Source organism: Paenibacillus sp. PvP094, assembly GCF_040546835.1.
GTDB classification, from domain to species: domain Bacteria; phylum Bacillota; class Bacilli; order Paenibacillales; family Paenibacillaceae; genus Paenibacillus; species Paenibacillus illinoisensis.
On record NZ_JBEPOM010000001.1, the window covers coordinates 5,137,058 to 5,252,400 of the forward strand.

A 115,343-nucleotide genomic window follows, 5' to 3' on the forward strand; every position below is an offset into this window, starting at 1 on the left:
GTGTAATAGGTATGGGTTACATTTGTGAAAGGGGATAATCATGGTAGATCCAGCGTTTGGTAAACAAACAGAGTCACAATTAAAGTTGTTAAGTGAAATAAGCATAATTTGTGCAGCAATTGAATGCAGATTCTGGTTGCGTGGTGGATGGGCAATAGATTTTTTGCTCGGGAAGGTTACCCGTTCACATGACGACATAGACCTGATAACATGGATACAAAACAGAGAGGAGTTAGAACGCGCTCTTGCGAAGGCGGGTTATGAACAGACTTCTGTGAAAGAGCAGTTTCGTGGGAGGCAGTCTGATTTTAGTAAAGATGGTGTAGATATTACATTTGCCTACATAACGAATACAGATGATGGAAGTATTATTATGAATGGTTTACCGGAGTGGGTATGGCGCCCCGATTCGTTGTTATCACAAAGCTATATGTTAAACGGAATATCAGCTCATGTTTTACACCCGAGACAACTTTTAGAGGAAAAGGAGGTTTACAAACAAATCGGTAGAGAACCTCGACCCAAGGATGAAGATAGCAAAACTATCTTGCATCGTATAATAGCAGAGTTAGATTATTGATCTTTTGGACAAGAAGTACTCAGTCTCACTAATTGGAGAGAGAGTGTCATCAAACTAACGAAGAAACGATAGCTTAATAAAAATAAGAAAGCAGCTGATTTATATGATCGGCTGCTATTTTTTTACTAATGGACTGGTCTCTATCAATCAATTGCTAGCCTCTTACATGATTATTTCAAGGATGGAAGCCATCCCGACAAGAGCGCTCCGCCGCGGGTATCGTTGTCAGCCATAAGTTCGCCTCCATGTCGCCGGATGATGCGTTCGGATATAGCCATGCCCAGACCGCTGCCTCCAGTAGAACGGTTCCGGGACATCTCGCCTCGAAATAAAGGTTCGAATACCCGCTTCAGTTCATTCTCTGCAAATCCTGAACCCGTATCTCGGATTGTAAACCTGACTTGATCGGTAATGCTGTTGCACTCTATGATAATTTTTCCGGAATCAGGGGTGTATCTGACGGCATTATCCATTAAATTGCTGATCGCGCGTTCTAGCAGATGAGCGTCGCCGCGAACAATGCATGCACCTGTTAAATGCAAATTTATTGAGATATTCTTTTGCTGAGCCGAGGGCGCCACACTTTCTACCGATTGCTGCAGAACAGTGTGCAGGTTTACGACTTCTTCGATAAGCATAAATTCGCTATAATCCATTTTGGAAAACGTAAATAGATCCTCAACCAAACGGTGCAGCTGTAATGCTTTTTCTTTGCATACGGCGACGTACTTCGCTGTTTTTTCTTGTGATTGGGCAATCCCCAGTTCAAGTCCTTCGAGGTATCCACGCAGTGCAAAGAGCGGGGTTCTAAGATCGTGTGCCACAGCGGCAATGACGAAACGACGTTCCTCTTCGAGGCTCGTTTGTTTCAAGTGAGACGTTTGCAATCCTTGTACCATCTCGTCAAAAGCATCCCGGACATCGGCAATTTCCTTGATGTGTGAAGCAGGAATAGGCACGTTCCAATCCCCGGAAGCAAGCAATCGCACAGACGTACTAAGCCTCTCAAGCGGTTTGATCAAAAAATGCCGCATCGCCATGCTGATGACAAACAAGGCAACCAAAAATCCGATAAAGATTGAGAACACTTGGAGCTGGTTTGTTTTAGGAATGTAAAGTTCGATTTTCCCTTTTATTTGACCATCTGCGAGCAATGTATATCGTTCAACAGTTGAATATCTATTGATATGGTCCGCATTAGTACGATAAATCTCCTGTCCGGCAGCGGAGACCAGGGAAACCTTCATGTTTGTATCATCCAACAGGCCTTTCAACTGCACCTGCCATTCGGGTACACTCCAGCGGTCCATATTCGCTTCGATCTGCCCAATAATCTCATTCTGTTGCATTTGTTGTTCTTTATTCAGCAGTGGAGCTGCGGAAAATCGTAAGGTTCCGGTTTCGATATAATGAGCGGTCAAAAAGAGGAGCCAAGGCAACAGCAGGATGAACAGCAGAAAAAGCAACATGAGTTTACGAATCCTTAACGTTCTCACGTGAACCTCCTTCGTAGCGATATCCCACGCCCCAAACGTTCACCAGATATTGCGGATTAGCCGGATCGATTTCGATCTTCTCGCGCAAGCGGCTTACATGCACACGAACCGTATGTCTGTCGCCAATGCCTGCCCAATACTTGTCCAGCAATTGATCATACGTAAATACTTGCTTGGGGTGCTGGGTAAACAGCAGCAACAATTCATATTCTTTGGGGGTAAACATGACTTTGTTGCCTTCTACGAATACTTCTCTGGATACGAGGTTTAATTGCAGATGACCGTTTTCCAGCAAAGATTCTACCGTGGTCTGAGGTGGGGAAGAAGTACGTCTTAATACAGCCTTTACTCTAGCAACAATTTCGCCAGGAGAAGCCGTTTTCACAATGTAGTCATCTCCACCCAGCGAAAGCCCTCTAATTTTATCCACGTCATCACTTTTGGCGCTTAAGAACAATATCGGCACAGAACTTTCTTTGCGAATCTGGCGGCACAAATCGAAGCCGTTCTGTCCAGGCATCATGATGTCCAGAACGATACATTGAATGGCACAATGCTGGAGCGCATCCCAAGCCTCAGTAGCGTTGCAAGCCGTGATGACACGAAATTGTTCGTGTTCCAAGAAGTCTTTTAATAATTCGACAATGCTAAGGTCGTCGTCAACAATAAGCACAGTAATTGAATCGTTCATCCGTATCCCACCTTCAAAACCTAGTGTAACATGGGCGTATTGAAAACGAATGAATGTTTATAATTTTGTGATATTTTGTTGATGGTTTTGTGGCGGGTGTGCGCCTTCTTTCGAGAGGTTTTGTTGGTATCCTTTTCAAAGGAACAGGGAGAATTCCCTGCATCAAGATCGAAATCAGAGGGAGGACATATTTATGTTGCATGTTCAAATTGTGTTGTTTGATGGTTTTGATCTCTTGGATGCAATTGCGCCTTATGAAGTGTTTATTGCGGCATCGATGTATACTGAAGAAGCCCTGAGGGTAGAACTAGTGACCGCGGAAGGGCCACGGCACGTCACAAGTGGCATTCAAGGGCTGGAGATCAAGGCGACTGGGAAACTGGATCCTGAATGTGGGGGCATGATCCTTGTGCCGGGCGCATCCGGTAAAGTCTCCGGAGAGGAGCCTGATTCAATTCCAATCATTCTGAACCATGCTGCTGGTACAGAAATTTCTGTAAAGATTAGACAAGCATTGGAACGAGAAGACGTTCTAGTTGCTACGGTGTGTGGCGGTTCGCTTCTGCTTGCGATGGCAGGTTTGCTTGAAGGCAGACATGCAGTTACGCATCATATGGGCATGGGAGTTTTGGGCGCTACCGGTGCATTTCCTATTCAGGCACGCATTGTGGATGACGGCAATTTGGTGAGTGCAGGTGGTGTGACTTCCGGGCTTGATGTTGCGTTATATTTAGTGGAACGTACACTAGGCCCTCGTATCGCACATGCCGTGGAACAGCTATTTGAATTTGAGCGGCGGGGAACGGTATGGAAAGCAGAAGGAATGGTGCGGGCGGATGACATGGACGCGACAGGAAAAGAAGAGGAAATAAAATTCGCGCCGGTTACCCTAGAGAAGGTGCATACCTCTGCGTCACTTTACGAAGGGAAATGGGAAGTAGTCATCTCAACACCAATTGGAAAACTTGAAACTAGGCTTGTGATTCATACAGATAACGGCAGCATTCGGGGCACAGCTACGCAAGACGGTGAGACTGTGGAACTCATCCAACCTCGGGATCAGGGTGAAAAATTAGTCTGGGATCTTCGGGTGAGCAAACCGATGAAATTACAGCTTCATTTTGAGGTAAACGTACAAGGGGATGTGATGACTGGAACTGCCAAGGCTGGTTTCTTGCCAGCATCGAAACTGACAGGTCATCGCTTAGTTTGATTGAGATTCAGTGTAACGACAGATGATATTAGAAATGGAAAGGTTCAATCATGAGAAAAACAAACATGGCCTACCGCGTTTTGGTCGGGGTCAGCATCATTTTCATTCTGTATTCACTAGTTAGACATTACGTATTCGATCCGGAAGCAACCGCATTTCTCAATCACAAAACCGGGCTGAAGCGTGAATTGAATCTTCCGGTATGGCTAAAAATCATGTACATTCATGTTGCATTTGCATGTTTAGCAATGGCAGCAGGATTAGTCAATTTTTCAAGCTTCATACTGGAGAAACACCGGAAAATTCATCGGATCAATGGGTATGTCTATGTCGTTTCTGTGATGATGGTTGTGCTGACATCCGGCTACATGGCTCCATATTCCACAGGAGGCAAGATCAACAGCATCGCATTTAACATAATCAACATCATTTGGCCACTAATGACAGTTATGGCGATTGTGCAGATTAAAAAGAAACGAATCGTAAAACACCGGAATTACATGATCCGAAGTTATGCTTTCTGTTTTACGAATATGTTGATTCACCTAATCACGTTTATGTTCAATGAAGGCTTCGGCTTGGCCTATGCGAGTAGTTATACATATGGTTTGTATAGCAGCCTCGTTCTGTTATTGATCTTTCCGGACATGTTTATCCGGTATCTGAATAAGATTAAAAAAAACAAAACGATTGAAACCTATTTTTCGTAGGTTTCGATCGTTTTTGTTGAACTGTAACAACATTACATGTCATGTAACGATTCTTTTCTATCCGTAACAAAGTTTATCCTATCTAAAAAATTTGAATTTTAGCTCAAAAGACTTGATACCGCAGTTATTTTTTCGGTACTTTCCATGATCTATATGTTTAAGAAATTTAAATTGACATATCGCAAATGATCGATATAATAAGGGTTATGAATCCAATTGAAGTATTTAAAGCCATTTCGAATGAATCCAGGTTACAGATCTTACAGTGGCTCAAAGAACCATACGTGCATTTCAAACCCCATGAAGGAGTGGATATGAAGGAAGTAGGGGTTTGTGTAAGTCAAATAACCGACAAGCTTAACATGACACAGTCAACGGCTTCTCAATATCTTACGATATTGCAGCGGGCAGGGTTGATTACAACAAAGCGGATAGGCAAATTTACGTATTATCAGAGAGACGAGGAAGCCATAAAGCAATTGGCTCGTTATATGATGAATGATATGTAAGTCGTTACTGAGTTCTTACCAAGAATTCAGTTTTTTCTTCGCTGATCATTTCGACAATTCGTTATATGTTTATTTGTAATTATACATATCTACATTTCGCAATATGTCATTTATTATACTATATTAAAGGAGTTGTATTACATATGTCATCGAGTTTGAAAGTCTATATTTTAGCTATCGTTAGTTTTTTGGTTGGGACTTCTGAGTATATTTTATCTGGCATTTTAGATAAGGTAGCCGGGTCTTTTGATGTCTCACTGGCTGCAGCTGGTCAGTTAATCACCATTTTTTCTCTGGTCTATGCTTTATTCACTCCAATTCTAATGGCGATAACCGCGAGTATGGACAGACGAGAATTGATCATTATTGGCCTAGCAATATTTGTGATTTCTAATATCCTCGCATTTACCCTACCAGGATATGGACTGTTTGTAGTTGCTCGTATCATTATGGCGATAGGTGCAGGAATCGTTGTAGTCACTGCTTTAAATATTGCAGCTAAAATTGCACCAGCAGGTAAACAAGCAAGTGCTATTGCCACAGTGGTCATGGGTTTCACGGCATCATTAATCGTTGGTGTACCTCTTGGACGAATCACAGCCGACACTCTTGGTTGGAAATCAGTGTTTGGGGGGATTGCACTTTTGGGGATTATCGCAATGATCATTCTTTCTTTCGCCATTCCGCGTATTAAGGGGGACGCGCCTATTCCGTTAAGACAGCAGTTAAGTTTATTGAAAAAGCCTAAAGTTGCATTAGGATTATCGATTACCTTCTTTTGGCTTGGAGGATACTCCATCGCTTATACGTACCTCTCTCCCTATTTGCTTGAAGTATCGGGACTAGGTGATAAATATCTCAGCGGCGCATTGCTTATATTTGGTATAGCCAGCATGATTGGCTCCAAAATCGGCGGCTTCAGTACGGACCGGTGGGGCGTTCATCGAACATTATCCGGTGGATTGGCACTCCACATTGTCATGCTGATCCTGTTGTCCGTTGTGACCCATACATTACTTGGCGTAATGATCGTTCTTTTGTTGTGGTCCTTCTCAGCATGGTCATCCGGTCCAACGCAGCAATATCATTTAACGACAATTGAACCTGAAGCATCAGGAGTTATGCTTGGTCTTAATCAGTCCATGATGCAGCTTGCTATGGCAGCAGGTGCTGGTGTGGGAGGGATAGCTATTGAAACGATCTCTCTCACGTCGATTACATGGATTGGTGCTGCTGGGATTGCGATTGCAATATTTGCATTGGTCATCCTAAATAAAATGAATACCGTTACAAAAGTTAATTCCAGCATCAACTATAAGTGAATTACAAGGAGCACTCTTCTGAAGAGTGCTCTGTTTGCTTTTACCCTATTATATTAATGTGCGACTTTTATTTAATAATCGGAGTGTTTATTTTGTATTAGACTAAAAACACAACAATGGAGCAGGAGACTTTAATCCATACATACGGGGATTAATTCAGTTAGCAAGCGAGTAAACAACATAACTTTATAGTATGTGTGTGAGAAATGAAAAAAACATTATTGGCTTGTATTATGATAATGTTGATGCGAGCATCGGCTTGTGGAAATGTTGAAACAACATCATATCCCAATGCATCAAGTGAGTTTACACTTGAAACGGAAGAGTCTTTTATTCCAGAAAACAAATCCGATTGTATTGTAGATCGTATAAGTTTGGATCGTGAAACTGAAGAATATCTTTATGGAACTTGGAAAGTTGAGAAACTTCTAGGATTTGCAAATTCATATAATGAGGCTGCTGAATATCCAACAGGGCAAAATTTATTGGAGATAGAATTATAACCAAAAAAAGACCTTTTTTCATCAAAAGGACTTAAAAAACTATAGTAAATATCAATATGAACTGAAGAATGCAATATATGATATCACTATTCAGAATCCCACACGGCCATGAAGTGGATTGATTCATTACGGTGATCCGTATCAAAGGTAGAAGTACAGAACATTACGCTAACGGGAAACGATAATTTAATATACCAAGAAAGCAGCTGATCTATGGGATCGGCTGCTTTTGTTCAACTATAGGACAGTTTAGTTGAATATTAATTGCTCTGAACTACCACAAAGGCGAATATTCTTTTGGGGAAAAGACGGAAAAGAACTCCCCAGTTCCAGGCTCTCATGTACAAGAACAAGTTCCCACTTAGATAAGAATTTAAGTGCAGCAATGAAACAGGAGCAGGTACCTCAGGCAGGCAACACTGCTCCTTGTAATATAGGATATCCTTTCAAACACCCTGTTTGATTAAACTCCAGATGCGTTCAAACCGCTCTTGGTAGTCTGGTGAATTCCATGATTCCTTAAAAGAGGGGAGACTAAACACCGCAAAAGCAGATAGTATTGCCTCGGCCCGTTCAAAGTGAGGATCGTTATAACCCATAAACCCATCAATAATTTGATATGAATCCCAGAGAACATCCCGTAATACCAAAGGATTACTGTCCACATACTGTGTATTCAATGCGAACATTTTGGGATTCTCATTATAAGCGCGTTTTTTGGCATTCACAAATGCCCAAAGCCAGTCGTGGAGCACTTCCTGGGATGAGGCCAAATGCGCCATGTTTATACTGATTTGTTCTGAAATCATCCGATTGAACCAGTTTTTAGCTACAGCTGCCCAGAGTTCTTGTTTATTTTTAAAATGCTTATAGAGTGCTGCATGGGTAATATTCAATTCATCCGCTATTTGTGAGAGCGTCACTTCGGATTTCTCCGTGCGCTCCATTAATGCCTCGGCAGTTTCAATAATAAGCTGCTGCGTGATTTTAGCCATTTGTTATGGCAGGTGAATATGGGGCTTTTTGAAGCGACCAGTTACTGCTATACCCCAGTCTCACACCGTTATGCCCAACCCTTCTTTCGTTAATTAGTCTTTACCACCCGGTAATCATACCTTTTAATTTATTTTAGCATAAAAATGTGTAGTAACAAACGTTGACTTTTGTAACCAATAAGATTATGCTTGCTGTGTAAGTTACAAAATTAAATAAATGTTACTTGGTGAAACTGCATGCAGGAGGATAATTTTATGAAAGCAGCACAGATTACCCAATATTCAAAACAGTTTAAAGTTGAAGTACGCGATATCCCAGTCCCGGAAATAACGGATCACGAAGTTTTGGTGAAGGTAAAAGCTGCGGCGGTCAACCACCTGGAACTGCTTATCGCGACCGGAAGCGTGAAGTTAATCCAGGACTATGCGTTCCCGCTGACACTCGGTAATGAGCTCACTGGTATTGTCGAAAAGATTGGCAAGAACGTCACTGGTTTCAAAGTTGGCGATGCGATTTATACACGGCTCCCGCTGCAAAAAATCGGTGCTTTTGCCGAATACGCGGCGATTCATGCGGATGCCATCGCTCACTTACCGGGTAATCTGGATTTTGTAACCGGTGCCGCTGCGCCTTTAACAGGATTGACAGCCTATCAAAGTTTGCATGAAGAGCTAGCTGCAAAAGCTGGAGAAAGTTTGTTCATTCCCGGCGGCTCTGGTTCATTTGGCCAAATGGCTATTCCTATCGCTAAAAGCATGGGGCTGAAGGTCATCGTTAGTGGAAGTCCAACAGCACGCGAACGTACAATGGCCGCTGGAGCGAGTCAATACATTGACTACACGACCGAGAACTATTGGGAACGACTTCGCGATCTTGATTATGTGATCGATACCTTGGGACCCAGTGAATTCGATCATGAACTCTCCGTCATTAAACCAGGCGGTCATCTTCTTTCGCTAAGAACAGGCCCTAATAAACGTTTTGCTAAAGCAATGGGCTTACCGTGGTGGAAACAAAAGCTATTTAGCATTGCCGGAGCCAAGTATGATCACAAAGCAAAGAAAAAGAAGATCGAATATCATTTCGTCTTTGTACGCAGCGATGGAGAGCAGTTACGAAAAATTACTAAGATTATTGAAAAGAACGGAATTGTTCCCGCGGTGGACCCTACAGAGTTTCGCATTGAAGATATCAATGAAGCTCTAAACCTTGTTGCAACAGGTCATCCTAAAGGAAAAGTTATTATCCGATTTTAAGGGAAGGGGGTGATGATCATGAAATTGAAAGGCAGAACCATTCTGGTGACTGGTGGTACGTCCGGAATTGGCTTTGCTTTTGCGAAACGACTGCACGACATGGGGAATACGGTAATCATAACTGGACGCTCACAACAACGAATCGACCAGATCTTAAATAACAATCCCGGCTTTATAGGCATAGTGGCTGATGTTAGCAATCCCAATAGTGTAGAGCATCTTGCGAAGGAACTAACCATTCACTATCCCAAACTGGATATTGTTATGAATAATGCAGGTATTATACACGAATTCGACTTGTTTGATGAAACAGTCACTTACGAGCATCTTACTGCAGAAATTGCCACAAATTTGAACGGGACAATCTACATGACCAAGGCATTGTTACCCCTGTTAGCTAAACAACAGGAGGCAATGATTGTTAACATGAGTTCTCTACTTGCCAATATTACTATTGCCAATGCACCTACGTATTCTGCTACAAAGGCTGGCATTCACATGTTTAGTGATGCGTTACGTGAGCAAATTCGGGCTAAAGGTAAAAACATACATGTAATGGAACTTTGTCCACCGGTTATTTCGGAAACCAATCTCACAGACACTTTTAACGAAGGCTTATTAAATAAGTTGATTTCCTTGCCATTAGAGAAGCTTGTTCATGTTGGTATTAAAGGGATGGAGAAAAATAAACTGCGAGTAAATGCGGGGTTTACGAAAGTTATGCGCTTTTCCATGAAGTTCGCTCCGGATTTCATCACACATACTTGGGGACGAATGCTCCTCAAATCAAAGCAGTAAGGATGAGTAAGTGGTGACACCTTCAAAATTCTTTACCGATCGTTCTCAATATGTTATATTGACTAACAGGGAGGGAACCAAATGGCAAGGAGTAAGGAATTCGAAGAGAATGTAGTATTAGAAAAGGCGATGAAGCTCTTCTGGGAACAGGGCTACGAGAAGACATCGATAGCGGACTTAGTGGAGCATATGGGGATTCACCGAAGAAGTTTATATGACACGTTTGGCGATAAGCACACACTGTTTCTGAAAGCGATGGACCGATTTCACGATAAATTAAGTGCTGGGCTTGCAGGAGAGGTTAAACGCTCTAAGACTGCTGCGGAGGCATTACAGCTTATTTTCAGTTCCGTAATCTGGAGTGTGGATGACTCACCTTCCGGTTGTTTGATGGTTAATTCAGCTGTGGAACTTGCAATGCGGGATACCGAGGTTGATATTAAGACCACAGATTTGTTTGTTTTATCAGAACAGTTGTTTAGAGATATTATTCGGTGGGGACAGCAGAATGGAGAGTTTAGTACTGGTTTTAGTGCTGAAGACCAAGCGGAACATTTGCATGCCGTTTATGTAGGGATAAGAGTAATGACAAGAACCTCCATACCCACGGAAAAATTGCAACATATAGCCGATACATCGATTCACCTGCTAACTAAATAATGATTGAAGATCCGACTAAGAAAGTATGGTTGCATCATTCCCTATGCACTTTCTAGTATGATCGTTCTTAAATTAATGATCTATCCTTCATTTAAATAATCTTACTAAATGGTGCTTTATTCAATCATTATTAGAATGATCGTTCTCAAACGTTAAGCCTTTGGGCCCTGATTTTATTATGAATAATTACAATCCAAAACAAACAAAAAAAGGAGTTAATACAATGAACATTTCTAAACAAGTCGCATTGGTTACTGGAGCAAACAGGGGGCTTGGCCGCCAGCTTACACTTGAACTTCTATCTAGAGGGGCTAAGGTTTACGCAGGGGCAAGAAATCCAGAGACCATCGATATCCCCGGCGTTATACCTGTAAAGCTTGATGTAACCAATCCTCAAGAGGTAGCAGCAGCTGCCAGCCTTGCTAAGGACGTTACCCTTCTCATCAACAATGCAGGATCATCTACTGGGGCTTCTCTCCTGGAAGGGGATTTGGCAAAAATCCAGCTGGAAATGGATACGCATTTCTTCGGTACGTTATCTATGGTTCGCGCTTTTGCCCCGGTCATTGAAAACAACGGTGGAGGTACGGTTCTGAATATTCTTTCCGCATTATCTTGGTTCAGTGGCGGAACTGCGGGTGCTTATACTGCTGCGAAGGCTGCAGCTTGGGCATTGACGAACGACCTGCGTTTGAATTTGTACCCTCGTCAGATTAGAGTTGCAGGCTTACATGTAGGATTTATGGAAACAGACATGACAGCCGGTCTTGATGCTCCCAAATCAAACCCTTCAGATGTTGCGAGAATGGCTATTGATGGCATCGAAAGCGGCAGCTTTGAGATTCTTGCCGATGATAACAGTCGAATGATTCAAGCTGGACTTTCCGGTGGCGTTGCTACTCTATACCCGCATCTTTCTTAATTACAATTACGGTTTGGACTAAAAATAAAGAGGAGTGTTCAAAATGAACAAATTGTGGAGTGAAACCAAAGTCGGTAACCTGAAATTGCCGCATCGTTTAGCTATGGCACCGATGACACGCAGCAGAGCAGAAGAAGACGGTACGCCGGGTGAATTAACCTCCCTGTATTATGCACAAAGAGCTTCGATGGGGCTTCTCATTACGGAAGGGGCACAACCATCCGATGATGGTCAAGGTTACCTGTGGTCGCCGGGGATTTATACGGAACAACATATTGAAGGGTGGAAAAAAGTTACAGATGCCGTTCATGCAGCTGGCGGATTTATGTTTATCCAGTTAATGCATGCTGGCCGGATGTCTCATCCCGACAATACACCCCATCATCGTCAGCCCGTTGCGCCATCAGCGATTGCTCCTGGTGTACAGATGTTTACCGGAACAGGCATGCAGGACATCCCTGTTCCGCGCGAGTTAACCAAAGAGGATATTCAGACGACCATTGCCGATTTCCGCAAAGCAGCAGCAGCGGCTATTGAAGCCGGAGCAGACGGCGTTGAAATTCATGGAGCTAATGGATATCTCATTAATCAATTCATTGGTGAAAATTCGAATACACGGACGGATGAATATGGAGGATCGATCGAAAACCGGGCCCGCTTCGCAATTGAAGTGACCAAAGCCGTTGTAGAAGAAATTGGCGCTTCAAGAACAGGCTTCCGTATTTCACCGGGGACACCTCTTGGAGGAATTGAGGATGGGGAACAAGGTCCTGAACTTTATCTCTACCTGGTCCAAGAATTAGCGAAGCTGAATTTGGCTTACCTTCATGTGATGCATCTTGGAAATGAAAAGCTGCTGCAGGACGTTCGCTCCATTTGGACCAATCCACTATTAGTCAACCGGGCAGGACGTGCTCTGGAAGATCTGAGTAACGATCTTGATAACGGCATAGCTGATATCGTACCAGTTGGTGCATGGTCATTAGCTAATCCGGATTTAGTAGAGCGCCTTAAAACAGGGGCACCATTAAATGAGGCAGATCCTAAAACCTTCTTCGCGGCAGGAAGTAAAGGCTACACGGACTATCCTACCTTACAAGATTTAGAAGCACAAAAGAGCTAAGAAGTAGTTAAAGGACTAATACGTCGTTAAACTAACGGGAAACGATATCGTTATAAAACAAAGAAAGCAGCTGATCAATATGATCGGCTGCTTTTTTTCAACTAACGGGCAGGTTAGTTTTATGAAATGACGCATAGCAGTTGGCTACCTTACGTATTTTTTTATATTTCCAATTGTGCGCTTCATCATTATAATATATGACGTTTTTTCTTATATGAGCAGTTTTTGAGTTCAAAAAAATCTCCTTTGTTTACGTTTTGCCGTTTAAACATCTTTGGCTTTCGTATAAGCATATATGATTTAGCGTCAGCTTTAGCATCCTATTTCGTGAGAGCTTTCTCTATGCTTTTTGCGATATTCATTAGGGCTGCATCCTATTTCCTGTTTGAACAGTTTGGTAAAGTGTGAGTAGTTGGCATACCCCACATGTCCGGCAATGGAATGAATCGATTGTGTGGTGGTTTCAAGGAGTTGCCTGGCAGCTACAAGACGGATGTGAATAACATAATTGCCGAGTGACATGCCCATCTCTTTCTTGAACAGTCTTGCGAGATAATCAGGGTTCATATAGACTCTGTCTCCAAGACTATTTCTCGTTAGGTCTTCTCCATAGTGGGTGCGTATATAATGGGTGATCTCGTGTACAACCGACTTCGGCTGCTCGGAAACCTTCAAATATTCCTCAGCCGTATTGACCAGATAGGCAATGTACGATTGCATATCTTCAATCGAATGCAGAGACTGCATGAACAATTGATCATTCGTACTGCCCATGTACAGCTTGTGGACTTCAATTCCCTTACTTTTCAATTGGGCATAAACTAGCTGCACCAGATCAAGACGCAGCAGACTGAGAACAGCGGTACCTGCATTGCCTTCATGGACAAGTTGATGCATATAACGACCGGTTTCATCCAGAAAGGATTGGAAACGATGCTCATTCAGCAATTGCTCCAGCAGTCCCAGATCAGGCGGTATATAATCTAATTCGGGCCTTTTATAGTTCTCCAGCAAGAAGGTTTGGTTGCGGTGCTTGATTCGCTCTTCATTCATCAACAATAGCTCATTCACCGTATGGCGGATTTGCCCGAGCGGCAGGGAGAAGCCGATCGTACAGCAAGCATCCGATTTCAGGTAGTTGTTTACCTCCGGAATGAAGGCGCTGCACATCAATTCGATAAGTTGTACATCCGGTAGCCTGTTCCATTTTATAATAACCATCCAGTTATGATCCTTGATCTCGGATATCGCTTCAATAGAGAACAAACTGTCTTGAAACCGTTCAACCATCACGTTCAAACAAGCGTAATCAAACAGATTTTTGTCGGTTTTGCCCAGCGTACCATCATACGGAAACAGATTAACCAGCATAGGAAGAAATAGATCCGTTGGCTCATAAGGCAGATGCTGCTCAGTCAAAAATTCAGAAACATCAGCGGAGTTGGACAGATAGACTTTACTGGAGATGAGCCTGCGCCAGCTGTCCTCAATAAGCTTGCTTCTATTTTTCTGCCAAAGTTCACCTTCATAAATGGCCTTCTGAATAAACTGCTGATCCCGGGCTTTGGCAACTGCCTTCTGAATAATCAGAGTTAACTTGTCGAATTCGATGGGCTTTAGAAAATAATCAAAGCTTTGCAGTTCGATGGCTTTTTGCGCATAGTTGAAATCGGCATAATTGGTAAGAAAGATCGTTTGTATGTTATACGATTCATCACGGACCCAGGCGAGCAGCTCGAGTCCGCTTCCCTGCGGCATCTCAATATCACAAACAAGAATCTGAACCGGATGATTTTGCAGTACCTCTTTGGCTTGTGCAATATTGTAGGCAGTGAAGATCGTATTAATTCCTAAGGCTCCCCAGTCAATTTTATTCTCCAATGCCATGACAACAAAGTAATCATCATCAACCAGCAATATATTCATGATTTATCACCTCTCCAGAAGGTTCTGAATTCAATATCATTTTAGGCAAGGAAAGCGTGATTCGAGCGCCAATTGTGTCGTTTGCAAACGTAATTGCAGCTTCATGCCGGTACAGCAGCTCCAAACGTTGAATGGTATTCATAATGCCAATCCGGTTGCCTCCTGTTTGTTCCAGTGCTTCTCCACGGATGAGAGCTTCAAGAATTTCCGGCTTGAATCCGGGTCCTGTATCAGAGATATGGATCAGCACACGATCACCATTTTCCTGTTGTTCTACATGTACGGATAACGTAATACATAATTCCCGTTCCCGTGAGACTCCATATTTGACAGCATTTTCGATGAAGGTTTGTATAACCAGTGGTGGAACAGCGATACCTGTGATCGTTTCGGACGTTGCAATTCGATAGGAGAAAGCATCCCGGTAACGTGATTTCTGGATGTCCAGATACGTTCTCACATGTTCAATTTCGTTCTCCAGCAGAACGAAATTGTCTCCGCTTTGAAAGATATAACGGAAATACCGGGACGTGGCGAGAGCCATACTTTCAATCTCCTCAAACATTTGCATCTGTGCCATACTGTACATGCTTGTCAGACAATTAAGGAAAAAATGAGGTTTGATCTGTAACTTCATATAATCCAAACGTATTTTCTGTTTCTCCAATTCCTGTTCATAGCGATCAATCTTGAAACGCTTAATCTGGCCCACCAGTTCCTTGAATTGTGCATTAACCTGTTCCAGTTCCATAATCCGGCTGCTCTTATGATCTGTCGCCTCATCACCCTCGTTTATTCGAGCAAGATTTTTGGAAAAACGCTGAATGGGAACAAGCAGATTCTTTCTGAAAAACATAAGGATTGCGCTTAATGAGGAGGTTACAATCAAAAAAAGCAGCATGATGAGCAGCTGAGCCACCATGATTTTCTCGAATGCACCGAATTTGATAACCATGCGTGCACTAAAATCCGCGTTGGAAAAGTCGCTGCTGACAACGTTGTGTGACTGGAGCACATCAAGGAAGGAAGGTATCGGTTCCAAGATGTTCTCTCCTCTGGCAGGTCCAGAAAGCTGGATGCCATTCTTATCCACCAGTGAGGCGTATCCGTTGACGCCCAGATTGATTTGCTGCAGTGGAGCGATCAGATCATCTGCGGATATCAACGCAATAAGATAGCGATTGTAGTACGGCACAATATTGATCAGATAAGAAGTACCATTCACGTGGATGGGCGTCCAATGGGAATAGAACTTCTCATATACGCCTTTGTCACGAGTTAGAGTAATGATTTGTCTTTTCACTTCCGAATAATCCGAATATGAGATGCTTATTGGCGCACAGTTGAGGAAGTATTCACTGTTCTCTAAGTAATAAAAGAAATTGTACGACTGGCCATAGTTTCGTTGTAATTCGGCAAAAAGCTTATGTAATTTCTCGTTGGACTTCAGAAAAGGAATGCTATTCACACCATACGTATTCATCGTTTCCAGATTTTCGTCATTGGCGAGAGTCCATCCCATGAAATGATTAATGTAGGCAAAATCATGATTAATGCGATTCATATACAAATCCGTGGTGTCCTGCAAGTATTGGGCGGACTGCTGCCTGACCAAGGAGATGGAAGCAACACTGATGATCAGATCCAGAACGAACACGACAAATGAAATGACGAACATCATGCGAATATAATGACGAATCGGATAGGGTTTAATGGCGCCCAGGTTTGCCAGAACAATACACCCTTTCTTAAATGCTTCATAATGTAAACGCTTTAATATCTCAGAAATAGTATAAAACCTTTGCATGAAAAAAACATAAAGATTTGCATTTTTGGAGTTCAAAAGTCCGGAATACACACAGGAAGGTCTGGATTGCCATATGTTTTCTTTTGCAAGCTTGAGGTTACCCGCAGGCAACCCCAGAAAGAAACATCAGAAGTCCGAATACCGTCCGAAGGGGTCCGATAAAGAGAGTGGGAAGCCTTTTATACTGAGATTATTCCTGAGACGAAAGGTTCAAACAGGAAAACAGCATCAGTATTATGGAAGGAGGGAAGAAAGAACCGTGCGGACTTACCCACTATTCTTTGGAAAGACAATGGAAAGAATCAGGCGCAATTGGGGGCTTTACGTTTTACTTTTTCCGGCTGTCGTGTTAACACTACTTTTTGCTTATAAGCCAATGTACGGAGTTATCATCGCATTCAAGGATTATAGTCCGGCATCGGGAATCGGGGGCAGTCCATGGGCCGGATTCAAGTATTTTGAGAAGTTTTTTCATTCCTATCAATTTACGAATACGATACGTAACACACTTATAATCAGCCTGTACAGTTTGGCTACATTTCCGCTTCCGATTATGCTTGCATTAATGGTGAACCAGATGAGGGCAGGGAGGTTCAAGCGATTTTTCCAGACCGTCTCCTATATGCCCCACTTTATCTCAACGGTAGTCATGGTCGGATTAATGTTAATTCTGTTCTCGCCTAGCACTGGACTGGTTGGCAATATGTATCAGCTGTTTGGAGCACAGGCACCGGACTTAATGGGCTCATCGGCTCTGTTCAGCAGTGTGTATGTATGGTCTGATGTGTGGCAGCACGTCGGTTGGGACAGCATCATCTATATTGCCGCGTTGTCTGCCGTAGATCCAAGCCTCTATGAAGCAGCAACGGTCGATGGGGCAAGCAGGTGGCACAAGATTCGTTATATTGATATTCCGATGCTTCTGCCGACGGCGATCACGCTGCTCATTCTAAGGATGGGCGGATTGCTTGGTGTAGGATTTGAGAAGGTCTATCTTATGCAGAACGACTTGAATATCCTTTCCAGTGAGATTCTGTCTACGTATGTATACAAAATCGGTTTGCTGAGCAGTCAATACAGCTTCTCCTCGGCAATTAACCTGTTTAATACGGTGATTAATTTCATTTTGCTGATTCTGGTCAATCAGTTGTCCAAGAAATACAGTGAGAACAGCCTATGGTAGAGGGGAGACTAACCAAATGAGCATTATGGAGACGGCAGCAACCACCAGAACTCCCCTAGTAAAGCGACGATCACGCATGACAGTGGCAGAAGCTATAATGTATGCTTTTGCTATTCTTTTTCTGATTGCGATCATGTATCCGATCTATTTTATAGTCATTGCCTCCTTCAGTGATCCCTCTTCTGTGGCTAACGGACAGGTATGGGTCTTTCCCAAAGGCTTTACGCTTGAAGGGTACAAGGAGCTACTGAGGCACGAAAGTATATGGATCGGATATCGCAATACCATTCTATACACGGTGGTAGGAACGCTTATCGGACTTGTTGTTAATATTTCGGCGGCTTATGCCTTATCAAGAAAAGATTTGGTTGGACGAAAATTTTTCTCTCTGTTCTTTATTTTTACGATGTTTTTTAGTGGCGGTTTAATTCCAACCTTCCTAACCATTCGCGATTTTCATCTTTACAATACGTTTCTCGTGATGGTGCTACCGTTCTCCGTAGTGGTGTTCGATATGATCGTTGCCCGGACCTTCTTCCAGACCAGCATTCCTGGGGATCTATGGGAGGCAGCCCAGATCGATGGTTGCGGTAATCTGCGGTATTTTGTGCTGGTTGTACTGCCGTTGTCCAAAGCGATCATCGCAGTGTTGGGATTATGGATCGCCGTAGGGTATTGGAATTCATATTTTAATGCCTTGATTTACTTAAAAGACCCTAACCTGTACCCGCTTCAATTGATTCTGCGTAACATTCTCATCACGAATCAGATGCAATCCGGCATGGGAACCGGGGAGGCTGCACAAGTCGCCTTACGTCTTGCAAATCTAATGAGGTATTCCGTGATTATTATCGCCACGATTCCAATCATGTGTGTCTATCCGTTCATCCAAAAGTATTTCAATCAGGGGGTGATGATCGGCGCAGTGAAGGAATAAGGCAGATGGTCATTCATTACGAATCAAGGAGGGTCCCACATGGGGAAAAAGATAGGTAAGAAGTTTTTCACCAAAATGAATAGCTTGCTGCTTGTTACCGTGATGCTGGTAAGCGTTGTTGGATGCAGCAGTGGTAATAGCAGCGAGGTCGCAGAGACTCCAATATCAAGCGATTTTAATAAAGAAGGGCTGCCGATTGTCAATAATCCGGTAACGCTCAAAGTGTTGACGGTTCGCTGGGGGAACATGGGTGATACCTTTACCCAGAACCAATGGCTTAAGGATTTGGAGAAGGAGACCAATGTGAAAATTGAGTGGCAAGTCATGTCCTCCAATGATTGGGGTGAGCAGAAATCGATTATGCTGGCGAGTGGTACGCTTCCGGATATTATTCTGGGGGATCAGGTGTTCAGCGATTCGGACATTGTCAATAACTTGAGCTATTTCCGTCCGCTGGATGAATACATCGATTCGTATATGCCTAACTTGAAGGCAGCGATGGAAGAGACGCCTGACATGAAGAAAATAAGCACATTTCCTGACGGCAAAATTTACTCCATGCCTACCCGATTACCTTCCCGTCCGAAGAGCAGGAATCAACCTGTAATCAACAAGGCATGGCTCGATAAACTTGGGTTGAAGGCACCTACAACCACAGAAGAACTGTATCAGGTATTGAAAGCGTTTAAGGAGAAAGATCCAAATGGAAACGGTAAACCGGATGAAATTCCATACACGGAAACGGGTCTGAATATGGACTTTCTGAATCCGTTCGGGATCACGGATATTAATGCCAGCAGCATGATCGTTCAGGATGGCAAGCCGGTCTATTTTCCGACAACGGACGCTTATAAAGAAGCTTTTATTTACACACATAAATTGTATTCAGAAGGTTTGATCGATCAGGAATTGTTCACCCAAGACAACACCATGACCTCAGCCAAATGGCAAAATGCAGACATTCCCATTGTCGGCTTCAGTAACCAATGGACCCCTGATGCGGTGTTTGGCAAGTGGAGCGACCAGTACGAAGCGATTGCGCCTATTGCCGGACCTGATGGCAAACGTTATCAGCCAGGTGACCCTGGTGGCATGAATTTGGCCCGTAATGAATTGCTCATAACAAGTTCATGTACGATTCCGGAAGTAGCAGCACGCTGGGCCGATCAATTCTATACGAATGAAGCTAGCATTCAGAATTTCTGGGGTGCGATCGGAACTGTCATTGAGAAAAATGATGATGGCACCTACACACTTATGGACCCTCCTGCAGGCACAAGTGCCGATGCCTGGTACTGGGATCAATCGCTGCGCGATTTTGGGCCTAAATATGTAAGCCCTTCCTTTGAAGAAAACATCAAGCTCAACCCGGAGGCGGGAGACGGACTCAAGCTGCAAATCGATCAGTTGGGCAGCGCAGACGTTACAACGCCTTATCCGAAGGTCATGTACAATGCAGAAGAGTTTCAGGAGCTGCCAACGCTGACAACGGATATTGATGGTTATGTGGCAACGATGCGTGCCCAATGGGTAACGAAAGGTGGCATTGAAGAGGGGTGGGATGCTTATGTCAAAAAGCTGAATGACATGGGTCTTGAACGGTTGGTGACCATCCGTAATGATGCTTATGAGCGTTATATGAACGTTAAATAAGCTCGAATTCAGAGAATGTTTTAAGTAGCGGTTTATATAGCATCCTGAGGAGGAATTGAATGCGCAGCAAATACATTGTATGGTCACTCGTATTAACAATGCTGGTCTCGAACGTATTCCTGAATGTCGGATTTCCTGCCAAAGTTTCGGCTGCTGGTGGGGAGAATCTGGCACTGGGTAAACAGGTTACCGCAAGCAGCTATAACCAAGCCTATAGCCCTACCAATGTGACCGACAGTAATCAGACGACCTACTGGGAGAGTGCAAACAACGCATTTCCGCAATGGATTCAAGTGGATCTTGGAGCAAATACGAATATTGAACAAATCAACTTGAAGCTGCCTTCAGCTTGGGAAACTCGCTCACAGATGATCACCATTCAAGGAAGCAGTAACGGTTCAACGTTCACAGACATCGTTGCTTCCAAAGACTATATATTTGATCCATCCGTGGCAGAGAATACGACTACGATTAATTTTGAAGCTACAGAAACACGATATGTTCGTCTCATGGTGACCGGAAATACCGAATGGCCCGCTGCTCAATTGTCCGAATTTGAAATTTACGGTCCTTCTTCGCAGGTACCAAATCCTGACCCGACTGAACCCGAAGCGCCTGTGGAAGGAACGAATATTGCGATCGGCAAAGCAATCACGTCATCTTCCAGCAGTCAGTCTTATGTTGCTGCGAATGCAAACGATAATAATATCAATACGTACTGGGAGGGAGGCAGCAATCCGAGCACGCTGACGCTGGACCTCGGTTCCAATCATCAGATTACAGCCATTGTACTGAGACTAAACCCGGATCCGATTTGGAGTACACGAACGCAGACGATTCAAGTACTTGGACATAACCAGGACACAACCACTTTCAGCAATCTGGTGTCTGCCCAATCGTACACGTTTAATCCAGCTTCAGGTAACAACGTGAAGATTCCTGTAACAGCAACGGTGAAACGTCTGCAATTAAACATTACGGCGAATTCTGGCGCTCCAGCTGGTCAAATTGCTGAATTTCAGGTATTTGGCACCGCTGCACCGAATCCCGACTTGACGATTACAGGCATGTCCTGGACGCCTTCTTCACCTGTAGAGAACAGTCCAATCACGCTGAATGCCATAGTTAAAAACATGGGCTCTACTGCATCTCCGGCATCTATCGTCAACTTTTATCTGAATAATGAGCTGGCTGGTTCAGCATCCGTAAATGCGTTGCAGGCAGGGGCTTCGACAATGGTATCGCTTAACGCCGGCAACCGAAGCGCCGCATCATATACGCTAAGCGCGAAGGTGGATGAGAAAAATCAAATCATCGAAGAGAATGAAAGTAACAACCATTATACGCATTCATCTGATCTGATCATTGCACCAATTACAAGCTCGGATCTGGTAGGAACGGTCTCTTGGAGTCCGAGTAATCCTACCGTAAACAGCACGGTAGCTTTTACCGTTAATCTGAAAAATCAGGGGAATCAGGCTTCAGCAAGCGGTGCGCACGGTGTTACGGTTGTACTCAAAAATGCTGCCGGAGCAACGATTCAGACATACTCTGGCTCGTATACTGGTGTGTTAGCTCCGGGTGCATCCGTCAATGTCAATGTCGGCAGCTGGACAGCTGCAAATGGTAACTATAATGTGACAACGACCGTTGCCGCTGATAGTAATGAAGCCCCGGTAAAACAATCGAACAACGTAACGACAAGCACGCTGACTGTATATTCTGCTCGCGGTGCGAGCATGCCGTACACAAGGTACGATACGGATGATGCTACTCGTGGCGGTAGTGCAACGCTGAAGTCAGCACCGACTTTTGACCAGGCATTAACGGCGTCGGAAGCATCTGGGCAGAAGTATATTGCCCTGCCAACCAATGGTTCCTACGCACAATGGACGGTCAGACAAGGCGAAGGAGGCGCCGGAGTTACCATGCGATTTACGATGCCGGATTCGGCAGACGGTATGGGACTAGATGGATCGCTGGACGTATATGTAAATGGCAGCAAGGTCAAAACGGTTCCCCTAACCTCTTATTACAACTGGCAGTATTTCTCTAGTGATCATCCGGGAGATACGCCAAGCGCAGGACGTCCATTGTTCCGTTTTGACGAAGTTCACTGGAAACTAGATACACCTCTGAAAGCTGGAGACACGATTCGTATTCAGAAGACCAATGGGGATAACCTGGAATATGGCGTTGATTTTCTTGAAATTGAATCTGTACCTGCTGTAATCTCGCGTCCGGCCAACGCTGTTTCTGTAACCGATTTTGGTGCAGTGGCTAACGATGGGAAGGATGATCTTGCCGCATTTGAAGCAGCCGTTCAATCCGCCGTTTCTACAGGCAAAACGTTATATATCCCAGAGGGTACATTCCATCTGGGCAACATGTGGAAGATTGGAACGCCAGCAAACATGATTGATAACCTCACTGTTGTTGGTGCAGGCATTTGGCATACGAATATTCAATTCACCAATCCGAATGCAGCATCGGGTGGCATTTCTTTCCGAGTGCAAGGCAAATTGGATTTCAGCAATGTCTATATGAACTCCATGCTGCGCTCAAGATACAGTGAGAACGCAGTCTACAAGGGATTTATGGACAATTTCGGTAAAAACTCGAAAGTCAGCAATGTATGGGTTGAGCATTTTGAATGCGGGTTCTGGGTGGGGGATTATGCACACACACCAGCGATCATCGCCGATGGCTTGGTAATTGAGAACAGTCGTATTCGGAATAACCTTGCAGATGGGGTCAACTTTGCCCAAGGCACGAGCAATTCGACGGTACGCAACAGCAGTGTTCGCAACAACGGTGATGACGGTCTGGCTGTATGGACCAGCAACGTGAATGGTGCACCGGCAGGGGTGAACAACTCCTTTTCGTTCAACACCATTGAGAACAATTGGCGTGCAGCGGGAATCGCCTTTTTTGGAGGTAGCGGACATAAGGCCACCAACAATCTGATTGTTGATACGGTTGGCGGTTCAGCAATCCGAATGAATACCGTCTTCCCTGGGTACCATTTCCAAAATAACACGGGCATTCTGTTCTCAGATACAACGATTATTAACAGTGGTACCAGCAAGGATCTGTATAACGGGGAACGGGGAGCGATCGATCTGGAAGCTTCCAATGATGCCATTAAGAATGTAACCTTTACGAACATCGATATTCTCAATACACAGCGGAGTGCCATTCAATTCGGCTACGGCGGTGGTTTCGAGAACATTGTGTTTAACAATATCAATATTAATGGTACCGGTCTAGATGGAATTGAGACATCACGCTTCACAACGCCGCATAAAGGAGCTGCAATATACACGTATACCGGCAATGGTTCAGCAACGTTTAACCATCTGACAACGAGCAACATTGCGAACCCCAATGTGCATCAAATTCAAAATGGATTCAATTTGACTATCCAATAGAAGTTATTCATGCAAAGAAGGGAGCTCAAAGGGCTCCCTTTTCCGTATTATGACAGGGTAATGGTATTGATAAAAACAGACCGCATATATGGCAAGGAAGGTGGATTTAATCAATAAGTGTACTATAATAATGGAAATTAAATGAGGGATGGTGTTTCTCCATTGAAAACTATTTATTGCGATCTTGAAATTACCTTAGATGTCATTGGCGGAAAGTGGAGACCTCTTATTCTGTATTACTTAATAAAAGGACCTAAACGGACCGGTGAATTGAAAAGGCTCATACCATCAATTTCTCAGAAAATGTTAGTACAGTCGCTGCGGGAGTTGGAGAGTAATCATTTGATTATAAGAAAAGTGTACAATCAGGTACCACCAAAAGTGGAATATGCAATATCAGAACTGGGCATGTCACTTGAACCCACTTTGCGAGCTCTTTGTGATTGGGGTCAGGATTAGGTAGAGAAGACATTGAACAAGGATGAATATCGAAGATTAAATATAGAATAGAGTAATTAAAATGAATTTATTCTGTACTCCATCACAATTATCACTTTTTAGTTACTATATAACTTAAAAGTACGTACTATTTTAAAAGTGATACTTAGTACATAATGAGACTCGTGACCATGATGATAATAAAAAATTAATAAAAGGAGTGTTTAGTGATGTCAACAAACAACCATCAAATCATTCTCAATATACGTTTTAAAATTAAGCCTGGTAAGAAAGAAGCTTTCCGTGAAAGCCTATTTGCAATGATTAGCAACTTCAAAAGTGAACCTGCCTTTGTCAATGCAATCGTCTCCGATGATCTTGATCATTCTGATGATCTTGTCATCTATGAGATCTGGCAGGGAACAAGAGAAAGTTGGGTTCAACACGAGCTTACTAAACCTTATCGAGCTGAGTATGAAAGTGCACTTACCAACCTCATTGATGATAGAATCATAAGCTGGCTTGAACCAGTCGGTGAATGGGGGAGTACACTGACGAATGTAAAACGGTAAATTTCTTAGAATGAGTATGGTTACTTGTTATTCTTGCTGTAGCTTCCAAGTCGATTTGTAACAAATCATTTCTGAGTATTTCACCGTGAAACAACAATCATTAAATATACTGCCAATTACTTAATCAATGGAAGATATTCTCGCTTGCTTCACTTTAGAAGATGTGGACGATATGATAAAAAAGTCACAGTAAATTAATAACATTTTTTTGGGCATAAATGTAACTTTTGTTGTTGCATTTATGCCCGTCTAGCTTTAATGGAGAATAAGATGAGAATGTGAACAAGTATTTTTTAATGAAGGTGCCTAAAAAAGGCTTTCTTTATAGAGAGAAAAACCTTTGAAATGCGCCGATCTCAAAGTATGAAAGGTTGTCCATATGATAATTGCCGTTGTCGGAGCCGCTTACAAATCATGAAAACAGAGTTCGTGAACTAGAATGAATTTCTAGTCTAAGACATTCCCGTCCAGGATCAAAATTAACTGAAGCCATAAAAAAACTTAAAGCAAAGGGATATACTACTGTTTTTGAGGTTCCATTGGATGTGAGATCAGAGGGGTCGGTAGAAGATGCGGTGAAATGGGTGAAAGCTGAATGGGGTAAAATTGATGTCCTTGTAAACAATGCCGGTATCGGGATGAGAACGGTTAACCCGCGTTTTCTGGAGGACCCGCAGCCCTTTTACAAGGTGACGCCTGCGGGCTTCCGCAATCTTATCGAAACCAATCTCACCGGTTATTTTCTGGTAGCGCGAGGATTTACCCCACTCATGATTGAACAAGGAAAAGGACGAATCATTAACATCTCAATGAATCATGAGACCATGAAAAGAAAGGGTTTTGTTCCGTACGGTCCGTCGCGTGCCGCAACAGAATCGCTGTCAGCGATCATGGCAGAGGATCTTAAGGAATCTGGAATTTCGGTCAACATGTTGCTACCGGGCGGAGCAACGGCGACGGGCATGATTCCGGATGATCTGCGCAGCGAGATCGAGGCGAAATTCCAGCTGATGCAGCCGGAGGTTATGGCGGAACCTATTATCTTTTTGGCTTCATCGGAAGCGGAGGGTATCTCGGGGGAACGCATTGTGGCCTCCGAATTTGAAAGTTGGTTAAAGGGAAAAAGTAAATAATAGGCGAGTCGAATGCTTCCTCTATAAGTCACATTGAAAGTCGCTATTTTAGCGGCTTTTTTGTTATATCGGTACAAGTTATGTTCCGTTAGGGGAATGATATGGAACATTTGAGAATCGACCACTAAACCATTTCCATTTTAATCCAAGGATAGTAAAATCATTGTACCACCACTAGTAGAAATGATGGGGCAGATGGGGATTGGAGAAGGCAAGAAAAGAAAGGAGGCGCATAGATACTTATGTTTCGGAGTCCATATATTTTAGCCTTGTTGATGATGTGTCTGATGTCAGGCTTGGCTGCTTGTTCTGAGTCAGAGCAATCGGAAGACAGGGATGCTTCGACAAAGGCGGACTTCACGGAGCAGATACAGAGCCTGAATATGGAAGAACCGTCATGGAAGCTGGATACCACCCCAGTAAATCTAACGTGGTTCGTTGGAGCCGAATGGTACGGGCACACTTGGGGTGAGAGCCTGGCTTCCAAATACGTCACCCAAAAAACAGGGGTCAATATCGAATTTGAAGTAGCAACTAGTGAACCAAGCGAGATGTTATCACGGACGTTGACGACAGGTAGTCTGCCAGATTTGATAACCATCGGCTCCTGGGAGAGTGCGGTTAACAAACTTCGGGAGAGTAATCTCATCTATGCCCTGGATGAGTTAGCCAATCAGTATGATCCTTACTTTTTCAAGGTAGCAGGTGATGGTTCTCTACAATGGTATCGGCAGGAAGATGGTCATACCTATGTCATTCCCAATGATGCGTACAGTCCCGAACAGATGCGTTCAACCGGCTTGACGGGAGCGAACCAAACCTTTCTCGTACGTAAAGATCTGTATGAGTCGATGGGCAAACCAGACCTTAGCACATCCAAAGGTTTTCTAAATGCACTGCAATTGCTGAAGAATCAATTTTCGGTTTATAAAGGCCAGCTGATCAGTCCATTTTGGGCACAGGGGAATGCATCCTATGGGATGACTGAATATTTGCAAAATCTGCTTGCGATCCCCCATGAGCAGAACGGTAAAGTATACGACCGAATGACAGATCCCGATTATATCGAGTGGCTGAAAACATTTCGTACCGCTTACGAGCAGGGCCTGATTAATGTTGATTTTCTGGTCGACTCCAGTGCACAGGTGCAGGAAAAAACCAACCATGCCCAATATTTTATGATGATTCGGGAATGGACAGACATATCGGACCTCAATTCGAAATTGGAAGTCCTTACGAATCAGAGTTCATACTATATTGCTGTAGATGGACCCCGGAGCAGCAGGGGAGAATCCGCCAAACTGTTCCCCGGCAGCATGGATGGCTGGATGGTTACGATGATTAGCAGATCCACGAAAAACCCTGAACGAGCCATCCGATTTTTGACCTATCTGGCCAGCGAAGAAGGCCAACGTGATTTATTTTTGGGCAAAGAAGGTGAAACCTGGGTGATGGAGAACGGTAAACCACAGTTAACGGCGGCGATGGTCCAGTTGCATGACACGGATAGGGAGCGGCTGGAAAAGGAATATGGCATAATGGATACCTACTGGATGCTGCGAAACCCTGCTTTCGTTAACCAGTGGAGACCAGAGCATACCCCATCCATTAAGCAAATGGAGGAGTTCGCCAACCAACAGGCCGATCTGGACAGCGGCATCTATAAGGGACTAGATCCTGTAGGGGATTCCGATATAGCATTAGCCTATTCACGTATTTCTCAGAATTGGGAAGAAGTGCTGCCAGAACTAATTACAGCGAAGGATGAAGCTGCCTTTGACAAAATTTTCGAAAATTTTCTGATCCGTCGTGTGAACTACGGCTTTAACCAGGTGATGGAATATCGCCAGGCTGAACTGGAACTGCGGAAAGCCAAGATAGCCAGATAACCTTTCCCTAACACATTCTTACACTAGATATTTTTGGTATAACAAAGGTGGTGAATACATCAGAATGAAATACCTACTGACGAGATTGAGGAAGCTTTATCGGAATGCCCATATATCCCAGAAGCTGTTTCTGGCATTTAGCCTGATGATTGCCATACCTGTTATTTTGATATCCTTTGTGTATATCCGCATGCAAGAAACGCAGCTATATAAGGACGCTATGGCAACGGGCAACAGCCACGTTTCATGGCTGAATGAACAATTGCGCAGAAGAATGGACATGATTGAGAGCGCTTCCAATACGGCCCTCACTCAAAAGTCATTTGTGGATTTTATTCATTCCAATATGCTAGTGGATGGACTGCGCCTCGTAAAGTTTAAGCAGAACCAGTTTGAGCAAATGCTCAATATTATTCAAAGCAATGCGATGATCAGTGAGCTTAGCTTTTACGTCGATAACCCAAACTTGTATGAAATCTGGCCTGAAATCTATCATTATAAGAAATTTTACCCGAAGGATTATTGGGTAAAGCTTCGGGATGAAGGTGGTTCGGCTTACCGTTTATTTTCATTTAGGGATGGTGGACACACCTTATCCTACTATCGTCTGGTTCGACTTCAAGGACAGGAACAAAAACGCCCTAGTATTATGGAAGTGCGAGTCCCGCACAGCATGTTTTTCAGCGACCTGCTCCAGGAGAGCAAGGGGGACTTCTTTTCGGTGTTGATGAACGCAAGTGATCCTCCCCAGTATGTTTACAATCCGCAGCATGAGTTTTCTGAGAAGTACGGGCAGGGGCTGAAGGAGATCCTTGACAGTATTCATCGCCAGCTGGATGCATCGTCGCAGGAAAGCCCACTTCAGGTTAAGGTAGGAGATCAGAGCTACTATGCATTATATCGATACATCGCTCCGTTGAACACTTATGTGGTCGATATTGCTTCTCAACAGACATTGATGAAGGGTCCGCGCAGTTGGTATGCATTTGTGGTAACGATTACTTTATGTGTTTTGCTGCTGATTATGTTACTCGTATCCCAAACGACGCGGCGTATTTTCCGGCGGTTGGACAACGTACTGGTATCCATGCGTCAGGTACGGAAAGGCGAGCTGGATGCAATGATTGATACTGGCCTTGATGAGAATGAAAGAGGAGATGAAATCGATGAGGTGGCCGTGAATTACAATAAAATGTTACATGAGGTCAAACGTCTAATGACACAGGTCGTGGATAAGCAATTAATTGCGAAAAACGCACAGCTGCACTCCCTGCATTCGCAGATTAACTCCCATTTTTTATATAACGCTCTGGAATCGATCCGCATGGTAGCAGAGGTACAGAGGCAGCCTGCTATAGCCAATTCATTGGTGTCGCTCGGCTCCCAGCTGCGCTACAGCATGCAGTGGCGCAGTGATACCGTTGCTTTTCGTGAGGAGCTTGCCAATATCCAGAGTTATATTGAATTTATGAACTTTATGGAAGGCGGCAGTATCGTTATGACGGCAGATCTTCCTCAGGAGATCCTTCGCTACGCCATTCCCAAGATGTGTATGCAGCCCATCGTTGAAAATGCAATTCATCACGGGGCACCTTCAGGTGGCAGGGTATCTATAGAGATTACCTTTTCTGTAGAGGATGACAATCTGCTTTTCATTAACATAAGAGATGACGGAGAGGGGTTGGAGCCTGAGATGTTACACCGTCTTCAGGCGGTACTGCGGAGCGAATCGGATACGCCGATGGTTACTAGCAGGAGCGGACTTGGTTTGGAAAACGTAAATAAGCGGTTGCAGCTTCATTATGGCAAGAATTGCGGTCTTTGGATTGATAGTGTGCAAGGTGCATATACCTGTGTAACGATACGCTTGCCTTGGAAAAATGGTAATCTTGGAGGGTGGTAGAGCATGATGAATATCCTGATTGTGGACGATCAAAAACACATTCGTGACGGCCTGCAGGCCATGCTGCATCAATTTCCTCTGGAGCTGAACAACATATACTGTGCCGCGAGCGGTATGGAGGCGCTGACCCTATTGCGGCAGCACTGCTTTCACATCGTTATTACTGATATCAGGATGCCGGATATGGATGGGTTGGCACTTATGGCTCAAACCAAAGAGGAATCCATGGATGTGGAATACCTTATTATCAGCGGTTATAGTGATTTTACATATGCCCAAAAAGCGATCGGGCTTGGGGCAAAGGGCTACTTGCTAAAACCTTTGAAACGAGAGGATCTGCAAAATTCCCTGGAGCAGGTATGGAAAGAGATCCAGATACGGCAGGCACTTACGCACAATATGCAGCATGTATCCCGTCTAGCCCAAGAGACAGATCGTAAAGAATTAAGAATGTTTATGCAAGGTGCGTTAAGTGATGATGCATGGATTCTTCAGATTGAGGAACAAAATGATGCGTTATGGCGTTATTATCGCCTAGCGCTGCTGCGGGAGGAAGCTTGCATAAACCAGCCCGGAGCCAGCAGCTCCCATAGCATGGAAGCCATTGCTTATCGTGTGTTTGGCAGAGAAGGTTGTATATGCCTGCAGCATCGCCCATACCTGATCCTTGCGGTGGATGCGTCCATCGATCCAAGTGTTTTGCCTGAAGCGCTCAAGGAAGCAAAGATCACTGCCATAACGGCCATGACTAACCCGATTCAGGGGTTAAAAGAACTACCACACAGCTATACCCAAGTGCTTGAGCTCTATCGCCACAGTTACTTGTTTCCTGATCAGTACAGTATCCTCCCAGCACAAATTGAGCATATGGAGCAGCAGTGGCAGCTTCCTTATGAAGACTTATATGAACTCTTCCAATCAGTTGGAACAGATAACAGCGGAATAATTACTCAGGGTATTTCTGCAATATTTCACAAAAAGGTGCTGCAACGCTATCCTATTCGCTATACCCAACACCTCTGCGCCGCCACCGTTCAGATGATGGAGGAATACGAACGAGTTATCCGCCCTTACTTGGGGGAAGAAAAGCTGGACCTTGAATCATTGAGTAATCTCTTTGATTATCAAGGGATGCGTGATTATATACAAGCACTGCAACAGCAGCTGCTTCGGCTGAATCAGTTCTATTATGACTATAAGTGCAGCTATCGCCATTCGCAGGATCTGAATGAAGCCATTCGTTTTATACACGAGAGTTACCATAAACCGCTGGATCTTGCGATGGTATCCAATCATGTATCGCTTAATTATGCTTATTTTTCAAATCTGTTTAAGAAGAATATGGGTAAGGGTTTTGCTGAATACCTACGAGATGTGCGTCTGGATAAAGCGCGGCGGCTTCTCGCCGAAACCGATCATAAAATTGTTGAGGTGGCTGCTATGGTTGGATATGAAAGCTACAAAAGCTTTACACGGGCGTTCCGACATGTGATGCAGATCCAACCCACAGAGTACCGACAGATGATGCGGCAGAAGGCAGATTGAATCAAAAGCCAAAAAAATGGGATACCACAAAAACAATTGTACCTTTTCAGCAAAATAACCTATTCGATAGAATAAGGATATCCCCCATGTAAGCGATTACTTAAGTGCGCATGAATTGGGAGAAGCTATTATTTCATTAAAAGGAGGGCAATGATGAAACCATCTTACTTTACGGAGAAACGGTTTATGAAAAAGCTACTTGGTATGTTCCTTGTAGTTGTAATGCTGGCTAGTGTTGGCATACTCCCAGCTTCAAAGGTTCAGGCAGCGGGAACTACCGTAACCTCAATGGAGTACTTCTCACCAGCAGACGGGCCTGTTATTTCAAAATCAGGGGTTGGCAAAGCCAGCTATGGATTTGTTATGCCTAAGTTCAATGGAGGCTCCGCGACATGGAATGATGTTTACAATGATGTAGGCGTTAATGTAAAAGTGGGCAGCAACTGGGTTGATATCGACCAGGCAGGCGGTTATATCTATAACCAAAACTGGGGGCACTGGAGCGATGGCGGCTTCAATGGCTATTGGTTCACCCTCTCCGCAACAACCGAGATTCAACTGTACTCCAAAGCGAATGGTGTTAAGCTGGAGTATCAACTTGTATTCCAAAACATCAACAAAACAACCATCACAGCGATGAGTCCGACACAAGGTCCACAAATCACAGCAAGTTTCACAGGCGGTGCAGGCTTTACATATCCAACGTTCAACAATAATCCTGCGGTCACTTATGAAGCTGTTGCGGATGATTTGAAGGTGTATGTCAAACCTGTTAACAGCAGCACCTGGATTGATATTGATAATAACGCAGCCAGCGGCTGGATCTACGATCACAATTTTGGCCAATTCACTGATGGCGGCGGTGGGTACTGGTTTAATGTAACGGAGTCGATCAATGTCAAATTGGAATCAAAGACTTCCTCGGCTAATCTTGTTTATACCATTACGTTTAATGAACCTACACGAAATTCATATGTGATTACGCCATATGAAGGAACAACCTTCACCGCAGATGCAAATGGTTCCATTGGGGTTCCGCTTCCGAAAATTGATGGGGGGGCGCCAATCGCCAAGGAACTGGGCAATTTTGTATACCAAATTAACATCAATGGGCAATGGGTTGATTTGAGTAACTCCAGCCAGAGCAAATTTGCATACTCCAGTAATGGGTACAACAATATGTCCGATGCCAACCAGTGGGGATACTGGGCCGATTACGTCTATGGCCTTTGGTTCCAGCCGATCCAAGAGAATATGCAGATTCGTATCGGCTATCCACTGAACGGACAGGCGGGCGGAAATATAGGCAACAACTTCGTCAACTATACCTTTATCGGCAATCCCAATGCTCCGCGTCCGGATGTATCTGATCAAGAGGATATCTCCATTGGAACGCCAACCGACCCGGCAATCGCAGGCATGAACCTCATCTGGCAGGATGAGTTTAACGGAACTACGCTGGATACAAGCAAATGGAACTATGAAACAGGCTATTATCTCAATAACGATCCCGCTACATGGGGATGGGGTAACGCAGAGCTGCAGCACTACACGAACAGCACCCAAAATGTCTATGTACAGGACGGAAAGCTGAATATCAAAGCCATGAACGATAGCAAATCTTTCCCGCAGGATCCGAATCGGTTTGCACAGTATTCTTCTGGCAAGATTAACACCAAGGATAAATTGTCCTTGAAGTACGGCAGAGTCGATTTTCGTGCCAAGCTTCCTACAGGTGACGGTGTATGGCCAGCACTGTGGATGCTTCCACAAGACTCGGTATACGGCACTTGGGCTGCATCAGGTGAAATTGATGTTATGGAAGCGAGAGGCCGTCTGCCTGGATCAGTAAGCGGTACCATACACTTTGGGGGACAATGGCCCGGCAACCAATATTCGGGCGGCGATTATCACTTCCCGGAAGGGCAAACTTTTGCCAATGATTATCATGTATACTCGGTAGTCTGGGAAGAGGACAATATCAAATGGTATGTAGACGGCAAGTTTTACTATAAAGTCACTAACGAGCAGTGGTATTCTGCAGCTGCACCGAATAATCCGAATGCACCTTTCGATGAGCCGTTTTACCTCATTATGAACTTGGCAATCGGCGGAAACTTTGACGGCGGCCGTACTCCGAACGCCTCCGATATCCCGGCGACGATGCAAGTGGATTATGTACGCGTGTATAAGGAACAGTAATAAAACAGCTGTTTGCACAATGAACAAGCCGTTGATCTGAATAATGAGGATCAACGGTTTTTTTTGTTGTTCATTTGAATTGATGTTATTTAAGCAGGTAGGATCTCTGTTTATATCTAGAGTCGCATCATGCGGGTATGGAAAGTCTCGAGGATGTTTGGGGAATAGTAATTCATTATGAACAGGAATGGAGCGTAGAGGAATGAAAGTATTATCTATGATTCAACCATGGGCGACCCTGCTTGTCCGAGGCGAAACTCTCTATGAAACAAGATCCTGGAAGACCCGGTATCGCGGTCCGTTGGCCATTCATGCAAGCCGGAAAGTCGATAAGCAGGCCTGCAAATATGAACCCGTACGTTCTTTACTCGCTAAGAATGGCTATACGGAACAAAACCTCCCTACGGGGGTTATCCTTGCAACTTGCGAGCTTTCAAATTGTTATCAAGTCATCGACACTAATCCTTCGTCAGCCATTCTGGATTGCGGAAAGGTTGTGACGGGTGAGGACTTACTGTTAGGCGATTACAGTCCAGGTTATTTTGCCTGGGAAATAGCGGGTTTCCGTCTGCTCAAGCCCTATATTCCTGCGAAGGGAAAACTGGGACTATGGGAATATCCGATAGACGAAGAGTTGATGATATGACCTATGTAATCCAACATGAATTTCCGATCTGGACAATTATAAGTAAGGAAAGTTTTGAATCAGGGAGGATTTTTTGGGGCTATGTTGCGAACAATCTAAAAGAGCCTGTTCCATTCTTAGAAGTTTCATACAGATTAAGGGCTTGAGAGTGGGGGGGGACGCCTACACGATGGATTTATCAACTATTTCTCTGAACAAAATCCCGATACATATGTCATTCGCATTTGGGTTGAAGTTATGATTCCCTAGGTGGGAGCTTCTTACATGTCTGAAACACAGTTCTACAAATTAACGGATAGCTTGGATAATACCAAGAAAGCAGCTAATCACTTTGATCGGCTGCTTTTGTTCAAGTTAACGGGCAGGATCGACATCATATTATAATTCCTTATCTTAGCAACCTGCCTCCATTTCGGAACGTCGATAACTGATGATAAGGGGGATTATAATGAAAAATATGATATTTAAATACCGAACATCTATGAATACAAAAATGTTCTTATTCTTTATTGGCATCATGAAACCGTAGACAATTCGAAGAATGCGAAATTTAACAAACAAATTGAAATGGCAATTCAAAAGTTTTAAGTGTCGTAAAGGTGAGGTGGAGAAGTTAAATATTGAGGATTAAATCCCTAGTTCGCTTCTAGTTTCTTGAGGTTTTTCTTGTCAAATCCCTTTGCAATTAACCATACAGACAAACTCAACTCATATACGCCAACGGGAAGAGCAATCACTCCTTTTAGTGCAGAAAGAGGTTCTATAATACCGAACATTTCTAAAAGACCCGCTATAAATACAAGTATAGCAGTCACAATACCAGATAGCGCTAACGTTCTTGGAACCAACCTTGTTCTAAAAAGTAAATAGCTATACAGTGCAGTATTAATACCGAGCATAAAATTAGGACCTAACATCGATGTCCATCGATGAAATGCTTGCAGCAAGTGACCGAGCTCTTTAAGATTTTCTATACTCGCTAAGCTGTTTCCTTCATAATATATACTAAGCTGCACTAAACCTAGTATACTTACCACACCAATGGCAATAAGTACAGCTTCCATGAATCGAAAGCATAGATATCCTAACGCGAGTTGTTCATTCCAACGACGAAGATAAGGGAACAGCATAACCGATGTACCAACTGCAGTTAGAACGAGTATGAGATCGTTAAGTACTCCGAGCAAGACCTTTGTTTTAAAACCATTTGCCACGGACAAATACCATTGTTCAGATAATACCGGCTCATAAGAGATAACAGCGATAACTGAAGTGACTGCAGCAACAATATAAAAAATCCCGATTATAATTCCATTCCTTCTGTCTTGCGTCATTTTACCTTACCTCCTTAAATTAATTACTGTCTAGGTATATAATTGCAGAGTTACCCTGAAAAATGGATTGGAGGTTATTATGGACCATTACGCAGTCATAGAGAGCGCTCTACTCCATATTGAGAACAATTTAGATCAGCCCTTATCTTTAGATTCTGTAGCGGATACAGCCAACATGTCGAAATATTACTTTCACAGACTGTTTTCTGCCATAACAGGTTCTTCCTTAAACAATTACATACTTTCCAGAAGATTGAACGCTTCACTACAATTCATACAATCTGATCAATTATCCCTTACAGATATTTCGTACCTACTTAACTTTGGAGCCCAATCATCATTTACTCGTGCTTTTAAACGCCAATATGGCATAACCCCGAGCGCTCTAAGAGTACAAAATATGAAAATCCCTCTAACACCAATGCCTTCAGTGGTCAAAAGACCCGTAAAGAACATCAATGGTGATATTGTCACTGACTTCACCCTAACAGACTTTGAATCCATACGAGTTACCGGAATAGCTTTTGAAGTTGATCTGGCTGAAGATGATTATAAGACTAAGATTCGCTCTCATTCTGACAAATTATTGAAGTCAATTGATGAAACAGTAAGTGGCCCATGTTATATCATCTATTCAAATTGCCTACCTAATTCAACCCGCTTTAGAGTCTTGTTTGGAATCCCATATGACATTCAGATCAATAAAGATTCTTATTTTACTATTGACGTACCACATCTCTTCTGTGCCAAATTCAAGTATTTCGGTGATCTCCTTGAAATAGGAGATATCCTTAAAACTGATTATGCAAGATTTTTGAAAATTTCTAGACAGGAAACCGAGGATTCACATATTGAGCTCATTCAAACTTTTGATGATATACACAATTTTCAATCTGCCTTCCACATTTATGCACCTATCAAAAAACTGCCGATTGATTCAGCATACTAATTACCATAATTTACTTCATGCCCTCCGTTCTTTTTGAATTATTATGAATGATCTCAAGATAACACAGAGGTTAAAAATGCACTTTTCAAATCTTGCTGTAACTAAAAAGGGCCTATTCGGATGTATAATTGCCGCTGCTATGCTTTTTCTTCACTTGTAATAACCCGAGCGGGAAACCACAGCTAACTTCAAGAGCCAAACAGACCATGGCGTGCTGGTAGGTCCTGAATGACGTCGTTTGTGATATATTTATAACGGAGATACCTTTTAGCAGTTTGAAAGTATCGATGGACAGGCAGAATGCGTTAATCTCAATGACTTCCATGAGAGGTCACTTACGATGTTTCGCCCGTTAAAGACGGAAAATGCGAAGGAAACAGGAATGAGCGTATGAGACCTCTTGAAAGGATCATGGCAAAGGAGCAGATATTATGGCCAGGAACGTCATCAAAGACCAGCAGCAGAGGGAACTGCGCCGCAATCAGATTTTGTCGGCAGCGGCTTCCGTATTTTCCGTGCGAGGCGTAGCCGTAGCGAAAATATCCGATATTGCGACCGAAGCGGGGTTAAGCTACGGTCATGTTTATAATTTTTTTGATTCCAAGGAGAAGATCCTATTGGCACTTGTACAGTCCTCACAGGAGAGGTATACCGAGCTGCTGCTCGAAGCGCGCGGCGGCAGCGGAACAGCATTGGACAAACTTAGATGGCTCATTGAACAATACCTACAGAAGGGCAGTACGTCCACGAATTTCTGGATCGTGCTGCAGGCGCAGGCGACCGAAGTGTTAAATCCGGAGGAGAAAGCGGAGATCAATCAGAAAGCACAGGCTAACCGTGACCTGCTCGCTGACATTATACGTGACGGGCAGACAGAGGGTACAATCGTGGAAGGGGATGCGGTTGAACTGGCCACGTTGCTGCTGTCGCTGTTTCAAAGCACATCAATATGGGGTTACCGCGGCTTCGGCGAGCCTTCCGGTAATGCCGTCGATATTATGCTGAGGCTTGTTGTAAAAAAGTAAACCAAGCGGATTGGAATAATCAAAAAAGTGGTTGACAGCAAAAAAATCAGCTGGTATTATCACAGTTATAAAATGACAAATTGATCATTCTGTCAATTTGTCGAACGAAGTGAATGAAGAATCGACTGGATGACCGGAGATTCGATTTCCTAACCTTTTACCTGATCACAGGGGAGGATAGGAAATCGAATCTTTCTTTTATTCTCTAAATCCGATTAAATATATAGGCAAAGTTCCATTGAGAAAAAGGGAGCATATGAAAAGAAACAAGTTTCGGGGTTTCACGCTGACAGACTTATCAGTTATAGCGCTGGTAACGGTGGTGGCTCATTAAGAATAAGATTAGCTTCCAGGATCATGTCGAGATGAGTTTTCTTGAGAAGCTGTCCCAATAAATCACTTTATCTAAAAAGGAGCGATTAACCATGACTCAATTAACCGTAGACACATCCCGTCAAATTGATCTTTTAGCGAAACGCACGATACAAGGAGGCCCGCGTTTCCTGCAGCGTTTGGCTGACGGCCTGGAAGACCGTCCTTATACGTTATTCACGCTCAAGCCGCTTGGTCCTGTTATTGGCGCCGAGATTGAAGGCGTTGACTTAAGAGAGCAGGTGTCGCCAGAGGTTAAGGCTGAACTACACCGTGCATTGCTGGAATGGAAGGTTCTTTTCTTCCGCAACCAGGACATTACAAGCCAGCAGCAGCTGGATTTTGCGAGACAATGGGGAGAACTTGAGAATCATCCGTTCCTGCCAAAGGGTGCGGCAGCGGAGATTACCCGTTTCGAGAAAGATGCGAATATGAAGGGGCAGGAGAACAACTGGCATGCGGATGTCACCTGGCGTCTTGAGCCTTCCATGGGTGCCGTTCTTCGATTGTCTGAGGTGCCGCCGCAAGGTGGGGATACGCTGTGGGCGGATATGGGCGCTGCTTATGACAACCTTCCGGATGAGGTGAAGGAGCGCATTGACGGGCTGAAGGCCATTCACGATTTCACGCCAACCTTCGGACGGTCAATGCCACCTGAGCTGCTGGCACAGAAGCAGGCGGAATTCCCTGCCGCCGAGCATCCGGTTGTTCGCACGCATCCGGAGACGGGGCGGAAAACTCTGTTTGTTAATCGAGTATTTACGACGCGAATTGTTGGCCTGGCTGAGGAGGAAGGAGAGGAACTGCTCCAGTACCTGTTCCGTCAGGCGGAAATTCCGGAATACCAAGTGCGCTTCCATTGGGAGAAAAATTCAATTGCGCTGTGGGATAACCGTTCGACCCAGCATTACGCTTCTTCCGATTATTATCCAAACCGTCGCGTAGCGGAACGGATTTCCATTATTGGCGACCGTCCTTATTAATTATATACTTCGGCCAGGCTTGGTTATCATAGCGTTCTAAGAACAGTGGAAGCACGTGCATAGAGCAACATGGATTCAGCATTCCGTTATTTTTACTTTAAAACACGACGAAGGCTCGGAACAGAAACGTCAGTTTCTCGATGGCGGCAAATGGTTATGGCACCAGTTCAAAAATTGAGCTGGTGCTCTTCAAATTTAAAATTGCTCAATAATCCTCATTAAACAAGACAAGGAGATTTGCGGATAAATGCGGTTAGTATCCTTGCTATATCTTCTGGTGGGAATTCACGATTTGTCATAAACCAGTGCTGAATAATTCCAAACTGTGCATTTCCTAAATAAGCAATTGCATAGTCAGAAAACATATAGGCTGGATCTTTGGTTGAATTTTCAAACATTCGTGTGCCCACCAAATATTGGAGTCGCTCTCTTAATTCAGTTGGAGCTCCCGAACAAATTAGTGTTTTAAAGAAGTTAGCATGAACATGCAAGTACTGAAAGGCTTTCGTGATTGGGGGTAAGCTTCATTATCGTACTCGTGGCATTAACTCTTGAATATTGATGGGTTAATGCCAAATTATAATAGGTTCTACAGCTTTAATCATCATGTGTTTATTATTTTAAGCTGACTACATTTAGGAGGGTACCATGGAATATCGATATCTTGGGAAGTCAGGTACAAAAGTTAGTGCGTTTGCATTAGGCGGATCAAGTTTTGGAACTAGAGCAAGCGAAGATGAGAGCATAAAAATCATTGATGAAGCTTTAGACTTCGGAATCAATTTGATTGATACATCTAATATCTACGGAAAAGGGGAATCAAAGCGTATTATCGGTAAAGCTGTCGCGGGACAAGAGCCTTGTTCCATTCAAAGTCGCTTATATAGCGGCTTTTTTGATTTAAGGAACTAAGTTCTTGTCCCTTGCTGAGGACAAGAACATTGTACCATTGTCGAAAAGGACAGTGCGCAGGTTTCGGGCCATGGTAACGCTGAAAAGGTACATAGGCTATCGCGTTTTGAGTGGTGCATCCTCGTCACATCCCACGGAGGGAAGAGGGCTTCGTGAATGGAGGAGACTCTCCGAGGCTGGGAAAGAAAAGTGTCAGGAGTGTCGCTGCTGGAAGCGAACGTGCTTTTGACGGCACTTTCGCTTCTTTCGCTATTCTTGGTCTATGATGTTTGCCAGCGCCGTTGGAAGAAAGGGACATTGAGTTCCTTCAGTGTTCGAAAGTTGTCATCGACCTGAATGAGGATTGCCGTCGAAAGTGCTTTTGCACGGTGAAGTACGTCCAATCTTATTGGGTTTTGATGATTCTCACTTATATCCCCTCGAATGAAAAGACCTGCAATAACCTTAAGACAACAGATGGTCGTGTTGTTGTGGCGAGAAACTGGAGCGAACTGACATCCTTCCCGCAACAGCTCCGCCATGGCTACAACTTTTGTCATGTCAAGGGAAGATGAGTTGCACGGGAATGACGGCATTCTTAGGAGAATAAATATCTTCCATTTGTTCACGTAACAGCTTTACGGCTGTTCGTGCCATTTCCTGTTCATCCTGCTGCACATAAGCTACGCCTGAAAGATGTGGATTATCGAAAGATAGTAAATCGATATTGGAGTGATCGTTCAGACGACTGATAGCGGCCGATGTAAGGCGTGCGGTTTCTTCAGTCAGGGAGAAGGCTGCCGAAATTCCACTGTGGTCCTGTAAGAAGTCGCTTACATAGTCCAATGCTTGATCGCTGCGTAGAATGTCGAGAGGGATGTGACACCACAAGCTCTTGTCAATCGAGATGCCTTGATCTGTGTACGCCTGCTCGAAGCCAAGCGTGCGATCCTCGATGGCTGTATTGGCATTTTCAGGTGAGATGAGCGCAATCTGTTGATGACTCTTGGATAGCAAATGGGAGACAGCCTTGTACGCACCGCCGTAATTGTCGGATGTAATGGTGTACGTCTCAATGTTGCGCAGATAGCGGTCGATGAACACGCACGGGAATTTATCGAGCGACAGACGCAGTAATGATTCGTTGTACTTCTCATCTTCTGTCGGAAAAACGATCAGCCCCTTCACACCGAGCTCCGTTAGTGTACGAATGACGTTTGTTTCGATAGTGGAGGACTCGCGCGTGATGCTTAGTATCATGCTGAGGCCGGCTTCTTGCAGGAATTGTTCCGTGTAGTCAACGAGCTTCTGAATGACACGGGTCCTCATCGTCGGAATGATGAAGCCGATGAGCGGCATGGAGGACGCGCTCCTTGGGGATGGCGGAGAATTGATACTGGAAATAACAAGACTAGAAGAGACGAATGAGCCTTTGCCTTGTACGCGTTTAATTAATCCTTCGTCAGCTAGTAGGGTTAGGGCGTTCCTGACGGTTATTTTACTTACTCTGAATTCGTCCATTAGTTCTTGCTCAGAAGGAATGCGGTCCGTTGGCCGAAGCTGCCCTGATTTAATTTTCTGAAGAATATCTTCTCGAATTTGTTTGTAGAGCGCCAGCTTTTTCAAAAAGTTGCATCTCCCCATAAACTTTATGATTTTATAATCAATTGGTTATATAAAGCATATTTCATCTATATTATAATACGGCATGTAAAGCGCTTACAATATGGAATCTGAGAATTTGTTGCGAAGGGGTCTTATCTTTGAACGGTTAGATTTTATGTTAAGGATGGTGGTGCCAAGGTAGATTGAACCCGCTTAAATTAACAGAACTAACTAGTCAGCCGACTTTTCAAATGCATAACCAAAAAAGAGAGGATGACGAAAAAATGAAAAAACGCAGTACGTTAATCTCCTTCGTTACAGTCCTTATTATGTCACTTGTTTTTACAGCATGTGGTACTCCTTCTGATTCAAAAACGGAAACACAGCAATTAGGCGCTAATGCTGGTGAGAATGCAACAGAATTGTCATTTTGGACATTCGTAGATTTGCACGGCAAGCATTTAGATAAAATGCTGGGGTTATGGAACCAACAGAACCCAGACAAACAGATTAAGTTGAATGTAACGGTTATGCCTTACGATGATATGCACAACAAGCTCTTATTGGCAGTTACAAGCGGAAAAGGTGCTCCTGATATCGCGGATATCGAGCTTGGTCAATTCCCTAAATTCTTGGAAGGTGACAACGTTCCACTGGAATCTTTGAATGATGTATTTGCACCATACAAAGACGTTGTTGTTCCTTCACGTGTCGAGATTTACTCCAAAGCCGACCAGGTTTATGGCTTTGATTATCACGTAGGTGCTACGCTTGCTTTCTACAACACTGAAATTCTCGAACAAGCAGGTGTTGACTACAAGACAATCAAAACTTGGGAAGATTACAAACAAGCAGGCATCAAGGTTTATGAAAAGACTGGCAAGTACTTAGGTACTGCTGATACATCAGCTACGTGGCAAGCATCGCTGCTGCTAGCTCAGCAAAACGCAGATTTTACAGATGAAAATGGTAATCCAAAAGTGAACTCGCCTGAAATGATTAAAGCGTATGAAATGTTAGTCGATCTGCAGAAGAACAATGTTATTCATACGATCCCAGGCGGACAACCCGACACAGAAGAAGCAAAAGGCGAATACAACAAAGGCAACTACGCGAGCGCATTGATGCCTGAGTGGTACATGTCCCGCTTTGTAAACGAAATGAAGGACCTTAAAGGGAAATATGCAATTGCTCCATTGCCTGTATTTGAAGAAGGTAATCCTCGTTCCGTTGGCTTAGGCGGTACTGGCACAGTTGTTACTAAGAATGGTAAAGACGTTCAGTTGGCCAAAGAATTTGTAGCCTTTGCTAAGCTTTCGAAAGAAGCTACGACTGAAATCTGGAATACACTTGGTTTTGACCCAATCAACATGGAAGTATGGAAAGATGATGCAGTAACGAAAAACCCTGATAATGAATACGTCCAATACTTCAAAACAAATGCATTTGATACTTTGAATGAAATCAAGGACGAAATTAGAGCAATCAAGTCCGTAAAAGCTTCACCGACCATCGGCAATATATTCAATACGGTTACCTTGAATGCTATCTTTGAAGATGGCCAAGACGTGAAGGAAGCGCTGGATGAAGCACAAGAAGCAATTGAACAAGAATTGAAATAAATTCAATAAGTAAATGATTTGATTAAACCTGTCGGCAGGTATAGTAGTCGGCAGGTTTAACCATAGTCAAGGGAGATTGAGAATATGATAAAGAAATTTGTATACTCTCAAAAGGTTGCACCTTATGTTTTTGTATTGCCATTTATACTCATATTTTTGTTATTCTGGTTCTATCCGCTTGTAAATTCATTCGTAATGAGCTTTCAAGATAAGATGTTGGGACAGGATCCTAAATGGGTTGGTGAAGCGAATTATTCGAAATTACTTACAGATAAAGTGTTTTTGACGGCTATTAAAAATAGCGTTGTGTACATGTTAGGAACCTTAGTGCTGTTAATTCCCTTTCCCATGTTATTCGCCGTTATGATCAACAGTAAGTTAATGCTGGGAAGAGAGTTTTTTAAATCTTCGTTCTTTCTCCCTGCATTGACATCTGTCGCAGTTGCGGGTACCATTTTCCGCCTTACATTCGGTGAAATGGAAGGTTCATTAATGAACAGTTTCCTAGGTCTATTTGGTGTAGAGCCTATTAAATTCCTGAAAGACGGAGAATGGAGTATGGCAGCACTGTTAATCCTCGCATGTTGGAGATGGACAGGTGTTAATATGCTTTACTATCTATCCGGTTTGAAAAGCATTGACAATGAATATTATGAGGCTGCTTCAATTGACGGGGCATCGGCTTGGCAGAAGTTTAGAACGATCACAATGCCATTATTGAAGCCGACCACGGTATATGTTACGACAATTAGTGTTTATGCAGGTTTAGCTATGTTTACCGAGAGCCTGATGATGTTTAACGGTAACAATTCACCGAAAAATATTGGCTTAACCATTGTTGGATTTCTGTATAGACAAGGGATTGAGAAGAATAAGCTGGGTTACGCAGCTGCAGTTGGTATCATTCTGTTAGTCATTGCTATGGTTATCAATTTAACGCAGTTGAAATTAAGTGGAATGTTCAAAAAGGAGGAGGATTAAAGTGGGCAAAAGTCAGACGAGGGATGATTTTATTTCCAGAATAGTTATTATTTGTTTGTTCATTATACTATTCGTTATCATTATGATTCCATTCTATGCAGTGGCCCTATCTTCCTTTAAACCAGGTGAATCATTAATTCGATATGGTCTTAACCTAAGTTTGGATTTTAGTATTATGAGTTTTGACAATTTCATCTATCTGTTTACTGGAGAACATGATTATTTTGTTTGGTTTTGGAACAGTATGACTTTAACCATCGTTCAAGTGGTTTTAACACTTTTTGTAAGCGCATTTGTTGGATATGGTTTCGCAGCATATGATTTTAAAGGGAAGAACTTCCTCTTTATATGTGTTTTGCTCATTATGATGGTGCCTTTCGAAATACTGCTGGTTCCTTTGTACAGCCTAATTAATGATTTGGGAATGGTGAATAGCTATTCGGCAATTATTCTGCCAGGTGTGGCCAATGCCGCGACAATATTTTTCTTCAGGCAATATCTAAGAAGCATACCCAAAGAGATTATTCAATCTGGGCGGGTTGATGGCGCAAACGAGTATGCAATTTATTTCAGGCTCATTATGCCGATTATGAAGCCATCCTTTGCAGCAATGGCCATTCTTAATGGTATGAATAGCTGGAATAATCTGTTGTGGCCATTCATGGTATTAGGAGATCAGAGTAAATATACACTTCCAATCGGTTTGAAAACGTTGTTAACTCCTTATGGCAATAACTATGACCTATTGATCGTGGGCTCCTTCTTCTCCATCATTCCAATTTTCATACTGTTTATTGCTTTCCAGAAATATTTTATAGACGGTATGACTGCAGGTGCTGTTAAAGGGTAGCAAATATTATGATGAAGCAGGTGATAAGATGAAAATGCAACAAAGAGCATTGCACGACATTCAACCATTAATTGAGCAGAGAGCAGATCCTTTTATGTACCGACATTCGGACGGTTATTATTACTTCGTAGCATCCGTTCCGGAGTATGATCGGATTGAAATCCGTAGAGCTGAGAACCTTGAGGGCCTTGTGACATCAACTCCTGTGGTGATCTGGAGAAAACGCGAGACGGGTATCCTTAGTGCCAACATTTGGGCGCCTGAACTGCATTTTATTGATGACAAATGGTACGTGTATTTCGCTGCCGCACACACGACGGATACGAATGAAGGCTTGTTCGACCATCGGATGTATGTGCTAGAGAATGACAATGCCAATCCGCTCGAAGGCAGTTGGACGGAAAGAGGACAGGTTCGTACCGCGTGGGAAAGCTTCGCCCTCGATGGCACTACCTTTGAGCATAATGGCAGCCGTTATTACGTATGGGCACAAAAGGATCCGAATATCGAAGGTAACTCTAATCTGTATATATCTAAAATGAGCAATCCGTGGACGCTGACTGGGCCGCAAACGATGATTTCGATGCCGGAATATGACTGGGAGATCATTGGTTATAAAGTGAACGAAGGCGCAGCATTTCTTCGCAAGGGTAATCGGGTATTCCTTTCTTATTCGGCTAGCGCCACTGATTTCAATTATTGCATGGGCCTGCTTGAAGCCGATGCGGATGCTGATTTGCTCGATGCCACCTCATGGCGCAAGTCGCAAGCAGCGGTTTTCTCGACAGATGAGAGTATCTCGATGTATGGTCCTGGTCATAATTCCTTCACGGTGTCAGAGGCCGACGAAAAGACGCTATTTGTGTTTCACGCAAGAACCTACAAGAACATTATAGGAGATCCGCTGTACGATCCGAATCGCCATACATTTGTGACGGAGCTTTTGTGGACGGCTGACGGCAGACCCGATTTCCGCGGTTCGGTCGCAGCACTTGCACGTTCTGTACAGTGAACGAGTGTCCCAACAAGGTTGGTTGATGGATTTGAGTTCGTTTATCCAACTTGCCAAAGAGAGACAGTAAGAACATCGAAGGCACCCATTTGGGTGCCTTTAATTTCGCTCTACAGATAAGCCCAAGGAATCAGCGTTGGCGACCCTGTTGCATTTGCCGATGTAGGCGGCTTCTGTTTTACTGCAAGGCTCGAATGCCCACTATTTAACAAAAGATAGTTATGCGGTTAAGGAGAGTACTGTAATTCTAGTTATCTAGGGACAAGATTTTGTACCGATTGCCAGAATGGTCGATTTAACAAATTCTTTATTAATCCTAACTTTCATTTATGCTCTTGATATTTTTAATTGTTGCAAAGTGCATTGCTTCATGGTAAATTAGAAAACCCAGTAATTCTTCTACATTTGTAAAGATAAGTCCTGTAGAAGACTTGTAATGAGGATTGATTTCTTCTTTTAATTTGCTTGAAAGTATCGATTCAACCCTTTCAATTTGTTCAGTTAACAAGGCGATTATTTGAGACATCGTTGGAGGCTCTATATTCCAGTCAGACGGTTGCGTTCCTGGATCAAACAACTTGCTAAAATTAGCAGGATAATTGGTTTCTTCCCCCGTAAGTTGGAAAGCGAACTTCTCATGTATAACATACATGTGGCCTAGATTCCATTTTATATTGTTTTTCAAACCTGGTGGAATGGTTTCCGAGGCGGAGTCATTTATATTCCTCACATATTCAACTGCTTGACGGCGAACAAATCCCAATTGATCTGCCACAAAATTGCTCATGATTTTGCCCCCCATACAGTCTCTATTGAAATCCTTAAGAAAAAATCACTTGTTTTTTGGTGAAGAAATTCCGCTAGTTTTACTAAAAAACACTTTTGCGTCAGTGACCAGAGTTGCTTTTAGAAACATAACTTGAGACTCGTTGTGATAGATTTGCCAACGCACGTTCAAAATAGGATTCATCATGAAGTGCTCTACTTAGAATTAATGCCCCTTGGATACTAGCAATTGTTTCCTCTGAAATTTGGTCAGCCGTCTCTTTAGAGATACCTGTTTGAACTAGTGCCGCGCTTAAGGCTTCAATCCATCGTATAAAATATTGCTGAATTACAGCAGCGAATCGATCTCTTGTTTCGTCCAATGCGAATGCACCAATAAGACATATACGCTGACCAGATTGAAAATAAGTATCGACCTCTTGCCACATATGATCAATGGCTGCCCGGGGTTCATTCTTTTCGAGCGGTTCAAAAATGTTTCTAATAAACCATTGATCAATATGAGCAAGAATTTCAGCAGCCATCTCATCTTTTCCACCCGGAAAGAAATAATATAAGCTTCCTTTAGATAGACGCGTCCGGGCTGTAATTTTACTCAAAGATGCCCCCTCATAACCTAATTCACGAAATACCTCAGTAATAAGAGGGATGACATCAGATTTTTCAAAAACGGTACGAGTCATAGGTTTAACTCACTTAGGCTTGGGTGTTCAGCAGGGCGCGTGCCCAGAGGCCAATGAAATTTTCGTTCCTCTTCCTTAATCGGCATGTCATTAATCGAAGCAAATCTACGCTTCATCAAGCCGTCGTCAGCGAATTCCCAATTCTCGTTTCCATACGATCTGAACCAATTGCCACTATCATCATGCCATTCATATGCGAATCGAACGGCAATACGGTTATCCGTAAATGACCAAAGCTCCTTGATCAGGCGGTAGTCCAGTTCTTTGGCCCATTTTCTAGTTAGTAAAGAGACAATTTCTTGGCGACCTGTTATAAATTCGCTCCGATTTCTCCAATAACAATCCTCAGTATACACAAGTGAGACGCGCTGAGGGTCTCGGCTATTCCAGCTGTCTTCGGCCATACGAGTTTTTTGGATTGCTGTCTCACGAGTGAATGGGGGAGTTAAATTATTCATTAAGTTTTCCTCACTTTCTATACCGTTTGTGTCAGTATAAACCGATCGGTTTATAAATGCAAGTTTACATCCCAAATTCAATACCAATTTCGAATCAGATAGGTTTAGCTGATAAGAAGCATAAATTATTACCTTTGTCGAAACCATGCATTACATTCTATTAGTATTCTTGGCTGATAGACCAGCATCGGATTAACGACTTCAAACAATTAATGATGATCTTCGAGAAAACGAGTAACAGGAAGATGGTAATGTCCTGTTGATTCCAAAATGATCATAGGTTGTTGATCCGTTTGCTCCTCAATAAGCTTTAAGAACGTATGGAAAGCTTTATGGTCCTTCACGAGTGCGAAGGACCATAAAGCTCTTTCCGTAAGGCTTACCTTTGTCTAGAAAGCATAAGGAGTCGTCATATGGGCGGCTTTTTTCTTCATCTTGCATTAATCCGGTGATTTATAAGATCCTGCGCGATCAATCATTACCTTCCAATCCTCTGCTTCATAAGGCATGCTGTCCTCATTCTCCGGTACGCCAAGCTGGACCTCAAGAATTACCATCCTGGTTTCGGCCAGAATAGAAAAGAGGCTATTCAAGGTAATTGCAAACTGATTGCCTGTGGTCACCTGCCTGATCTGCCCGTTAATAAGCACCTGCCCACTGCCTGAAATGACAGTCCATGCTCGGCACCCTAATCGATGCTGGCGTAATCCGATATGTTTGCCAGGCAAAAGCGTCATATTTAATGTGGTTACGGTTGTATTTTCGTCTTCTACCGATCTCTCCATGACGCGATAGCTGCCCCAAGTTGCCTCGACGTACATCGGTTGCAGTGGAATACTGCCCAATTGCTCTTTAATTTCATTTGAATCTTTTTTGTTGGCTATGAGAATTCCGTCCGGACTTGCGACAGTGATAATACCTGGGACTCCGATGACGTGGATCGGGTAGGGGAGCTCGTTAACGATGTAGGAATCCGGGGAGGATTCGGATATTTTGCCATGTCCCAATACATTGGAATCCAACTGATCACAAAGAGCATCCCAGCTCCCGATATCCTGCCATACACCCTCATATGGCAGTACAACAGCCCGTTGCGATTGTTCAGCAACTTGTTTGTCAAAACTGCGTTCAGGCAACTGTTCATACAGGGCTAACAATTGATCGTAATGAACCGGAAGGCCATTTTTTTCAATATGGGACAACATAAACGCAAGAGAGAAGGCATACACCCCGCAGTTCCACAATGCGCCATGCTGTAGCAGGGTTTCAGCGACATCCAATTCAGGTTTCTCTATGAATTGTGTAACCGGTGCATAACCATTAGGTTCTTTTTTTCCTGGCAGGATGTATCCATATTGTTCTGAAGCGTATGTGGGCCTTGTCCCAATTAAAATGATATCGGCATGAGTCTGTTTCAATATATCCGGAAGTAATTTGAAGCTCCTGAAAAAGTCCTCATCTGCGAACACATCCGCTGGGGCGATACAAATCATATCGTCAGGTTCAGCCGCTCCGGAGGATTTCAGATACAAGGTCGCCAAGGCAGCTGCGGTAAAAGTCCCTCGCTTAAAAGGTTCTCCAATGACGGGTATCTTGCCTTTGGTATGACGGGCTGTAATGTCGGTCTGGTCCTGATGTGAAATGATGAGCGTTTGGTCCAGTAGGCCTGAGCTGTCAAGCTGGCGGCATACTCTGCTGATCATGGATTCTCTTCCGCCTGCAGGTGACGGAAGTATATCCACGAACAGCTTGGAGCGAAGCTCATTGGACAGCGGCCAAAGCCTTTTGCCTGCGCCGCCACATAGCAGTACGATATGCATTGGCTTCCTCCTAAGCTCGGGGAGTTTTGCTATAGATTTTACGTTTGTGAAAGGAAAGAGATCGGTATTTAAGCGCAAAATTGCGAATTTGTTGTTCTTTTAACGAAGAAGCGTTCATGTTCAGACTTTTATTCATGGAACTCTTTAGGGTCATGCTGGCCGGGTTGTTCGAATACATAAAATTGGCATAGGTTTCATACTCAGAGAACCCAAACTGCTTCTTCTTATTGATATTCGAGATAATCGCTTTGTACCATGGCAGCTGATGGATCGTTTCGATTTTCTTTTTCAAAGCAGCGAGTTTCGATTTTTCGAACAGCATATAATGGGTGACAAAAGAGCGTGGGCGCGGCGCTTTCATTTTTAACAGCTTGCGGTAGGTGTTGAAATATTCTGGCTGACTCCAGTCGCGACAGTAAAATACCGTCTTATTTTCAACAATAAATGAATGAGGTTTAATGAGCACCGTATCCGCATCCATCACCAGAAAGTGCTTCGCTCTCACAATGTGATCCCCGTTCATTTTAAGCAGTTGTTGATATAACCAGCCTGAGCGGTCCCAGCGGGATGATTGATAGTGTATATCGTTTTTGGTGATAGGCAGGACTGACCGCTCGTTAACAAAAATGCAGTTTTTGCGGGAACAAAGGTTTCTGATTTTGTTGCTGGTCGGGGAAACAATATAAATCTGTCCAATCGGGTGCCGCACATAACGGCGAATGCTATCGATAACCTGAGGAAGGGTGCTCAAATCTTTTTCAATCGCAGGTATAAGAACATCGATCATAGGCCCACGATTTAACTGTTTTCCATGCTGAACTGGCATCTTCTCAACTCCCTGGACAAATGGTTACATCTTGTTCATGATATGTGTGCAAAATTGGTTTGGTCAGGGCATGTGCGAATATACCATTTTTACGAACAAGGGCATTTGTTTAGGGTAGTTTTATCGGTATTACATATACTGCATGATCTTGATGAAACATCAGGGTTGGATTCATTTGTTGAAGGGAGAAGTGTTATATGGGGGTTGATAAATTGAAGCCGTTAAGAAGCAAATGGTTGAAAACAAAAGTGATCCTCAATAATGGTTCTATCAAACCATTTATACCTGATACGCAGCGATTTAACAAAGCCAGCCTGTGGTCCATGATCAGCAGATACGGTATGGTTTATATTAAACCCGAGATTGGCACTTACGGAATGGGTGTCATAAAGGCGGAGATGCTGAGTCATCAGAATTTCACCTATCAGATTGAACAAAAACGACTGTCGTTTGATAACTTTGACTCGTTCCATGCAAGTCTTGTACGTCTGGTGCATAAAAGAAGCTATCTCATTCAGAGAGGAATCGATCTGCTTAAGCACAACAAGAGGCGTTTTGATATCAGAGTCATGATACAGTTAAGTCCCGACAGTCAGTGGGAGGCAACGGGAATCATCGGCCGACTCGGTCATCCGAAAAAAATCGTGACCAATTATCACAGCGGTGGTAAACCAATGGATGTTCACAGACTGCTGGAATCTCATGCATCCCTGAAACGCAGAAATGAACTCATCCAGGAGATGAATGAGCTTGGATTACGAATTGCACGCCACATGAAGAAAAAATACCCGTACCTTAAGCAAATCGGCGTTGATATTGGACTGGACCGGAGTTTGAAACCCTGGATTATTGAGGTGAACGTCAAACCGGACCCTTATATTTTCAACCAATTAAAGGACAAGACAATGTATCGAAGGGTGATAAAATATTTCCGCCATGCTGCTAAAAAAACAAAATAACGTTTCTCTTTTAATCATATCGATATCTATCTCGAAAATTACTCATAGTAGAAATCCAGAAATGGCAGCATGAAACTAAGCCCAGCTTTAGTGGTTTTTAAAAACGGTGCTTCTTAGGATGTATGAGAAATTAGAACATTAAGAGTGCTTAACACCCTTCCTCACCAGCCGTAAGAATAGATTAATCGCCGCATCAAAATTTTCATTACGCTGTGGTGCCCCGAGAGGGGCATGGACGGCTAACGGGCAGGATAGTTTGAAAATAGAAGATCTGTCTTGAAATGTGTAAGTTGTTTAATGGATATAATTTAGAAAAATTCATTGTCTGTTAATAAGATGTACATATGGGAGTACTATTTAAGATGAACAATCTTTTAGAAGATATAATTAACAGGCTAAAGATAAGCTTGAAAGAGGATACACATCGGAATAATAATTGGTGAGTTCAATGATGTGATCGCTAGTATTAAGTTCAATTCTCTTCATCTAACTCCGTACAAATCATTTCTAAAAAAACAAATGGTGCATAGTGTGGGGCGATTAATTTTTGGTCCTATGAGGAATTACCTGATAATCAATTTAGGGTGAGAGAATTCTCGGATTTTATTGATAGATGGCTTGAGATAGGACAAGTGATTTATCAACCGCTTTGTATAGACAGGTCTTCTGGTTCATTAATTCTAATAAAAGATGAGGGAAGCCTTATAAGGTTGCAAGATTTTGTAAACTTAGATACATTTCTTTTGAATTTTGTTTTCGGTAAGAAATATGATGAAATAGTTTCGAATGTAGAAAAAGAAGAATGGTTTCAATTTCTTGAAAAAATGAAATTATATAAAGGTTCTTTATTAGCTTATGACAGCATGATTCAACAGAACGTTCAATTAGAGAACCACGGTTTTTAGTACTGTACTATGCTTATAATGGAATCTCCATTAATGTGTCGAGGGACAAGAACATATTCCCATTGAAGTCGCTAATTTAGCGGCTTTTTTATTTTATCGGTACAAGTTCTTGTCCCAAGCAAAGGACAAGAACATGTTCCTTTTTCCGATTAGATGGATACCTAAGTGGTGAGGCGACCCTAACTTCGGCAAGCGTTCCTGTACGGACTCATCTCATTGCGTTGGCCACGTAAGAATCCCGTTTGGACTGGGGTAAATTGCTTGATTTAAAGCAATAAACAAAGAAATAATGGCTGCACAAGAAGTTACGGAGCAGCAAAAAATATAAACAAAAAATCTAATAGCGATTGCTTCTGGGGATGGGAGAATAATCACTATGTATATTTGCGTATTTTTTTACTTTTTGTCCTCCACATGTGTACAAAGAATAAAAAAGATGCTACATTGAAATCAGTATAACCCCATGTATAACAAGGTTTTTCACAGAATAACATGTCTCCTGTATGAGGACAAATGTATATCAAGGAGGGAATCGAATGTCAAGTCAAGTATTGGACCAATTTTTAAGTTCGAACATCGAAGATCTAAAGAATAAAGGTCTATATAACTTCATCGATACACTGCAGGGTGCAAATGGTCCTGTTATTCGTATTGACGGAAAGTCCCTAATCAATTTGTCTTCTAATAACTATTTGGGCTTGGCAACAGATTACCGCCTGATTGATGCTTCAGTTAAGGCGGCGCTGACATACGGGGCAGGGGCAGGGGCTGTGAGAACAATTAATGGTACGATGGACCTTCATATTGAGCTTGAAGAAAAACTGGCTCGTTTCAAAAAAACGGAAGCCGTTATCGTGTATCAATCGGGATTTAACTGTAATATGGCTGCTATATCTGCGGTAATGGACCAGCATGATGCGATTTTATCCGATGAGCTGAACCACGCTTCAATTATTGATGGCTGCCGCCTGTCGAGAGCCAAGGTGATTCGCTTTAAACATTCGGATATGAATGATTTAAGACGGCTGGCGAAAGAGGCCAAGGAATCCGGTCAGTACCATAAAATTATGGTCATCACCGACGGGGTTTTCTCCATGGATGGTGATATAGCAAAGCTGCCCGAAATCGTGAAAATAGCAGAAGAATTCGATCTGATTACTTATGTGGACGATGCCCACGGTTCGGGCGTTCTCGGAGCAGGTGCAGGAACCGTGAAACATTTTGAATTGTCCGACCGCATTGACTTTCAAATTGGTACTCTTTCCAAGGCAATCGGTGTTGTCGGCGGTTATGTGGCGGGTAAAAAACAATTGATCGAATGGCTGAAACTGAGAAGCCGTCCGTTTCTGTATTCGACATCGCTACCTCCGGCTGCAATCGCTTCCTGTAGCGCTTCTATCGACATTTTGATGAATGACAAAGAGCTGATCGATAAGCTGTGGGAGAATAGCAATCATTTGAAAGAACGCTTGAGCCGGCTTGGATATGATGTAGGCCAAAGTGAAACTCCAATCACACCTTGTATCATTGGCGATGAAGTAACCACCCAACAGTTCAGCAAACGGCTCTATGAAGAAGGCGTCTATGCCAAGGCAATCGTATTTCCTACGGTCCCGAAAGGAACTGGAAGAATACGCAACATGCCGACAGCTGCTCATACCAAGGAGATGCTCGACCAGGTGATCTCTGTTTATGAGAAAGTTGGCAAGGAAATGAAGCTGATTTAGCTGCATTTGCGGGAGTATATTTCGGGAGGAATGTCTTATGAACACGATTTTGGTGACTGGAGCACTGGGTCAAATCGGTTCTGAGTTAGTTGTTAAATTACGTGAGATTTATGGTGCGGATCATGTCGTTGCTACGGATCTCAGGTCATCAGCCCACGAAATTACCCGATCAGGACCATTCGAGCTGCTGGATGTGACAAATGATAAGGCAATGTTTGAAATCGCCAAGCGGTACGAAGTGGATACCATCATCCATTTGGCTGCGCTGCTGTCGGCTACTGCAGAGGAGAAACCCCTGCTTGCCTGGAATTTGAATATGGGCGGATTGATGAATGCACTTGAAATATCCAGAGAGCTCGGTTGCCAATTGTTCACTCCAAGCTCCATTGGATCTTTTGGCCCTACGACTCCGAAATACAATACCCCGCAGGATACGATCCAGAGGCCCAATACGATGTACGGTGTGAACAAAGTGTCCGGCGAACTGCTTTGTGATTATTATTTTCACAAGTACGGCCTGGATACTAGGGGGTTGCGATTCCCGGGCTTGATATCTTATATGACGCCTCCCGGCGGAGGAACGACGGATTACGCGGTGGAAATATATTACGCAGCCGTGACGGCTGGCCGGTATACATCTTATATCGCCAAAGACACAAACATGGACATGATGTATATGCCGGATGCCCTGAACGCTATCATCGATTTAATGGAAGCGGATTCATTCCGGTTGACGCATCGAAACTCATTTAATGTTACTGCAATGAGCGTGGATCCGGAGGCAATCGCTGCAGCGATTCGGGAAGAGTTACCCGGCTTTGTCCTCGATTATGAGGTTGATCCGAAAAGACAGGCGATTGCCGATAGCTGGCCGCATTCCATTGATGCGACGGCAGCGAAAACAGAATGGGGATTTCATGCCCGCTACGACTTGAAGGTCATGACGAAGGATATGCTTTCACAGCTAAGCGCGAGACAAATGCTTCGCAAAGCTTAAAGTTATTATAAATTCACTGTGCAAAGCGAGTAAAAATACAAAAGAATCTGCACCAAGAGGAGGTTTGGCGTTACCCGGATAAAATAAAGGGAAGAACAACGTCAATCGTCAATGGGGTACAAGAACATTGTTCCAATCAAAGTCGCTATTTTAGCGGCTTTTTTATTTTATAGGTACAACTTCTTATCCCAAGCCAAGGACAAGAACTTGTACCGATTGCCGAAATGGACAAGAACATGTTCCTATTCCAGATTAGTCGTATATCTAATCGTTATTTTCCATTAATTCATTAAGCTAACGGGCAGGCTACAATCAGTTTCACATGTTCAAATCGTCATTTATATCATGCGTAGGGCCCACTTTTAAATGAGCAATCAATAGCACAACCCCAAGCAGCAAACACTTGCCGTGCGGATTCATCCGCCGGTACAAAGAATTCGATTCGCGGGTAAGCTTGATCGGTCACGGCAAGGTGCAGTTGGTTATACCGTATGGGTCTACGTTCTGCTGAGCCTGGCTGCCGCGCGAGGAAGTATTTCGCCGTCTTCAAATCCTGCTCAACCGTCCATGCCTCTCTATTCCAAAACTCGCGAAGCTCTGCATATTTCTCCATCAAGCCATGAAAACGCGCATATTTAGGGTCAACAAATAGAGCCGGGTGGTGGCTCTTAAAAGTTTGAATGCCAACAATTCCATGGGACTCCCAGCGGGCCCGCGACTTCTCGTCAAAGGAAGAAGCCGCTCGAATAGGCATATCCTTATTGAAATGAAGATCAATCATATTAGGCGGGTTGGAGGCAAAAGAAAAATCGGACAGACCAAACATGTTACAGAAAGCCTCATTATATCCGACGATATCCAGCACATCGGTTACGATCATCCCCGGGTAAGGCAACTGATGCATCATGGATCTGGTTTGGTCCAGAACCCGGTCCAATTGTCGGTCAGATAAGGGAAGGGGAATCGGCACATAACCTGCGGATAGAAGCAGATCATTTCGTTCTTCGCCTGTGCATTCCAAATAATTCGCGATGTCCATAAGGGTTTGACGATCAGGCAAGCGTCGAGAACGTCCCATCAGCAAGTTTTTGTATGTGCCGCAAGCCTCATCATTCAATTCCTGTTGGGTAAAACGCTTCATGTTCTGGATCCGGGAGACAATCTTACCCGGGTTCTGCTGCCGCTGTATCCGAAGCCGTTCAATCATGTCTAGTACACGTTTTAATTCGGCAGCGCTTCTATCTTGATTCGATGTCGTCACGGTGTTCCTCCCATTCAAAAACAGGTGTAGTTCTGCACTTGGGAAATGAAATTGCTGCAGATATACTACAAAGTATACCAACTCACCATACATTGAAAAGGGGGGATCATCATGATACGTGCGATTGTTGTCAACCCGCACAACAAAGATCCATTCACTATTCAGGAAGTCGAAACACCTCGAGCACAACCGTGGGAGACCATCGTGGAAGTTAAAGCCTTTTCACTTAATCGCGGCGAAGTCGTCGATGCAATCCAGCGCCAGGAAACGAGCAGGCCCGGCTGGGATTTCTCTGGTATTGTACGGCAGCAGGCCTCAAATGGCGTTGGCCCCAAGAAAGGGAGCCGAGTGGTTGGTCTTTTGCTAACGGGAGCCTGGGCGGAGCAAATCGCGGTACCTGCCCTCACTCTGGCTGAAATTCCTGACGAGATCACCTTCGAACAAGCTGCTGCCTTGCCAGTTGCCGGCCTCTCGGCTCTATACGCCTTGCGTAAAGGAGGACTCTTGCTAGGCAAGCGAGTGTTAATTACAGGTTCAACCGGAGGGGTCGGTGCATTCGCTCATCAGTTGGCTGCCTTATCTGGCGCTTATTCAATCGGCGTTGCCCGTTCCGAGTCCAAGGCCAAGCAAGCTATGGCTTTTGGCGCAGATGAAGTCCTTGTCGGGGAAGACGTGACGAAAGCCATCGCTACGAATGGCCCGTATGATTTTATCCTCGATTCCGTTGGCGGAGATACGCTTGCCGCTCTTTTCCCGCAGTTGATCCCACAAGGCGTCTGCGTATCCCTGGGTCATTCTTCTTCAGATACCTCTTCTTTGCACATACTCGGTTTAGGCGGAAGGACGCTGTATAGCTTTTTTCTCGGTGAAGAAATGAACCGCCATGCGCCTTCGCAAGATCTTGCTATGCTCGCTCGGTTGGTTGAAGCAGGCAAATTGCAGACGGTTATCGCGGTGCAAGAATCCTGGGAGCAGATTGACGCCGTGGCACGTCAATTAATCAATCGCCGCTTTACAGGCAAAGCTGTGCTTACGATCTAAAATTTTGAAACATACGGCAAAGTTAGGCAAGCGGCTGGAATTCCTGAACAAATGTTCCTGTTCTGATATTAATCCAAAAGGGGCAGAAAATTTCCCATCAGTTATTCAAGATTATTTTGTGAAATATCTTAAAGGAGAAAATTTTTTGTTCAACTAACGGGCAGGTTAGTTTAAGATCATTCGCGCTGAACCGTATCACAAGTAGTGGTAAAGCAGAGAGCCGAATTAATGGTGAGTTTAAAAGAGTAAGAAGGAAGACCAGAGCGCAAATAAATCCGGTCTTATCTTTGTAACAATTCAGCTAGCGGGCAGGATAGTTGCAAGAAATAAAAAAGCTGCCCCAAAGGGCAGCTTTTTTATTTCTTGATATTAAACCAACCTGGCGATACTTGAATCTGATCCCAAAGTTTTCCTGGAATAAGAAGTTGGTCGAGTTTTGAAATATCCAGCTCGGTTTCGACTTCGGCTTCACGTCCATTTTCCACTTTTTCAACCCAATCGGGATTCATAATTAATGCATGTCCAATGGCGACTAGTGGTAATCCTAAGTCCACAGCTTTAAGAGCATCATCCGGTGTTATTATGGAACCAGCAGCCATCACAGGGACCTTACCGTTTGCTCTTTCAAGAATTAATTCAAGCCATGTTTTTTCTTCTTGACTATCTACAGGCTTTATAGACTTATCAAATAATGAAGCATGTATATAATCCAAATCCTGTTCAACAAGGTTATCAATTAATTCATAAGTGTCTTTCAGACGTAATCCGTCCACTTTGGAGGATTCTTCAGGTGAAAATCGGTATCCTAAAATGAATGGTTTTTTAGCATGTTTTTCAATGACATTTTTGACTTCTTCAATAATCGCCAATGGAAAACGCAAGCGATTTTCAAGTGATCCTCCCCATTGGTCTGTCCGTTGGTTTGTCGCTGGCGACCAGAAATTCTGAATTAAAAATCCATGAGCCCCATGAATTTCGACGCCATCAAATCCGGCTTCAATCGCTCTTCTTGCTGTGTCGCCAAAAGCACGTATAATTGACAGGATTTCCGCATGTTCTAGCTCTCTTGTTTCTACGCTTATTTCAAAAGGATTAGTAGCTTCGGCTTTCAATGCACTCACACTAACTGCATCCAATCCAGGTATGGCTTTATTGCCTGCATGGAAAATCTGTAGGATCGCAGGAGCTCCTCCACTTTTTGCTGCCTCAGCTAATTTTCGTAAACTTGGAGTAAATTCATCATTGTACCCTGCGAATTCATTCGTAAAACCCTGCCCATTAGGTGTAACATGAGTACAACCTGTAATGACGAGTCCTACTCCATTCACTCTGTGTTTGTAATACTTTACTTCGTCATCCGAAATGGTAAGGTCATCATTACTTGACCATGTTGTCATGGGTGCCATAACAACTCTATTCTTGATCGTTACTCCGCTTTTGAAGGTGAAGGAGTCAAAAAACTTACTGTATTTTTGATTCATTTTATTAACCTCTCATTCATTTTAATTTGTTTCAAGTTCTACTAAAGTGTAATGTGTTAACCTTAGGGCAAGTCAAATATAAATTTTTTTACATAAGAATTAAGATTTTTTTGGAATATTATAATCATTTGTTATATTGTTTGAGTTACAGTAACTGTAGTAAGGGGTGAGTGAAATGTTATACTCGATGAAACATGTGTTGGAAAACTTTAATATCACGGCAAAGACACTTCGATTCTATGAAGAGCAAGGGATACTGCCGAATGTATCGCGTGATGAAATAGGGCGAAGGGTTTACAGTGAAGGACATTTGGATTGGATTTCTTTTATACGTTGTCTCAGAGAAACTGGAATGTCAATTGCTCAGATAAAGGAATATAAAGATCTATATGAAGAAGGAAATTCTACCTTCTTGCAAAGACACGATATGTTGGTTAAGCATAAAATAGAAGTGCAAAAGAACATTGAAGAGAAAATAAGACACTTGGAAGAACTAAACTATAAGATAGCTATGTATGAACTTCAGGAAGAAGATGTCAAGAAAAACCCAAAGCATAAATTCAAATGCCATGGTCTGGGAAATAGCTACGCGAATTGATGTACGTTAAGCTTAAAGAGGAACAATAAGTTGAACAAGAATGCAAATTGCCATTCGAATGATTGGCTATTCTTTAGATGTAACATCAACAGCGAAATTATACGAGACTAATTAAAGGCAAATTGAAATAAGGTATAGCATTCAGAAAAAGAAGTATGAAGTCTGTTCTTAGACTTTGTACTTCTTTCAAGTTTATAGATCAATGAAGGCATGCTCTAGATTGAGTAATGTATACAGTAACTGATGTGAAGGACAACCGTCAGAACTGAATTTGAATAACAATAATCATTGATCTAACGGGAAACTATAGCGTAATAGAACTAAGAAAGCACGGAAAAGTAATAGAAGAAAGCGCTTCAAAGAAAGGTATTGAAACGTTTCCAATTTGATGATATGATGACTTTCATAAAAGAGATTAAGTGGGGGGTTAAATGTCAAGTATTAAAGATGTAGCCACCTTAGCTGGTGTAGCTGTGGGGACCGTGTCCCGGGTCATTAACAATTCAGGCTCTGTAAAACCCGCAACACGCAAAAAAGTAGAGAAGGCCATACAAGAGTTGAATTATATCCCTAATGAGATTGCACGAAATTTCAAAATGCGGAAGTCCAAGATGGTAGCACTGCTGCTCCCAAGTATCTGGCATCCCTATTTTTCTGAACTGGCTTATTACATCGAAGATGAGTTGGACCGGGAAGGTTTTAAGCTGATGCTGTGCAACAGCGGCGGCAAACCTGAAAAGGAATTGTATTATCTGGATATGCTTCAGCAAAATAAAGTGGCAGGTATTGTCGGCATTACGTACAACGATATCGAAAATTTCGTAAGCAATGACATTCCGATTGTCAGTATCGACAGGCACTTCAACAAGAAAATCACATGCGTTACTTCGGACAATTATGAAGGTGGACGTCTGGCGTTAAGGGAACTTGTCAAAGCGGGAGCCCAAAAACCGGCTTTTATGGGAAGTGTTACATCCGTTTTCAGCGAAACGATGAATCGGAGAGAAGGTTTTATTCATGAAGCCAAAGCAATGGGAGTCGACTATGTTATATACGAAAAGCCAGACCCGGTTGTAGACGATGATGCCTATTTTGGCGAGTTTCTAAAGGAGCATCGGGATGTGGACGGCATTTTTGCCATTACCGATATGTTCGCCGCCAAATATATTGAAAGAGCAGGCAAGCAGGGCATTCGCGTTCCGGAGGATGTAAAGGTCATCGGATATGACGGCATTCAGGATCATACTTATTTCCATCCGATATTGTCAACGATCAGACAACCTGTAGAGGAGATGGCTCGTACAACGATCAGGCTGCTCTACAAAAAGATCGATGGCGAAACATTGGACAAGGAAGTTTATCGTCTTCCGGTCATCTTTAGAAAAGGCGAAACTACTTGATTAATTCCTCGAAATAAATAGTATACCCTTCAATTATTACTAGAAAAACATCAGCTGTTCCGGCTGCTTCACCGGTGGAATTACCGGATGACGTTTTTCTTATACTAAATTGGAAACGTTTCATTTTTTTTGGAAACGTTTCAAAAATAAAATGCATTCTGTAAAGAAAGGGAGTATGAGGATGAATTCAAGAGATTTTGGGGGAGATCAGCCCCTGATCAAAGAAAATCGTAAAACTTGGAGTCGAGTCAAACGCGACTATGAACTGTATCTGTTCCTGCTGCCGATCATTCTGATTTACCTCCTGTTCAAGTACTATCCGATGTACGGAGTACAAATTGCATTTAAGGATTTTTCGCCGAGTCAGGGAATTTGGGGCAGCGAATGGGTAGGGTTCCGACATTTTATTGATTTTTTCAATTCATATAACTTTTGGACGATCATAGAAAACACGCTAACACTTAGTTTTCTATCACTTGTGTTCAGCTTCCCTGCCCCAATTATTATCGCGATTATGCTGAATCAGATGTTAGGCAAGCGATACAAGAAATTTATCCAGACGGTCATATATGCACCGCACTTTATTTCTACTGTTGTCCTCGTCGGTATGCTCCATGTTTTTTTATCGCCAAACAGCGGGATCGTGAACCACATTATTACCTGGTTCGGTGGAGACCCCATTCTATTCATGGCTGACGAGGGATGGTTTCGTCCTTTGTACATTTTGTCAGGGATATGGCAAGAGACTGGTTTTGCCACGATTATTTACCTGGCTGCCCTTGCCGGGGTTAATCCCGAGCTGCATGAAGCTGCGATTGTGGATGGAGCAAGTAAATGGAAGCGTGTATGGTACGTTGACATTCCGTCCATCTTGCCGACCATTGTCATCCTGCTCATTCTCGCACTCGGGAACGTCATGAGCATTGGTTTCGAGAAAGCATTTCTTATGCAAAGCGATCTGAACTATGCCACCTCGAATATCATTCCAACCTATGTATATGAATTGGGGATTCAGAAGGCGCAGTACAGCTTTTCTACCGCAGTGGGACTGTTTAATTCTGTCATCAATATCATCCTGATTGTCATCGTCAACCGGATCGCCAAAAAATTAACCGAAACCAGTTTGTGGTAGGGGGGATTCACTGTGAACCAATTTTTGAAGAGAAAAACCAGAGGGGACGCATGGTTTGACGCTATCAACTATTTTTCTTTGACCGTAGTTATGCTGATTGTTTTATTTCCGCTGTATTTTGTACTGATCGCTTCATTCAGTGATCCCAATCTGATTTATTCGGGGGAAGTATGGCTATTTCCAAAGGGCTTCACGCTCGATGGCTATGAACGAATATTCAGTGACTCTTCCATATGGATCGGATATGCCAACTCTTTGTTGTATGCGGGTTTAGGAACCTTGATCGGAGTAGGTGTTACCGTATTTGCAGCTTATCCGTTAGCCCGAAAGAATCTGGTTGGAAGATCGGCCATCATGTGGTTTTTACTGATCACCATGTTTTTTAGCGGCGGGTTGATCCCTACGTATTTGTTAATCAAGGATCTTCATATGCTTAACACGATTTGGGCACTTGTGATCCCCGGTGCTGGCGGCATAATGAATGTCATTATTGTAAGGACTTTCTTTCAGTCCTCCATCCCGGATGAAATGTGGGAAGCCGCTTCGATTGACGGTTGTTCAAATACCAGATTCTTTTGGAGCATTGTATTGCCTTTATCCAAGTCAATATTAGCCGTCATGGTGCTGTATCATGTCGTCGGGTTTTGGAATGGATTCTTTGACGCTTTGATCTATTTAAACGACGAAAATAAATATCCGCTACAACTGGTGCTTCGCAATATTCTCGTCCAGAATCAGGTAAACTCCGGCATGATGGTAGATGTGGAATCCTATGCGGCAAAGATGCGCGTAACGGAACTGATCAAATATGGTGTCATCATGGTATCCAGTCTGCCGCTGCTGATTTTGTATCCTTTCCTGCAGAAGTACTTTGTCAAAGGCGTAATGATCGGCTCGATCAAGGGATGAGGTTGTCATGGTACTTGAAAGGGGGGATGTCCATCAGTTTCGATATATCACTACAGAAGAAGGTCAAAGAAAGGTATCTAGCTTGTGCAATGATCTAAAGGGAGGTTATGTACGATGAAATCTGTATTCAAAAGAGCGGGAATTCTTATGCTGGCCGGAGCGTTTGCACTGAGTGGATGTTCAGGAGGCGGTGGAGGCTCCAAGAATCAGTCGGAAAATTCCAATCAGGCTGCTAGTTTCAACAAAACGGGGCTGCCGATTGTGGATGAACCGGTAACGTTAAGGATGGTATCCCCGAAAGCTGCTTTGGCACCGGAGTACTCGCAAATGGAAATTTTCAAGAAGCTGGAAGAGCAAACCAACGTTCAGATCGAGTGGGAGAACATTCCGGATACCGACTTTACCGAGAAGAAAAATTTGCTGCTGGCCAGCGGAGATTTACCTGACGCTTTTTATGGAGCCGGATTCTCGGATTACGAGCTGGTTAATTACGGCACAGACGGAACGATCCTTCCGCTGGAGGATTTAATCGATCAATATGCGCCTAATCTGAAAGCGCTTTTAGAACGCAGACCTGACATCAAATCCTCGATCACAGCACCGGACGGGCATATTTACGGGCTGCCTTCGTGGGAAGAGAACAACCTTGGATCAAACCCTTTCTTTCACGTCATTAATAAAAAATGGCTCGACAAACTGGGCCTGAAAATGCCGCAAACATTGGATGAATACACGGAAGCATTAGTTGCCTTTAAGACACAGGATCCAAATGGTAACGGCAAAGCCGATGAAATTCCGTTAAGCTTTATGCACATGCAGTGGTGTATGGATATTGCTGGCATATTCGGAGCTTTCGGACTTCCGGATAATATGGAACATCGGGTCGTGCGCGACGGAAAAGTGATCTTTACCGCTACGCAACCTGAATATAAGGAAGCATTGAACTATTTTCATGAAAAATGGTATAAGCAGGGCCTGATTGACCCTGAATCGTTCACCCAGGACGCCGCTCAGTACCTGGCCAAAGGGAAGACAACAGTCGAAACGCTCGGCTCCTATATCTGGTGGGAAGTCGACGAGGTGGTCGGAACGGAGCGAAGCGAAGATTATGCTTTACTGTCTCCGCTCAAAGGACCGGACGGGGATCAATTGATCGGTCGCGGCAATGGTGGCGGTCCAGGGCGCGGCGCTTTCGTGATTACAAAAGAGAACCAGAATCCGGAAATCACAATGCGTTGGATCGATCAGCAGTATGAACCGTACATGGCTGCTCAAATCCACTGGGGTCCGCTGGATATCGTATTTAAGAAGGACGAGAATGGAAAGTTGGTAAACCTGCCGCTTCCGGAAGGAACATCCGCAGGCGAATTCCGTCAAAAAGTGGCTCCAGGAGCGGGCGGCCCTGGCGTCATTACCATCGAAGACTTGGGGAAAGTAGTTGATTTGGAGCCTAGAGCCCAACAGCGAGTTGAAGATTTGGAGAAATATTACGATCCCTATATGGAAGAGGAAAACTATCCGAGTATCTTCTTTGAGCCGGAGGAACTGGACAAAATCAATAGAATTGAGCCCGAATTGATTAAATATGTAAATACCCAACGAGGAAAATTCATTGTTGATGGCGGCGTGAATGAACAGTGGGACAGCTATTTGAAGAACCTGGAGAAGATGGGATTGAACGAATTGATGGAGATCTATCAAAATGGGCTGGATCGTTATAACGCAAATTTAAACAAATAAATAATCAAGCGTTGGGTGGGGAGAATCTGTGCTTAATGTAATAGCTGACGAGGGAGTATTGATAGACTTATAAGTTGCTGAATTTACCAATGCTGGCGGTACGTTAATAACAATACGGAAAGGGGCTCTTCAGTCTGTGCCGACGACAGATGAAATTAATAAGATAATGCAGTTAAATAAACAGCATGTGAATAATGGATCTAGACCGGGATTTCATTTTTCGCCTCCATCTCATTGGATGAACGATCCGAACGGATTAGTCTATTACGAGGGAGAATATCATCTGTTTTATCAACATCATCCCTATAGCAATACATGGGGGCCAATGCACTGGGGCCATGCCGTAAGTCGAGATCTGATTCATTGGCAGCATGAACCTGTTGCTCTTTTCCCGGACGAACATGGAGCTATTTTTTCCGGATGCTGTGTGGTTGACTTTAACAACAGTAGTGGATTTTTCGAAGGTGCTCATGGATTGGTTGCGATCTTTACCCATGCGGATACATGTCCAGAGACCGAACAGCCGCGCCAGCGGCAAAGCTTGGCTTACAGCAGTGATAATGGAAGGACCTGGCACAAATATAAGGGGAATCCGGTGCTTGCCGAACCTGCTCTGGCAGACTTCCGGGATCCGAAGGTGTTCTGGCATTCGCAAAGTGAGCAGTGGGTCATGACGATTGTCGCGGGAGATCATGTTCGGTTTTATGGATCGAAAAACTTGCGTGAATGGTCACTAACAGGGGAGTTCGGTCAAGAGGAAGGCTCGCATGATGGCGTTTGGGAATGCCCGGATCTCTTTGAATTGTCAATCGATAACAGTGGGCGTTCCAAATGGGTACTTGTCATTAGCATTGGGGATAACCCTTCCTGTCCGGAAGGATCACGCACGCAATATTTTATCGGAGAGTTTGACGGAAATACCTTCATCAACGACAATCCTGCGGATCATATCATGTGGCTGGATTATGGTCGGGACAACTATGCAGGGGTCACCTGGTCGGATATGCATGAACTAGACGGCCGTCGCGTGATCATTGGCTGGATGAGTAACTGGAAATATGCCAACGAGACGCCTACGGGAGACTGGAGAGGCGCCATGACGCTGCCTCGTTCCTTGTCCTTAACCAATCGGGATGAGGGTATCGTATTAACCCAAATGCCTGTCCAGGAAATAGAGCAGCTTCGAAAAGAATCGATAAGCTGGTCTGATACCACGGTTACTCCGGATGTCCCATTTAGGCTAAAGACAAAGGATGATCTACTGGAGATCGAAGCGGATATCGATATTAGATCTGCGGGCGAGGTTCTTATCAAAATGCAATCGTCCGAGCAGAGTGAGACCATCATAGGATATGATCCTGGGCGCCAATGGCTTTTCATCGACCGATCCAAATCGGGCATAACGGACTTCCATCCTTCGTTTGCATGTCAGCATGGAGTTAGGCTGTTTCCGGAAAACGGGAAAATTAAGCTACATATCTGGCTAGATCGCAATTCGGTTGAAGTGTATGCGAATGAAGGCCTGGTTGTGCTGACGGATCAAATTTTTCCGGATGCCCCGGTGGATCATATTTCAATAAGTACGGAATCAGGGCAGTTTGTACTGAATTCGCTGTATGTCCATGCACTTCAGTCCATTCATATTTCAAATAACAACACAGGAAACACATCGAGGAGGGATGAATCGTGAACCAAATACCCGACAATCAGGGTTTGATTATGTCTTGGGCCTTCGATGAAGGAACCGGGACCAGCACGATGGAGAGCGTCTCTCAAGATCGGAATGATATTCAATACGTATTTAATCAAGCGGAGTTTACCGAACCGTGCGATCCGCAGTGGAGACAGGGAGTTTTGGGAAGCGGCCTCCTGTTTGACGGTTACTCGACTAGCATTGCTCATTCATTCAAAAAAGAGGGAGATTCGAAGCGCGAGCCGGAATATCGGTCAGCGTTAAGTATCGGAGTATGGGTAGCGCCACGCTCCTATGAATGGGGAGATGGGGGCAAGTTGTCCGCCATTGTGAATCGCTACAACATGGATCGCAAGCAGGGTTATCTGCTGGGCATGTTTCGTCACGGTACCTGGTCCTTCCAAGTCGGTCTGGAAGGGGGGAGCTGGAAGGAAGTTTGGTCGTCGGACGGCCATGAACTGCCTAAGAATGTGTGGTCTTATGTGAGTGCCGTGTTCGATGGGGACCAAGGGGAAATGAAGCTGTATTTGAATGGCAATGAAATCGCTTCGGCCGTCTTGCCTCGTGGTTCCCGCTTGGCCGAGGCTGTGGACGAGGATCTGCTCATCGGCAAAAACAATCACTGCAGCCTGCTGGCGGGAGTATTCAGCCTGCACATGTTTAGCGGTATCATCGATGATCTCAAGATTTATAATCGGCCTCTGAGCGCGGACGAGGTGGCCGCTTCCTATCGGCATGTGCTGGACACCGCCCATGGAGGAAGCCATCCACAATTAACGTATGATGAGATCAAGCTGGATCGGACGCCTCTGCTGCAGGATCGGCACAGACCACAATATCATGTTAGCCCGCCGGCCCATTGGATGAATGAACCCCACGCGCCGATCTATTTTGACGGACAATATCATTTATTTTATCAGCACAACCCGCTCGGACCGTTCTTTCATCAGATCCACTGGGGACATTGGGTAAGCAAGGACCTGGTACATTGGCGGGATCTTCCCGTGGCCCTAGCACCCGAAAAAGATCAACTCGCACCGGACGGGATTTGGTCTGGTAGCGCGACATATGACGCAGAAGGCCTGCCTGTCTTGTTCTTTACGGCGGGCAATGACAGTGCTTCGCCGAATCAGAGCGTGGCGCTTGCCCGAAGCACCTATTCCAGGGATGGAGATCCGGATCTGGTTCAATGGGTCAAACATCCGGAGCCGTTGATTGTACAGAAGAAGGGCATGGGCTTATTCGGAGATTTCCGGGATCCATTCGTGTGGAAGGATGATGACGGTTGGCTTGCCTTGGTCGGGTCCGGGATCGAAGGCGAAGGTGGAGCAGCGCTGGCATTTTCGTCGCAGGATATGCTGAATTGGATGTACAAAGGGCCATTATTTAAAGCGGAGATTCAGAAGTTCCCTTATCTTGGACCGATCTGGGAGCTGCCCGTGCTTCTTCCACTTGGCAGCGATAAACAGGGAGTGAACAAGCATCTTTTACTGGTCAGCCCTGTGGGACAAGGAGCGGATGTCGAGGTATTCTACTGGATTGGGCAGCTCGATAAACAAAACCTTTCGTTTATTCCAGATCAAGAGGAGCCGGAACTGATTGATGTCGGTGATTTCCATTTTACCGGCCCGAGCGGCATGGTGGATCCGAAGACCGGCAGAATGATCATATTTACAATAGCCCAAGGCGACCGGACGTCTGAGCTTGAATATCAATCGGGCTGGGCTCATAACGGTGGCTTGCCTCTCAGCGTGTATTTGCGGGATGACGGACGGCTGGGAATCGAGCCGATTCAAGAGCTTCAATCCTTGCGTGGTGCCAAACGGCTAGCGCTCCGGGACAAATCATTGGCTGAGGCTAATGAACTGCTTCAGGATGTTCAAGGCGACATGCTTGAGATTCAAGTGGAACTGGAGCCGGGCAGTGCCAGCCAACTCGGAATCAAAGTCCGGTGTACGCCGGATGGAGAAGAAGAAACGCTGCTATATTATGATTTAAATGAAGCTAAGCTCCTAGTTGATCGGAGGAAAACAACGCTGCATCCGGGAGAAAGGTGTAACGGGGTTCAGGGAGGTCAACTGGAGCTGCTGGGTGAGAATCTGAAACTTCACATCTATTTGGACCGATCCATGGTTGAAGCGTATGCCAACGGATTGAAAAGCTTGACGACCCGTGTATATCCAAGCCGTAAGGATGCTCTAGGACTTGAGATCTGGGGCGATGGGGAACCGCTGGTTAAGTCCATGGAAATATGGGATATGCGATCCATATGGTAACGTGACCGCCTAGGCGCACCTTACTTACCGTATGGGTAATGTAACTAACATTTAGGCCACTTACCACCCATGGGGATGGAAACGCTTCATTAACGCCTCTCTTACTTCATGACTATGCATCCTTGTATACGGAGAGCCATTTCAAAATTGCGTATGAATGTTTGCATGAATAAGAAATGACGAAGGAGGCTCGTTGATGAGAGAAGCCAAAAGAAACAAAGGATAGATCTCCAGAATGGTTATAGGGGTGATGGTTCTTCAGCTTATAGCTCCCGGAATCTCGGCCGCAGCCGAATCCAAGGTTAATGTTGAGGAAACACTCAGTCCACAGGTGAACATGGGATTGTCGGTTACGGATGAGGTCCATCATATTCCCAAGGCTGACGAGGGGCTGTCCGTTACGGATACAGTCTATCAAATCCAAAATCCAAGCTTCGAAACTGGGGATATGTCAGGCTGGACGGTTGTCAGAGGTCAAGCGTTTGGTCAGGACAGCGTATCGAATGAAACAACCTGGTGGGCGGAACAAATCCCGTACCATCAGGAAGGTACTTATCATCTAAACGGCTGGAAGCATGACGAGGCTGCGACCGGTGTGCTTCGTTCCAGCACATTCGAGCTGGGCGGCAGCGGCTGGATCAGTTTCAAGCTTGGCGGTGCCAAAAATCCAAACAAAGCATATGTAAATATCGTGGAAGCCCAGACGGGGCAGGTTATCGCTCGGTATGGCAATAGCGCCTTCGCTGACGTTGGCTTCCCGAATCCCGATCAGGGCTTGCGGCTTGCCAATATGGAGCAATATAAGGCAGATATTTCCGAATATTTGGGCAAGAAGCTGTACGTGGAGATCGTCGATAATGCAACCACGGACTGGGGAGTGGTATTTGCAGACGCATTCTTCATGTATCATGAATCCGAGCCGGCTGAAGGAATTATAGCCACGGATATCAAGCCGGATTTCAAACGCTATCAAATCGAAAATCCCAGCTTTGAAACCGGGAACTTAACAGGCTGGAGGGTTGTAGAAGGAGAAGCGTTTGGTCCGAACAGCGTGTCGGACGAAACCACCTATTGGGTTGAACAAATCCCGTATAACCAGGAAGGCACATATCATTTAAACGGATTGAAGTATAACGAGACTGCGACAGGTAAGCTTCGTTCCAGCACCTTCGAGCTGGGCGGAACAGGCTGGATTACCTTCAGACTGGGCGGAGGCAAGCATACGGATCAAGTGTATGTGAACGTCATCAATGCGGACACAGGTCAACTGATTGCCAGGTACGGCAACACCGAATTTAACGAGTCCGGCTTCCCGTATCCGGCACAGGGCCTGAGACTCGCCAATATGGAGCAATATAAAGCCGATCTCTCCAAGTATATCGGGAAGAAGCTGTATGTGGAGATCGTCGATAATGCAACCACGGACTGGGGAGTGGTATTTGCAGACGCCTTCCACACCTACAATGAACTCGTGCCGGAAGAAGGAGTCATGGCAGAAAACATCATCCCGATCGAACTCACAAACCGCAGTTTTGAAACCGGGAATTTGGATGGGTGGACAGCTGAGGGAAATGCCTTTCAAGTGACCCAAGAAGCTCAAGCCGGTAAAGAAGGAAACTTCTTCGCCAAATCCTCTGCGGAAGGACAAGGCTCCATTACCTCCAATACTTTCACCCTTCAGGGAACCGGAAGCATTACCTTTACTGTTTTGAATATCGAAAATCCGGAGGACGCCTTCGTCGCACTTTATGATGCGGGTACGAATGCATTGCTTGAAAAGATCGGGGATGTCAGTGCGAACGAGAAAATTACCTGGGAAATACAGGAACACTATAATAAGAAGCTCTATGTCAAGGTTGTCGATCAATCCAACCAAGCAAGTATTGCGGTTGACGCTTTTCAAGCTCATGGTTTCGGGACCATTTTTTATATGAGTCTTGATGAAGGCGCAGGAAAGAAGGCGCTTGAGGAAGTAAGCAATCTGGAGCACAATGTGAACTATGTATTTAACAACGCCAGATACATGGCCTCGAAGGAGCCGAGATGGACTCCGCGCGGAGTAAAAGGCGGCGCCTTGTTGTTCGATGGATATTCGAATGATATTGAGGTGAATACAAAGGATACCATTCCTGTAAGCGATGCGTTCACGCTTGAAGCTTGGGTCGCCCCACGCACCTACGAATGGGGAGACGGGAACAAGCTCTCTGCGATTGTAAATCAGTCCGATCAGGATAAAGCGGAAGGCTTCGCGCTTGGCATGTACCGGCACGGCACATGGTCGATGCAGGTCGGGATCGGCGGCCAGTGGATTCAAGTATGGGTGAAGGATCATCCGCTCGAAAAATACAAGTGGAATTATGTGGCCGCTACCTTCGACAAGGAAGAAGGAATGATTAAGTTATATCTAAACGGCGAGGAAGTGGCTTCCCAGGCAACACCAGTCAACGTTCCGATCACACCATCTGCGGCAAGCCTGATTATCGGTAAAAACAATAAACCGGTAGAGTTGGCAGGCTTGTTCTCCTACAATATGTTCAGCGGACTCATCGATGAAGTGAAGCTGCAGAACAAAGCCCTTACCGCTCAGGAGCTGCTAGCTGAATATGACAAGGTGAAGTCACTTCATGGCGGAGAGGTTCCGGAAATTCCAAATGGCGATATTGATGAAGACCCTAGTGTATTCGACGGTGATCAGCACCGTCCGCAGTACCATGCGATGCCTCCGCAAAACTGGATGAATGAAGCGCATGCACCGATTTATTATAACGGCAAATACCATTTATTTTATCAGCATAACCCCCAGGGTCCATTTTGGCATCAAATCCACTGGGGACATTGGGTTAGTGACGATATGGTTCACTGGGAAAATGTGAGGCCTGCTCTTGCCCCCGAAGCGGGCACCCTTGATCCGGACGGCGCATGGTCAGGCAGTGCAGCGTATGATCGAGACGGAAATCCCGTTCTCTTTTATACCGCCGGCAATGACTCCCTGTCCCCCAACCAAAGAACAGGACTGGCGACTCCGGCGGATTTGTCCGACCCCAATTTAGAGCAATGGGTGAAATATCCTGAACCGGTAACAGAGCAGAACGGGAATGGCATCCATAACGAGTTTCGGGACCCATTTGTATGGTACGACGAAGAGGTAGATAAGTGGTACCAGTTAGTGACGTCCGGCCTTGAGGACTTTAGCAGCGGCACAGCTTTGGTGTATGTGTCTGATTACATGTACAATTGGGAGTATAAGGGGCCTTTATACGTTAGTGACAGAAGCCAGTATCCAGAGTTGGGTACAGTATGGGAACTGCCCGTATTATTGCCGTTAGGCAAAGACAGTACGGGCAAGCAAAAGTATATTTTTATGATTAATCCCCATGAAAAACCGGAGCAAGTGCCTCCGGCGAACGATGTGCAAAGAGATGTTGAGGTCTTTTACTGGGTAGGCACCTGGGACCGGGAACACTTCAAATTTATACCTGATCAAGAAGCACCCTCCAAAATGGATGTGGGTGATGGTTATTTAACCGCAGAGAGCGGTATGGTCACACCTGACGGAAGAACGGTCGTTTACTCCATGGTGCAAAACGTAAGAACACCGCAGGCTGAATATCAAGCCGGATGGGCTCATAACCTGGCACTGCCCGTTTCCCTAAGCCTGGACGACCAGGATCAATTGCGCATAGAGCCCATTCAAGAATTGCAGAGTCTCCGGGGAGATAAGGTGGTTGATTTCTCGGACAAAAATTTGGCTGCCGCCAATCAATTGATTCAAAATGTCAAAGGCGACATGCTGGAGATTGTGATGGAAATTGATCCAGGCGAAGCCCAGAAATTCGGTCTCAAAGTGCGGCGCTCCGATATCGGCCAAGAGGAAACGCTGATTTACTATGACAAGACGAACGGGACCTTTAATGTGGATCGGACCAAGAGCAGCATTGATCCGGATGTGCGCGTGGACGGTATTCAAGGAGGGTACGTAGATCTTGACGGAGAGAACCTGAAGCTGCATATCTTCCTCGATCGCTCGGTTGTTGAAGCCTTTGCCAATTACAAGAAAAAGCTGACAACCCGCGTCTATGTAGGCAGATACGACTCCTTAGGCTTGCAGGTCTGGGGCGACAACAATATAACGGTCAAGTCGATGGAAGTATGGAATATGAATGCTTTGACGGGCGAACCGGCTGCTCCGGTCGATGTGCCTGACAACTGGGAGAACTCCGTATACACCGATATTACGGACCTGCCTAACCATGATTTTGCTACAGGCGACTTAACAGGCTGGATAACGGAAGGAGACGCCTTCCAGAATGTCCATGTGACCGATACCCAGTTTTTCTGGGACACGATTTATTTCAATCCGTCGCATAAAATTCCAGGAGGCTATCATTTGTGGGGCTTCAATGAGGAAGCCGGCGGCGACAGTTTAACGGGAGCGCTTAAATCACAGAACTTCATCCTTGGCGGGAACGGTAAACTCAATTTTCTGGTCAGCGGAGGGCGCGATATCGATAAACTTTATGTTGCGCTGGTCCGGGTATCGGACGGCAAAGAGTTATTCAAAGAAACCGCCACCAATTATGAAGAGTATCAACGGAAGATTTGGGATGCGTCGGCGTATATCGGCGAGGAGCTATACATCAAGGTGGTTGACCAATCCTCAGGCGGTTTTGGACATATTAACATCGATGACTTCAATGTACCTGTTAAGGTGAATAACCCTACTAATCTAAATAATCCCACCATTTCAATTGATCCAGCCGGTCCTAGCAGCCCTCCGAATAACTCTGCGGTCACCGCATACAAACCGAGCAAGTCAGAGCAACTTGTCATTCGAAATGGAGAAGGAATAAATGCAGGTGCGGTTCCCGGTCAGAACAGCGGCCAACGATGAAAAGAACGCTCTGAAGATCAGAGAGTGATGCAGAGATCGAAGTTCCCACAGAGATATTGAAGGATTTGCAGGGAATGGATAAGCGTGCCGGAAGCAAGAATAAAGCGGATTTATCCGCTTTAGGAGAGGTCTATGACTTCAGATTATCTATAATGGAGGCAGTATGGAGAAGATCAACAGGTAAGAAAGAGGGGAGTATACAGTATGACTCAAGCCAATCAAGAGCAGCAATCTTATTTATATAAGGACCTTGTGAGAAGACTGTATGACTTTGAATCGCAGGCGGGTGAGAAATCGGGGTGCTTCTCAAGCTTTGACCGAAGTTCTGTTTATAATGCCCAGACCGGCTTATACGAGAATTGGGGAGCCAATGATGACGGAGGGGGCTTCATTCGTAAGGAAGGGGACAGCATCGTCGCTATGGAACTCGGCGGTCCTGGCGTGATCTGGAGATTCTGGTCTGCGCTTCCGGAGGATGGACATATCCGGATTTACATTGATCATGCCGATACCCCTGTAATCAATCAGCCCTTCCGGGATTATTTTGAAGAATTCAACCAGGAAGGGCCCCCGGCCAATTTTCCGAATCTGTCGCCTACATTATCCCGCGGAAGAAACAACTTCATTCCGATCTCCTTTCAAAAACATTGCAAGGTGCTGTTGGATAAAGGTTGGGGCGCTTATTACCACATCACTTATACTTCATTCCCTTCCGAAGTCAAACTGCCGTCTTTTGATGGTAACATCGACAAGGAGTCAGCTATTGCACTGGCCGAAGCGGATCGGGTATTACAGCAAAGAGGAATCGATTCTTCCTTGAATACGGAAGGGTCTTTCCTCGAGAACGTTACGGTATCCGTACCACCAGGGGGCAAGGCTGTGCTTTTTGATAAACAGGGGGCCGGCGCTATCTCCATGATCCGGATCAGGACTGACCTTGGACGAAAGAGCGAGGAACAGCAGCGGATCTTGGCTAGGCAATTGGCCATCTCAATGAAATGGGACAATGAAGTTGATCCCTCCGTATGGGCTCCACTGGGTGATTTTTTTGGAAGCGCTCCCGGCATCAAGCCTTACCGCTCTCTGCCTCTGGGTATGAATGAACATGAAATGTACAGTTATTGGTACATGCCGTTCTCGGAAGGTGCCAGGATCGAAATTGAAAATGATGGAACGCAGCCGTGTGAGATCTCAGCTGATATCCGTTATTTTCCCTTGACAGCATCTCATACTTGCGATCTCCTGCGTTTTCATGCGAAATGGCACCGGGACGATTATCTGGATCTGGACGTGGGGCGCTTCAAGGAAGGCGGGGATCGCTGGCCGGATTGGCCTCTGCTGCTGACGAAAGGGCGGGGAAGGTTCTGCGGCGTTCATCTTCACGTGTACAATACCTGGGAGAAACCCAATAAGGAAGCCGAAACCTGGTGGTATGGGCGTTGGGATCGAAAAACGATTGATTGGTGGTGGGGAAGAAGGGGACGAGAAATTTTTCGTGGATGGCGAATCCTTCCCGTCCACTTTCGGAACGGGCAGCGAGGACTATATTGGCTATGCCTGGGCGGCTGAGCCTCCCTTCCCGATGTTTGACAGTGCTTTCGCCAGTCAGCCGTTTATCGAATTGGATGCGAACGGACATACCTCGGTTAGCCGATTTCATATTTGTGATAACATTCCCTTCATGAACTCCTTCGAGGGATTTATTGAGAAATATAAAGAGAATCAATGGGGCCTAAATAACCAATGTTTGTATGCCTCCACGGTTTATTGGTATCAGGAGCGGGGCACAAGCGATGAGTATAGGCCCGTTTCGCTCAATGACCGCTTAGTTACTTTAAACACCAGGAGGGATGAAAAATGAAGGAATTTTTCTATCGGCCGGATAACGCATGGGTAGGAGACGTTATTCCATATTATGAAGACGGGGAGTTTAAGCTGTTCTATCTGCACGGATGGAGAGATAACTACCGGGAGGGCCTCGACCACGGCTGGTATCTTGTCGGAACGAAGGATTTTGTGAATTATCGGGAAGAAGGAGCTTGCAAGATCGAAGGCGGGACCGGTCACATTTTGAAAGTGGACGGCATCTACCATATGTTCTATTGCATATTCCCTGAAGGCAAGCAGTTGGTATGTCATGCGATAAGTAGAGACTTCAAGACCTGGGAGGCAATCCCTGAGGATACCTTTACCGCTGACGACCACATATATGAGCTATCCGATTGGCGTGACCCCTTCGTATTCTGGAATGAAGAGGAAGGCCAGTACTGGATGTTGCTTGCAGCGATGGCAAAAGGGCCAACTAATCGAAAAGGATGCACCGCGCTGCTGTCATCCAAGGATCTTAAAGCTTGGGAGTACCGCGAGCCCCTGTACTCGCCAAATCTGCACGTGGGGGCTCACGAATGTCCCGATTTGTTTCGGATCGGGGATTGGTGGTATTTGATCTACTCTTCTTATACCGGACGATTTGCGACCTTTTACCGGATGAGCCGTTCCCTGGAAGGCCCTTGGATTACTCCAAAGGAAGATACCTTCGACGGTCGTGCCTACTATGCTGCCAAATCCGTTTCAGACGGTGAGAAGCGCTATCTGTTTGGATGGAATCCGACGAAGAATGACGATTTATTCGGCTGGAATCCGCCGAAGTCCCTTGGCAAGGATTACGACACTTGGGACTGGGGCGGGAATCTGATTGTGCATGAAATCGTTCAACGGGCGGATGGCACCCTTGGCGTAAAAGTACCGGAAACGGTTGATGCCGCTTTTGCGAAAACGCTGCCTGTTCAATTCAATGGTATTATTGGAGAGTGGGAGTTCGCAGACGGATCGATCTCTTGCGAGTCACCGTATAGGTTTGCCGGTTGTACAACTCCGGAAGATTTACCCGATCAATGTAAAATATCGGCTATAGTCTCATTCACTGAACAAACTCAAGGTGTTGGGTTCATGCTCCGGACAAAAGACACTCTGGATGAGGCCTATTATGTCACGCTGGAACCACAGCGGAACCGCATTACCTTTCGGGGGGCGATTATGCAGTCGGAAGAAGGGGGGAAGACGTTCCCTTATGAGGTTGAGCTGGAACGCCCCGTTCAGCTTGTTCCCAATCGTCCTTATGAAATCAAAGTTTATATTGACCATTCGATATGCGAAATTTACTTAGACGATGAAATTGCGATGAGTGCCAGAATGTATGATATTCTTCAAGGGAAGCTGGGCTTGTTCGTCAGTCAAGGCAGTGCTCAACTCAGCAATGTGAAAATCGCAATCAGAGAATAATATGGAAAAAGTCGAGCATGGGACCCCATAAGAGTTCTTTGCTCGACTTTTTGAAGTAAACTCTCGGAGGGCATTCCGAAATTAGATGGTTCGCCAAACCATTAGTTCTGTCGGAAATACTTCATCGAAAGGTGTAGTGCAATGACCATCCGTTTCGATAGATTTGATCATCAGCTTGGCAGTGGCTTCGTCAAATCGTTTATCGGATATAGGGGATATGTCATTTAAGCAAAATAATGCTTGAGGCAGGACATCCATACAATAAAAAAGAAATCAGCTGATCAAGAATCGGCAATGGTCATTAACGGGTTTGGTTTTGGGCTAGTTTGAATCGTCTAAAACTGTCGAGGGACAAGAACATGGTCCCATTGAAGTCGCTATTTTAGCGGCTTTTTTATTTTATCGGTACAAGTTCTTGTCTCGAGCCAAGGACAAGAACATAGTCCAATTACCAATTAGATGTACATCTAATCGTCATCTTGCCCTTCAATTCATTAAACTAACGGGCAATAACGAACCATATGAAGCAGGGTAATAGTGCTTTGATTTTTGTAATTACAATGTATTGACATTGTAATTACGACTGGATTACAATAAGCATATTCAGGCTAAGGGGGAATGAATTAAATGGATACGAATTTACAAATACGAATATCAAAAGACATGAAAGAAAGTTTCCAGCAGGTTGCTAAGGATAATAATAAAGATACCTCGTCACTAGTGCGTGATTGGATTTCGACGTATATATCTGAACATCAGCGAGTTGATGAAGAAATAGCAGCTGAGCTATATATGGCAGGGTACCAATTACAAGAAGCGCTTGGCGGGAGAGGAAACGTAAGCAATGAGTTTGCAAAACAATTGCAGGAATATTCCTTAACCAATCAGAAAGAATTCACACAGCGGATACTAACCACCTACATGGACCTTGATCTGACAATTCCTTCATGTCTATCGAAAACGTATAAAGGGTTCGCTTTTTCTCAAATGTTTTTGTTGGGCTTAATTGGGGAAAAGCCGAAAGAGAGTTTTTAGGTGAATAACTTAATTAATGGATCAACCTTTAAACTAACGGGAAACGATAGCATTATAAAATCAGAGACCACCCGTCCAAAGGGTGGTCCTGATTAAGCTAACGGGAAACGTTAATTCAATAGCAAGGAGCAGTTTACCGGTTGGAAGCAAGTTTTTAGAAAAGCCTGTATTTACATCGAGAAGAGTGATTGGTCTCGCTCCATACTACACCTAATTTTTTGCGTGCTAAGGAAATGCGAGAAGGTACATGAGAATAGATAATAATGTGTAGGTCAGTTTATAAAAGTCACTTAATAAAGAGCGTGATGATTAGCGTCAAGCGATCATATGTTAAACGCTCGGTAAAGAATACGATCAAACATTCTATCCGACAAGATTCTTCTTACGAGTATAACCGGTCTGGCGTTGCCCGCTACGTATCTTGTTTTCGGTTTTTTGGATCGGATCGCCTTTGAAACCAAGTGTGCAATCCGAGTAGGAGGATAAACAGCACCGGGTTTTTTTAAAGCTTTTATAAAAGCATCGGCCATGATACTGTATGCCGTACTCCCTGATGTTGTCTGCACATGTTCAAATACAACCTCTGCCCATTCACTATCAGTAGCCCCCGGCTCAATGATAATGACATCAATTCCAAATGGCTTAACTTCCACGCGCAGGCAATCAGAGAATCCTTCCAGAGCATGTTTTGCAGCATGATACCAGGCACCAAGTAGCGTATAAACTTTGCCGCCTGCAGACGAAGTGTTGATAATCTTCCCTGATTTTTGTCTTCTCATATAAGGAAGAACCAATTGTGTCAGACGGCTTAATCCAAAAAGATTCACTTCAAATTGTCGTCTTGCTTCCTCCAGTGGTACATCCTCAACTGCGCCATAGGCGCCGTATCCCGCATTATTGAATAAAACGTCAATTCTTCCCTGCTCCCGAATGATACGATATACACCATTACTCATGGAGGTTTCATCGGTTACATCCATTGCTATAATCCGCGCGCCTTTGGATTCAATGTCCTTCATTTGCTCTATTCGTCGGGCGGCTCCATACACTATAAACCCTTCTTGTAATAGTAACTCTACTGTGGCTTTACCTATTCCTGCCGATGCTCCTGTGACCAAAACGACCTTTTGCTCATTCCTATTCATCGCACTCGCCTCCTGGATTATTGGTAATCGATAAACCGAATGTAGACGATAATAACTGGTAAGTAACGTGACGTCACGTTACTTACCAGTTATTATAAATTGCTAAATAGGGATGCGCAAGGTTTATATGCTATAATTTTTTTCGAAGGAGGCTCTAAGTGATGGAATTTAACCGGGTAAGAAATGATGAACAGCGAAAGATCAGGATAGAACAGATAAAAAGTGCGGCGATCAAGCTTTTTGATACAGAGGAATTTCATAAAATTGACCTAGCTAAAATTGCTAATGAAACGACCTTTACACGTGGGAATTTATATAAATATATCTCTTCCAAAGAAGAGATATATCTTCTGGTAGCGCTGGATGAGATTAAGGATTGGATGCGTGACATCAGACATACTTTTGACTCTGATATGACTCATGATATTTCAAATTTTTCACGCCAGTGGGCAGAAGTTTTGTATCGGCATCCACGGTTTTTAAAGCTTGTTTCTATGCTTTTTACCATGATTGAGAGAAATGTTTCTCTCGACAGACTTGTAGATTTCAAAAAGCAATATCTTATCACTATGATTGAGGTAAACAACGTCATTAAAATCATTTTTCCTGCATGGGACGTCAAAACCATCGATAAATTCATTCAGTTGCAATCCAATTATGTGATTGGACTATTCCCTTATACATCGCCGACGCCTATCCAAAAACTAGCCATGGAACAATCCGGAATGAATTATGAAGCTATAAATTTTGTTGATGATTTTTCCGAATTTGTTACCTTTACGGCAAGTTATTTGAACAGCAAATTGCATTGAGTATATTCATCTTTCAATACCTCAAACATTGTAGGATTCTACGGGTCCTTTATGCATTAATGCCGACAGTCCCCTTAAACTAAATCGTATCACATACTGTGGTAAATCGAAGAAGGTCCATTAAGCTAACGGGAAACGTTAGCTTAATACAACTAAGAAAGCAGCGGATCAACATGATCAGCTGCTTTTGTTTAACTAACGGGCAGGTTAGTTTAAGGTCACGCGAGGTGAGCCGTATCATAAGTAGGGAAAAGCTATGAGATCAGCTCATTTACAATTAATATCATCATAACAGAGCTGTTTGTCGTTAGTGGTGGTTAGTTATGGCGTAAGCTTGGGAGCCTGACGATGGTGTGTGTTTTGCTCGTAGGAATAAGCAAGCTTAATCAAAGTTGGCTCGCTGAATGGACGTCCGAAGAAGTCCATGCCGACCGGCATATTGTCGCTCGTGAAACCTGCCGGAACCGTTACGGTAGGATAGCCGGTGAAAGAACTGAGCTTAAATCCATTGCCGATCGTCTGGTTTCCGCCAATCTCAACGATTTGTTCAGCCGAGGTTGGGAAAATAAGCGCATCGAGATCGTAGTCAGCCATCATTTTCAGAACGGCCTGTTGAGCCAGCTTTGTACGGAACAGGATGATGTCTTTGTATGCTTCGTCATCCATGGTTTCCTTAGCATTGCGGTCTTTGAGTTGCTTAGCGATGGATGTATCGAACATGCCCGTTGAGATAATATCTGATAAAGTATCATAAGGGCGGTTGGCTCCAAGTGTCTCCAGGTAATCGTTGAACTGGAACTTGAATTCCCAGTTGCTTAAGCTTTCGAAGTTGTTTATTTCTTCAAAGTTTGGAATAGCAACGTTATCAATTAGTGTCGCCCCGCTTTGCTTCAATTCGTCAATCGCATTGTCCATTACGGCATTAATTTCTTGATCGGTACCGAATACTTCCCTTACGATGCCAATCCTTGCTCCATGCAGGCCGTCCACATCCAAATAATCTGAATAGGAGTCGGGAAAATGGCCGATACCGCTTGCGGTAGTTTCGTCGTTTCGATCGTAACCAACGGTAGCATCAAGAACTGCAACTGCGTCTGCTACGGTTCTAGCAATTGGGCCACCAGTATCTTGAGTTAGAGCAAGCGGCATAATGCCGTCCCTGCTTGATAGTCCAATGGTAGGGCGAATGCCGACCAGGCTGTTGAATGAGGAAGGCACTCGGATCGAACCGCCAGTGTCGCTCCCCATCCCTACAGTTGCGAAGTTAGCAGCAATGGCAGCACCTGTCCCGCCGCTGGAGCCACCCGGTACTCTTTCCAGATTGTAAGGGTTAAGCGTTTGTCCGCCAAGCGAGCTGGACGTCGTATAGCCAAAAGCAAATTCATGCAAATTAGCCTTAGCCAAAATAATCGCGCCAGCTTCTTTTAGTTTTTTCACTTGGTAAGCGTCATCGGATGGAATGCTGTCCTTCAGTGCCAGAGAGCCACCGGTTGTTGGCATATCCATTGTATCGAAGTTGTCCTTCAGGATGACGGGGATACCGTGTAGTGGTCCGCGCGCTCCTTGTTTCTTTCGTTCTTCGTCAAGCTTTCTTGCAAGCTCGATGGCATCCTCATTAATTGTGATAATCGAATTAAGCTTCGGACCATTGTCGTCGTATTTCCCAATTCTGTCCAAATAAAGCTCTACAAGCTCTTCTGAGTTCAATCTACCAGACTTAAGCGCGTCCTGGATTGAGGTGATTGAAGCCTCTATTGGACTAAACGGCTGTAAATATTGATAGAGTCGATAGGCAACGATAGCCGCTTCAGAGTATGTGAGCGTTTGGCCGAAGCCATATCTGCTCGAGGATATTCCTTTCATAATTCCTGATGTTGCAATGACTTCAATGGAGGGTTGGTAGGTGCTGTCTTTCACATCAAGAAAAGAGATATCTTCCGAAAAAGGTACATCTATAATTTGGTCTAGTAAAATGGCTGCATTCTCTCGTTTGATTTCGGTGGAGCCTAATTTATTTATGATGTCTTGATCATAACCCGCCGCATCTGCTGCTTCGTTTAACAATTGTACGAGTTCATTTGCTTGTACTGCGCTTTTTCCGTTAGAGGACGTGAGGAAGTCGCTCGGTGCCCACTTAGCTGAAACAAATTCATTTAGCTCTGTACTGGTGCTCGCGGCGGTTGCTGCATATCCTGATGTTGGCAGCTGTAAAAGAAGGAGTATCCCTGTAAATGCTCCGCAAATCATTCGTAGTTTATTGTTGCTAATCATACTGTTTACACTCCCTCTCCTAATTTGATAGATTTATTAACATTATAATAGAGATCTAAGTGAAAGCAATGAAATTTATGTAATTTTTATTTACATCAAGCAGGTATAATCACTCATTATTTTAATAGAATTTGAAATTTTAAGTGATTAAAGATTTTAAATGTTATATTAACGAACATATAAAATAAATTTTATTCTCGATTGGAGTGAATGAAATGAGTAAATGGAGAGCAGATGTAATCCAAGCGTTTAGGAACTTAGGTGGGAAAGGACAAGTGCATAGTTAATAGAATCGGGAAGAGTCAAATACGGTGCGCAAAAAGGAATAGATACAAGGATTCGCACAGATCATGAGAATTATAGCTATGTAAATAAAATAGTGTGAAATGACAATGACACTTTAGAGAATGAGGCTTCTCTTGCTTACCAGAATACTGAGATTATAGAGAATGTTGCTGAACACTGTAACCTATCAGTTTAGTGAAAAGGTTACGGTGAACCATATCATAAATAAGGGCAAGTTTTAAATACGTTCCCCTTTAAGTAGACAGGATTACTAAATAAACCCGGCTACTTCAGAGGAACATATCAGTTGCCGTAGATGTCGAATTCTTTGGTATCTTTTAAAGTTGTTTTACCACATCACCTGAATCAGTGGAGTAAGCCAGCACTTTCTGTGCTTCCAGAGCGGCCAGTCTGTCCAGCAGAGCTGCACGGATTTGCTCATAGGCGTCACTGCCCAACGCCATACGTAACGGACCTTCTCCCTGGTCGACACGACGGATAATCTGCTGTGCCATTTTATCCGGATCGCCGACAACCATTTGATTGAACATGCTCATATCTATACCAGGCAGTTCTCCCTTCATCAAACTAACGAATTGTCCCGCTTCCGTATCCAGGTATTCGTCCATCCGCTCTCCGAATACGGCGTTACTTGTAAGGAAATTCGTTCGGATTCCGCCGGGCTCCACCATAGTGGTCTTAATATTGAACGGAGCCACTTCCTTAGCTAGCGCTTCGAAGGCTCCTTCGACCGCCCATTTCGAAGAGCAGTACAGTCCCATACCCGGAATAGAATAATGACCCGCCATACTCGAAATCTGTACCATGTGACCGCCGCCCTGCTTACGGAAAAAGGGCAGGACTGCACGAGCTGCACGTAGGGAGCCAAGCACATTGGTCATAAACTGATCCTCAATTTGCCTGTCGCTTGCTTCTTCCACTGCGCCATACAAGCCATAGGCTGCATTATTGACAAACACATCGATCGTGCCTAGTTCTAAAAATGCACGTTCCACCACTTCAGCAATTTGCTGAGAGTTTGTCAAATCTAAATTAGCCTGCCAAAGTTGTGAGCCATACTGTGCCTGCAGATCATTCAGCACCCCCGGCTTGCGTACCGTTGCGGCTACACGGTCCCCTCTAACCAGCAACCTGCGAGTTATACTTGAAGCCAAGCCTCCTGACGCTCCTGTAATGAACCATGTTTGCATGCTAAATACCCTCCAATCGTTGTCTTCCACTGAATCATACAAACAACTGGAGGGTGCTAGCCACAGCACGTCTATTCTATTATCAGGATTAACAGTCTACGGTAGCTGCCTGTCCTGCTCAAGTAAACGCAATAATCTCTCCTCCGTGCCTGAACCGGGCACCGGAACAAAGAAACACCAGTGCAGTCCCGGGTCATTATCAATTACAGCCGCGGAATGGAGCTCGAACTCCATCTCCTGTGCGTCAGGAATATGATATAAAGCGGTGGCTACGCGTTTTTGTTTGATTTCATATAGCTCCCAGAAGTGTACGAACTCCACGCTTTCCCGTCTCAAGCGTTCAAACCGTTCCATATATAACGGGTTGTTCTTGTAAAGATCGAAGCCTGCCCGCAGAAGGGCTACAGAGTAACGGGCAGCGCTTTCCCAATTCATCAGTCTGTTGCGGTAATCAGGCTTTAAAAACATGATTTCCATCATATTCCGTTCGTTGTCCGGCAGGCTGCCGAAATCGGCTACGATCAGTTCAGCCGCCCGATTCCAGGCGATAACATCCGTACCTTCGTCTGTGATTAAAGAAGGATAATGCAGTTGATTTACGATTTTCTGTAGAATCCCCGTATCCGGCCCACCGTTATTTGGCACTGTGACGACGCTCGCCACATCTACATTGGCCAGATCGAATAGATGCTTCTGCTCGTCTTCGTCAAGCTGAAGCGCTTTGCTGATACTTAGCAGCACCTCCGGCGAAGGATTAACCTCCTTGCCTTGCTCCAGCCAGGCATAGTAAGTCACGCTTATATTAGCAAGATAAGAGACTTCTTCTCTTCGAAGTCCCGGAGTGCGTCTTCGTCCGGGCAGCGGTTGGATCCCTGCCTCTGAAGGCTGCAGGCGTTCTCTGCGCGATTTTATGAACTCACCCAATGCGGATGAGAAACGATTTGTTTTCAAGCATTTCACCTCTAATTACTAATATGAAAGATACGTTCGTAATTAACCAAATGGACTCAAACCACTTCGTATACGATCATTATAATCTTTGTTATGGTTTCGTTGCTACAAAAGTGAACCATAACGAGAAACGATGCGGTTTCTCCCGTTAATAGTATAACTATGCTGTGGCTAACCACTTCTACCGATAGTACGATTAAGATAATTTACATCAGTTCAGTGTTATCATTAGGAGGCTTAGTATTTTGAATAAGTATGCATATAGAAACAAGCTGGCTGTAGTCACCGTAGTTTCATTTGGAATCGGGAAAGCGTATGCCAAAGAACTGGCGGCACAAGCCTGTCATGCGATTCTGGCAGCGCGATCCAAGGACAAACTGGATGCAATGGAAAGGGAAATCAACCGTCAATACGGCGTGCAGGTTTATGCGCTTGCTTGCGAGTGGGAGAAGGTTGGACGTATAGCCCCATCATAGAGAGTTGGGCATAAATTTCGTGGGTAGTGACCATTTATTTCACCTTAAAGATCTAGGCATTGACCTCAATAATTATTTTGACTACATAGACCATTCATTAAACTAACGGGAAACGATAGCTCAATAATAACAAGAAAGCAGCTGATCCATATCGGCTACTTTTGTTCAACTATCGTGCATGATAATCTAATTGTTCATGGAATACCACATTCAGGTTTTAAAATGACAAAATGATAAGCGTGAATTATGTGCCAAATGATTATGTTTGTGTCGAGGGACAAGAACTTGTACCGATTGCCGGAATGGACAAGAATATAGTCCGATTACCGATTAGGCGTATATCTAATCGTCATCTTGCCCTTCAATACATTAAGCTAACGGGCAGGATAGTTTAGTGAAGTTGGAGAATAACCTCTGGGAGAAGTCGATAACAAAGCAAGGTAAAGGGGAGAACAAAGTTTGAAACGAATGCCTTTTGAACGACCAACGGAGCATTATGACGAACGGATTTCTAAAATTGACGAGCAAATTTGTGAGATGTTGAAACTTCGAAAGCAGCTTTCAAACAACAATCCTGGTTTCCCGCCATTTGAATATATCTCTGTATGGGCTGAAACTTTTGAACTTTATGAGGACTTTCTGAAAGCTGTTTTTGGAACTTTTAGAAGTGAAGAGTATTATAAGCCAATAATCGAACCGTCAGATTTTAGAAAACATATACCTGTTCTAAAGTCAGTCGAAAAAGGAAGCTCTTTCTATACTATAAATTCAATCAGGCAGTACAGTAACGCAAGTGTAGTGACTTTTAGTATCGATTGGGATGTGAATATGTCAGAGGTATCCTCTATCTCTAAGTCTCGTAGCCATTTTGAATTGCAAATTGGAGAACAATATGATTGCCGCATGATTCATGGTGGTAGCCACGCAGGTCATGCTTCAACTAATTATGTAATATCTCCGCCACTACCCGATAAAACTTCAGGACTTGAATTAACGTTCATAGAATATATTAAGCCATTCAGTGACAAGGAGACGGGAACAAAAATCGTATTTAAACTGGAATAGCTTCAAAGAGCAATGATCAAAACTAGCGGGAAAAGTTAGCTCAATAACAATTGGGTACGATTCACCGCTCTCCAGGGAGCCTAATTAAAGGCTCCCTGATCTCATTATATGGAGGTTGTGTGTATGTTTAATAAACGAGAGATCCAAATTAAGGAAAGGATACAGGAAAGGTATGACATAACAGAAGAATTATATACAGCTTGGTTTACTAAAAATTCTGCTGTGCTAGTGGAAAGAGATAGATTCTATCAAACAGAACATATAGAGAAGCATAGAGCAATATCTTATCTATTGGATAAAGGATATATAATCGCACAACCCGTTGAAAAAAAACCTGAAATGGTTGCGGTAAGCATCACTTCTGAAGGAATAGATTTCTATGAGCAAGGATATTTATCAGGTAAAGCAAATGGCTGGCAAATTGTAATTGAACAGAAAGATAGTGAGGAGTAAGGTCAGAAGTAATTTGTTAGAAGGTTAACGAAACCCCTCTATAAAGTCGGATTCTGTATGTTAATATAGACTTACCTTTATGCGTCGTAAGAAGGATGTATAGCAGGTTATTAAAATAACGGGAAACGATAGCTCATACAACAAACAAAGCAGCTGATCCATCAGACTATTAGCCTTTGCCCCCATCATCCTAATAATTACATATCCTTATATTGTAATTGACACCGATTACATTGTTGATATAAAATAAAGCTAAATAAGGAGTGTCACTGATTCGATCAGGCACCACCACAGTCTAGGTTACATGAGTGTATACTTGTGTTTGTAGACATATGGTGGTGCTTTTGTTATATAGGGGGTGAAGGTAGCATGAAATTCAAAAAGTCACTGAATAACAACATCGCCCTTGCCGAAGACGACGAAGGTTGCGAGGTGATTGTCATAGGCACAGGCATTGGTTTCAAAAAGGCTAAAGGGCAATACCTTGATCGGAACCAGATCCAGAAAATGTTCAGAATTGAAGCCAATGATAAATACCAGCGAATCGAACAATTTTTTCATGATATTCCTCTGCAGATCATCGATATAACCGATCAAATTATTGAAATAGGTCAGGAGAAGATTGGGAAAAAGCTTAATAGTTCAATCCTGTTGACCCTTGCGGATCATATTCATTTTGCACTTGAACGCCATAAAAGCGGTATGGATGTGCAAAATCCACTTCACTGGGACATCCGGCATCTGTATCCTGTGGAATATCGTGTGGGCGAACAAGCCGTGGACCGGATTAACGAAGCTTTTCACGTAACGATGTCCCCTAGTGAAGCAAGTTCCATTGCACTTCACTTCGTGAATTCGCAGCTCGACTCAGGCAGCATGAACCAAACGATAAAAATTACTAAAATGATCAACGAAAGCCTAGAGATCATATCCAATCATTTTGGCAATGCTCTGGATAAGGAGTCTGTGAACTATTCCAGATTCATCACCCATTTGCGTTACTTCATCGTCCGCCAAATGAACCGAGAGGTACTTTCGTTCAAGGATCAGCATTTTTTGTATGACGTGTTGTCAGAACGGTATCCTTCCAGCTTCCAATGTGCGCAAGATATAAAGGAGTTTATGGAACGACAGTATGAGTTCACCATTACTCCTGATGAGATGGTTTATCTAATGATTCACATCGAGAGAGTGACGTCGCATTCCGATGCGGACTAACACATCACGTATGAATAAGAATGGAATATGGAGTGTTACTGATTCGATCAGGCACCACCAAATGTTACCGACTCTGCACTTGCGGCGGATCGGTTAGACATTTGGTTTTTTTTTCGCCAAAAACAGAGGAGGAATCAGCATGAACCACAAGGAGTTGTCCAAGGAGATCATCCAATTAACAGGAGGAGAAGAAAACATCATCCAGGCCTGGCACTGCATCACTAGGCTCCGCTTCAACGTTAAAGATGGAAAAAAGGTTCAACTGGAGCAGATCAAAAAACTGGACGGTGTCCTTGGTGCACAGTTTCAAAACGATCAATTTCAGGTTGTTATCGGGAATCGCGTCGCGGCGGTATATGAGGAATTGGAGGGACAACTAAAGCAGGGCACCTCTACGGAGCATGACAAACAAGCTCCACGCTCCAGAGGCATCAACGCCGTTTTGGATACCATCTCGGGCATATTCACACCGATTTTGCCGGCTATTGTGGGCACCGGTATGCTCAAAGGAATTCTGGCACTGCTGGTGTCCTTGGGACTGTTACACGAAACCAGTGGTGAATATCAGATCTTGTCCTCTATCGGCAATGCTGCTTTTTATTTTTTGCCGTTCCTGTTAGCCGTATCGTCCGCTCGCAAATTCAAGGTGAATGAGTACATTGCTCTGACATTAGCAGGGACATTGTTGTACCCGACTATTCTGGATGCTTACAATGCCAATCACCTTGAACCAATTCGTTTTCTTTCGCTCCCGGTATCGATCGTGAATTACACGCAGTCTGTCATTCCGATTATCTTGGGTGTGTGGTTGCTTAGCTACGTGTATCGCTGGGTGGACAAGATTATCCCAGGCCCGGTAAAAGTCATTTTTACATCGATGATTGTACTGGTCATTACGGTTCCGGTTCTGTTGATTGCCATCGGCCCGTTAGGCACATACATCGGCAATTATTTGGAAATAGGCACCTCTTGGCTCTTTGCCCATTCCGGTCCTTTGACGGGGATTATCCTTGGTGGCTTGATGCCATTAATCGTCATGACAGGAATGCACTATGCATTTTTCCCGGGAACACTGCAAAATTTGAGCAAACTCGGTTATGACGTGCTTTTGTTACCCATCAACCTTGTCACGAACATGAGTCAGGCTGGCGCGGTAACGGCGGTGTTTCTCAAAACGAAAAACCCGAACATGAAGTCAATTGCATTGTCAAGTGGCATTTCCGCTTTACTGGGCATTACGGAACCTGCATTGTACGGAGTTACGTTAAAGTTGAAAAAACCATTCTACGCATCACTCGTTGGTGGTGCCGTTGGCGGTGGGTTTATAACAGCTGTTGGCCTGAAATGTTTTGGCTTTGCTGTTCCCGGATTACTGTCACTGCCGTTATACATCGACCCGAAGGGCGGGATGTCCAACTTCTGGTATGCGTTAATTGGAGTTGCCATGAGTTTCATCGTTTCGTTCATCTTGACTTTGATGCTGAAATGGGATGATTCGGAACCACAGCCATCGCCTGCGTCAGACTCTTTACCGATGGAAGTAAAACCTGAAACCGTATCGAAGGAAAATGGATTGCCAGTTACGGTTCACACCATCGAAGAGAAGAAAGGTGAAGTACAGAGTCCACTTACCGGGGAACTTGTTCCACTTGCAGAACTTCCAGACAAAACATTTGCGGATGAGCTGACAGGTAAAGGGATTGCGATCAGACCGACAGAAGGCAAAGTGACCGCACCTTTTGATGGAACAGTCACGATGGTGGCGAAAAGCAAACATGCCATTATGCTTCAATCCACGGATGGGATTGATATACTCATCCACGTCGGACTAAATACGGTCTCGCTCAAAGGGAAGTTCTTTGATGTCAAAGTAGAAGTAGGACAAGCAGTCCGCTTGGGCGACCCGCTTGTTGAATTCGATCTGGAGAGCATCAAAGCGGCGGGACTGGAACTTGTTTCACCCGTCATTGTAACGAATACACCGGATTATCTGGATGTTGTGCCAGTACATGTGAAGGGGGTGATTTCAATGAATGAATTGCTTCTTCTCACCGTTCGCTAAAAGTTTTTTCATATTTATCATATGAAATGATTTCAACTTTAAACACAAACTACAATATAAAAGGAGCACAACCATCATGACAAAACAAGACATTAAAAAAGTATTCCCAGCAGACTTTTTGTGGGGAGGCGCTACAGCAGCCAATCAGTTGGAGGGAGCATTTGATGCTGACGGGAAAGGGCTATCGACTTCGGACATGGCTCCATTCGTACCCAAAGAACTTCGTAATGGCAAGGATTTTACCTTTGACGTCAATTCCGTTGAGCTTGAAGAGTTCCTGGGAGGAAACACAGATGTGTATTTCCCGAAACGCAACGGAGTAGATTTCTATCATCGTTATAAAGAAGACATTGCCTTGTTCGCTGAGATGGGCTTCAAAGTATTACGGATCTCTATGGCATGGACACGCATTTTCCCTACAGGGGAAGAAGAGGTGCCTAATGAAGCGGGTCTGGCATTCTATGACAATGTGTTGGATGAGCTCTTGAAACACAATATCGAACCGCTCGTGACCATCTCCCACTACGAAATGCCTGTACATCTAACTCAGAAATACAATGGTTGGGAAGACCGCAGACTCATTGACCTATATCTGAAATTCGCCAACACACTGTTTGACCGTTATAAAGACAAAGTGAAATACTGGATTACGTTTAATGAAATGAACATGATCCTTACAAGCCTATACACGGGTGGCGGTATCCTTGAGGATAAAATTAAAGGCAGCAAAGAGCAGGTTGCCTATCAAGCGACTCATCACCAGTTTGTAGCGAGTGCACTGGCTGTAAAAAGCGGTAAAGAGAAGATGCCAAATGCCCAAATCGGCTGTATGATTTGCCGTCTGGAAACGTACGCTGCATCAAGCAAACCAGAGGACGTTCTGCAAACGCTGAAGGAAGATCAGATGAATCTGTTCTATCCAGAGGTTCAGGCACGGGGCGAATACCCATCCTACATGAATAGATATTTTGAGGAGAACGGGATTGAACTGGTGAAGGAACCTGAGGATGATGCGATTATTAAAGACAACACAGTCGATTTCATTGCATTCAGCTATTACATGACCTATATCGGAAAATATGATCCGAATGACAACAGCAACTCCGGCATGCTGGTTAGTCAAGTGAAAAACCCTCACTTGGAAGTTACCGAATGGGGTTGGCCAATTGATCCAATCGGTCTTCGTGTTGCGCTTAACCGTTTGTACGACCGTTACCGGATGCCTTTATTCATCGTTGAGAACGGCCTTGGTGCTACTGACACACTGGAAGAAGACGGCACCATTCATGACACCTATCGGATTGACTATTTGCGTCGGCACATTGAGCAAATGAAGGAAGCTGTAGCGGATGGTGTGGATTTGATGGGCTTCACAAGCTGGGGACCTATTGACATCATTAGCTGTTCCACATCCGAAATGGGTAAACGTTATGGATTCATTTACGTAGACCAGGATAATGCCGGTCAAGGAACACTGCAAAGATATCGCAAGGATTCGTTTGCTTGGTATAAACAGGTTATAAAGAGCAATGGGGAATCCTTATAAGTGTAGAATCCGATTCCGGTATGCCTGACTAAGATAACGGGTTAATTATTTCATCCGTAAATATAGAGACCATGAAAATTTTAAGATTTTTGCATAAGATTTAGGGTGTTTGATGTATACCTCTCCCGTCCGTCCATTAGAAAAACCTGCGCATCGGTCAGCGCAGGTTTCTCTGTATCATTTACCTTTATAAGTGCCTATGATGAAATGGGGGGAATTCTAAATCCTGCTTCAAATCATTTTGAAATCCCCATTGATGCCGGACCTGTTCCAGTTAATACAGTAGTGGTAGCTCAGGATTCGGAGGGTAAGGAGTTTTCCCTAGCACAGAATGATCGTGTCCAATTGCAGGAATACATTGCTGTCGAGGGACAAGAACATGTTCCCATTGAAGTCGCTATTTTAGCGGCTTTTTTTAATTTATCGGTACAAGTTCTTGTCCCAAGCCAAGGACAAGAACTTGTACCGATTACCGGAATGGAGAAGAACATAGTCCGATTACATATTAGATGTATATCTAAGTAGATTGAGTCTCTATAGAGTGGCTACCTCGCTAAAGGTTGGATTATGACAGAAAGTGCGGAGAACCGCATCACAGATAGAGGTGAGTTCTCTGAAGCAAAAGTCGCTCTAAAAATACGGTGATACTCAATAAACCCTGATGGTTCTTCATTTCTCCAAAGAACGTAAATAAACGAATACGAGGGAGTCTCATATTGGGAGATCTCTCGTATTCGTCTTTTTAATCGGCATACTTGTTTATTATCGTATGAGCAGCCTCATCCGCTATTTGAAAAGCTCGCTCTCGTGAAATACTGAAATCAAGCAGCAACATTTTGGGCCATAGCACCTGCCCAGCAATTAGACTCATAAATTCATTGGCCGTTTTTGACACATCCGGCAGATTTATATTACCCAATTGAACTTCATCTACTAAATATTGCGTCAATTTCTGATGCACGGCGCCTTCGCCCAGTTCATAATGAAAAAGACTGAGCTCGGGGAACTGCTTGGCTTCTGCAATGACGACCCGGAATAAGGGAGCCATTCCATCACGAGTCAGCACGCATGCGTAGTCTCGTCCGAACTTTATTAATCCTTGAAGGGGAGAGCCGAGCTCCGGTGGAAAGTCCCATTCGGGATCAAGCTCCCAAAAATGCTTGACGATGGTTTCAAAAATCAATTCCTTCGTCGGGAAATGATTGAAAAGTGTACCTGTAGAGAGACCAGCAAGTTTTGCAATCTGAGCTAAAGTAGTCCGCGCATACCCTTTTTCAAAAAACAGTTCTTGTGCAGCTGCAATCGCGCACGCCCTTTTTTCTTCCTTTATACGTTCATGGTAAGTTGATTTAGTTCCCATAATTCCACTCCAAAGTTGGATTTAAGTCTTATCAGAGGGATAGCACCCTCTTCTCTACTATACAACAGTTGATCGTGTTCTAAAAGAAAAAGCTGCCTAAGCACCCTCGGAGGGCTTAAGCAGCAAAAGGGCTAACCTATTAGAGAATCGTTTGAGCGCCATCCAGAACCAAGTCAACGCCAATGGTGAAGCGTGACTCATCCGAAGCCAGATAAACAACAGCTTTGGCAATCTCTTCGGCAGTACCCATGCGTCCAGCCGGAATCCCGTCACGAATGCGGTTAATAACCATCTCACGAATTTCGTCAGACACGCCTAGCTTGTTCTTATCGTAAAGCGGGGTATCAATCGGTCCAGGACTCACCGTATTGAAGCGAATTCCGTGAGACGATAATAAGTCGGAATTCCAGGCTTTGGTCAGAGTGGAAATGGCGCCTTTAGTAGCCGCATAAGCGTTGGAATGTGCATATCCGGCATGAGAACTGCTCGATCCCATTAAAACGACAGAGGATGGGTTCGCCATCACTGGAGTTAATGCCTGCATTAAGAAAAATGGAGCTTTTACGTTGATGGCAAACAAACGGTCAAAGGCTTCTTCATCGATTTGCTCGAATGGACGCCAGTCAGATACGCCTGCGTTTAAAAAGGCAATATCCAGTTTGCCAAAATGTTGTTCAACTCGATCAGCCAGTTGACGTTGAGCATTGAGGTCTCGGGAATCTGCCTGAAGCACAAGGACTTGATTTCCAAGTTCCTTTTGCGTTTTTTCTACATTTGCCGGAGTTACTCCGGTGACAATCAATTCAGCGCCTTCAGCCAGAAATTGTTTGGCTGTCTCCAAGCCAATTCCGCTGGTGCCACCCGTAATAAGTGCTCGTTTACCATTAAGTCTAGTCATGTTAAAACCTCCATCGCAAGATACTTACAAGGACAAATATAAGACGATAATAGTCCAAAGTCAAGTAACTCAACTTTATTTATTTTTTCTTATGTGATAAAATCATTTTGAGCACAAGAGGCTGTGAATACAGAGTGAAAAAAGTTTTTTATTCGTTTAGAGAAAGTGAGAGATGGACACTGACAAATGAGGGAGGAGTAGTCCTGATGAGACATCAGCTAAATAGGTTCAATATCTGAAGCGGGAGGGATTCCATTGTCTAAATTAGATACAAATACTCGTACAGAAGAGTATTTGTATCTATAGGAGATCGGCTCTCGTTTGCGATTGAAGTCACGAAAACTAATCGTTGAATAATTTGTTTCAGAGAATAGAAGAAGGTTGGCATGATTTTGAACTCTTATGCAACTCTTTTTGACAATGTTGGGCTATATCATGACTATTAATGTCTCTATAGAAGGTGAGTATACATTGAAAACAATGGTTATTATCGGTGCAGGACCAGGTCTGGGATTCTCGCTGGCCAAGACTTTTGGAAAAAACGGTTTCCGTATCGCCCTAGTTTCAAGAACACAGGAGAAATTGGACAAATATGCAGAGCAGCTTGGTGAGATGGGGATTGAAGCTCAGGGTTTTTGCTGCCGATATCACTAACAAAATGCAACTTATGAGAGCGCACTTCAATTTTTTAACAATGTTGTCATCGGAGCTATTAATACAGCTAGACAAGTCTTTCCAGAAATGATTGAACGGGGTGAAGGAGCACTTCTTTTCACAAGCGATCTTTCCGCAATGAGTCCAAGCTCGATGTTTGGAAATTCGGGTATCGCCATGTCTGGACTCCGAAACTATATTCTTAGTTTACACGAGCGTTTGCTTCCTCTTGGAATATTTGTGGGCCATTTATCCATTAGTCCTTTAATCAAACAGGGTACAAGTTTTGATCCTGATCAAGTGGCTGAGGCTTGGTACAATCTGTATGATAAAAGAACAGAGGTAGAGGATACTTTTCCTAAAGGAATCATGCAATTTATCAAAAAATAAATAATTGCTAAGGTCTTTAAAAGCGATACTTTGAATTTTGTAACCCCGGCCAAAGCGACTTTATCAAAAGCGTCCATTCACAGCTTTCCCTATTTAGTGGATCAAAAAAGCGTTAATCTCCTTCTCCTTGCTCGTTTTCCATGATAGTTGCCTGCTTTCGGTATACGGCAAATGAATATGAAATTCCCCCGAGGCACTGAATACAGGGTGCTTGCCGAAATTCGCATCCGTACGGACTTGACGTTCAGATATAGCTTATAGTCGATAAATTGAATTTCAAACGCTTCTAACGCATACTCCGAATACGCCGTAGTAAATACAATTCGCGCTTGAGGCATGATCGTCCGAATTTTTCTTGCCGCCGAGGTTCCCTCAAACCTAGCATCTGAATATCCCAAAAAACGGTGCCAGCAGGCGTTGTCCGGAGAGGCTCAATCGCTCGAATCCGATCCATATACCGCCCAACTACCATCAGATCCCCGATCTTCACCTGTTGTATTTTAATGATTTGGATAAGAAATATCCGAAAATCACCAAAGAGCTCGAAGATTAAAAAAACAAGCTGACGTATAAGTAATGAAATCATCCCATAATAGACAGGAAGTAATCTGTCTACTATACGGAACATCTTATGAGTGACATGAGGAAAGACTATAATAAACCTCCAAAAGGTTGAATATAAAATGTAGTACGAGAAATGATGTCGGACGACTTCAAGTTTCTGAAGTGAAGTGATTTTTTTAATCAGTATTTATTGAAGGAGAAATTCGTATGGAAACAAAGATAAATATTGCAGCCCTATCAGGAAGTAGTCGAAAAAACTCATCAACTCAAAAAGCACTTAAAAGCCTAAATAAATTCATGCCCAACAGTGTTGAATATTGGAAATATACAATGGTATTGAAAAATTCCCACATTTTAATCGTGAATTAGATAATGATTAACCACCAGCAGAGGTGCAAGTATATAGAGAATTGCTTTCAAGAGCAGATGGAGTTATTATCTGTACCCCCGAATATATTAAGGGTGTACATGGTGTCTTGAAAAATGCTTTAGAATGGTTGGTATCGTCTGCTGAGCTTTACACGAAACCAGTAGCGGTTATTACAGCTTCATGTGATGGGGAAAATACTCATCAAGCATTACAACTTAATTTAAGTATGTTAAATGCGAATGTATTCGATGGTGGAGCATTATTAATTTCAGGAGCAAATAATAAATTGAACGAATACGGGGAATTCGTAAAAACGAGGTTAATTCCTCACTAAAGTTGTTAATATCCAAATTGCTTGAAGAAATCAATAAGGAAGGTACTTTTTGAGAATCGATGTTTAATTATAATGAAAATAGATATTCTATTAGAAACATATTTACTTCACCGTTGAATAAAGAATGTATTCAACTAACGGTAAACGTTAGTTCAAAGGGAGCACGGAGCAGATTGCCGATTGGCGACTGCTCCTTTTTATTAAGTTAACGAGCAGGATAGTTGAATAAGAACGTCGAAACAGATATTTCATACAGAAAATTCCAACCAAGCGAAATTGAGTTGCTGGATGTAGAGTAGAAGGAATAAACAAGCAAACGACCGGAATGATTACGGGAGTTTACGAATAAATAATAGGAGCGGATGTAGATGGGGATAACTGGCTGGGCGAATAAAATTACCGAAATCACATTATTTGTGGAAGATCTCCAGCGTTCGAAGACGTTTTATCAAGATTCGTTTCAACTATTAACCCAATACGAAGACGAAAACTGCGCGGTATTTGATTACGGAAATACATGCATAAATCTCTTAAATCAATCGAATGCCCAAGAGTTGATTGATCCGGCTCAGTTTGGTCGTGTCGAGGATGGTGCAAGGTTCCTGTTTACAATCCAAGTGCCCGACGTTGACCGGGTATGCAATGATTTGGAAATGCGGGGCGTTACATTGTTAAATGGGCCGATAACGCGTCCTTGGGGGCGGCGGACGGCTTGTTTTGCCGACCCTGACGGGCATATTTGGGAGATAGCGGAGGTGCTTTAACGACTAGATGTGATGGGGTGAAAACCGTATGTTAAAAAATGATTCCGTGGCTATTATCGAGCAATATAAGCGAAATCTGGCTGGATATACGATAGACCAGTTGCGGTATAAATTCAAGGAAGACGTTTGGTCGATTGGACAAATGTATATTCACGTGATCGATGTGGCAGAAGAGTACATCGATCATATTCAAACTTGTACGATGGAGACTCAAGAAAAACATGGAGGCAAGACTGAAGTCGGAACGAAGGCGTTTATCGAAAAAGTGTGGCCCGATGTCCGTGTGAAACTTGAGGAACCAGTCAACAGGACCCGTAACCCCAATAGTAAGGAAGAGATCATAGCCGGTCTAGAGCAGGTGTTAATAAAAATGAGATACTGGGAGGAACACGTTCGCGGAACGAATCAGGCTTGCAAGGTGCGTCATGGCTGGTTTGGCTGGCTTAACGCGCGTGATTGGTTTGAGATGATTGGCATGCACAGCAGGCATCATTTGTGCCAAAAGGCAAGACTGGACGAGAAGCTTGTGGAGGCAGGCTTATGTAATAATTCACTAAATTAACGGGAAAAGATAGTTCGACAATACGAATAAAGCAGCCTATCAATTGCGATCGGTTGCTTTTGTTCCACTAACGGGGCGGTTAGTTGAATAAATGATATATTGAGAATGAAATAATTACTCAAGTTAGGAGAAGCGCTTATTTGAAAATAGCCCTCACAGTATGAGGAGGACGGGGTAAGGCCAGATTTCGTAATTGATATTGATACTGACAAACCCACATATCAAATTGATCTGGAAGAATCACAACAGGGGGAGAACATCATGACAACAAACGTAATTGAACAATATTGGAAGATTTATGCTCAAAAAGAAAAGCTGAATTTAGAAGTTCCTGCGGCTTGGATGTTTGGAGATGGTTCTAAGGAGATGGGCGATGCGCTAGCAAAGCTTGTTGTTGACGGCATAAAAACAGCAACATGTGCTGCATATTGCGTATATGAGTTTGAAAACGAGGAGCCACCTAAACAGGGACAATACGATATTGTATTAGATGGAAGCAATCAACCTGCAGCCATTATTCAATACACCAATGTTGAACTACTCAAAATGAATGAAGTGTCTGCTGAATTTGCGAAAAATGAAGGTGAAGGCGATTTGAGTTATACATACTGGTATGAAGAGCACGTCAAATTTTTTACGTGGGAGCTTAGTTTATACAATCTTACTTTTAGTGATGATTTAATGTTGGTATGTCAAACTTTTCGAGTCGTTGATACTTTTGTATGGTCCGGGTTTAGAAATTAGTATAGAGGATAACATTGGGGTTAAGGATTTTAAACTCGTTATCCATTATCCGCCTAACGTTCCTTTCGCATAGTAGTACACACCAATTTTAACACAGGTCAAAGTTATATAGTGAACGCAAAAAACACTGCGAATTGCAGTGCTGATTTGATGTAAAAAAACGCAGAGACTTTAACATCTCTACGTTTTCCTATGATTCATTTTTCAGATCACGATAATTGATACCAGAGTTGTCTATTTTTTACCAGCTAGATATCCACCGTCAACAGGCAAGGTTATACCTGTAATCATTCTTGCTTGTTCAGAACATAACCAAACAACTGCATTACCCTGATCTTCTGGTTCAGCCAATTTACCCATTGGAATACCAGCCAAAACGTTTTCTTCAAATTCAGTAGTGCCAGAGTTTTGTTCAAAAGCGTTCTTCATCATTGGGCTCATAGTAGCTCCGGGAGCGAGAGCATTAACTCGAATGCCCTTTGTACCGTAATCCATAGCAGCATTTCTTGTGAGTCCAACGATACCAAACTTAACAGCGTTATAAGGGCCATTGTTAGCGACACCAATTACACCAGCACCAGAAGCAGTGTTCACAATTGCTCCTCCACCAGTTTGTAACATCGCATTGATTTCATGTTTCATGCAATAAAATGTACCGTATAAATTAATTTTCATAACTTGATCCCATGTGGAACTTTCTATTTCACCTAATGGAACGAATTTTCCGTTATATCCAGCATTATTATGGGCAAAGTCTAATTTACCGTACGTTGAGACAGTTGTATAAACAAGTGTTTTTACTTGCTCTTCATCACTTATATCACACTTAAAGAACTCTGCCTTCCCACCCGCTTCTTTAATTAGTTTGACTGTCTCATTTCCATTTTCCTCATTAATATCTGAAACGATTACTTTAGCACCTTCTCTGGCAAAAGCAATCGCAGTTGCTTGTCCGATACCTGAACCTGCCCCTGTCACAAGACCTGCCTTACCTTCCATTAACTTCATTATATATACTCCTCCCCTAAAGAAAACCTCTGAACCTATTATATAATCTGAGACTGTACGCCATATTCTGTTCTGTTATAGAAGCGCTTCCATCTATATGGTATACAATGTTCGACATGAGGGTCAATAAGCAGGTAAAATGAATATGTTGATGAATCAACAACGATAATGTATCTGTTCATTTTAACTACTTAAATAGCAAAAGGATGATTTATCTTGAGCAATTCTGATCGACGAAGCAGAAGAAAACAATTGACAAGGAATTTATTAAGCGATGCTTTTATTGACCTTATTTTAGAAAATAACGATGCAGAATCCGTCTCCATTAGTGAAATTACTAATCGCGCTGATTTTAATCGGGGAACTTTCTATATCCACTATCAAGATAAAAAAGACATATTAGAAGATCTGTATCAAGATGCTATCGAAGGGGTATATAAGTCCATGATGATACCATACAGAGGTATTGATAGGGTGAACATTGATAAGACTATTCCTTCTATAAAGCTTTTATTTGAACATATCAACAAGCATAAAAAGTTGTTTAAGGCACTCGATCGCATTGAAAGTTATCCGGATTTATATCATCGTCTTGAGAAATGTTTGTTGAATATATTCACTGAAGAAATTCAATTGGAACGTGATACTGTCACTTTAGAAGAAGAGTACGAAATTCTTATTAACTTTGAGATGCATGGAACAATTGGTGTTATAAAGTATTGGATTAGAACAGACTTTGCACATTCTGTAGATTTTATGGTCGAACAAGTAATTTCTTTAAAAAAACATAAAGTTATTGGAATGAAGTTTAAAAAACAAAACCTTAATTGATTATAGAATGAGAGTATGAATGAATTAATAAAGAATGTTTTGCGGAAACACAAGTGAAGAAGAGATTGAGTATTAAACGGTAATTATTGACGACGCTTTGAAAGAAGTTGAGGCAAATAGTATGGGTATCCAAAGATCAAGTTGTTTGTGGCACGAGAATATTTGGATACAAGAACTAGTTCTAGAATATATGCAGGGAAAATGACCAATTATCAATGGATAACCAGAATGTTCAACAACATTTATTAAATAAACAATATTTAATTGAACTAAAGGGTGAGTATCTGGAAGAGACTGATACACTATTGCTCTATTGGAGCAGATTAGCTGAAGAAGAGCAATCAATGAAGTGATCATTGACAACAAAAAATGACCATGATATATTTAGGCCGCTAAATATTTTTCGGGTTAGAGGAGGTTCATATATGAAGGTTAGTGTTGACTGTGATATTCGGGGGTCCTTGGATAAAGTTTCTTCCCAAACGCGTCGGAATCATAGTGAGAGTCTTAGAGAACTTAATCTATATTTAGGACAAGATAACTTACTTGCGCGATTGTGGTTGGGTGATGGAATAACACAAATGCAGCTATGTGAACATTTAAAATGCGAACCGCCTACGGTAACAAATATGGTTAAAACGCTAGAGCAGAATGGTTTCATATACCGTAAACGTGATACAGAGGACGCTAGGGTTATGAGAATTTATCTAACGGACAAAGGTAAAGAATTAGAAGAACCTGTTAGATCTAAATGGAAACAGCAGCAAGAAAAATTATTACAGTCCATTTCAGCTAAAGAACGTTTAATATTAAGGGATTTACTAGAGCGTATGGAGAAAAACTTAGACTAAGCTTTTCTCGAACAAATATTTAGTATACTAAAATTTAGTGGCCTAATTATATCTATGGATGCCTCGAAGATACTCTGGCCGAATATTGCAGTAGTACGTTAGCCAAACTGAAAAATATTTAGCAAGGAAAGTATATTCACTTATTGACCAAGGTATTAAAATAATCGCAAGCAGGAGGATCAATTATGAATAATAGAATATGCGAAATATTAAATATAGAAAAACCCATTATACAGGGTCCGATGTCTTGGGTTACTAATGCCGAATTTGTTGCAGCGGTAAGCAATGCTGGTGGATTAGGATTTCTAGGTCCCAATGCCGGTCAGATTGAGGTAACTCGTTCACCCGAAATTAGTGCGGAAAGAATGAGAACTGAAATACAAAAAATAAAAACATTAACAGATAAGCCATTTGGAATACCTGTGGCCGTAAATCGTGATTTAGCTTTCACATGGCCACTTATAGAAACAGTTATTGACGAAAAGGTTCCTGTTGTTCTTGTGAACGATATACTGGATGAAAGAATCTTTAAACCATTAAAAGAAAACAATATTAAAATTGTTTATAGACCCCTTACGCCTACTATTGAAAATGCAAAAGCTGCAGAAGAATTTGGAATTGATGTTTATGTTGCGACTGGATTTGATGAAGGGGGTACGGTTCCAGAACGAGTTATTGGAACATTTTCGATTGTTCCCATGATTGTAGATGCTATTAATACCCCTGTACTGGCAGCGGGGGGTATAGGAGATGTTAGAGGCGTGCGTGCTGCATTTGCTTTAGGCGCTGAAGGTGTGTTTGCTGGTAGTGTCTTTATTCCAACCAAAGAAAATCCAGCAGCAGAAAACGTGAAACAAATGATCGTAGATGCCACAGCAGAAGATTTACTAATGTTCCGTACTTTACCAGCATACTATCGGTCTTTACCTACTAAATTAGCGAATAAACTAGTCGAAATGGATAAACAAGGTGCTAGTCGTGAAGAAACAGCGAAATTGATGCGTGGATCAATCGGAATGCGTATCGGGATGCTCGAAGGAAATACAGACGATGGTTATATTTCTATAGGTACGGGAATTACGCCAATTAAAGAAATCAGAACTGTAAAAGAAGTGGTCGATACTTTAATGCAAGACTTTAATTGAAAATATTAAACTATTTACTTGTATTATAACCTCTATTTTCTTGATACATTAGCCAGAAAAATTTGAATTTAGAGTCAGGAGGATATCTTCGCATTGCACAGCAGTCATGGACACCCTTCAGCAGGTCATTGGTGCAATTGAAACAGCGGTTGCAATCATACAACAAATGTTGCCTAAAATAAACCTGTTGAATAGAAAGAAGGCTTAACTATGAATAATAAAAAAGAATTCACGTCTGGTGTTCAAGATGTCGATAACACAGATGCAAGTACACAAAAAATACAAAAGAAACAAATGGTTCTGGGTGTAGGCTTAGGGAACAACTTTGGTATACATCAAGGCGCATGGCGTATGCCGCACGCCGATCCTAATGATTACACGAACATCAATGCCACTGTAAAACAGGTAAAGGTAGCTGAACGCGGTGGACTTCAGTTCATCTTCTTGTCTGACTTTTTCTTTACGAAGGAGGACTTGAGGGAGACACCACCCATAATCAGTTTAGATGTACTCATTACTCTTGCTGCAGTATCACAGGCTACTGAGAGCATTGGATTAATTGGCACAGCATCTACTTCTTTCACTGAACCTTACTTACTGGCACGACAACTCAAGGCACTTGACGTCATCAGCCGTGGCCGTATTGGATGGAATGCTGTCCCGAGCTACGATGCTGAATCATTCGCAAACTTCGGCAAGAATCTACCGCCCCGTGAGAAAAAGTACGAGCGTCTCCATGAAGTGGTACAAATCGTCCAAGCACTTTGGGGTAGCTGGGAATATGAGGCGGGTCAGCCTGACCAAACTGGCATGTTCGCTGATCCTACTCATGTTCGTCCAGTCAACCTTAAAGGTCAACACGTCGGAACTCGTGGTCCGCTTCCAATCCCACCGTCTGATCAAGGTCAGCCTGTCGTTGTTATGCCTGCTGGCAGTAGCTACGGCCTACAAGCAGCTGCTATGTATGCCAATGTCATTATTGGAAGACCATCAAGTATCGAAGAAAGTAAAGCTTTACGTAACACTGTACGAAATGCCGCAGAAAAAGCAGGTCGTAACCCAGATGAAGTTAAGCTAATCACATTCGCTGGGTTTACTATCGGTGATACAAAACGCGAAGCACTTGATAAACGTGCTGCACTCGATGATAAGATAGACATCCGCGGTCAGCTAAGACTCTTGAGTGCTTACCTTGGTCTGAATGAGGAACTCACTCAGCCTGACGAACCACTTACAGAAGCACAGCTTGCTGCAGTTCATGCACACCCATTAGATGCTACATCTCAACATGTAGTAGAGCTAGCTAAAGCAGGATGGTCTCCACGCGATATTCTTGCTCATGCCGTGTTAGAGCCATACCCAACGGTAGTTGGCACTGGCGAGCAGGCAGCTGACCTTCTACAAGAGTGGTATGAAGCAGATGCAACAGACGGCTTCCTACTCATTATCGATGATTTTAACACTGGAATAGATGACTTTGTAGATCATGTCGTACCAGTCTTGCAAGAACGTGGCATCTTCCATAAAGACTATGAAGGAAGAACCTTCCGTGATCACTTCGGACTACCATCACAATATGGACTCGATCCACGTATCATAACTAAATAGGTGGAAGAAGACATCTGTGAAGTATAATCAGACTCTAAGAAATAATCAAAATCACCCCTCAAAATAATTTGAGAGGTGATTTTTAAACTATTTCAAGTTTCCGAAGTGAAGTGATTTTTTATCAGTATTTATTGAAGGAGAAATTCGTATGGAAACAAAGATAGATATTTATTTCACCGTTGAATAAAGAATGTATTTAACTAACGGGAAACGTTAGTCCAAAAAATTAAGGAGCAGTTGCCGGTCGGCAGCTGTTCCATTTTTCGTTAAGCTAACGGGCAGGTTAAGGTGGAGAAATATTCCTCATAAATTCCAGTTTATAGTAATAATTCAGGATAAGACCAGCTACTGAATGATCTGAATATATAACTGTTTTAGAACTGTTCTTAAGCACCAACAAATGCTATCATGAATTGGAGTGTTAATTAATAGTGTACATGCTTTTTAATTATATAGTAGCTATAAAGTAATAAATAGAACCGGGGGCTGTTATTACTAATATGAAAACATATTATTGTGACCTTGAGGTTACGTTGGACATTATCGGAGGGAAGTGGAAGGGGCTTGTTTTGTATTACTTGATTAAAGGTCCAAAGCGCACGAGCGAGTTAAAGAGACTCATACCAGGTATTACTCAAAAAATGCTTATTCAAACGCTTCGAGATCTGGAAACGAGTGGACTGATACATAGAAAAGTGTATAATCAAGTCCCCCCTAAAGTCGAATATTCAACTACTGAACTTGGTCAATCTCTTGAATCTATTTTGAAGAATCTTTGCAACTGGGGTGGAAAATATGCAGAGGAAACATTCGCACAGGATGAGTTCGAAATTTTGCACACGGATTAAAAATAGTATAAAACGAAAACCCCAGGGATATCATTCTTGGGGTTTTCGTTTATATAAATGGCTATAGAAGAGATTTAGCCCAACAACCTTACAATTGTTTCCTTTTAGTTACTATATAACAAAAAAGTAAGTACTTCTTTTTTAGATATGTTTGATACATAATGTCACTTGTACGATGGAATTACATCTTACACAAGTAAAATCGCTGCGTTGTTATGGTTTGGTTACTATAGCTGTACTAATATAGGCCATACGGCCTCAAGAGGGAGAGGACAGAAATCATGGGGAATTTCAATGGTAAGGTCGTGGTCGTCACTGGAGGGACAAGCGGTATCGGACTTGCTACGGCACAGCGTTTTGTGGAGGAAGGGGCGCATGTCTTCATAACTGGACGCAGACAAAACGAGCTGGACACAGCGGTGAAATTGATTGGGGAACGGGTCACTGGCGTTCAAGGTGACATATCAAATCTAAACGATCTGGACAAACTATTTGAAACGGTGAGACAGGAGAAAGGGCATCTGGACATTCTTTTCGCTAATGCCGGACTTGGCAGCATCCTGCCCTTGGGCCATATTACAGAAGAGCAATACCAGATCACGTTCGATGTAAACGTAAAGGGTACTCTTTTCACCATCCAGAAGGCCCTGCCGCTGTTTCCGGACCAGACTGGTTCCATCATTCTTACGGGTTCAACGGCATCTACGATCGGCGATGCAGGGTTTAGCGTGTACGGAGGAACCAAAGCGGCGCTCCGCCAGATGGCGAGAAACTGGGTTACGGACTTAAAGGGGACCGGAATACGAATTAATGTACTGAGCCCAGGAATGATCCATACGCCGGCTTACGACGATTTGTTTGGAGAGGCGTTGGATCAAGTCCTTGAATCCGCTAAGGATACCGTTCCATTGAGCCGCCTTGGTAAAGCAGAGGAGATCGCCAGTGCAGTGATGTTCCTTGCCTCGGAGGAAAGCAGCTATGTCAACGGCATCGAACTATTCGTAGATGGTGGAATGGCACAAATCTAAGCATTCGTTATTGATCATAGTTTTAAGTGGCAATGAAAACGATAGCTCAATAATGCTAAGAAAGCAGCTGATCAATGTGATCGGCTGCTTTTATTCAACTGCGGGTAAGATAGTTGAAGATTATTGGCGGTGAACGGTATCACAAGTGATGGTACACACAATCAGAAAAGAAATAGTGTTTGATAGTAGTTATATCAGCAGATTAAGTCGATAGTGACAATTGTCCGTCGTACAAAGACTATCTTTGTTCAACGCTGTTTATGTTGAACTCCCTCGGTACGATTTAGTTTTCTCATGAATGCTCGCTAACGTGTCCCGTTAGTTTAATCTTGTGAACAAACGGACACCTTCCATATTTTCATCCTCACTTGTGCGAAAGAAGCTAACTGTATATGGGTCCCCCAATTTGATCGGATATAATCACTAATCCTACCCCCAGCAAAGAATGTTATAATAGCATTATTTATATAGTAACGTAGACAAGACAAACAGGAGTTTAGCGGAGGGGATATAGTGGGAACGTCGGCTAGTGAAGGTTTGACCCAACAGTTGATAGAACATTTAAATGGGTTGGATTTTATTACCCGAATAGATGTAATTGGAAGTCGTGTTGAACAAACCTCAGACGCTTACTCGGATGTAGATTTATTGCTAACAATTAAAGATGTTACTCCAGATATCGCATTGTTCGAAGTGACCGAAAGTGTAAAAGCGAAGTTCCAACCGGTGTGGTATGATTTTGCAAACAGCCTGATGCCTGATAAATTTTTAGTATCAACATTTATTGGAGGAGACAATCCTTTTGCATTTTATGATGTCGGTATCCTAAACAGTGATAAGAATTTGGGCTATGACAAAACACAGTTTGAAAATGATCAATGGATTCATTTGATGAAGCTCTGGGTGATGAATTTCAAGTATATGATGCGTAATGCACCACAGTTTGAAAAACGATTTGCAACAATGATGGAAAAAGCGAACATCTCCCACTATTCCGATTATAGAACAGGTTTTTATCAATTGTTGTTAAAACTGAAAGATAAGAAGACTATTAAGAGTGGTTATTTAAATATGCTTGAGGAGGTATTTAGAAACAGCTGATGGTACGCCTGGAGAAACGGCAGCACTTTCTTATGCTCAGCGTGTAACCATAGGACTCCTAATAATAGAGGGTGCGTAACCTTCTGATAATGGACAAGGTTACTTGTGGTTACTCCACATAAAGTTCCTTTTAAACAGCAACTGTTTCTCGGTATTAAAGCGGGGAACGGTTGCTTAATTTTCTTAGAGGTCTATTCTGGTTATAAAAAGAAACCAAGGATAGCCTTGATCTGAAGGAGAAACGGGAATTTCATACAGGAGAATTCAAAGGTATCAGAACAGCAAATCTTGATGCCTTTTTGTTTTATATACAGATCAAAAATGAAGTTAGCGAGTCAAATTATATAGGTAACTAATAAAACAGGAGTCGTGCTCACTCAATCTACGACATGTAATTTTCGTATTACGCAGCTCGTCAGCTAAAAGCACTAGATGTTCTGACGCATTACATATAACTGGAGCTATACTCCAACGTTTTACTAGTTAGAGTGCAGCTCCATGAAAATGAGTGTTTTCAATTACTCTTCGATAGGAAGATCTGCGGTATTCATCGGAACTGGTTCAGTACATGCTGGTTTTCCCGCCATAGCTGCATGGTCAAAACCGCCAGTCTTTTCAGGAGCATATGGCCAATCCAACCATTCACCTTGCTTGTCTGCAGGTATGATAGGTAAGGTGATGGAAGATGGATGTTCAGCATCGTGATAGATGGTTTGGTCAGCAATCACATAGTCCTTTTCTGTGCAAGTCCTAAGATCAATAAAACGGTTTGGATTTGCATCGTACATTGATGAATTTGTACTCATAACTTCAATACGGATACGATGTCCTTTTTTGAAGATATTACTTGTTGCTCGCATCCTCAAAGTCATTTTTTCTATCTGGTTTGGAACCATGGGCTCAGGATTTTTGCGATCATTGCGATAGCGACCACGTACACCACCTGTGGTGAGATGCATTGAGCTTCCGTCAGGATATACATCAAGAAGTTTCATGATGAAATCCGTATCTGAACCGCTTGTAGATGCGTAAAGTGTAGCATTAATCCAGCCTGTAACCTCAACATCTTCTTCCAGCACAGGAGTTGAATACACTAGCACGTCGTTTCTCTGCTCATTACCTGAATGGTCGTTCATTCCTCCGAACATTGTGTGCTCCTGTATATTATATACAGGATTTGCAGGGTCTGAGGAGTAGTGATCTGCTGATTCTGAAACAGGAAATGCTGTAGATAATACACCATCACCAGCAGAAGTGTTAGCATTACCATCGCTGTGAAGGTAGTATTCAGTGAGATTCGTATCAGGCAATGGCCAAGCCTGTTCAGCACGCCATCTTTCTTCACCCATAACATAGATGACAGCTTTGCCTTTCTGGAATAAATCTGCAGGAATTCCCTTTAACTGCTGATTGAACCAATCGATATTTAGGCTAGCCTGGTCAGTATCCTCGTTTGCAAAACGGTGATCGTTCGTTCGTGCGGTATGACTGAATGGAGTGAGAACCAGACGATGACCATCCGCAACTTCCTGAGAGACTGAATTGGTCACAGCCTGTTCATATGCCATAATTGAATTAGTTAAGAGTAAATCATACCATCCTCCGACAAATACGAGAGGCTTCTTGAATTTGTTTGTGCGTTTGGTGATATCGTTGTAAGAGAAAAAGTCAATATTATCATAATTCTCTACCCACTTTTGCCAGAATGGTATATGACGCATAATAGGCATGTTTTTTAAACCGTATTTTTTTGCCCATTCTCCCGCATTTACTTTTCGAGGATCTCCTAAAGGATTTCCCAAAAGAGCGTTATCCTCCATTATTTTTTCTTTGATAATCGGTGAAAATCTGTGATGAGCTAATTGGTCATCAAGCATCATAATGGCCCAGAAAACATTTAAATTGAGAGAAAAGAAGCCGTTTTCGAAACCAAGATTATTCCCAATCGCAGAGTTGATTGCCGGATTAGAAATAACGGATGTTTCCAACCCTAGAATATCACCGCTAAGCCAAGGCAAAATCTGTGAAGCTCCTTGCCATGAAATTCCACTCGTAACAATCTGTCCATTACTCCAAGGCTGTTTTCTAACCCATGTTATGGTATCTACTCCATCTCGGTGTACGCCCCAACCATCATGGTCTGGTCTTCCATCGTCACCCCATCCTTCATTGGCAAGAGGCTGTAGTTGCCCTTCACTCTTTGCAGTTCCTCTGGCTGCGACTTCAACACACACATAGTCGTTTGCTGTAGCATACTCAAACAGTCCATACCAAGCTGTAGTTGAAGCACTGTGAAGATATGCAGAACGAATCAGAATAACCGGATATTGTTTTGTAAAGTCCGGTTTACCGTCTTTGAGTGGAAATTTGACACTACCGACTAGTCTGGTGCCGTCACGCATAGGGATAATGACGTCTTTGAATTCGGCATATTTATGATGTTCTCCTGGAAATTTTGCTGTCATAGATTCTCCTTTTATTTAATGGAATAATAATCAATCATAGTTTCATATTCGATCCATATTGGCTTTTTAAGGGATATGATAATTAAACAGAACATTCTGACACTGACTTGTTGTCAGATATCAGTACATTCTGTTCTATAAACTAGTTATTATTTTACTTTTATCTACGAGTTGGGAGTTTGCTCATTCTTGTATTACCATGCTTTGTCTCAGTTTCCCCCCATGCCCAATACGAATCTACTTCGCGTGTCTCACCAACACGTTGCATTCTACCTTCCTGCTGAGGAGTTGGAGGATATTTTTGCAGCATAGCGGGCATTTTCCCTCTCGGATCAGGAGTAAACGTCCAGTTTTCACCCTCTATTGTAAATTCAATCCCTTGTGAAAATGGGCTATTCGGTGATGTAGCAACTTTTCCTTCTATATTTTGTGTTGCAGTTACGGTCTTTCCATCGGTGAATACAGCGAAACCTAAGCGGTCATGACCGAGAAGAAAGTGTCCTCCTTCAACTGATCCATCTTTATATTTGTTTGCCCAGGTATACCATACAATATGGCCAAAGTTCTCCATCAAGATATCTCTGTTACCGTATAAGACAGCACCGTCAGCCATATATACCTGATCGAAGGCCACAAAGCCTTTTGCTTTAACCCCTTGAAACTCACCCGTTAATTCAAACAGGTGGGAGACATAATAAGTTCCTTCATCTCTTCCGGGGAGGTACCAGTGCAGGCCAGGTTTAATCATAGGTCCTTCCAGAGAAAAAAGTTTTTCTTCTTTCCACACAAAATAATCTTCACTGAAGCGTATTTCGAAATCATCTCCAACTACCCCGGGAGCTTTTCGCCATACTGCTTCATTTCCGTCTTGAATACCTACAGTTCCTTTAGCGGAAGCACAATCTTCCGTTAGTTCTGTATCAAAAATCAAATTCTCTCCATCAGCTTTGGTGGATTGGATCACTAGTCCCAAATAAGCCTTTTCAGTATCCAGATCAGGATTAAAGTTACGAAGTAATTCGTACATTTCACCATCTTCTGTACGAATGTTTCCGTAAATTGCAGTAAGGTTCGGTTTAAGTCCGAAATAACCTCTGTCTGATAATACATCCTCTACACTGGGTTGATGAGCACCGGAAAGTTGCTGAAAAAAGTTACCACGCTCATACACATCTCCTAACTTTGGCATAAATAATATCCTCCTTTAAGTATAATTTGATCGCCTTACATCCATATGGTACTCTCATTATTATTGGAAGTTAAACACTTAATCGGTGCTCATTAATATTGAAAACATACATAAAGGAGAGATTCTATGGAATTAAGACAATTGAAATATTTTTTAGCTGTTTCCGATACACTTCATTACGGAAAAGCTGCTGATTTATTACATATTTCAGAACAGCCGTTAAGTTTTCAAATCAAAAAATTGGAAAGTGAACTTGGTTTCAAATTATTTGAGCGGACTACACGTTCAGTAGCATTGACCCCCGCAGGCGAATTACTTAAAAAGAAAACTCTAGAAGGATTGAGAATTTTGGATAAGGGAGTAGAGCAGGCGGGGAAGATCGCTAGGGGAGAAACAGGGAAATTACACATAGGATATAATAGTATGACGCTGCACAATATTTTGCCTCATTTAGTTAGCGAATATCGGAATCGGTATTCTGATGTTGAGATTATACTATCGGAACAGAATTCACCAGAGTTAGAATATAACTTAATAAATGAAGAAATAGATTTAGGTATAGTGGCTCTATATGGTGGAGCTATGTCTGACGAATTGAAATATGAAACTATTTTTAGTGATCCCGCTTTTATTGCGTTCCCCAAAAACCATTATATGAAAGATAAAAAATTCATAAACCTTTCTGATTTGGCAGAAGAAGCTTTCTTGGTGTATTCAAGAGAAGTAAGGGCGAGATCCTATGATTATTTAATAGCACATTGTCATGCTGCGAAATTCACACCAAATATTATACAAGAGGCAGAGACCGATATGGCGTTGCTCGGACTAGTAGCAACAGGGCTTGGAGTTGCTTTGGTTCCTGGAAGTTTCCGACATATATTAACGGATGTTATTGATTACAGGATGATTAACGAACCAAAGATAAATATCGATGTTGCAATTGTGTGGAAGGCGACGAAGTACTCGCCTATGTTGCGGAATTTTAGGGATATTGCTAAACCGCAAGCCTCCATTTAATTTATAGAGCACAATCATAAGATGATTCAGTTGTTAATAGCATCATTTTTTGAATAATATAATTCTTGGGAATGTGGTTTAAGCTGATGGAACGTTTGTCCTGCCTGTAATTCATTAACAAGAGAAACATAAGAGCCCGCGCCCAGCGCGGGTTTTCTGTTTTAAGGGACCAAGTTCTTGTCCTAATCTCAGGACGAGAGCTTGGTCCTATTGCCGAAAATCGACAAAAACATGGTACTAAAGTTACATAAATATCTAAACTCCATTTCTGGTTCTTTTTATGTTTTAGTAATGAAAACTCTAAATCTCCTTCAATTATTATGTATGGATAAGGTGTAAATATGTATTAATTATGTGCTTAATTTTTGATTATAAGTATTATATCATGTGCTCATAGCAAATTAACATTAAACTTTAGACAATGATAGTGTAAAGTTTGCTATGAAAAAATAGTGTAATAAATTTTACACTAACTTTTGACTGAGGGAGGTTGATATACAAAATACAATGAACAGATGCTCCAAATCTGTCCATTCAATTTCATGAGTTTATAAATATGATAAAAGATTTCAATGTTAATATTAAGGGAAAGAAAGGAAGACGTATTATGTCAGATGATTATAACGACAAGTATGCTAATATTAAATCCTCTCACGAGGTAATTACTCTAGAAGATGAGATGACTCATTTTGAGTCACTTTCAGTGCCTTCATCACAAACTGATATTTGGGAAGAAACTGCTGCTGGTGTTGTCGCAGAAGCAGGAGACTACGATATTCTGCTATGGGCAGCCGGCTATGCTCTCTTTGGTAATGGAAAGGGCATTTGGGGTCCTGGTATGTCAGCAGAAAGAGAAATTCAGTTAATTGTTGTACCAAAATCTCAGCGGGGTACCATGACAGACAACAACTTTGTGCGTGTAGGGTGGACTCCTAAAGAGCGTTTGCATGGCGATAAATTTAAGGTTACTGCAACAGAGGACAAAGTCATTTGGGACTTTAATGGACTTAAGTTTATAGCAACTCCTCCTACATGGAACATCAAAGGAAAAGCTGGTGATGCTGAGCTTGATCTTGTGTACGAGCAAATTGGTACAGCTCTTTGGAACTGGGGACCTTTCGCAAAGGCTAACGAGGATGACCGTGCTGGCTATGATGCATTCGTTAACGTTAATGGAACTATTCGCACATCAGAACATAATTTAACGATTGAGAATGGATATGGTGTTCGTGAACACATCATTACAGGGCAGTCAAACGACCCAATTAAAAATCTTCCTGCAACTAATTGGATGTGGTGGCTTTACACAATTCAAGGTGATGTTAAAATAAACTTCTTCCAGCCCGGTCCTAACCAAATCGGCTTTGTAAAATATGCTGATAAACAAATTGATTTTGGACCAGGTAATGGAATTATCGATTACCAAATTATTGAGAAGTGGGAAGATCCTAGAAGTGGTATGAATATGCCTGTTAAATGGAAGCTAAAGATGGAAAAAGGCAACTGTGTCGTTGATGTAGAAATTGCTGCACATGGTCGTGCTTACAGCCACTGGCCAGTTTCGACAGGAACTCGTATGTATTGTTATCTGCTTTCAACAATGACAGGAACTGTTTCCCTTCCAGATGGTCGTACAGTGACACTTGACAATCATCTAACAGTAAATTCTTTCTGTAAAACTATTCTAACTGCAGGCGAGAATCTATCTGGTTCTAAACCAGAACTTGACTAGAACGAAATCTCTCTAAGATGTTCGTTTTATATTGTATATAATACTAGGTTACCAATCACCAATTCAACTGGTGGTTGGTAACTTTTTATCCTCATATTCGCGGGCGAAGGATATAACAGGTCGTACGCAATTGCTACGGGTATGCCGATTTTGAATCTTAGGGGGAGCATACCGCGTGAAGGTAACGGCCAACTACCGTGCAGCTGATCCATATGATCGGCTGCTTTTAATTTAACTAACGGGCAGTTTAGTGGAATGTAAATGTTAAGCCTATAATGCTGAATAAAGCACGAAACTTTGGAAAAGTTGAATCACGGATCATTGGACACATCAATTACAGGAATTAGGACAATCTAAAATGCAAAGGATTTGAAAGAGATTTGATATTCCATTATATTAGATTTCATAATTCATCCGAGAAACGAGGTGGAAATGAAAATGGAGTCATACGAACTCACGACGTTAAAAAGAGGACTGATTATTCTTGATTTATTGCGCGAACAGCATTCTCTTTCAATGAGTCAGATAATAGAAAAATTGTCTTTGAATAAGACAACAGTCTATAAACTGTTATTTACTTTGGAAAAAATGCAATACATCAAGAAAGTCGAGAAATACTATTATTTGAACCCCAGTATTTTCTTTGACGATCGTATACATATTATCCGTGATATTCAGTGGTCGTCCCTTAATACACCTTACCGATTGGCTGAAGTGAGCGGAGAAAAAGTATTCGTTGGCATACTTGAAAACGAAGAGCTTGTAATCAAAAATGTGATTTTGACACCTTCTATGATGCCTGACTTGGACGCCATCGGTAATCGATCCCCTATTTATTCAAGTGCAATTGGAAAAGCTGTATTTGCTAATTTACCGTCTGATCTTCAAGCTGAGATACTGATGAAGCTTTCGTTAAGCAACATTACCAAAAAGACATTTAACGATAAGGATTTATTTAAACATCATTTAGAGGTAATCAAAGAACAAGGATTTGCCGTCGATGATGAAGAGACGAATGTTGGAAAACGGTGTGTGGCTGCCCCTGTCTACATAAATGGTCGTGTTATCGGCTCACTAGCTATTCATGGGGATACGGGGAGTATAAGAAGAAGATCAATACGTTCATTATCCAACATGGTCAAGCGGTACAGCAGACAACTATCCTTGGAACTGGAACATTTAAAGTCGCGTTAGAGAGTTTCTTTATTAGAAACTCTTTTTAGGTTTGTTTTTCGTTTTAACTACAGCCTTTAGAATTACAGGTGTAAGGACAAACGTTTAACAAAGGAGTGAAGAACAACCATGATATATCAAAAGTTGCGTGGTACCGACCTGAAGGTATCTGAAATTGGACTCGGGACAAATGCGGTCGGGGGGCACAACTTATTCACCGACTTGAACGAAGTTGATGGCATCGAGATGGTTGATGAAGCATTACAAGCTGGGAATTACATTCATTGATACTGCAGATATTTACGGAAAAGGCCGCTCGGAAGAACTTATTGGAGAAGTTCTCACAACATATAACAGAGAGGACGTTGTAATTGCGACCAAGGGCGGAAGGCGTTGGTTTGCAGATGGATCTGTTGTTGTAGATAATACACCTCAATATCTGCGTAGTGCACTTGAAAGCAGTTTAAATCGATTGAAGACAGACTACGTAGATTTGTACTATCTTCACTACCCTGACCCTAAAACTCCGTTAGCAGAGGCTATTGAGGAACTTACGAAGCAAAAGCAGGAAGGAAAAATTAAGGCCATCGGAATTTCGAACGTATCCTTGGAGCAACTTAAAGAGGCAAATGTACATGGGGATATATCCGTATTGCAGTCGCCATACCATCTGCTCGATCGCACCGCTGAGGAAAAATTACTACCTTACATTAGAGAAAATAATATTTCTTTTATTCCGTACGGTCCACTTGCCTATGGTTTACTTGGGGGCAAATACACGGAAGATTTCAAATTAGCAGAAGGAGATTGGAGACGAGGCCAGCCGTTGTTCGAAAAGGAAGCATTTAAAAAGAACTTAAAAATCGTCAGCAGCCTGAAGGAACTTGCGGAAGAGAAAGAAACAACGTTGACGAATTTGTCGCTTGCTTGGCTGCTTTCCCAGGAAGGAATTGATGCCGTTATTCCAGGAGGAAAGCGGAAAGATCAAGTGGTTCTTAATAGCCGAACCAGCGATGTAACGTTCACACAAGAAGATCTTGATATTATTGAAGGCATTATTAAAAATTGAAGTCTAACTTTAGGAGGATAACAGCATGAAAGATACTTTTACCGTATTGCGAAATGGTGTAAAAATGCCTTGGATGGGCCTTGGTGTTTGGACAGCGGAGCGTGAAGATGCAACAGAGCCTGTAAAATATGCATTGCAAAATGGGTACCTGAGCATTGATACAGCGACCGCATATCGCAATGAGAATCAAGTTGGACAGGCCATTATCGAATCTGGCGTAAATCGGGGAAATATTTTCGTTACTACAAAGGTGGCTAATGGGGATCAGGGATATGAGTCTACCCTTACAGCGTTTAACAAAAGCCTCGAAGCGCTAAAACTGGATTATCTGGATTTGTATTTGATACACTGGCCCGTGGAAGGGAAATCACACGAAACATGGAAGGCGTTAGAAGAGCTTTACAGCCAAAAGAAGGTCCGTGCAATCGGAGTTAGCAATTTCGAAATCGCCGACCTGGAACAGCTAAAGACGGTTGCTACTATTCAACCCATGGTAAATCAGGTCGAGTATCACCCCCACCTAACACGTAATGAACTGAGTACGTATTGCAAACAGCATCAGATCCAAATGGAAG

Annotated in this window: 98 protein-coding genes and 1 pseudogene (1 of these 99 cut by a window edge); 75 read left to right on the plus strand and 24 right to left on the minus strand. The window is 43.2% G+C overall.

The features are described from left to right. Positions 1-40 precede the first annotated feature (40 nt). Complete coding sequence (locus ABIC22_RS23435; RefSeq protein WP_354484195.1) at positions 41-580, plus strand: nucleotidyltransferase domain-containing protein; 540 nt, start codon at positions 41-43, stop codon at positions 578-580. Between the two features lie 170 nt (positions 581-750). On the opposite strand, the gene ABIC22_RS23440 is transcribed toward ABIC22_RS23435, so the two are convergent. Both ABIC22_RS23440 and ABIC22_RS23445 read right to left on the minus strand, forming a co-directional pair. Then, positions 751-2,076 (minus strand): sensor histidine kinase, encoded by a 1,326-nt coding sequence (locus ABIC22_RS23440; protein ID WP_354484197.1) that lies wholly within the window; start codon positions 2,074-2,076, stop codon positions 751-753. After that, positions 2,054-2,767, minus strand: coding sequence for a response regulator transcription factor (locus ABIC22_RS23445; protein ID WP_354484199.1), 714 nt, complete (start codon positions 2,765-2,767; stop codon positions 2,054-2,056). Before ABIC22_RS23445 ends, ABIC22_RS23440 begins: the two co-directional genes overlap by 23 nt. 193 nt (positions 2,768-2,960) lie before the next feature. On the opposite strand from ABIC22_RS23445, the gene ABIC22_RS23450 reads away from it, so the two are divergent. The 5 genes from ABIC22_RS23450 to ABIC22_RS23470 all read left to right on the plus strand — a co-directional run bounded on the left by ABIC22_RS23450 (position 2,961) and on the right by ABIC22_RS23470 (position 7,024). After that, a complete protein-coding gene (locus ABIC22_RS23450) occupies positions 2,961-3,980 on the plus strand; it encodes a DJ-1/PfpI family protein (RefSeq protein WP_354484201.1) in 1,020 nt (339 codons plus the stop codon). A 50-nt stretch (positions 3,981-4,030) separates the two neighbouring features. Beyond that, complete coding sequence (locus tag ABIC22_RS23455) at positions 4,031-4,690, plus strand: DUF2306 domain-containing protein (RefSeq protein WP_354484203.1); 660 nt, start codon at positions 4,031-4,033, stop codon at positions 4,688-4,690. A gap of 206 nt (positions 4,691-4,896) precedes the next feature. Beyond that, the gene (locus ABIC22_RS23460; protein ID WP_095357945.1) at positions 4,897-5,199 is read left to right on the plus strand and encodes an ArsR/SmtB family transcription factor; all 303 of its coding nucleotides are present in this window, start codon (positions 4,897-4,899) and stop codon (positions 5,197-5,199) included. A gap of 143 nt (positions 5,200-5,342) precedes the next feature. Continuing rightward, positions 5,343-6,521 carry an MFS transporter gene (locus tag ABIC22_RS23465; RefSeq protein ID WP_354484205.1) on the plus strand — a complete coding sequence of 393 codons (1,179 nt, stop codon included), beginning with the start codon at positions 5,343-5,345 and terminating at the stop codon, positions 6,519-6,521. 206 nt (positions 6,522-6,727) lie between these two features. Then, positions 6,728-7,024, plus strand: a complete 297-nt coding sequence (locus ABIC22_RS23470; protein ID WP_354484207.1) for a hypothetical protein — start codon at positions 6,728-6,730, stop codon at positions 7,022-7,024. Positions 7,025-7,470: 446 nt separating this feature from the next. Here the strand turns inward: ABIC22_RS23470 and ABIC22_RS23475 are convergent, their stop codons facing one another. Further along, positions 7,471-8,019, minus strand: a complete 549-nt coding sequence (locus ABIC22_RS23475) for a TetR/AcrR family transcriptional regulator (RefSeq protein ID WP_127537131.1) — start codon at positions 8,017-8,019, stop codon at positions 7,471-7,473. A gap of 255 nt (positions 8,020-8,274) precedes the next feature. Here ABIC22_RS23475 and ABIC22_RS23480 point away from each other — a divergent pair, with 255 nt between their 5' ends. From ABIC22_RS23480 to ABIC22_RS23500, 5 genes are all read left to right on the plus strand, one after another. Next, a complete protein-coding gene (locus ABIC22_RS23480) occupies positions 8,275-9,276 on the plus strand; it encodes an NADP-dependent oxidoreductase (protein ID WP_127537132.1) in 1,002 nt (333 codons plus the stop codon). An 18-nt stretch (positions 9,277-9,294) separates the two neighbouring features. Next, a complete protein-coding gene (locus ABIC22_RS23485; protein ID WP_354484209.1) occupies positions 9,295-10,074 on the plus strand; it encodes an SDR family oxidoreductase in 780 nt (259 codons plus the stop codon). Positions 10,075-10,155: 81 nt separating this feature from the next. Next, positions 10,156-10,734, plus strand: coding sequence for a TetR/AcrR family transcriptional regulator (locus tag ABIC22_RS23490; protein WP_127537134.1), 579 nt, complete (start codon positions 10,156-10,158; stop codon positions 10,732-10,734). A gap of 223 nt (positions 10,735-10,957) precedes the next feature. Further along, positions 10,958-11,656: an SDR family oxidoreductase gene (locus ABIC22_RS23495; protein ID WP_127537135.1), complete on the plus strand. Its 699-nt coding sequence runs from the start codon at positions 10,958-10,960 to the stop codon at positions 11,654-11,656. Between the two features lie 43 nt (positions 11,657-11,699). Beyond that, the gene (locus ABIC22_RS23500) at positions 11,700-12,779 is read left to right on the plus strand and encodes an alkene reductase (RefSeq protein ID WP_354484212.1); all 1,080 of its coding nucleotides are present in this window, start codon (positions 11,700-11,702) and stop codon (positions 12,777-12,779) included. A gap of 312 nt (positions 12,780-13,091) precedes the next feature. Here ABIC22_RS23500 and ABIC22_RS23505 read toward each other — a convergent pair whose 3' ends face one another. Next, positions 13,092-14,705, minus strand: a complete 1,614-nt coding sequence (locus ABIC22_RS23505) for a response regulator (RefSeq protein WP_354484214.1) — start codon at positions 14,703-14,705, stop codon at positions 13,092-13,094. Continuing rightward, complete coding sequence (locus ABIC22_RS23510; RefSeq protein ID WP_354484216.1) at positions 14,686-16,512, minus strand: sensor histidine kinase; 1,827 nt, start codon at positions 16,510-16,512, stop codon at positions 14,686-14,688. The genes ABIC22_RS23505 and ABIC22_RS23510 overlap by 20 nt, the downstream gene beginning before the upstream one ends. A 292-nt stretch (positions 16,513-16,804) precedes the next feature. Here ABIC22_RS23510 and ABIC22_RS23515 point away from each other — a divergent pair, with 292 nt between their 5' ends. The 12 genes from ABIC22_RS23515 to ABIC22_RS23570 all read left to right on the plus strand — a co-directional run bounded on the left by ABIC22_RS23515 (position 16,805) and on the right by ABIC22_RS23570 (position 34,044). Next, the gene (locus ABIC22_RS23515; RefSeq protein ID WP_354486070.1) at positions 16,805-17,695 is read left to right on the plus strand and encodes an ABC transporter permease; all 891 of its coding nucleotides are present in this window, start codon (positions 16,805-16,807) and stop codon (positions 17,693-17,695) included. Positions 17,696-17,771: 76 nt separating this feature from the next. Continuing rightward, positions 17,772-18,632 carry a carbohydrate ABC transporter permease gene (locus ABIC22_RS23520; protein WP_354486072.1) on the plus strand — a complete coding sequence of 287 codons (861 nt, stop codon included), beginning with the start codon at positions 17,772-17,774 and terminating at the stop codon, positions 18,630-18,632. A 39-nt stretch (positions 18,633-18,671) separates the two neighbouring features. Beyond that, positions 18,672-20,285, plus strand: coding sequence for an extracellular solute-binding protein (locus ABIC22_RS23525; RefSeq protein WP_354484218.1), 1,614 nt, complete (start codon positions 18,672-18,674; stop codon positions 20,283-20,285). A 59-nt stretch (positions 20,286-20,344) separates the two neighbouring features. Continuing rightward, complete coding sequence (locus tag ABIC22_RS23530; protein ID WP_354484220.1) at positions 20,345-23,716, plus strand: discoidin domain-containing protein; 3,372 nt, start codon at positions 20,345-20,347, stop codon at positions 23,714-23,716. Between the two features lie 141 nt (positions 23,717-23,857). Next, positions 23,858-24,175 (plus strand): winged helix-turn-helix transcriptional regulator, encoded by a 318-nt coding sequence (locus ABIC22_RS23535; protein WP_354484222.1) that lies wholly within the window; start codon positions 23,858-23,860, stop codon positions 24,173-24,175. A gap of 209 nt (positions 24,176-24,384) precedes the next feature. Next, the gene (locus ABIC22_RS23540) at positions 24,385-24,726 is read left to right on the plus strand and encodes a putative quinol monooxygenase (RefSeq protein WP_354484224.1); all 342 of its coding nucleotides are present in this window, start codon (positions 24,385-24,387) and stop codon (positions 24,724-24,726) included. Positions 24,727-25,169: 443 nt separating this feature from the next. Then, entirely contained in the window at positions 25,170-25,859 is a 690-nt protein-coding gene (locus ABIC22_RS23545) for an SDR family NAD(P)-dependent oxidoreductase (protein WP_354486074.1), read from the plus strand. Between the two features lie 242 nt (positions 25,860-26,101). Next, complete coding sequence (locus ABIC22_RS23550) at positions 26,102-27,748, plus strand: extracellular solute-binding protein (protein WP_354484226.1); 1,647 nt, start codon at positions 26,102-26,104, stop codon at positions 27,746-27,748. 64 nt (positions 27,749-27,812) lie between these two features. Next, on the plus strand, positions 27,813-29,651 hold the full coding sequence (locus ABIC22_RS23555; RefSeq protein ID WP_354484228.1) for a sensor histidine kinase: 1,839 nt from the start codon (positions 27,813-27,815) through the stop codon (positions 29,649-29,651). Positions 29,652-29,654: 3 nt separating this feature from the next. Then, positions 29,655-31,196, plus strand: a complete 1,542-nt coding sequence (locus tag ABIC22_RS23560; RefSeq protein ID WP_354484230.1) for a response regulator — start codon at positions 29,655-29,657, stop codon at positions 31,194-31,196. Positions 31,197-31,349: 153 nt separating this feature from the next. Next, positions 31,350-33,398 carry a glycoside hydrolase family 16 protein gene (locus ABIC22_RS23565; protein WP_246058129.1) on the plus strand — a complete coding sequence of 683 codons (2,049 nt, stop codon included), beginning with the start codon at positions 31,350-31,352 and terminating at the stop codon, positions 33,396-33,398. Positions 33,399-33,600: 202 nt separating this feature from the next. Beyond that, positions 33,601-34,044, plus strand: coding sequence for an ASCH domain-containing protein (locus ABIC22_RS23570; protein ID WP_127537147.1), 444 nt, complete (start codon positions 33,601-33,603; stop codon positions 34,042-34,044). Positions 34,045-34,679: 635 nt separating this feature from the next. Here ABIC22_RS23570 and ABIC22_RS23575 read toward each other — a convergent pair. Continuing rightward, positions 34,680-35,378 carry a DUF4386 domain-containing protein gene (locus tag ABIC22_RS23575; protein WP_354484232.1) on the minus strand — a complete coding sequence of 233 codons (699 nt, stop codon included), beginning with the start codon at positions 35,376-35,378 and terminating at the stop codon, positions 34,680-34,682. 79 nt (positions 35,379-35,457) lie between these two features. Between ABIC22_RS23575 and ABIC22_RS23580 the strand changes: the two genes are divergently transcribed. From ABIC22_RS23580 to ABIC22_RS23590, 3 genes are all read left to right on the plus strand, one after another. Next, a complete protein-coding gene (locus tag ABIC22_RS23580; protein ID WP_354484234.1) occupies positions 35,458-36,327 on the plus strand; it encodes an AraC family transcriptional regulator in 870 nt (289 codons plus the stop codon). 431 nt (positions 36,328-36,758) lie between these two features. Next, entirely contained in the window at positions 36,759-37,352 is a 594-nt protein-coding gene (locus tag ABIC22_RS23585) for a TetR/AcrR family transcriptional regulator (protein WP_127537150.1), read from the plus strand. Positions 37,353-37,777: 425 nt separating this feature from the next. Continuing rightward, positions 37,778-38,707 carry a TauD/TfdA dioxygenase family protein gene (locus tag ABIC22_RS23590; RefSeq protein WP_354484236.1) on the plus strand — a complete coding sequence of 310 codons (930 nt, stop codon included), beginning with the start codon at positions 37,778-37,780 and terminating at the stop codon, positions 38,705-38,707. Positions 38,708-38,925: 218 nt separating this feature from the next. Here the strand turns inward: ABIC22_RS23590 and ABIC22_RS23595 are convergent, their stop codons facing one another. Beyond that, the gene (locus tag ABIC22_RS23595) at positions 38,926-39,219 is read right to left on the minus strand and encodes a TetR-like C-terminal domain-containing protein (protein WP_354486075.1); all 294 of its coding nucleotides are present in this window, start codon (positions 39,217-39,219) and stop codon (positions 38,926-38,928) included. 136 nt (positions 39,220-39,355) lie between these two features. Between ABIC22_RS23595 and ABIC22_RS23600 the strand changes: the two genes are divergently transcribed. Continuing rightward, the gene (locus ABIC22_RS23600; RefSeq protein WP_354484238.1) at positions 39,356-39,619 is read left to right on the plus strand and encodes an aldo/keto reductase; all 264 of its coding nucleotides are present in this window, start codon (positions 39,356-39,358) and stop codon (positions 39,617-39,619) included. 540 nt (positions 39,620-40,159) lie between these two features. Here the strand turns inward: ABIC22_RS23600 and ABIC22_RS23605 are convergent. Next, positions 40,160-41,224, minus strand: coding sequence for a GntR family transcriptional regulator (locus tag ABIC22_RS23605; protein ID WP_354484240.1), 1,065 nt, complete (start codon positions 41,222-41,224; stop codon positions 40,160-40,162). A gap of 263 nt (positions 41,225-41,487) precedes the next feature. Between ABIC22_RS23605 and ABIC22_RS23610 the strand changes: the two genes are divergently transcribed. From ABIC22_RS23610 to ABIC22_RS23625, 4 genes are all read left to right on the plus strand, one after another. After that, the gene (locus ABIC22_RS23610; protein WP_127537154.1) at positions 41,488-42,825 is read left to right on the plus strand and encodes an ABC transporter substrate-binding protein; all 1,338 of its coding nucleotides are present in this window, start codon (positions 41,488-41,490) and stop codon (positions 42,823-42,825) included. A gap of 84 nt (positions 42,826-42,909) precedes the next feature. Next, positions 42,910-43,806: a carbohydrate ABC transporter permease gene (locus ABIC22_RS23615; RefSeq protein WP_127537155.1), complete on the plus strand. Its 897-nt coding sequence runs from the start codon at positions 42,910-42,912 to the stop codon at positions 43,804-43,806. Between the two features lie 31 nt (positions 43,807-43,837). After that, positions 43,838-44,656 (plus strand): carbohydrate ABC transporter permease, encoded by an 819-nt coding sequence (locus tag ABIC22_RS23620; RefSeq protein ID WP_419720031.1) that lies wholly within the window; start codon positions 43,838-43,840, stop codon positions 44,654-44,656. Positions 44,657-44,684: 28 nt separating this feature from the next. Continuing rightward, on the plus strand, positions 44,685-45,668 hold the full coding sequence (locus ABIC22_RS23625) for a glycoside hydrolase family 43 protein (protein ID WP_354484245.1): 984 nt from the start codon (positions 44,685-44,687) through the stop codon (positions 45,666-45,668). A 316-nt stretch (positions 45,669-45,984) separates the two neighbouring features. Here the strand turns inward: ABIC22_RS23625 and ABIC22_RS23630 are convergent, their stop codons facing one another. From ABIC22_RS23630 to ABIC22_RS23650, 5 genes are all read right to left on the minus strand, one after another. Further along, positions 45,985-46,455, minus strand: a complete 471-nt coding sequence (locus tag ABIC22_RS23630; protein ID WP_354484247.1) for a DinB family protein — start codon at positions 46,453-46,455, stop codon at positions 45,985-45,987. A gap of 100 nt (positions 46,456-46,555) precedes the next feature. Beyond that, on the minus strand, positions 46,556-47,137 hold the full coding sequence (locus tag ABIC22_RS23635; RefSeq protein WP_354484249.1) for a TetR/AcrR family transcriptional regulator: 582 nt from the start codon (positions 47,135-47,137) through the stop codon (positions 46,556-46,558). Beyond that, positions 47,134-47,595 (minus strand): nuclear transport factor 2 family protein, encoded by a 462-nt coding sequence (locus tag ABIC22_RS23640; RefSeq protein ID WP_091029774.1) that lies wholly within the window; start codon positions 47,593-47,595, stop codon positions 47,134-47,136. The genes ABIC22_RS23635 and ABIC22_RS23640 overlap by 4 nt, the downstream gene beginning before the upstream one ends. Before the next feature lie 440 nt (positions 47,596-48,035). After that, complete coding sequence (locus ABIC22_RS23645; protein ID WP_127537161.1) at positions 48,036-49,415, minus strand: sugar phosphate nucleotidyltransferase; 1,380 nt, start codon at positions 49,413-49,415, stop codon at positions 48,036-48,038. Positions 49,416-49,425: 10 nt separating this feature from the next. Continuing rightward, a complete protein-coding gene (locus ABIC22_RS23650; protein ID WP_127537162.1) occupies positions 49,426-50,241 on the minus strand; it encodes a DUF6492 family protein in 816 nt (271 codons plus the stop codon). A 197-nt stretch (positions 50,242-50,438) separates the two neighbouring features. Here ABIC22_RS23650 and ABIC22_RS23655 point away from each other — a divergent pair, with 197 nt between their 5' ends. The 4 genes from ABIC22_RS23655 (at position 50,439) to ABIC22_RS23670 (ending at position 54,829) form a co-directional block, all read left to right on the plus strand. After that, positions 50,439-51,200 carry a YheC/YheD family protein gene (locus tag ABIC22_RS23655; protein WP_354484252.1) on the plus strand — a complete coding sequence of 254 codons (762 nt, stop codon included), beginning with the start codon at positions 50,439-50,441 and terminating at the stop codon, positions 51,198-51,200. Between the two features lie 632 nt (positions 51,201-51,832). Next, positions 51,833-52,105 (plus strand): hypothetical protein, encoded by a 273-nt coding sequence (locus ABIC22_RS23660; RefSeq protein WP_354484254.1) that lies wholly within the window; start codon positions 51,833-51,835, stop codon positions 52,103-52,105. Positions 52,106-52,641: 536 nt separating this feature from the next. After that, positions 52,642-53,832, plus strand: coding sequence for a glycine C-acetyltransferase (locus ABIC22_RS23665; protein ID WP_354484256.1), 1,191 nt, complete (start codon positions 52,642-52,644; stop codon positions 53,830-53,832). A 37-nt stretch (positions 53,833-53,869) separates the two neighbouring features. After that, entirely contained in the window at positions 53,870-54,829 is a 960-nt protein-coding gene (locus ABIC22_RS23670; protein ID WP_354484257.1) for an L-threonine 3-dehydrogenase, read from the plus strand. Positions 54,830-55,172: 343 nt separating this feature from the next. On the opposite strand, the gene ABIC22_RS23675 is transcribed toward ABIC22_RS23670, so the two are convergent. Next, entirely contained in the window at positions 55,173-56,090 is a 918-nt protein-coding gene (locus ABIC22_RS23675; protein WP_354484259.1) for an MmyB family transcriptional regulator, read from the minus strand. Positions 56,091-56,201: 111 nt separating this feature from the next. On the opposite strand from ABIC22_RS23675, the gene ABIC22_RS23680 reads away from it, so the two are divergent. Then, a complete protein-coding gene (locus ABIC22_RS23680) occupies positions 56,202-57,131 on the plus strand; it encodes a zinc-binding dehydrogenase (protein ID WP_354484261.1) in 930 nt (309 codons plus the stop codon). Positions 57,132-57,487: 356 nt separating this feature from the next. On the opposite strand, the gene ABIC22_RS23685 is transcribed toward ABIC22_RS23680, so the two are convergent. Then, complete coding sequence (locus tag ABIC22_RS23685) at positions 57,488-58,612, minus strand: NADH-dependent flavin oxidoreductase (RefSeq protein WP_354484263.1); 1,125 nt, start codon at positions 58,610-58,612, stop codon at positions 57,488-57,490. Between the two features lie 175 nt (positions 58,613-58,787). Between ABIC22_RS23685 and ABIC22_RS23690 the strand changes: the two genes are divergently transcribed. The 12 genes from ABIC22_RS23690 (at position 58,788) to ABIC22_RS23745 (ending at position 77,568) form a co-directional block, all read left to right on the plus strand. After that, on the plus strand, positions 58,788-59,210 hold the full coding sequence (locus ABIC22_RS23690; RefSeq protein WP_127537174.1) for a MerR family transcriptional regulator: 423 nt from the start codon (positions 58,788-58,790) through the stop codon (positions 59,208-59,210). Between the two features lie 431 nt (positions 59,211-59,641). Further along, positions 59,642-60,610, plus strand: a complete 969-nt coding sequence (locus ABIC22_RS23695) for a LacI family DNA-binding transcriptional regulator (RefSeq protein WP_354484265.1) — start codon at positions 59,642-59,644, stop codon at positions 60,608-60,610. Positions 60,611-60,791: 181 nt separating this feature from the next. Continuing rightward, positions 60,792-61,742 (plus strand): ABC transporter permease, encoded by a 951-nt coding sequence (locus ABIC22_RS23700; protein WP_354484267.1) that lies wholly within the window; start codon positions 60,792-60,794, stop codon positions 61,740-61,742. Positions 61,743-61,754: 12 nt separating this feature from the next. Then, positions 61,755-62,651 carry a carbohydrate ABC transporter permease gene (locus ABIC22_RS23705; protein ID WP_145325332.1) on the plus strand — a complete coding sequence of 299 codons (897 nt, stop codon included), beginning with the start codon at positions 61,755-61,757 and terminating at the stop codon, positions 62,649-62,651. A 114-nt stretch (positions 62,652-62,765) separates the two neighbouring features. Then, positions 62,766-64,391, plus strand: a complete 1,626-nt coding sequence (locus tag ABIC22_RS23710; RefSeq protein WP_354484269.1) for an ABC transporter substrate-binding protein — start codon at positions 62,766-62,768, stop codon at positions 64,389-64,391. A 166-nt stretch (positions 64,392-64,557) separates the two neighbouring features. Further along, a complete protein-coding gene (locus tag ABIC22_RS23715; protein WP_430196494.1) occupies positions 64,558-66,081 on the plus strand; it encodes a glycoside hydrolase family 32 protein in 1,524 nt (507 codons plus the stop codon). Positions 66,082-66,110: 29 nt separating this feature from the next. Beyond that, positions 66,111-68,360 (plus strand): GH32 C-terminal domain-containing protein, encoded by a 2,250-nt coding sequence (locus tag ABIC22_RS23720; protein WP_483312603.1) that lies wholly within the window; start codon positions 66,111-66,113, stop codon positions 68,358-68,360. A gap of 235 nt (positions 68,361-68,595) precedes the next feature. Further along, positions 68,596-73,251 carry a GH32 C-terminal domain-containing protein gene (locus ABIC22_RS23725; protein WP_354484274.1) on the plus strand — a complete coding sequence of 1,552 codons (4,656 nt, stop codon included), beginning with the start codon at positions 68,596-68,598 and terminating at the stop codon, positions 73,249-73,251. 204 nt (positions 73,252-73,455) lie between these two features. Then, a complete protein-coding gene (locus tag ABIC22_RS23730; protein ID WP_354484276.1) occupies positions 73,456-74,820 on the plus strand; it encodes a DUF2961 domain-containing protein in 1,365 nt (454 codons plus the stop codon). Beyond that, positions 74,747-75,112: a DUF2961 domain-containing protein gene (locus ABIC22_RS23735; protein ID WP_354484278.1), complete on the plus strand. Its 366-nt coding sequence runs from the start codon at positions 74,747-74,749 to the stop codon at positions 75,110-75,112. Before ABIC22_RS23730 ends, ABIC22_RS23735 begins: the two co-directional genes overlap by 74 nt. Continuing rightward, positions 75,109-76,533: a GH32 C-terminal domain-containing protein gene (locus ABIC22_RS23740; RefSeq protein WP_354484280.1), complete on the plus strand. Its 1,425-nt coding sequence runs from the start codon at positions 75,109-75,111 to the stop codon at positions 76,531-76,533. Before ABIC22_RS23735 ends, ABIC22_RS23740 begins: the two co-directional genes overlap by 4 nt. Positions 76,534-77,160: 627 nt before the next feature. Next, positions 77,161-77,568 carry a hypothetical protein gene (locus tag ABIC22_RS23745; protein ID WP_127537183.1) on the plus strand — a complete coding sequence of 136 codons (408 nt, stop codon included), beginning with the start codon at positions 77,161-77,163 and terminating at the stop codon, positions 77,566-77,568. 323 nt (positions 77,569-77,891) lie between these two features. Here ABIC22_RS23745 and ABIC22_RS23750 read toward each other — a convergent pair whose 3' ends face one another. Next, positions 77,892-78,713, minus strand: coding sequence for an oxidoreductase (locus tag ABIC22_RS23750; RefSeq protein WP_127537184.1), 822 nt, complete (start codon positions 78,711-78,713; stop codon positions 77,892-77,894). A 161-nt stretch (positions 78,714-78,874) separates the two neighbouring features. Here ABIC22_RS23750 and ABIC22_RS23755 point away from each other — a divergent pair, with 161 nt between their 5' ends. Then, complete coding sequence (locus tag ABIC22_RS23755; protein WP_127537185.1) at positions 78,875-79,525, plus strand: TetR/AcrR family transcriptional regulator; 651 nt, start codon at positions 78,875-78,877, stop codon at positions 79,523-79,525. Between the two features lie 321 nt (positions 79,526-79,846). Here ABIC22_RS23755 and ABIC22_RS23760 read toward each other — a convergent pair whose 3' ends face one another. The 3 genes from ABIC22_RS23760 to ABIC22_RS23770 form a co-directional block, all read right to left on the minus strand. Beyond that, on the minus strand, positions 79,847-81,796 hold the full coding sequence (locus ABIC22_RS23760; protein ID WP_354484282.1) for an amidase family protein: 1,950 nt from the start codon (positions 81,794-81,796) through the stop codon (positions 79,847-79,849). Positions 81,797-82,419: 623 nt separating this feature from the next. Next, positions 82,420-83,292, minus strand: coding sequence for an SDR family oxidoreductase (locus ABIC22_RS23765; protein ID WP_354484284.1), 873 nt, complete (start codon positions 83,290-83,292; stop codon positions 82,420-82,422). Between the two features lie 96 nt (positions 83,293-83,388). Further along, entirely contained in the window at positions 83,389-84,243 is an 855-nt protein-coding gene (locus tag ABIC22_RS23770; protein ID WP_354484286.1) for a helix-turn-helix transcriptional regulator, read from the minus strand. A gap of 245 nt (positions 84,244-84,488) precedes the next feature. Between ABIC22_RS23770 and ABIC22_RS23775 the strand changes: the two genes are divergently transcribed. The 7 genes from ABIC22_RS23775 (at position 84,489) to ABIC22_RS23805 (ending at position 91,588) form a co-directional block, all read left to right on the plus strand. Beyond that, the gene (locus ABIC22_RS23775; protein WP_154894239.1) at positions 84,489-84,719 is read left to right on the plus strand and encodes an SDR family NAD(P)-dependent oxidoreductase; all 231 of its coding nucleotides are present in this window, start codon (positions 84,489-84,491) and stop codon (positions 84,717-84,719) included. 468 nt (positions 84,720-85,187) lie between these two features. After that, entirely contained in the window at positions 85,188-85,784 is a 597-nt protein-coding gene (locus ABIC22_RS23780; RefSeq protein WP_354486077.1) for a hypothetical protein, read from the plus strand. 123 nt (positions 85,785-85,907) lie between these two features. Beyond that, complete coding sequence (locus ABIC22_RS23785; RefSeq protein ID WP_154894240.1) at positions 85,908-86,237, plus strand: hypothetical protein; 330 nt, start codon at positions 85,908-85,910, stop codon at positions 86,235-86,237. A gap of 369 nt (positions 86,238-86,606) precedes the next feature. Continuing rightward, positions 86,607-87,455, plus strand: coding sequence for a BglG family transcription antiterminator LicT (gene licT / locus ABIC22_RS23790; RefSeq protein ID WP_127541235.1), 849 nt, complete (start codon positions 86,607-86,609; stop codon positions 87,453-87,455). Between the two features lie 139 nt (positions 87,456-87,594). After that, positions 87,595-89,517, plus strand: coding sequence for a beta-glucoside-specific PTS transporter subunit IIABC (locus tag ABIC22_RS23795; RefSeq protein WP_354484289.1), 1,923 nt, complete (start codon positions 87,595-87,597; stop codon positions 89,515-89,517). A gap of 76 nt (positions 89,518-89,593) precedes the next feature. Further along, positions 89,594-91,063 carry a glycoside hydrolase family 1 protein gene (locus tag ABIC22_RS23800; RefSeq protein WP_127541239.1) on the plus strand — a complete coding sequence of 490 codons (1,470 nt, stop codon included), beginning with the start codon at positions 89,594-89,596 and terminating at the stop codon, positions 91,061-91,063. A gap of 105 nt (positions 91,064-91,168) precedes the next feature. Further along, positions 91,169-91,588 (plus strand): hypothetical protein, encoded by a 420-nt coding sequence (locus tag ABIC22_RS23805; protein WP_354484291.1) that lies wholly within the window; start codon positions 91,169-91,171, stop codon positions 91,586-91,588. Between the two features lie 217 nt (positions 91,589-91,805). On the opposite strand, the gene ABIC22_RS23810 is transcribed toward ABIC22_RS23805, so the two are convergent. After that, positions 91,806-92,423 (minus strand): TetR/AcrR family transcriptional regulator, encoded by a 618-nt coding sequence (locus tag ABIC22_RS23810; RefSeq protein WP_127541241.1) that lies wholly within the window; start codon positions 92,421-92,423, stop codon positions 91,806-91,808. A gap of 139 nt (positions 92,424-92,562) precedes the next feature. Then, a complete protein-coding gene (locus ABIC22_RS23815; protein WP_253436685.1) occupies positions 92,563-93,321 on the minus strand; it encodes an SDR family oxidoreductase in 759 nt (252 codons plus the stop codon). A 480-nt stretch (positions 93,322-93,801) separates the two neighbouring features. Here ABIC22_RS23815 and ABIC22_RS23820 point away from each other — a divergent pair, with 480 nt between their 5' ends. The 7 genes from ABIC22_RS23820 (at position 93,802) to ABIC22_RS23850 (ending at position 97,703) form a co-directional block, all read left to right on the plus strand. After that, the gene (locus tag ABIC22_RS23820; protein WP_246058589.1) at positions 93,802-93,975 is read left to right on the plus strand and encodes an SDR family NAD(P)-dependent oxidoreductase; all 174 of its coding nucleotides are present in this window, start codon (positions 93,802-93,804) and stop codon (positions 93,973-93,975) included. Between the two features lie 153 nt (positions 93,976-94,128). Beyond that, entirely contained in the window at positions 94,129-94,365 is a 237-nt protein-coding gene (locus ABIC22_RS23825; protein ID WP_246058587.1) for a dehydrogenase, read from the plus strand. Positions 94,366-95,136: 771 nt separating this feature from the next. Beyond that, positions 95,137-95,298: a hypothetical protein gene (locus ABIC22_RS23830; RefSeq protein WP_354484294.1), complete on the plus strand. Its 162-nt coding sequence runs from the start codon at positions 95,137-95,139 to the stop codon at positions 95,296-95,298. 23 nt (positions 95,299-95,321) lie between these two features. Further along, positions 95,322-95,633, plus strand: a complete 312-nt coding sequence (locus ABIC22_RS23835) for an NADPH-dependent FMN reductase (RefSeq protein WP_354484295.1) — start codon at positions 95,322-95,324, stop codon at positions 95,631-95,633. 368 nt (positions 95,634-96,001) lie between these two features. Continuing rightward, positions 96,002-96,397, plus strand: coding sequence for a VOC family protein (locus ABIC22_RS23840; protein WP_354484297.1), 396 nt, complete (start codon positions 96,002-96,004; stop codon positions 96,395-96,397). Positions 96,398-96,425: 28 nt separating this feature from the next. Further along, on the plus strand, positions 96,426-96,959 hold the full coding sequence (locus ABIC22_RS23845) for a DinB family protein (protein WP_354484299.1): 534 nt from the start codon (positions 96,426-96,428) through the stop codon (positions 96,957-96,959). Positions 96,960-97,220: 261 nt separating this feature from the next. Then, positions 97,221-97,703 (plus strand): ASCH domain-containing protein, encoded by a 483-nt coding sequence (locus ABIC22_RS23850; protein WP_127541251.1) that lies wholly within the window; start codon positions 97,221-97,223, stop codon positions 97,701-97,703. 234 nt (positions 97,704-97,937) lie between these two features. Here ABIC22_RS23850 and ABIC22_RS23855 read toward each other — a convergent pair whose 3' ends face one another. After that, entirely contained in the window at positions 97,938-98,711 is a 774-nt protein-coding gene (locus tag ABIC22_RS23855) for an SDR family NAD(P)-dependent oxidoreductase (protein WP_354484301.1), read from the minus strand. 216 nt (positions 98,712-98,927) lie between these two features. On the opposite strand from ABIC22_RS23855, the gene ABIC22_RS23860 reads away from it, so the two are divergent. The 7 genes from ABIC22_RS23860 (at position 98,928) to ABIC22_RS23890 (ending at position 106,123) form a co-directional block, all read left to right on the plus strand. Beyond that, positions 98,928-99,542, plus strand: a complete 615-nt coding sequence (locus ABIC22_RS23860) for a TetR/AcrR family transcriptional regulator (protein WP_127541255.1) — start codon at positions 98,928-98,930, stop codon at positions 99,540-99,542. 425 nt (positions 99,543-99,967) lie between these two features. After that, positions 99,968-100,393, plus strand: coding sequence for a MarR family winged helix-turn-helix transcriptional regulator (locus ABIC22_RS23865; RefSeq protein WP_127541257.1), 426 nt, complete (start codon positions 99,968-99,970; stop codon positions 100,391-100,393). Positions 100,394-100,578: 185 nt separating this feature from the next. Further along, the gene (locus ABIC22_RS23870; RefSeq protein WP_354484304.1) at positions 100,579-101,538 is read left to right on the plus strand and encodes an NAD(P)H-dependent flavin oxidoreductase; all 960 of its coding nucleotides are present in this window, start codon (positions 100,579-100,581) and stop codon (positions 101,536-101,538) included. A 210-nt stretch (positions 101,539-101,748) separates the two neighbouring features. Then, on the plus strand, positions 101,749-103,146 hold the full coding sequence (locus ABIC22_RS23875) for an NtaA/DmoA family FMN-dependent monooxygenase (protein ID WP_354484306.1): 1,398 nt from the start codon (positions 101,749-101,751) through the stop codon (positions 103,144-103,146). A 500-nt stretch (positions 103,147-103,646) separates the two neighbouring features. Next, positions 103,647-103,994, plus strand: a complete 348-nt coding sequence (locus ABIC22_RS23880; RefSeq protein ID WP_354484307.1) for a winged helix-turn-helix transcriptional regulator — start codon at positions 103,647-103,649, stop codon at positions 103,992-103,994. A gap of 281 nt (positions 103,995-104,275) precedes the next feature. After that, positions 104,276-105,022, plus strand: a complete 747-nt coding sequence (locus ABIC22_RS23885) for an SDR family NAD(P)-dependent oxidoreductase (RefSeq protein ID WP_354484309.1) — start codon at positions 104,276-104,278, stop codon at positions 105,020-105,022. A gap of 513 nt (positions 105,023-105,535) precedes the next feature. Then, entirely contained in the window at positions 105,536-106,123 is a 588-nt protein-coding gene (locus ABIC22_RS23890; protein WP_354484311.1) for a hypothetical protein, read from the plus strand. 518 nt (positions 106,124-106,641) lie between these two features. Here the strand turns inward: ABIC22_RS23890 and ABIC22_RS23895 are convergent. Next, a complete protein-coding gene (locus ABIC22_RS23895) occupies positions 106,642-108,588 on the minus strand; it encodes a CocE/NonD family hydrolase (RefSeq protein WP_354484313.1) in 1,947 nt (648 codons plus the stop codon). A gap of 160 nt (positions 108,589-108,748) precedes the next feature. Then, positions 108,749-109,777, minus strand: coding sequence for a hypothetical protein (locus ABIC22_RS23900; protein WP_354484315.1), 1,029 nt, complete (start codon positions 109,775-109,777; stop codon positions 108,749-108,751). Positions 109,778-109,903: 126 nt separating this feature from the next. Here ABIC22_RS23900 and ABIC22_RS23905 point away from each other — a divergent pair, with 126 nt between their 5' ends. The 5 genes and pseudogenes from ABIC22_RS23905 to ABIC22_RS23925 all read left to right on the plus strand — a co-directional run. Next, the gene (locus ABIC22_RS23905) at positions 109,904-110,794 is read left to right on the plus strand and encodes a LysR family transcriptional regulator (protein WP_354484317.1); all 891 of its coding nucleotides are present in this window, start codon (positions 109,904-109,906) and stop codon (positions 110,792-110,794) included. Positions 110,795-111,350: 556 nt separating this feature from the next. Then, entirely contained in the window at positions 111,351-112,526 is a 1,176-nt protein-coding gene (locus tag ABIC22_RS23910) for a hypothetical protein (protein WP_354484319.1), read from the plus strand. A 438-nt stretch (positions 112,527-112,964) separates the two neighbouring features. Beyond that, positions 112,965-113,720, plus strand: coding sequence for an IclR family transcriptional regulator (locus ABIC22_RS23915; RefSeq protein ID WP_354484321.1), 756 nt, complete (start codon positions 112,965-112,967; stop codon positions 113,718-113,720). A gap of 108 nt (positions 113,721-113,828) precedes the next feature. Next, positions 113,829-114,768 (plus strand): annotated as a pseudogene (locus tag ABIC22_RS23920) (aldo/keto reductase). Positions 114,769-114,793: 25 nt separating this feature from the next. Next, positions 114,794-115,343 carry the 5' portion of an aldo/keto reductase gene (locus tag ABIC22_RS23925; RefSeq protein ID WP_354484323.1) on the plus strand. The gene runs 275 nt beyond the window's last position, so 550 of the gene's 825 nt are visible here — the first part of the coding sequence; its start codon is at positions 114,794-114,796; its stop codon lies beyond the right edge, outside the window.

Excerpts from the sequence above, each read along its gene's own strand:
- ABIC22_RS23435 (WP_354484195.1), top strand. The coding sequence starts at position 41 with ATGGTAGATCCAGCGTTTGGTAAACAAACAGAGTCACAATTAAAGTTG.
- ABIC22_RS23445 (WP_354484199.1), bottom strand. The coding sequence starts at position 2,767 with ATGAACGATTCAATTACTGTGCTTATTGTTGACGACGACCTTAGCATT.
- ABIC22_RS23450 (WP_354484201.1), top strand. The coding sequence starts at position 2,961 with ATGTTGCATGTTCAAATTGTGTTGTTTGATGGTTTTGATCTCTTGGAT.
- ABIC22_RS23455 (WP_354484203.1), top strand. The coding sequence starts at position 4,031 with ATGAGAAAAACAAACATGGCCTACCGCGTTTTGGTCGGGGTCAGCATC.
- ABIC22_RS23460 (WP_095357945.1), top strand. The coding sequence starts at position 4,897 with ATGAATCCAATTGAAGTATTTAAAGCCATTTCGAATGAATCCAGGTTA.
- ABIC22_RS23465 (WP_354484205.1), top strand. The coding sequence starts at position 5,343 with ATGTCATCGAGTTTGAAAGTCTATATTTTAGCTATCGTTAGTTTTTTG.
- ABIC22_RS23470 (WP_354484207.1), top strand. The coding sequence starts at position 6,728 with ATGAAAAAAACATTATTGGCTTGTATTATGATAATGTTGATGCGAGCA.
- ABIC22_RS23475 (WP_127537131.1), bottom strand. The coding sequence starts at position 8,019 with ATGGCTAAAATCACGCAGCAGCTTATTATTGAAACTGCCGAGGCATTA.
- ABIC22_RS23480 (WP_127537132.1), top strand. The coding sequence starts at position 8,275 with ATGAAAGCAGCACAGATTACCCAATATTCAAAACAGTTTAAAGTTGAA.
- ABIC22_RS23485 (WP_354484209.1), top strand. The coding sequence starts at position 9,295 with ATGAAATTGAAAGGCAGAACCATTCTGGTGACTGGTGGTACGTCCGGA.
- ABIC22_RS23490 (WP_127537134.1), top strand. The coding sequence starts at position 10,156 with ATGGCAAGGAGTAAGGAATTCGAAGAGAATGTAGTATTAGAAAAGGCG.
- ABIC22_RS23495 (WP_127537135.1), top strand. The coding sequence starts at position 10,958 with ATGAACATTTCTAAACAAGTCGCATTGGTTACTGGAGCAAACAGGGGG.
- ABIC22_RS23500 (WP_354484212.1), top strand. The coding sequence starts at position 11,700 with ATGAACAAATTGTGGAGTGAAACCAAAGTCGGTAACCTGAAATTGCCG.
- ABIC22_RS23505 (WP_354484214.1), bottom strand. The coding sequence starts at position 14,705 with ATGAATATATTGCTGGTTGATGATGATTACTTTGTTGTCATGGCATTG.
- ABIC22_RS23510 (WP_354484216.1), bottom strand. The coding sequence starts at position 16,512 with ATGCAAAGGTTTTATACTATTTCTGAGATATTAAAGCGTTTACATTAT.
- ABIC22_RS23515 (WP_354486070.1), top strand. The coding sequence starts at position 16,805 with ATGGAAAGAATCAGGCGCAATTGGGGGCTTTACGTTTTACTTTTTCCG.
- ABIC22_RS23520 (WP_354486072.1), top strand. The coding sequence starts at position 17,772 with ATGACAGTGGCAGAAGCTATAATGTATGCTTTTGCTATTCTTTTTCTG.
- ABIC22_RS23525 (WP_354484218.1), top strand. The coding sequence starts at position 18,672 with ATGGGGAAAAAGATAGGTAAGAAGTTTTTCACCAAAATGAATAGCTTG.
- ABIC22_RS23530 (WP_354484220.1), top strand. The coding sequence starts at position 20,345 with ATGCGCAGCAAATACATTGTATGGTCACTCGTATTAACAATGCTGGTC.
- ABIC22_RS23535 (WP_354484222.1), top strand. The coding sequence starts at position 23,858 with ATGAGGGATGGTGTTTCTCCATTGAAAACTATTTATTGCGATCTTGAA.
- ABIC22_RS23540 (WP_354484224.1), top strand. The coding sequence starts at position 24,385 with ATGTCAACAAACAACCATCAAATCATTCTCAATATACGTTTTAAAATT.
- ABIC22_RS23550 (WP_354484226.1), top strand. The coding sequence starts at position 26,102 with ATGTTTCGGAGTCCATATATTTTAGCCTTGTTGATGATGTGTCTGATG.
- ABIC22_RS23555 (WP_354484228.1), top strand. The coding sequence starts at position 27,813 with ATGAAATACCTACTGACGAGATTGAGGAAGCTTTATCGGAATGCCCAT.
- ABIC22_RS23560 (WP_354484230.1), top strand. The coding sequence starts at position 29,655 with ATGATGAATATCCTGATTGTGGACGATCAAAAACACATTCGTGACGGC.
- ABIC22_RS23565 (WP_246058129.1), top strand. The coding sequence starts at position 31,350 with ATGAAACCATCTTACTTTACGGAGAAACGGTTTATGAAAAAGCTACTT.
- ABIC22_RS23570 (WP_127537147.1), top strand. The coding sequence starts at position 33,601 with ATGAAAGTATTATCTATGATTCAACCATGGGCGACCCTGCTTGTCCGA.
- ABIC22_RS23575 (WP_354484232.1), bottom strand. The coding sequence starts at position 35,378 with ATGACGCAAGACAGAAGGAATGGAATTATAATCGGGATTTTTTATATT.
- ABIC22_RS23580 (WP_354484234.1), top strand. The coding sequence starts at position 35,458 with ATGGACCATTACGCAGTCATAGAGAGCGCTCTACTCCATATTGAGAAC.
- ABIC22_RS23585 (WP_127537150.1), top strand. The coding sequence starts at position 36,759 with ATGGCCAGGAACGTCATCAAAGACCAGCAGCAGAGGGAACTGCGCCGC.
- ABIC22_RS23590 (WP_354484236.1), top strand. The coding sequence starts at position 37,778 with ATGACTCAATTAACCGTAGACACATCCCGTCAAATTGATCTTTTAGCG.
- ABIC22_RS23600 (WP_354484238.1), top strand. The coding sequence starts at position 39,356 with ATGGAATATCGATATCTTGGGAAGTCAGGTACAAAAGTTAGTGCGTTT.
- ABIC22_RS23610 (WP_127537154.1), top strand. The coding sequence starts at position 41,488 with ATGAAAAAACGCAGTACGTTAATCTCCTTCGTTACAGTCCTTATTATG.
- ABIC22_RS23615 (WP_127537155.1), top strand. The coding sequence starts at position 42,910 with ATGATAAAGAAATTTGTATACTCTCAAAAGGTTGCACCTTATGTTTTT.
- ABIC22_RS23625 (WP_354484245.1), top strand. The coding sequence starts at position 44,685 with ATGAAAATGCAACAAAGAGCATTGCACGACATTCAACCATTAATTGAG.
- ABIC22_RS23630 (WP_354484247.1), bottom strand. The coding sequence starts at position 46,455 with ATGAGCAATTTTGTGGCAGATCAATTGGGATTTGTTCGCCGTCAAGCA.
- ABIC22_RS23635 (WP_354484249.1), bottom strand. The coding sequence starts at position 47,137 with ATGACTCGTACCGTTTTTGAAAAATCTGATGTCATCCCTCTTATTACT.
- ABIC22_RS23640 (WP_091029774.1), bottom strand. The coding sequence starts at position 47,595 with ATGAATAATTTAACTCCCCCATTCACTCGTGAGACAGCAATCCAAAAA.
- ABIC22_RS23645 (WP_127537161.1), bottom strand. The coding sequence starts at position 49,415 with ATGCATATCGTACTGCTATGTGGCGGCGCAGGCAAAAGGCTTTGGCCG.
- ABIC22_RS23650 (WP_127537162.1), bottom strand. The coding sequence starts at position 50,241 with ATGCCAGTTCAGCATGGAAAACAGTTAAATCGTGGGCCTATGATCGAT.
- ABIC22_RS23655 (WP_354484252.1), top strand. The coding sequence starts at position 50,439 with ATGGGGGTTGATAAATTGAAGCCGTTAAGAAGCAAATGGTTGAAAACA.
- ABIC22_RS23665 (WP_354484256.1), top strand. The coding sequence starts at position 52,642 with ATGTCAAGTCAAGTATTGGACCAATTTTTAAGTTCGAACATCGAAGAT.
- ABIC22_RS23670 (WP_354484257.1), top strand. The coding sequence starts at position 53,870 with ATGAACACGATTTTGGTGACTGGAGCACTGGGTCAAATCGGTTCTGAG.
- ABIC22_RS23680 (WP_354484261.1), top strand. The coding sequence starts at position 56,202 with ATGATACGTGCGATTGTTGTCAACCCGCACAACAAAGATCCATTCACT.
- ABIC22_RS23685 (WP_354484263.1), bottom strand. The coding sequence starts at position 58,612 with ATGAATCAAAAATACAGTAAGTTTTTTGACTCCTTCACCTTCAAAAGC.
- ABIC22_RS23690 (WP_127537174.1), top strand. The coding sequence starts at position 58,788 with ATGTTATACTCGATGAAACATGTGTTGGAAAACTTTAATATCACGGCA.
- ABIC22_RS23695 (WP_354484265.1), top strand. The coding sequence starts at position 59,642 with ATGTCAAGTATTAAAGATGTAGCCACCTTAGCTGGTGTAGCTGTGGGG.
- ABIC22_RS23700 (WP_354484267.1), top strand. The coding sequence starts at position 60,792 with ATGAATTCAAGAGATTTTGGGGGAGATCAGCCCCTGATCAAAGAAAAT.
- ABIC22_RS23710 (WP_354484269.1), top strand. The coding sequence starts at position 62,766 with ATGAAATCTGTATTCAAAAGAGCGGGAATTCTTATGCTGGCCGGAGCG.
- ABIC22_RS23715 (WP_430196494.1), top strand. The coding sequence starts at position 64,558 with ATGCAGTTAAATAAACAGCATGTGAATAATGGATCTAGACCGGGATTT.
- ABIC22_RS23720 (WP_483312603.1), top strand. The coding sequence starts at position 66,111 with ATGTCTTGGGCCTTCGATGAAGGAACCGGGACCAGCACGATGGAGAGC.
- ABIC22_RS23725 (WP_354484274.1), top strand. The coding sequence starts at position 68,596 with ATGGTTATAGGGGTGATGGTTCTTCAGCTTATAGCTCCCGGAATCTCG.
- ABIC22_RS23730 (WP_354484276.1), top strand. The coding sequence starts at position 73,456 with ATGACTCAAGCCAATCAAGAGCAGCAATCTTATTTATATAAGGACCTT.
- ABIC22_RS23740 (WP_354484280.1), top strand. The coding sequence starts at position 75,109 with ATGAAGGAATTTTTCTATCGGCCGGATAACGCATGGGTAGGAGACGTT.
- ABIC22_RS23745 (WP_127537183.1), top strand. The coding sequence starts at position 77,161 with ATGGATACGAATTTACAAATACGAATATCAAAAGACATGAAAGAAAGT.
- ABIC22_RS23750 (WP_127537184.1), bottom strand. The coding sequence starts at position 78,713 with ATGAATAGGAATGAGCAAAAGGTCGTTTTGGTCACAGGAGCATCGGCA.
- ABIC22_RS23755 (WP_127537185.1), top strand. The coding sequence starts at position 78,875 with ATGGAATTTAACCGGGTAAGAAATGATGAACAGCGAAAGATCAGGATA.
- ABIC22_RS23760 (WP_354484282.1), bottom strand. The coding sequence starts at position 81,796 with ATGATTAGCAACAATAAACTACGAATGATTTGCGGAGCATTTACAGGG.
- ABIC22_RS23765 (WP_354484284.1), bottom strand. The coding sequence starts at position 83,292 with ATGCAAACATGGTTCATTACAGGAGCGTCAGGAGGCTTGGCTTCAAGT.
- ABIC22_RS23780 (WP_354486077.1), top strand. The coding sequence starts at position 85,188 with ATGCCTTTTGAACGACCAACGGAGCATTATGACGAACGGATTTCTAAA.
- ABIC22_RS23785 (WP_154894240.1), top strand. The coding sequence starts at position 85,908 with ATGTTTAATAAACGAGAGATCCAAATTAAGGAAAGGATACAGGAAAGG.
- licT (WP_127541235.1), top strand. The coding sequence starts at position 86,607 with ATGAAATTCAAAAAGTCACTGAATAACAACATCGCCCTTGCCGAAGAC.
- ABIC22_RS23795 (WP_354484289.1), top strand. The coding sequence starts at position 87,595 with ATGAACCACAAGGAGTTGTCCAAGGAGATCATCCAATTAACAGGAGGA.
- ABIC22_RS23800 (WP_127541239.1), top strand. The coding sequence starts at position 89,594 with ATGACAAAACAAGACATTAAAAAAGTATTCCCAGCAGACTTTTTGTGG.
- ABIC22_RS23810 (WP_127541241.1), bottom strand. The coding sequence starts at position 92,423 with ATGGGAACTAAATCAACTTACCATGAACGTATAAAGGAAGAAAAAAGG.
- ABIC22_RS23815 (WP_253436685.1), bottom strand. The coding sequence starts at position 93,321 with ATGACTAGACTTAATGGTAAACGAGCACTTATTACGGGTGGCACCAGC.
- ABIC22_RS23820 (WP_246058589.1), top strand. The coding sequence starts at position 93,802 with ATGGTTATTATCGGTGCAGGACCAGGTCTGGGATTCTCGCTGGCCAAG.
- ABIC22_RS23825 (WP_246058587.1), top strand. The coding sequence starts at position 94,129 with ATGTTTGGAAATTCGGGTATCGCCATGTCTGGACTCCGAAACTATATT.
- ABIC22_RS23830 (WP_354484294.1), top strand. The coding sequence starts at position 95,137 with ATGGAAACAAAGATAAATATTGCAGCCCTATCAGGAAGTAGTCGAAAA.
- ABIC22_RS23840 (WP_354484297.1), top strand. The coding sequence starts at position 96,002 with ATGGGGATAACTGGCTGGGCGAATAAAATTACCGAAATCACATTATTT.
- ABIC22_RS23845 (WP_354484299.1), top strand. The coding sequence starts at position 96,426 with ATGTTAAAAAATGATTCCGTGGCTATTATCGAGCAATATAAGCGAAAT.
- ABIC22_RS23850 (WP_127541251.1), top strand. The coding sequence starts at position 97,221 with ATGACAACAAACGTAATTGAACAATATTGGAAGATTTATGCTCAAAAA.
- ABIC22_RS23855 (WP_354484301.1), bottom strand. The coding sequence starts at position 98,711 with ATGAAGTTAATGGAAGGTAAGGCAGGTCTTGTGACAGGGGCAGGTTCA.
- ABIC22_RS23865 (WP_127541257.1), top strand. The coding sequence starts at position 99,968 with ATGAAGGTTAGTGTTGACTGTGATATTCGGGGGTCCTTGGATAAAGTT.
- ABIC22_RS23870 (WP_354484304.1), top strand. The coding sequence starts at position 100,579 with ATGAATAATAGAATATGCGAAATATTAAATATAGAAAAACCCATTATA.
- ABIC22_RS23875 (WP_354484306.1), top strand. The coding sequence starts at position 101,749 with ATGAATAATAAAAAAGAATTCACGTCTGGTGTTCAAGATGTCGATAAC.
- ABIC22_RS23880 (WP_354484307.1), top strand. The coding sequence starts at position 103,647 with ATGAAAACATATTATTGTGACCTTGAGGTTACGTTGGACATTATCGGA.
- ABIC22_RS23885 (WP_354484309.1), top strand. The coding sequence starts at position 104,276 with ATGGGGAATTTCAATGGTAAGGTCGTGGTCGTCACTGGAGGGACAAGC.
- ABIC22_RS23895 (WP_354484313.1), bottom strand. The coding sequence starts at position 108,588 with ATGACAGCAAAATTTCCAGGAGAACATCATAAATATGCCGAATTCAAA.
- ABIC22_RS23900 (WP_354484315.1), bottom strand. The coding sequence starts at position 109,777 with ATGCCAAAGTTAGGAGATGTGTATGAGCGTGGTAACTTTTTTCAGCAA.
- ABIC22_RS23905 (WP_354484317.1), top strand. The coding sequence starts at position 109,904 with ATGGAATTAAGACAATTGAAATATTTTTTAGCTGTTTCCGATACACTT.
- ABIC22_RS23910 (WP_354484319.1), top strand. The coding sequence starts at position 111,351 with ATGATAAAAGATTTCAATGTTAATATTAAGGGAAAGAAAGGAAGACGT.
- ABIC22_RS23915 (WP_354484321.1), top strand. The coding sequence starts at position 112,965 with ATGGAGTCATACGAACTCACGACGTTAAAAAGAGGACTGATTATTCTT.